The sequence below is a fragment of the Fictibacillus sp. Mic-4 genome (assembly GCF_049843615.1).
Lineage (GTDB): Bacteria > Bacillota > Bacilli > Bacillales > Fictibacillaceae > Fictibacillus_A > Fictibacillus_A gelatini.
The window spans coordinates 1-115,343 of record NZ_JBBHZM010000005.1; the positions used below are offsets into that span (position 1 = coordinate 1).

Sequence of the window (115,343 nt, forward strand, 5' to 3'; positions counted from 1 at the left end):
CCATTAATTTAGAATGTTTGCGAAGAGGGCTTCGCTATGATACATTTCCTTTAAAACGTTCAAACTCGGTCACAACTTAATATTCAAATACAAAGCCGCTAAAACGAGCGGCTTTGTAAATTTCTACCCGACAGAATAAAAACAAGGTAAAAGGAGAGGGTATAAGGAGGATAATTATTTAATTGGAGGACGTATTAAAAATGTCTCAAAAACAAGGAATCTCGGCAATGATTGCCATTAGCTTGATCCCATTAGTAATGGTTTTGGGAAATTCTATGTTAGTACCTGTTCTTCCCACAATGAAAGCGAAATTGCACTTAAGTCAATTTCAAGTAAGCCTGATCATAACTATGTTCTCACTCGCTGCAGGCATTATTATTCCTGTTGTTGGCTACTTATCTGATCGATTTGGCCGAAAGCTCGTTATTGTTCCTTCTTTAATCGTTTACGGCATTGGCGGAATTATTTCAGGTTTAGCCGCATGGTTAATGGACAATTCTTATTCCGTCATTCTTCTTGGCAGAATAATTCAAGGATTAGGAGCGGCAGGCACGTCACCAATTGCAATGGCTCTCATCGGTGATCTATATTCCGGGGCACAGGAAAGCAAGGCGCTTGGCATTAACGAGTCATCAAACGGCTTTGGGAAAATTTTATCGCCAATCATCGGTTCTTCGATTGCCCTTATCACATGGTTTGCGGTATTTTTTACGTTTCCCGTATTATGCTTTCTGTTGGCCCTTTTTGTTTGGTTTGGTGTTAAAGAAAAGAAAAAAGCACAGGGAAAACCGCTGCCAGAATATTTAACCGCCTTGAAAAAAATTTTTAAACAAAAAGGGAAATGGCTTATTCCAGCCTTTTTTGTTGGTTCAACCGGTTTATTTATTTTATTTGGCATTCTATTTTATTTGTCGGATGTTCTTGAAGCAATCTTTAAAGTAGATGGCATTCTTAAGGGCAGCATTTTAGCTATTCCACTTATGGGCATGGTCGTTACATCGTACATTACTGGCGCAAAAATTAAACAAAACAAACCCCTTATTCGAAAAGTTATGATTTCTGGCCTTGTCCTTTTAACAGCTTCTATGTTCGCCGTTGCCTTTTTTAAACAAATTCACCTTATGATCGGCTTGATCACGATTGGAAGCATCGGTACGGGACTTCTGCTCCCCTGTTTAAATACACTAATTACAGGTGCTGTAGAAAAAGCGGAACGCGGGATGATTACTTCTTTATATGGAAGCGTTCGTTTTCTTGGCGTTGCTTTTGGTCCTCCTCTTTTTAGCTGGTTGATGAAAATTTCCCATAAGACCGTTTTTTTCAGTATGGCAGGCTTATGCATCTTGACGTTGATCCTTGCGTTTTTTATGATCAAGCCGGGAAAAACAAAAAAAGGAGCAGCCGGAGAGAAAGAGCGTTTAACTACTCTCTTTAAAAAAAGGGTGCCAACAAATTAATTAAAAAGTTTTGTTATAAGGTAGATCAATTTCATTAATAACGCAGTAATAGCCGCTGCCATAAGAGGGCCGACGGGAATTCCTCGTAAAAAAACAATGCCAATAATCGATCCCACGACAAGACCAACAATTAATTGAGGTTCAACCCTGAGCATTTCGAGCCCTTTTCCATTCATATATGTCGCAAGTGCCCCGCCAGCCAGTGCTACTACTCCTGAAAGTGTCGTAACAAGCGCAATAACATCCTTGCCACTAATTTTCTCGCTGGCGAAAGGCACTAAAACAGAAATTGTTAAAAATAGAAGACCGAGTTCCATTCCGCGCCGTTCAACTGCCGGAAAAAAACGCTCTAATGAAGTAAGTTTCAATACTAATAATAAACTTGCCGCGGTCGCAATAATCGGAGACCTGCCAATTAAACCTATAATGATTAAAAGAACGAGCGCAAATTCTCCTGACAATATATGCATTGATCACAACCCCTGTCCATATCCTCTCTTCACATTTATGAAGATACAGAAGGAAGTATTCTATTTTCTTTGACAAAGGGGACAATATTTAATCGATTTAATCTTCCTGCGAATTGGATATCGTCTATATAATTTTTTGAAACTAATCGTCTTCCGGTTGTTGTTGTTAATAAACGTTCAGGCAGCTGATTGGCTAACTGAAGATAAGAGGCTTCCAGCATTTCGGAAAAATCGCAAACGTGAACGGGATCCGTCCTTTTCTTTAGCAAGTGAATCATGTATCCCGCGGCAAGGCCATCTTCTAAAGCAAATTCACCTCGTGTCCCCGCACAGCAAATCGTAATATCACATGAAAAAGCAAGCGCTTTTTTAGCGCAACTGGATGCATTAAGAAAGGATCCGATCAACACATGATCAGCCAATTCAGCTTTTTTTATCGTTTTTGTTCCATTCGTCGTCATAAGAATTAAACTTTCTCCGTCATGCCTCTTTTTACATATCTCTGTAGGCGAATTGTTGTAATCAAAGCCTTTTCTTTTTTCACAATGCCTCTCTCCGGCTAAAATGGTATTTTCACTTTTTAACGATAAGGCCTCTTGCTCAGTTTCAACCGTGATAACAGTAGAAAAACCAGCATCGAACGCAGCAGCAATTGTCGTTGACGCTCTGAGTACATCAATGACAATGACCGTTTGACCGGCTAGCCGTCCGGACTCTATATCTTCGTGCGTTGGGATGGTCCGAATGATCAAATATCCCACTCCTTTGCTCAATTTAGTCTGTTATTATGTATACCGTTTCAACTGAAAAAAATGGCTTTCCTCTAATGTAAAAAAGAAAATCTTTAGCAAGTGTGCTCCGTTTTTGATAAACTGGGAAAGAAAGGGGAATGAACGTGTATCCAAAAGCACTCATTGATTACCTTACCTATTTTCATGGGAACAGAGACTATTTTGAATGCCATGAAGTACTTGAAGAACATTGGAAAAACGAAGGTGCACAAAATAGCGTTTGGGTCGGCCTTATTCAAATTGCGGTCTCTCTTTATCATCAGCGCCGCGGAAACAAAACCGGTGCTCTTCGCATGATAAAGAGCGCTATTCGTATTCTTTCCAATCAAAAGGAAGAGCTCTCCCGTTATGGCTTACATTACGAGGCCTTAATGGAATTGCTAACGAAAAGGGACATCGAAATTGAAAACGACGAGGTATATTCCGACATGAATTTACCCCTTTTAGATCTTGGTTTACGAAAAGAATGTGAAAGAATACTTCAACAAACCGGACTTCGATGGGGCTCTGAAAGTGATTTCAATAATAAATACATTATCCATAAACATAAGCTAAGAGACCGTACAGATGTGATTGAAGAAAGGCTAAAGCAGAAAAAACAAAAAGCAGACAGGAGAATACCCTAAAAAAGAGGATATCCTGATTTCAGGGTATCCTCTTCTCACTTTTACTCATCAAATACGACGACTTTCTCCATTGTATCGCCGTTTCTCATGTTTAGCACCGTGTCCATTCCTGAAGTCACCTGGCCAAAAACGGTATGAACGCCGTTTAAATGAGGTTGAGCTTCATGAACGATGAAAAATTGGCTTCCCCCGGTATCTTTTCCTGCATGAGCCATAGAAAGAGCGCCTGGAACATGTTTGTGCGGATTTCCTTCTGTTTCGCATTTAATTGTATAACCCGGTCCGCCAGTTCCTGTTCCGTGAGGGCAACCACCTTGACTTACAAAGCCCGGAATCACGCGGTGGAAAGTAAGACCATTGTAGAATCCTTCATTTGCTAATTTCTCAAAATTGGCGACCGTCCCCGGTGCTTCGTTAGGAAATAATTCGAATTCGATTTTATCTCCATCAAGCATTAGTATGTATCCTTTTTTAGCCATAATTACATCTCTCCTTTGTAATAGATCTTCTCTATCATACCATAAAATAGCCAAAGGCAAAAAAGAGACAACATCTATTGTCTCTTTTTTAACTTTAAACAAGCGCACCTTTTCTTAAAGGAACATCTTGCTGGATAATGTTTTCATATGTTTCTCGTTTGACGACGATCTGTTCTTCTCCGTTTTCTACAAAAACAACAGCCGGTCTTGGCAGTCGATTGTAATTGTTGGCCATCGAATAACCGTATGCGCCCGTGCAAAAAACAGCTAAAATATCATTTGCTTCCACTTCAGGCAATTTCAAATCCCAAATGAGCATATCACCTGATTCACAGCACTTTCCAGCGATTGAGACGGTCTTCGTGTATGGGGCAAACGCTTTATTTGCAACCATAGCTTCATAACGAGCCTGATATAACGCCGGACGAATATTGTCGCTCATTCCTCCATCGACTGAGACGTAATGGCGGACTTCCGGAATGTCCTTTTGCGAACCGATGGAATAAATTGTCGTTCCGGCGTCCCCGACAAGCGATCTTCCTGGTTCGATCCATATTTCCGGACATTCTGCCCCTAATTTTTTTGTATGCTTTTTCACTTCTTGAACCATCGCATCGATATACACACGCGGCTCAAGCGGTTGGTCTTCAGACGTATATCGTATGCCGAATCCGCCACCTAAATTAAGCACTTCCGGAAAGTAAGAGTGCTGACTATGCCAGCGGGCCAAATAGTCAAATAATTTTTCAATCGCTAAAACAAATCCTGTCGTTTCAAAGATTTGCGAGCCAATATGGCAATGAATTCCTGCCAGATGAAGGCGTTTTGAGTGTTTTAGAGCATATAGCATCGCTTCTTCTGCCTGTCCATTTTGCAAATCAAAGCCAAATTTCGAATCTTCCTGTCCAGTTAAAATATATTCATGGGTATGTGCTTCAATGCCCGGGGTCACTCTGAGCAAAATTTGCGTCTTCTTATCATATCTTTCACAAAGCTCATGGAGCATCGATAGTTCGTGAAAATTATCGACAACAAAACAGCCGATATTCTCTTTTAACGCAAACTCCAATTCTGCATAACTTTTATTGTTGCCATGAAAATGGATTTTTTCCGTCGGGAATCCCGCATGGATCGCTGTATAAAGTTCTCCACCGGATACAACGTCAAGGCTAAGCCCTTCTTCTTCCATTAGTTGAACCATCGCAATGCAAGAAAACGCTTTGCTTGCATACGCCACTTGCGCTGTAACGCCATGAACCTGGAAAGCTTCTTTAAACGCTCTTGCCCTCTGTCTTATTAGCGCAACATCATATATATATAAAGGCGTACCGTATTTTTTTGCCAATTCAATTGTATCTACTGACCCAATCGTTAAATGCCCTTTTTCATTAATCAAACTTGTTCCATGTAAAAACATTGACCAATCTCCTCTCCGAAAATATAGAGATTCAATCCGACGAAAAATGAAAAGACAGCTAATGCCAAAAAAGGTACATTAACTGTCTTGAACCCGTACCCTCATTGTCGGAATAGCTCTCCACTACGTAATTTGTAGTGACAGTCCGTTGCCTATTTGACAACGACCCAGCATAAAATGGCATGGACCCATTTTACACTTCGGCAAATTGACCTTTCCGATTACTTCATCGTGTCCATTCACTTCATAATCGTACTCATTCGCTTTGCGCCTCTACCCCATTGCGAAGAATGAGGCATATTTAATTATTATGAAAAACTTTAACATACATTCCCCTAATTGTGCAAGGCTTAATTTGATGTTCTTTTCGGATTTTGCGGATGTAAAATACTTGGCCTCATTTTTGTCATCGGTACGGCCACCCGCATAATAATTGTAAGCAGCGCCTTCGCGTTAAATGGCATAAACGGCCATAAATACGGTGTATTTAAATTTTTCATATTCGCAATAAAAATAATAAACAGCGTCAAGCCAATAACATAGCCCGGAACGTGGAAAATCGCGACAAGTAAAAGCAGCAATATCCGAAAAAGATCATTCGCCAATCCTAATTCCACACTTGGAGTGACAAACGTTCCGATGGCTGAAACAGAACTGTATAAAATGACTTCAGGAACGAAAACTCCGACACTGATGGCGATTTGTCCAATGAGCACTGCCGCAACTAATCCCATGGAAGTAGCAAGGGCATTTGGAGTATGGATGGCCGCAAGCCGCAATAAATGAATTCCGACTTCAGCTAATAATAACTGAAGAAAGATCGGCAAATGGCCGTGTTTGTTTGGACCGATAAATTCCAGGCCTTTTGGAAGCAAATGCGGATCCTGCACATATAAATACCAGAGTGGAACAAGCATGATGGCAGCAAGGATGCCGATAAAACGAAACCATCTTTCAAATGCCCCGGTCAGCGGAGTTTGACGGAACTCCTCCGCGTGCTGAACATGGTGAAAATAAGTCGTCGGGGTGATTAAAACGCTTGGGGACGTATCAACCATCACAAGCACGTGCCCTTCTAAAAGGTGCTGAACGGCAACGTCGGGACGTTCAGTATAACGGGCCATTGGAAATGGATTGAATCCTTGCTTGACAAGATATTCTTCAATCGTCTTGTCCGCCATTGGAATACCGTCGATGCTAATTGTGCTTATTTCTTTTTTAATCAATTTTATTAATCCGGGATCTGCAACATCTTTTAAATAGGAAATACAAATATCCGTTTTTGACCGTTCCCCAACCTGTACAATTTCATTTCGAAGCCTTTCATCTCTTAGCCTTCTTCTCGTTAATGCTGTATTGATGATAATATTTTCGGTGTACCCGTCCCTTGACCCCCTGACAACTTTTTCTGTATCCGGTTCTTCCGGATTCCTACCAGGGTAACTACGGACATCAACAATAAATACTTCATCCTCGCCATCTACAAAAATAAGGATTAATCCGGAGAGCAATCGATCAACCGCTTCATCCATATTATCCGTCAGTTCTACTTGTTCATGAGTAATATGATTATGTATGACCTCTTTTACACTATGGGGACTTTTATGCTGGTTGTTCATTAGCATAAATTCCCTCATAATTTGAATGATATAAGTCGTATCGCAAAGCCCGTTGCAATAATAGAGCTGCACTTTTGTTTTCAGCAAAAGCAATTTGCGAACGCCGACATCAAAGGTTTCCCCTATTCCGAGCCGTTTTTTCAACAGTTCTTCATTTTCTTCAATTTTCTTGCTGATTGGTATTTTTGCTTTCTTTTGTGCCACTTACGCCACTCCTTTCTAATATCATTTGGATTGCCTGGGTCGTGATCGGTGCTCCTTTTTCTACTGAATCATACCCGGCCATTTTACCTATATCGCCAACACCGATGACAATAGGCAAATCTAATTCATCGAGAATATATACGGTGTCTCCGTTAATTCTTCCCATTTCTAAATCGGGCAAACCGCTTTTATCAATTCCGTATTCGGTTAAATTACCATAACGATCGATACTGAAATCTACCTTTGTCCATTCGGCATAATGGGTTTTCGAAGCCACGGCGACCGCACCGAGAACTTCTATTTGTGGGTGGCGGCAAATGTCACGCATCGCTCGCTCGCCTGGCCCCTCCCCTTTTTGTCCACAATCATCAAATAAGACAAGCACAGGGTCATACGGAGTCTCTTGAATAAAACGGATCAATTCTCCCCCCGTAATTCTGGTCGGATTGCCCATTGATGCTGATATGCATCGTCCTCCTATCTTCTTTGCAACGAGTTCCGCGGCCTTTAACGCATAAAGATCGCCATCGGTTATGAAAATAACGCGCTTCTTCTTCATGGTGCCTCCCTATTTAATGGTTTACATAATAGACCCAATGAAAAAGTGATCCAAATACTTTTCCGAATACGATGGCCATTAAAATAATAATCAGTTTCTCTTCAAATCCAATCCTTTTAGCCAAAATAGGCAAAACATTGAGCACTTCCGTCAAAGCAGCGGCCAGCATTCCAATAAAAACGCCAAAAAACAAGCCGATTGGAATAAGCAAGAGCGGGGACATGGAAAACGTCAAATGACGCAAATTCATCCAGCCGCCAATAATAGCGCCTAACGTAACACTCGCTTCATAACTGCGAATACGTGAATACGTTTTACTCAATTGCATAAGCCGGGGGACAATTCCTAGAACAGTTAAAAAGGCGACAAATCCCGATCCCACCGCAATCCCTCCGGCAAAGCCGATAAATATGGTAATAAGGATATTAAGTATCATGCAATTTCTTTTCCGTCTCCTTGTTTTCATGTACGATGACATATTGATCCAAATCTTGTTGATAATTAAACATTTCTACTTCGAGCGGGCTTGGTTCTTCATTAAATCGTTTTTTAAATAAATGGTTGAAAAAGAGAATCATCCCAATGCCAAGTCCAAACGAATAAGGGATTTGCAATAAAAGGGGGCGGTTATTTTGTTCCCCTGTTATCATGTAATAAATTTTTTTATGGACAATCCCCATACTGACATCTTCATGAAAATTCATAATTGCAAGTGATGAACCGAAAAACAGAAGCAGCCAGACAAGAAGGAAATAGACGGGGGCAAGCTTCTTTTTTTCATATTGGATTTCTAATATCGTTTGCGCCGGTCCAACCGTTTGCACATCGATCGACTCATAGACATTATGAATATGTTGAATTACTTTGATGACATCGATGACAATGAGATGCTTGTCTTCCGGTTTTACGTGGTGAATGATTAACGCCTTTACTTTTTTATGTATTTCGCCGGGAGCGACAATTTGAGCGATTTCGCTAAGTGTGACCTTCTGGTTTGGAACAACCTGGACGCGCTGTCTCATTCGGATATAAACCGTTAAATTTTCCATATCTATACTACCTACTTTCGCCCTCAAGCTATATGTTTAGTATGCTTTTCTCGATTTGAATTATTCAGCTTACGTTTGATTGAATATAGAAAAACCAGATGGAAACTATGTTTCCATCTGGTTTTTCATATAGAGCAATATCTTTTTTTCAAGACGCGACACTTGAACTTGTGATATGCCAAGCCGCTGTGCCACCTCTGATTGTGTTTGATCTTTATAATAGCGCAAATAAACAATGAGCTTTTCCCGCTCATCCAGCGCTTCAATCGCTTCCTGTAGCGCAATTTTATCAAACCATTTATTTTCCGAATGGTCCGCAATTTGATCAAGCAATGTAATCGGGTCGCCATCGTTTTCATAGACGGTTTCATGAATGGAGGTTGGGGCTCTAACCGCCTCCTGCGCCAGAACAACATCTTCTGCCGTAATTTCTAATTTTTCCGCAATCTCGTTAACAGTCGGGGTGCGTCCAAGCGTCTTTGAAAGTTCGTCCTTCACTTTACGTACTTTATTCCCCATCTCTTTAAGGGATCTTGACACTTTCACCGTTCCATCATCCCGGATAAATCGTTGAATTTCTCCAATGATCATCGGTACCGCATAAGTCGAGAAGCGAACATCATACGATAAATCAAATTTATCGACCGATTTTAACAATCCGATGCTGCCAATTTGGAATAGGTCATCCGGTTCATAGCCACGATTTAAAAAACGTTGAACGACAGACCATACGAGTCGCATGTTTTTTTCGACAATCATTTCTCTTGCCGATTGGTCGCCTTCCTGGCTTTTCTTTATAAGCTGTTTAATTTCTTCGTCTTTTAAATAAGGTTCGTTTTTGTTGCCTTTAACCTCAACATCCATAAGGCATACCCCTTAATTGCATAACGCTTTATTTTTTGCAAGGTATTTGGTTAAGTGAATCGTGGTGCCAAACGACGGTTCTGAAATAACTTCGACCTCGTCCATAAAGTTTTCCATTATGGTAAAGCCCATGCCTGACCGTTCTAATTCCGGCTTGGACGTGTATAAAGGCTGTCTTGCTTCATCCAGATTTTTGATTCCGACGCCTTCATCACGAATCGTTAACTTGACACGGTCTTCATCAAGTTCGACTGTAATGTACACTACGCCATTTGGGTTATTTTCGTATCCGTGAATTATGGCGTTAGTTACTGCCTCCGATACCACAGTTTTAATTTCAGTGAGTTCATCAACAGTTGGATCTAATTGGGCGATAAATGCTGCCACTGTCACGCGTGCAAACGATTCATTCTGGCTTAAACTTGAAAATTCGAGTTTCATTTCGTTTTTCATATTAAGCCACCCCCAATGTTTCGAGGGCATATTTTTCATTTTCTTCAAGCCGGACAATTTTAAAGAGACCCGACATTTCGAAAAGCCGCTTGACCGAAGGAGATATTGCACAAACGACCATTTCGCCATTTTGGCTTTTAATCTGTTTGTATCGGCCGAGGATGACACCAAGCCCTGAACTATCCATAAAATCCAATCCTTCTAAGTTGAGGACAATATGCCTGATGGCGCTTTCTTCTAATGTTTCATTGACCTTGTTTCGAAGTAAATCGGCTGTATGATGGTCCAGTTCACCTTCAAGCCGGATACATAATACGTTATCTTTAATTTCCATGTCGATGTGAAGACTCACATTCCTCTCCTCCTTATGCTTGGATATGTGAATCTTCTATAATGAGCCTCCAAATTCCTTCACAGTGACAAAACTAGTGTGAATTCGCTTCTTTCTGTCAAGTACCGTCACCTTTTACTTTGACAAAATCACCTAATGTACGTTTAAACAGTTTCCACCAGGAAGCGCTTTGAATATTATCCGAGGCCAGAAGGGGGCTTTTCGTCACTATTTTGCCGTTTTTATAGATTTTAAGCGTCCCGACTTCATCCCCTTTTTTAATTGGCAATGACAAGTTTTTATCCGTTTTTATTTCTTTTCTCACTTTGCTCGTCTCTTCACCTTTTTTCAATAGTAAAGAGATAGTTTCAGACGTCACTACAGGAAGTTTATGTTTATTTCCTTTTGAAATTTTAATTTCTTTCACAATTTGATGGCGGTCAAATAGTTTTTTTGTTGCATAATGACCGAATGCGTAATCAAACATTTCGGTAATCTCTTTATTTCTTTCTTTCGGAGTCGGCGCCCCCATCACGACGGCAATCACTCGCATTCCATTTTTCTTTGCGGTCGCTGTTAAACAATATTTTGCTTCATTTGTAAAGCCCGTTTTTAAGCCGTCAACCCCAGGGTAAAATTTCACGAGACGGTTCGTGTTGACAAGCCAGAACTTTTTATCACTGTTCTCACGCAAATAATCCTCATATTGGCTAGTAAATTGCGTAATTTCCTCATGTTTCAAAAGCTCTTTGCCCATAAGCGCCATATCATAAGCACTCGAATAATGGCCTGCTGCCGGTAAGCCGGTTGGATTTTTAAAGAACGTTTCTTTTAAACCAAGTTCTTTTGCTTTCCGGTTCATCATATCGACAAAGGCGGATTCCGATCCTGCAATATGCTCGGCCATGGCGACAGATGCATCGTTCGCGCTGCCGATCGCGATCCCTTTCAATAAATCTCTCACCGTCATTTTTTCACCGGGTTCAAGAAAGATTTGTGAGCCCCCCATTGAGGCGGCATGCTCACTTACCGCAACTTTGTCGTCCCACTTGATTTTTCCTTGATCAAGCGCCTCCATGATTAGCGTCATTGTCATGATTTTCGTCATGCTTGCAGGCGGCAGCTTTTTATGATCATTTTTTTCAAAAAGCACCTGTCCGGTATCCCTTTCGATGAGGACCGCGGAAATGGAGCTTTTTGCAAATCTCGTATCATCTTTTTTCTCAGCTGCATCCGTTTTTATTGAAAATAGCGAAAAGCATAAAACAGAAACTAGCATGCCTGATATGTACCGTTTCATAACCTCATTCCCTCCGTGATAATAATCTTGTAAACCTGCCTCCACTTGCTTTTTGCACATGTATAACATATTTTTTCCAAAAATAATTTATTTATACAAATAAAAAGACAAACACCAGGGTGAATTCACCCTGGTGTTTGTCTTTATTCTTTTATTTCTTTGTAAATCAAAGGCGGAGCTTCTACAGGTTGAGATGAGATTGAATACGCTTCGTAAAGTTTACCAACTACTTCTTGAACATCTTCTTTATTGCTGTAAATCGTAACGAGTGACTCTCCCTGTTGTACTTTATCGCCGACTTTCTTTCGAAGCACCAGGCCGACAGCTAAGTCTATTTCGGATTCTTTCGTCGCCCGTCCAGCGCCAAGCAACATCGCCGCTGTACCGATTTCGTTGGCAATAATACCAGAGACATAACCGCTTTCTTTTGCTTCAAGTTCAAACTTGAAACGAGCCTGCGGAAGTTTAGAAGGATCATCGACAACCGATGCATCCCCTCCCTGAGCCTTTAAAAATAGTTTTAATGTTTCAAGTGCCTTGCCATTTTCAATTGCTTCTTTTAGCTGTTTTCTCGCTTCTTCATGCGTCGGCGCTTTTTTAGCAAGGTAAACCATATGGCTGCCGAGTGCCAGGCATAACTCTTCCAAATCTTTCGGTCCATTTCCTTTTAACGTATCGATTGCTTCTTTTACTTCTAAGGCATTGCCGACCGCATATCCGAGCGGCTGGCTCATATCCGAAATGACAGCCATTGTTTGCCGACCTACTTGATTTCCGATTTCGACCATTGCCTTTGCCAGTTCTTCGGCTTCTTCCACCGTTTTCATAAAGGCGCCGGCGCCTGTTTTCACATCAAGAACGATCGCATCAGCACCTGCTGCAATCTTCTTACTCATGATCGAACTTGCTATTAAAGGGATTGAATCAACAGTAGCGGTAACATCACGAAGGCCATACAATTTTTTATCCGCAGGTGTTAAATTTCCGCTCTGGCCAATGACCGCCACTTTATTGGCATTGACTAAACGAATGAATTCCTCGTTATCAATCTCGACATGAAATCCCGGAACGGATTCCAGCTTATCGATCGTTCCTCCCGTGTGCCCCAATCCACGCCCGGACATTTTAGCTACCGGCACACCAACGGCGGCAACAAGTGGCGCGAGAACGAGTGTTGTCGTATCGCCGACGCCACCTGTTGAATGTTTATCAACCTTTATTCCGTCAATCGCAGAAAGATCGATTTGGTCGCCCGATTCGACCATCGCCATCGTTAAATGCGCGCGTTCGTTCGTTGTCATGTCCTGAAAATAAACGGCCATGGCAAAGGCAGACATTTGATAGTCTGGGATCACTCCGTTCGTATACTTTTCGATCATAAATTTAATTTCGTCTTTTGACAGCTCCCTGCCATTGCGCTTTTTTTCAATCAAATCAACCATTCTCATCTGAAAAGCACCCCTTTGTCGTTATCACATGCTTTTTACAATCTGTTTAACAAGCGATAAAAAGTTCGATTTTACTTTTTCTGTTGTTTCCATTACTTCATCATGGGTCAGTGGCTGATCCAAAATGCCTGCTGCCATGTTGGAAATGCAGGAGATGCCGAGTACTTTCATTCCTGCATGGCGGGCGACGATTACTTCGGGAACTGTTGACATCCCTACGCTATCCGCCCCGAGCGCCCTTAACATACGAATTTCTGCAGGTGTCTCATAACATGGTCCTGTGTTCGCTACATAGACTCCTTCTTTTAATGAAATGGATAACTCCTTTGCAGCCCGCCTCGCAATTTCACGCAATTCTTTCGAGTAGGCTTCAGACATATCCGGGAAACGAACACCAAGTCGATTGTCGTTCGGTCCAATAAGCGGATTTGTGCCAAGATTGTTAATATGATCAGTGATCAACATTAAATCTCCCGGTTCGAACGAAGTATTAACACCACCTGCAGCATTTGTAACAATAATGCTTGACACTCCGATTTCTTTCATTACACGTACAGGAAAGGTTACTTTTTCCATGGAGTATCCTTCATAATAGTGAAAGCGTCCTTGCATGGCAATTACTTGCTTGCCTTCAAGTTTTCCAATGACGAGTTGGCCGGCATGACCTTCAACAGTTGATACCGGAAATTCCGGAATTTCTCGGTAAGGAATTTTGATGGGATCTTTGATTTCATCTGCTAAAATGCCTAACCCGGAACCGAGTATTAATCCGATAGAAGGTTTTTCCTTTAATTTCTCTTCAATAAAACGAGCCGATTTTTCTATTTTTTCAAGTTGTGACATAATCGTTTACCCCCTAGTTTAATTGATTTAAAAAACTTACTCCGTTATCTGGCATTTTAATCCCGAAGTTATCAGCGATTGTTGCGCCGATATCGGCATAAGTCGAGCTTACTTGCAGTTTTTTTCCTTCATTTATCTCTTTGTAATAGACGATAAGCGGCACGTACTCTCTCGTATGGTCTGTTCCATGATGAACCGGGTCGTTACCGTGATCGGCGGTAATAATTAAAAGATCATCCTCATGAAGTTTATTAAGGACTTCCGGTAGACGGCTGTCAAACTCTTCTAGCGCCTTGCCATACCCTAGAGGATCGCGGCGATGACCGTAGACGGCATCAAAATCGACAAGGTTTAAAAAATTCAAGCCTGTAAACGCTTTATCCATTGACTTGACGAGTTGGTCCATTCCATCCATATTCGACTTTGTCCGAATGGTTTCAGTTACCCCTTCGCCATCGAATATATCGGAAATTTTCCCAAGTGCAATTGAATCATATCCACTGTCCTTTAATTCGTTCATAACCGTCCGCCCAAACGGTTTAAGCGCATAATCGTGGCGATTCGCCGTCCGCTCAAATTGTCCCGGCTTGCCGACAAATGGGCGTGCGATAATTCGTCCTACCATATATTTCTCATTTTTTGTCATTTCTCTTGCGATTTCACAAATATTATAAAGCTCATCAAGCGGCACAATTTCTTCGTGAGCAGCAATTTGCAAAACAGAGTCTGCTGATGTATAGACGATTAAAGCACCGGTTTTCATATGTTCTTCGCCCAGTTCCTTAATAATTTCCGTTCCGGAAGCGGGTTTATTGCCAATTACTTTTCTGCCTGTTTTTTCTTCTAATTCTTTAATCAGCTCTTCAGGGAACCCTTCAGGGAATGTTTGGAAAGGTGTATCAATTCGAAGACCCATAATCTCCCAATGCCCTGTCATTGTATCTTTCCCGTTCGAAGCTTCTTGTAACTTAGCATAGTGCGCGAGGGGATGTTTTACTTTTTCTATTCCTTTTATTGGTTCAATACAGCCCAAACCGAGCTTCTCCATATTTGGCATATGTAAACCATTCATTTTTTCTGCGATATGTCCAAGTGTATTTGCACCCAAATCATTAAATTTTGCCGCATCAGGCGCTTCCCCTATGCCGACTGAATCCATGACAATAACGAAAACTCGTTTAAACCGTTTATAACCCATACATTTTCCTCCTACGATAAAAATCACAATATAAACTACTATCTCCTAATGTCCAACAAAGAAAACTATTTACATATGAGGTCAGAAGTCAGACATCTTATAGGTGAACAACAGCTTTTGCAATTGCAAAAGCATGACTGATTCATTAAAGTTATACCTCTTTTATTTTCTCATATTTCAAAAAAGAGTACAAATAAAATTTGATGTTTATGCCCGTGGATGAAACGATGCGTATATTTCCCTTAAACGCGTTTTTGAAACATGTGTATATATTTGAGTCGTTGAAATATCCGCATGACCTAACATTTCTTGTACAGCCCGTAAATCAGCGCCATTTTCCAGCAGATGAGTAGCGAATGAATGCCGTAACGTATGGGGGGTTAGCTCTTTATTAATGTTCGCTTTTTGCGCAAGCTGCTTTAAAATTTTCCAAAAACCTTGTCTTGATAGACGATTGCCATGATGGTTCAGAAAGAGCGCTTCCGGTTGTTTCCCTCTCGCCAATACGGGGCGCCCTTTATTCAAATACAATTCGACTGCTTCATTGGCCATGCGACCGAGCGGAATAATCCGTTCTTTATTTCCTTTTCCAAGACAGCGAACAAAGCCCATCGATAAATGAACATCGGTTAAGTTAAGATTGACTAGCTCTGATACACGTATGCCTGTAGCATATAAAAGCTCCAGCATTGCTTTGTCCCGAATCCCGAATGCATCATTTCGTTCCGGTGTATCAAGCAAAGCCTCTACTTCTTTGGTGGAGAGTACTTTCGGCAGCCTCCGTTCGGTTTTCGGCGTTTCAATATGTACGGACGGGTCGGATTCCGCCGCTTTTTCCCTTAATAAAAATTGATGAAAGGCCCGAATAGAAGCAATATGTCTGGCAATCGTCGCGGAAGCCTTTCCATTATCTTTCAAATGAATTAAAAAACCCATTATGTTCCCTCTTTGTACATCATTGATTCTAGAGATTTGATCTACTTTTTGCAGGAACTCAATATAGTGGGTTAAGTCTCGCTTATAAGATTCAACTGTGTTTGTTGAAAGGCCGCGTTCCACTATTAAATAGTGTATAAAATCAGAGACATGATCCCGCATTTGTTTTCGCTCCTTATTCACCCGACTTGTAAAAATAGAGCAATCGCTCCATTCTATTTCCGCCTTCTTCAGAGAGATTAAGTTGAAAAACTTTAACCGCTTTTCCTTCTGGCTCGTCGTATCTATGATAGTCCTCATATTCTTGATTAAGCCATCTGAGTCCATAATAGAACATCGCTGTACAAATTGAAAACGCAATGAAAACCTTTACCGTGTTCCAGCATAGCTTTAACCATGATTTCATGCCTGGCTTCCTCCCGTACTTTTCGCTTAGACACCTAAACTTATTTATTAGTACAGGTTATGCCAATAAAAAGTATCATTATACTAAAATTTTTCCACTCTCTTTAACGTTAACGGATTCTTCCGGTTTTGTAAAACAAAAAGAAACCTTCATCACTAAAGGTTTCAGCTTTAAGATTCCGCCTTTTCGTGACAACGATGACATATTCCGTGAAACGTAAGACGGTGATCTTTTATTTTAAAGTTCCAACGTTCTTCCACAATTTTCTCTACATCGCCAAGTAAATCTTCTTGAATTTCATCTACTGCTCCACATTCTAAACAAACGAGGTGATGATGAAAATGTTCCGCACCTTCCGTACGCAAATCATAACGGGACACACCATCCCCGAAATTAATTTTATCTACTACCTTTAACTCAGTCAACAGTTCCAATGTTCGATAAACGGTAGCCAAACCAATTTCCGGTGACTTTTCTTTTACGAGAAGATAAACATCTTCAGCACTTAAATGATCTTCCTCATGCTCAAGGAGGACTCGGACCGTCGCCTCTCGTTGTGGAGTCAATTTATAACTTTGGGAATGCAACTGCTTTTTAATCCGGTCTAGTCTGCTTTCCATACCTTTATCCTCCCTTAATATAAACCACTTTCATTATAAGGGATGGAAAGAAAAACTGTCAATTTAAAGTAATTTTAAATTACATGTAGTATCCATTCTTTTTTAATAATAATTATTATCTGGTTAGACTAATGACACTTTTCATTAACCCCGGTGAAACGTACGCCTCAAATGCCGACACAATGATTAGAAAGATCCCCATTCCGATAATTAAACAAGAATACTTAAGGAAGGATGGGAAAAAAGGTTCGTTCGTTCGTTTCATAAACTGTTTTCTAATCATTTTAATAGAAAACGAAATGGAAGCGGCTGTTACAATAATAAAGCAAGGAACGAGAACTAAATTTTGCGGAAGAACAGAGACAAACGATAATAAAAATCCGTGCCAGCCCATTTGATTGACAAGAAAGCCAACCGTAAATCCTACGACGATCCCTTTCACAAATAGAAGAATTAAAATGATGGGCAGTCCGATAACAGAAAGACCAAGAAGCCACATAATGGCAACATATTTTAAGTAATAGCTATAGCTCTGATGGAACATATCTGCTGCCCGCGCAAAATTTCCGTCCGATACCTGGCCAAAAAAACGGGATACATACGTAAATAAATCATGCCGCTGCGCGTCGGTTAAACTATTGACAATTACGGCTCCGAAAATAATGCCCATTAAAAAAAGAACCGTCACAAACGCGTACAATGAATAATTTTCTTGAACGTGCAGTCGAATCGATCTTTTTATTTTATTGACATGCATTCTGATAGCCTCCCTTTTTCTCTTAATTCATTCTATGAGAAAAGCCGGGAGATATGATAGGTTTTAAAAGGAAGCAGAAGAATCCGCTTCCTTAAGAATTTTTTATTTTGCCATAAACTCCACCGCCTCCAGTTTGAATGAGGAGTTTACCGGCTCTAGCATTTAAAATCATTGTAGCTAGTTCTGGCTTTACGACTTGTTTCAACTGTGTCTCTGAAACTTCATGAAGAATCGCCATATCCGTTCCAAAATGGTCGCGAAGTTTTTCAAGCGTCTTCTTACCAAGTGAGGGGAGAAATTCAAGCGGCACCTGATGTACATATGGCGGGCGGGCGCGCCGCTTTTGCTTTCCACTTTCGCTAAGCTCGAACAACCTGTCGCGCACCCCTTTGACAAATCGCCTGCTTCCGCAAAAGGGACATTCAAGCGTGGAAATATCGTTAAACCCAGCCCCGCATTTTTCACAGGTCGTTTGATAATACTTGCCTAATTTAGGATTTAATCCAAAGTTTGCGATCACTTTACGGCCGTCTTTTTCTAAAAGCGCAAGTTCAAGTTCTTTGAATGTCGGTTTTGCCATCTGGACGATTTGATATTCTCTACCGATTTTTTCTAGAGAATGCGCATCTGAATTTGATAGAAACGTATACTTTTCTAATTCTTGAATCGTCTCGGCCATGTGGGTGTCGGAACTTAATCCAAGCTCAATTCCATCAATAAGGAAGGGATCGAGCACTTCAGTGAGGGTTGAACAGACTCCTTTGCCATACAAGCTTTTATGAGGCGTAAAGACATGAGCCGGAATAAATAATCCGCCCAGCTCTTTTACTTTCCGCTGCAGATTTTTCCCTGTTTCATAGATTCGCTGCGAGCTTAATGTAATATTTTTCATTCGTTCCGCTAAATAGTGGCTAAATTGTTTCATTTTCTCGAGTTTAGGCATAAAAGCAAGGACATGAATAGGCCCGCGGCAACTTTCGTCATATACTTCAATTTCTGATCCTAAAATTAAACAAATATGTTTAAACCAGACCCCGCCTTCTTCATGTTCAAAGACTTCACCTTCAGCGATCAGCCGTTCAAGTTCTGCAATTATTTCTGGAACATGACAATCGATGACTCCGATCATGTTCATTCCTTTAACATTTGCGGCCGTTTCTAAAATATTTTTTAACGTTAATGACCGTGCCCCTGTTATTTTAACCGGTTTCCCCGAATCCGTGCGGCCAATATGAATGTGAAGATCTGCATAATAGCGATTAAGCATTTTTTCTCATCTCTTTTTTGAGTTGTAAATATTGAACGGCAAATACTGTTTTTGCGTCACAAATTTGTCCATCCGCAACATACTTTAACGCTTTATCAAGCGAAACTTCGATTACTTCCACAAATTCATCATCATCCGTTTGTTGCTCAACGGCTTCCTTCAACGTGTCTGTATAGTAAATATGAATCAATTCATCCGAAAATCCGGGAGCTGTATAAAAGGAAGTAACGTGGGCAAGCGTCTGGCACTCATATCCAGTCTCCTCCAGCAACTCGCGCTTTGCGGATTCTTCTGGGTCTTCCCCTTTTTCAAGCTTCCCTGCTGGAATTTCAATGATCGTTTTTTCAAGCGGTTTTCGGAATTGGCGCACAAGCAACAATTTATCATGAGGAGTTAACGCAATGACTGCTACCGCTCCCGGGTGTTTAACAATTTCGCGCTTACCTTTCTTTCCATCCGGAAGCAGCACTTCATCTACCTGGACATCAATGATTCTACCTTTAAAGATTTCTTCTGTAGATAATGTTTTTTCTGTTAAATGGTCCATCTATATTCACTCCAGTTCTATTCTACTCATCCTGTACATAAAGTCTACCATAGAACAAATACTATTCCTAATCAACATCGAAAAGGAGCCGGGAGATGAAAATCTATCTTCAACCAAATGGTGTAACGATGGTCGGTAAAGCGTGGCAAATTAAATGGATGTTAAAACAATATATGAAACAATATCAGACTGTCCAGGAATGGATAACATCTGGTAAATAAAAGCCTTCCGAGCGGGAAGGTTTTTATTTTTCCTTAAAATCTGGTACCTTTTCTTATAAGAGGTGATCGAGATGAGAAAAAATCGACTGGGCCATTCCGACCTCGTCGTTAGTGAAATTGGATTTGGCTGTATGTCTCTCGTAAAAGGAAAAGAATCATTCAATCAAGAGATGATCCAAAAGGCGTATGAGGCCGGCGTCAATTTTTTTGATACAGCGGACCTCTATCAGTTTGGCTGGAATGAAGAGATGGTAGGGTCGGCTGTAAAAGACTTTCGCAAGTATATCATCTTAGCGACAAAAGTAGGCAACCGCTGGACAGAGGGAAAAGAGGGATGGGATTGGGATCCTTCGAAAACGCATATTAAACAGGCGGTGAAAGACAGCCTTCACCGCCTTCAAACCGACTACATTGACTTGTATCAGCTCCATGGGGGAACGATTGAAGATCGGATGGACGAGACGATAGCTGCTTTCGATGAACTGATGGATGAGGGAGTGATTCGCTATTATGGCATTTCTTCGATTCGCCCAAATGTCATCCGTTATTATGCCGAACATTCCAGAATCGTAAGCGTCATGATGCAATACAGTATTCTCGACAGGCGTCCGGAAGAAGAAATGCTTGATTATTTGCATGATAAAAACATAAGCGTCATCGCCCGTGGCCCTGTCGCAAAAGGATGGCTTTCTGAACGGGCGTTAACAAGGGACGATGAAGATTCTTATTTAAATTATTCCGGCAAGGAAATTAAAGACATCGTCAAACAATTGCAGGAACGTTTTAATAGTATTCCAGTTAACCAAATTGCTCTCAAGTATGCCCTTGCTCATCCTGCGGTCGCGGCCGTCATTCCCGGTGCAAGCTCGATTCGGCAATTAACGGCCAATATCGACGCTTCACACGTTTCTCCATTGACAAAAGAAGACGTTTTATGGATTCAAGAACGAACGAAAGCTGATGTGTATAACGCGCATCGAAGTTAATACGCTGAAAACCCGAAGTGAACGTTTCGCTTCGGGTTTTCCATTAGTCTCCCACGTTTTCAATTATCATTGCGATCCCCTGGCCGCCTCCGATACAAAGGCTTGCCAATCCGTATCGCGCTCCTTTATGGCGCAATTCGTACGCAAGGGAAAGGAGGATTCGCGCGCCGCTTGCTCCAACCGGGTGTCCGAGGCTAATCGCCCCGCCGTTTACATTCGTTTTTTCACGATTGAGCTTTAATTCTTTTTCAACGGCCAAATACTGTGAGGCAAAAGCTTCGTTCACCTCCACGTAATCAATATCGTTTATCGAAAGCCCTGCTTTTTCAAGTGCCCGCGTAGCAGCCGGTACAGGCCCGATCCCCATAATCGAAGGTTCGACTCCGCTTACCGCCCATGAAACGATTTTGGCAAGAGGCTTCATCTTTTTTTCTTTCATTTTTCTTTCCTCTGCGAGAATGATCGATACCGCGCCATCATTAATGCCGCTTGAGTTTCCGGCTGTTACCGTTCCGCCCTTTTCAAACGATGGTTTTAACGCGGCCAATTTTTCTAATGTCGTATCTTCTTTCACAAGTTCATCCCGGCTAAATTCCTGCCCTTCTTTCCCGATGACAACTGGAATGATTTCTTCACTTAACCTTCCGCTTTTGATGGCAGCTGCCGCCCGTTTGTGGCTTAATAAGGCGTATTCATCTTGTTCTTCTCTCGTAATTTCATATTTTCTTGCCAGGTTCTCCGCCGTAATTCCCATTCCGGATCCAAGGTATTCGTCCGTAAGCGTATTTAACAACATGTCTTCAAGTTGAAGACTTCCAAACTTTTGCGTATGAAAACGACTGTTAAACGTAACATGTGGACTCATCGACATATTTTCCACCCCGCCGCAAAGGGCAACCTGTGCATCTTCATGCTGCAGCGTGATCGCAGCAGATATAACCGCTTGAAGTCCCGAGCCACACAGCCGGTTCACGAGAAGTGCAGGGGTTTGGATCGGAACGCCGGATTTGAGTGCAATATGCCTGGCTACATAAGGGGCGTTTCGACTTGAATGAATCACATTTCCGTAGACGACCTCACCGATTTCTTGAGGATCCACTCCTGAACGTTTCATCGCTTCCTTTGCCGTTATTACCCCGAGTTCAGCAGTGGCTACATCTTTTAACGACTTTCCGAAACTGCCGAAAGCCGTCCGTGCCCCGTCAATCATATAAACTGCGCTCACCGTTCTTTCCTCCTTCCTTTTGCTCTGAAAAGTTAATAAGCATCCAGTTTCACACCTTCACCGACGAGCAATTTTGGCTCGGTACATCTTTGAATGTCTTCCACCGTATATCCGCAAGCGACTTCTACAAGTTTTAGCCCGGCGTCTGTTACATCCATGACCGCACGATCGGTAATGATCCGGTCAACAACCCCTTTGCCCGTTAATGGAAGCTTGCAAGAATGGAGGATTTTACTCTCGCCTTTTTTATTCACATGTTCCATGATGACGATAATTTTTTTGGCACCATGCACTAAATCCATAGCCCCCCCCATCCCCTTAATCATTTTTCCAGGGATCATCCAGTTGGCCAGGTCACCTGTTTCTGAGACTTCCATCCCTCCTAATATCGCCACATCAATATGCCCGCCACGGATCATTGCAAACGACTCAGAACTGTCAAAGTACGAAGCCCCTTTGATCGCCGTTACCGTTTCTTTGCCGGCATTAATCAAATCCGGATCTACTTCATCCTCCTTCGGGTAAGGTCCAATGCCAAGAAGCCCGTTTTCGGATTGAAGAACAACAGCCTTATCATCACTAATATAATTCGCCACTAGCGTAGGCATTCCGATTCCAAGATTCACGTAATTTCCGTTTTTGATTTCTTTTTCAGCTCTTCTTGCGATTTTTTCACGATTGTTCATCGGATTGTTCCCCTCTCTTTCTATCGGTCTATTGTTGAACGGTTAATCGTTCAATTCGTTTTTCCTGTCGGCCTATGATCAGTTTTTGCACATAGATCCCTGGCGTATGAATATGATCAGGGTTTAGCTCGCCAATCTCAACGAGTTCCTCCACTTCCGCAATGGTCACTTTTCCGGCGGCAGCAATCATCGGGTTAAAATTGCGGGCCGTTTTGTTATAAATCAAGTTTCCAGCCTTATCCCCTTTCAGAGCCCTAACGAGGCTGAAATCGGCGATGAGCGCCTCCTCCAGCAAATATTCTTTCCCGTTAAACGAACGGACTTCTTTCCCTTCAGCAATCGGCGTGCCAACGCCTGCCGGAGTGTAAAATGCGGGAATGCCCGCACCTCCTGCCCGAATTCGTTCAGCAAGCGTTCCTTGAGGATTGAGTTCAACCTCAAGTTCACCGGAAAGCACCTGTCTTTCAAATTCTTTGTTTTCACCGACATACGAACCGACCATTTTTTTGATTTGTTTATTTTTGAGGAGCAAACCAAGACCCCAATTATCAACTCCACAATTGTTAGAAATGACGGTTAAGTCTTTTACTCCGGTTTCAACAAGCGCTACTATTAAATTTTCAGGGATGCCGACCAGACCGAATCCTCCGACCATTAACGTTGAACCGTCTTTTATGTCCTTCACTGCTTCAATTGCGCTCGATAATATTTGTTTCATGAATATCCCCCTATTCGTTCACTTTTTCAACAATTGTCGCAACACCTTGCCCGCCGCCAATGCATAACGTAGCAAGCCCAAAGCGGACGTCCCTTCGCCTCATTTCATAAAGAAGCGTCACTAAAATTCGCGCACCGCTCGCGCCGATCGGGTGGCCTAGCGCGATCGCGCCGCCATTAACATTGACAATCTCCTTATTAAATTGAAGTTCTTTTGCAACAGCCAGGGATTGAGCGGCAAACGCTTCATTTGCTTCGATCAAGCCAATGTCTTCGAGGGAAAGCCCCGCTTTTTCAAGCACCTTTTTGGTTGCCTGGACCGGGCCAATGCCCATGATACTCGGGTCGACTCCCGCGGCTGCATTCGCTTTGACAACCGCCAAAGCTTTTAGCCCAAGCTCTTTTGCCTTCTCTTTCTCCATTACAACTAATGCCGCTGCACCGTCGTTTATTCCAGAAGCATTACCCGCTGTTACCATTCCATCCTTCTTAAACGCGGCTTTCAGCTTGTTTAATTTTTCAATCGATGTTCCGGCTTTCGGATATTCATCTTCTAAAAAAAGAACCGGGTCGCCCTTTCTTTGCGGGATCGGAACAGGAACAATTTCGTCTTTAAATTTCCCTTCTCTTATTGCTTGCCCGCATTTTTGCTGACTGAGAGCAGCAAATTCATCGAGCTCCTGACGGTTCAATCCGTATGTTTCACAAAGGTTTTCCGCGGTAATTCCCATATGATAATCGTTAAATGCACACCAGAGGCCATCATGAACCATTGAATCGACGATTTTTTGATCGCCCATACGAAGTCCTTCCCGTGCATGTTGCAGAAGGAAAGGCGCCTGGCTCATGTTCTCCATTCCTCCACAAACAACGACACTGCTATCGCCGGTAAAAATCGACTGGCAGGCAAGGTGCAACGCTTTTAAACCAGAACCGCATACTTTGTTGATCGTCATGCTTGGGACCTCAATTGGGAGGCCGGCATTGATACTGGCTTGCCTTGCCGGATTTTGCCCTAATCCTGCTTGTAGGACGTTGCCCATAATAACTTCATCAACTTCCTCTGGTTTAATTCCTGCCCTTTCTACTGCTTCTTTTATGACGATCGCGCCTAACTCAGGAGCTGACACATTTTTTAAACTTCCAAGAAAACTACCAATCGGCGTTCTGACAGCGCTTACAATGACAGCTTCTTTCATTTGTTTCTCCTCCTTGTGCGACTATGTATATATTTCGAATATTCATTTTTATCATATCATACTCTATACAGAAATTTGCATTAGATGGCCCGTTAATTGTAAAATATTTTTAAATAATTCTTTCATTTAATGCTGGCAATAAATCTCTTAAGAGGGGTGTCAAAATGGAATTGCCGAACAGAGTCACCATTATTGAAGTCGGCCCTCGTGATGGACTTCAAAATGAAAGGCTGCTGGTTGAAACGAGTAATAAAATTCAATTTATTCAAAAGTTAAAAGCAGCGGGAATCCAGGAAATGGAGCTTACCTCCTTTGTTTCGCCAAAATGGGTGCCGCAAATGAGCGATGCAAAAGAAGTCATTTCCCATTGTCTTGACGAAAGGAGAAATTTTGTCCTTACTCCCAATAGAAAGGGCGTTGAGCGGCTTTATGAATCCGCTTGCAAAAATGCTGCTGTCTTTGTTGCAGTAAGCGATTCTTTTAACAAAAAAAACATTAATAAAACAACCTCGGAAAGTTTATCGGAACTAGAACCGTTAATTGCTGATTTAAAGCGGAAAGGATATTTTGTCAGAGCTTGCATTTCTACCGCGTTTTATTGCCCATATGAAGGCAAAATGGATGAAAACAAGGTTCTGTCGCTATGCCGGACATTTGAAGATTTTGGCGTCGATGAACTAAGCGTTGCCGATACGATTGGAATGGCGAACCCGCATGAGGCATATGAATTATTTTCTTTATTAAAACATCATTTACGTTCAACAACTCTTCTCGCAGCACATTTTCATGATACGCGGGGAATGGCACTTGCAAATGTTTTTGCATGCCTTGAGGCGGGTGTTGACCGCTTTGACTCATCGGCGGGCGGACTCGGCGGTTGCCCGTTTGCCCCTGGAGCAACAGGCAATGTCGCTACTGAGGATGTTGTTTATATGCTACACCAAATGGGCATTCAAACTGGCATTCAGCTTGATCAATTGATCGAAGCGGTTGATGTGATTGCCCCGCACGTTTCAAGACCGATTGAAAGCAAGCAGTATCGACTGGCTAAAAAAACACAGACGCTAAACTCATAGCGTCCGTGTTTTTTATTGATATAGACGAATGTGTCTTCACGAAAAAATTCCGAAATATATCAGCCACTTTTTATCGAATAACGGCCACTTTTAATTACTTATCAGCTACTTTCCATAATTTATCAACCCATCCACTAAAAAATGGCATCACACGTATAAAAAGAAGAGCATTTTCTTTTGTATTCCTTATATATCAAGCTCCTTTAGCTGCGACTGCAATATTTTCACCTTTGCCTCAAGTGGGTTGAGCACACTTTCGATCATATTTTTGTACAGTGCAAGAACGAGCTGTCCGTAATGTTCTCCGGGTATTGCCCACTTCCCATTTAGATCAATCCATGTCGGTGCTTCTCCGCGTTTCACATATTGGAATCGGGGATCTATTAATGGATGGCTTTTTGGAAGTTCTCTCGTTGAGGCATAGGCATATAAATGCTGGATATGAGCCAGAACCCCATCCCGGGGATTTTTAAAGCTTGCGGCGCGGTTTTTGCCGGTTGCTCCTAAACCGGCAAAATTGTTTTGTTCCGGTTTAATAGCTCCTGTAAAACGGAAATAGTTTGTCTCGTGGATCGCCTGAGCGAAGGCTACGTCTCCTCTAACTCCATAGTCTTTTCCGAAGTTAATATAATCACCCGCTATAGACGGTGCTTCCGGATTGATTTTCTTTATAAAACGATCCATTTCTGCTGCAGTTAATACTGAATCACCTAATATTGTAAATTTTTTTGACGGATGATCTTTCGGTTTACGCGGAAGATCCATAGCGTCCGCAATACCATCTGCAATAGCAGCGGAAACCTCGTTTAGAAAGGTTGGATTCTTTAGAAGCTTTACATCTTTTTCACTATCAATAAATAAAACTTCAAGTAATACTGCCGGCATTTCCGTCTCTCTTAGGACATGAAAATTAGCCCGTTTTTTTCCGCGATTCATTACTCCATATTTGTCCATTACTTTTTTAATCGATGCATGAAGGACATCCCTCATTTTTACCGTTTGGCTGGATACGTTTCCATCAAAAATGTAGCTTTCAAAACCTTCTCCACCGCCTGCATTTTGATGGATGGAACAATAATAATCCGCCTTTATTTTGTTGGCCATATTTGTTCGTTCATCTAATGAAACCGTTTTTTCATCTTTTCTTGTCATATAAATTTCAACATTATAATTTGTTTCTAGCTCTTTTTTTACTTTTAGGCTAATAGCGAGGTTAATATCTTGTTCCTGTACTTCCTTATAACCGGAGCCCGGGTCCTTTCCTCCATGTCCAGGATCAATTACAAGTTTCTTCATTTTCAGATACCATCTCCCTTTCTTTTATTAAAAAATAGATCAAAAGAAAGAAAAAGAGGCATGCGACCATTTTCAAAAAAATGGACGCAAAAAAAGTAAACAAAAGAGGCACGCTCTTTTTGTTTACTTTAAATCATCAAGTATTTCTTTTGTCGTCCGGTTTCGTCCGATCCGCGAAAAAATATATTGGATCGAATGGTTGTGTTCCTCTTCGCTAAAAGCAGTCATTGCGTCAGCCGCAAATACTTGCTGGTAGCCGTACTGAAATGCTTCCCTTGCCGTTGTTTCCACACCGATATTCGTTGCAATCCCGCAAAGAACAATTGTATCTATTCCCCTTCTTCTCAGCTGCAGGTCAAGCTCCGTTCCAAAGAAAGCTCCCCATTGCCTTTTCGTAATGATAAGGTCACCGGGTTGAACGTCGAGTTCCGGTACAAGCTCCGCCCAATCTTTTGGGCGGTTCGCCTGTGCCATGTTTTGATCTGTAAGCGGCTTTAACGCATCCTTACTGTCAATGAAATCAACCCGGACATAGACAATTAACGCCCCTTTTTTTCGAAATCCTTCAATCAATTTTGTTGATTGCAGGATGACGGAATTGCCTGTGTACGGTCTTCCTTTTAAGTTGACGATTCCTTTTTGAAGATCAATCGCGATAACTGCTGTTGTTTCTGGATTAAAATGAATTGGATTCATCAAATTCTCTCCCGCCTTATTTCATTATGCTGCTTTTTTCGTCATATGATGGTGCCGTTGATAGTAGACCCAGCATGCGTTTAATAGGATCAGTATACTTGTCGTTAAAAACACATATGGAATTCCTTTAACGGCGGCAATTTGACCGCCAAGAACCGGACCGGCTAAATTCCCGAAGTATTGCGCGGATTGGTTATAGCCAAAAATTCTTCCTGCTAAATGATCCGGTATCATTTTTTTCAAATATGAATTAATCGATGGAAGAAGGCCAGCCATTGCAAACCCGAGTAAAAACCGGAGCACAAACAGTTGCCATGTCCGTGTAACGAACGCCTGCAAAATAAATAAGATCGCAGCAACAATTAAGCAGACTTGCAACACATTTTGCGGACCCACTTTATCGCTTATTTTTCCTAGTCTTGAAGCAGTTAAAACATTGGATATTCCGGTAGCTGCAACAACAAATCCCGAAACGAGCGCGATATGTTCCGAATGATTCGAAAGTTGTTTGACATATACGGTAACGACTGGTTGAATCGACATAACGGCCAGCTGCAAAATAAACGTAGTAAAAAAGACGGCAATAACGGAACGCGGGTTTTCAATGGATTTCCAATCGACTTTCTTCGTTTCATTCTTTTTCGCTTTAAATCGCTGTTTATCTTCTTTTATAAAATTGGCGCTAAGGAAAGAAATAAACATAAATGCGCCTGTGACGAAAAACACATGACGCAGCCCTATTATATCCGCCAGATACCCGCCTAAAAGCGGCCCTAACAATGTGCCTCCAACGGTTCCTGTCGATAGGATTCCAAGTGCCCTGCCGCTAAATTCTTTCGGTGTTTGCGTCGCTACTAATGTAATCGCGGCAGCTATAAATCCGGAAACAGCTCCCATAATAAAGCGAAGCCCGGCCAACTCGTAAACATTTTGAACAAATCCCATTAACGTCATAACGATAGCCATTCCAAGACTTGCACGAAGAAGCATCGGCTTTCGCCCATATTTATCAGCGAGTTTCCCCCATATCGGCGAAACGATCGCTGCCATTAAAAAGGTTGCCCCGAAAGCAATCCCCGCCCAGCGCTCGATGGTCGCCTCATTGTGAACACCAAGCTTTTCAATATATAACGGCAAAAAAGGAATGACAAGACTCATCCCGGCCGTTGTACAAAAAGCGCCGAACCAACATATATACAAATTTCGTTTCCATAGTTCCATAGCAACACCTTCATATATCATTTTAGACATATCGCTTTTTCGCATTATAAGTTATAACACAAATAATTCACTTTGTTAACTATTTTGCTTACATAAAAAAAGACGCTTTTGGCGCCTTCTTAAGAATTTGATTTTAATAACCGTAATCCATTCAAAATAACTAGAATCGTACTGCCTTCATGTCCGATAACGCCTAGCGGAAGCGTTAAAAATTCAGCAAAATTGGAAGCAATGAGCAAAATGATGACAGATAGGGAAAACACGATATTTTGTTTAATGATCCGGGCTGCCTTATGACCAAGTCGAATGGCCGAAGGGATTTTTTCAAGATCATCGTTCATTAAAACGAGATCAGCCGTTTCTAATGCTACATCGCTTCCAGCCGTTCCCATCGCAATTCCGACAGCAGCTGTTGCGAGTGCAGGGGCATCATTGACGCCATCACCAATCATGGCAACATTCCCATAAATTGTTCGCAGCTTTTTCACACATTCCACTTTCTCTTCTGGAAGCAGCTCAGCATAAACTTCATCAACTCCCGCTTGTGCTGCTATAGCCTCTGCGGTTGTCTTTTTATCTCCTGTTAACATCACAATTGTAATTCCAAGTTTCTTTAATCGCTTGATCGTTTTTTGAACTTCCGGCCGTAATGTATCTTGAACAGCGAGAAGACCTGCTACTCCTTCATTATTTTCGATAAAGATAATTGTTTTTCCTTCACTTTCTAATCGGGTAACAATCGCCCCGATCTCTTGATCATCATAAGCTGAATCAAGAAATGCTTCCTTTCCGATTTTCCATGTTTCACCTTCAAATTGAGCGACTACCCCAAAACCTGTTACCGCTTGAAGCTGATCCGGCCTTGATAAATAACAGTTCATTTGTTTCGCTTTTTCGACAACCGCTTTTGCAATTGGATGCTCGGATAAGCTTTCTATTGAGCCGGCAATTCGAAGCATTTCTTCTTCGGTATGCGATTGTAGTGGAACAATATCTGTTACTTGAGGATGCCCTTTTGTCAATGTCCCTGTTTTATCAAAAGCAATGGCTTTCACGTTTGCCAGATTCTCGAGATGGGCACCGCCTTTAAATAGCACTCCTTTTCTTGCACTGTTAGAAATCGCTGACAGCATCGCCGGCATGATGGATGCAACGAGCGCACATGGAGAAGCGACAACTAAAAACACCATCGCACGATAAAGCGTTTCTGACCAGCCCCATCCGAAAGTATAGTGGGGCACGATCATTAACAAGAGCGTTATTCCGACAACTAGCTTTGCGTACGTTCCTTCAAACCGTTCAATAAATTGTTGAGAAGGAGGCATTTCACTTTGAGCCTCTTGTACAAGACGGATAATTTTTGAAAACATGCTCGACTCACTTTCACTCTTTACCTCGATCAAAAGTGAACCCTGGCCATTCAGCGTTCCTGCAAATACCGTGTCCCCGATACTCTTTTCTTCAGGAATCGATTCACCGGTAATTGCTGCTTCATTAATGGCAGAAAGTCCTTCGCGGATGAGACCATCAGCGGGAATTCGCTCACCCGGCTTAACGATGACGAAATCATTTACCTTTAATTCTTCAATCGGTACTTCTGTTTCAATTCCGCTCTTATAAAGCCTCGCTGTTTCCGGCTTTAAATCCATTAATGATTCGATATCTTTATAACTTCGGGCCATTGTATAGCTTTCCAATGCCCCGCTTAAGGCAAAAATAAAAATTAAAACGGCGCCTTCAAACCAGTATCCAATGCTTCCTGCCCCTATTGCCGCTAAAAACATTAATAAATTGACATCTAGCTCATGTTCTTTGATTAACGTAATCAATCCTTCTTTTGTTTTAACAAATCCCCCGATGATATACGCCAAAATATAAAGAAAGATAGACCATGTTCCGTAATGATGATTTAATATCCACGCTGTAAATGTCAACACGCCACAGAAAATAGCGGCCATTCCTTCACCATGGCGCTTTAATAGCTCTGTCCATTGTAACGGTTGTGTTTCTCTTTTTGTAGTTATCACTGGTGCACATGTACTTCTCTCACTATTCATTGTCTTCACCTCTCAATATGTTTATTATTTTTTTGATGATAATCACTTTCAATTGCGCTATAGATAGCAAGATGGCTGCTATCACGAATGATAGCAGCACACCTCACCATAATTAAGAATGATTATCATTTTTTGTATAGATCTTATTTTTTTGCTTAAACGCAAATACTTTATAATTATTATAATCTAATACTTGTTATTTGGGAAGTAGTAAAATAAAAAAAGGGCTTATTTTTATTGACGTTATTCGTTACAATATTTATAATTGATTATAATAATTATTCTCAATTAGAAGGATGTGTTCCTAAATGGACATACATAGTGTTGAAGTGATTTTGTTTATCGTATTGCTTCTGTCCTCACCATTATTGCTTTTTTCTTTCAACGAAACTATATCGGGTCAGAATAAATAATGAAGCTCCTGTGAAATTGGAGCTTCTTTTTCTATTTAGTGTCTATTCTTTATTTTTAAGTTTTTTTATTTTAATCTCATTGACATCGCGCCAACTGTTTTATATAGTGTGAATAGTTGAATATATCTTCTGTTAGGTGAGGCTCCTGTATAGAGATACGCTGCTGCCCAAAAATGTCGAGAGACGCCAATGGGTCAACAGGAAAAATCGGAATAAGGTTTTTCTTAACGCAGCTGGTGTAAACCTATGCTGTACAGTGCTAAAGCTCGGGCGAGGGGAGATCGAGACGAAATAAACCTGATTATAGGTTTTATTTTGATGTGTATGTTAGTGCCCTTCTTTTTTACAAAAAAGAGGGGTTTTTTCGTTGGAGGTGAGGAAATGGACGCTGATGGGCCCAATCGGATAAGGAATCGTTTTCTGTTAAATACTAAAGAGGCAACGGGTGTCTTTTTCTCTCCCTTAAGTAGGTGTGACATCTAAGCCTCGAAAACAGCGAGGTGAATGGATTGATCAAAACATATCTTTACAACCATAATGACAAGAGCATGCAAAGTAATATTGACCTTTCACAAGTTTATGCGTACTTAGCTAATCCAGAAAATTTGTTGTGGATTGACTTATATGATGTGAAAAGCAACGAATTGTATAAAATCGCTGATATATTTGGCTTTCACCCATTGGCCATTGAAGATTGCCTTCATGACAGCCCGCGGGCGAAAATGGACGATTACGAAGACTACAAGTTTTTCGTTCTCCATGCCCTCAGGTACAATGAAGAAAGCGACAATGAAATTACGACATTGGAATTAAATGTGTTTGTTGGCCCGAATTATGTTGTTACTCTTCACAAACATAAATTAAAATGGCTTGGCCAAATGGATGCGATCTGTCATAAGCATACGAAATATATGGATAAAGGCGCTGATTTCCTTTTATATACATTAATCGACGGAATTACAGACGAATACTTTCCGATTCTCGACCGGATCAGCGCCCGTATTGATGAATTAGAAGATGAAATGTATGACGAAGAAGTAAAAGAAGTGACGGAAGAATTTCTTGCGTTAAAACGGACAATTATTTTAATTCGCCGCGTCATTATTCCACAGCGGAGAGTATTTTTAACGATCAACGGAAGATGGAAATTTAATATTCGTGAAGAGAACGTCCCCTTTTACACCGATTTGATTGACCATTTGGAACGGATCGCTGATGCTACAGAAACATACAGGGACCTTGTCAACAGTGCGCTCGATACGTATTATTCCATCATTAGCGCGAAATCATCTGAAAAGTTGAATGTTTTGACGATCATTTCGACGATTATGCTGCCGTTAACCTTTATAACCGGCTTTTTCGGAATGAATGTTCCTTTGCCTTTCCAAAGTTCCCATTATTCAACGATCTTCATTTTGGCATTAATGGTCGTATTAGTCTGGATGATGTGGAAATACTTTAAGAAAAATAAGCTGTTATAAAAAACGAAGCGGGCAATCCGCTTCGTTTTTCTTTGTATCATTTTTGCTGAGTCAATACATCTCTTTTTATCAAGTAGGCGCTTCTCTCAATCCTCTTACTTAGAAGAATAGCCTTTCCATGATCCATAGTGCAATAAGCATCCATAAGATGATAATCAGCCCTCCGGTAATCCAGTTCCTCGGTTTCGCTTGATTCATCAGGCGTTCCGCTTCTTTTCTGCATTCTTTCACTACATCACCTGGCATCATCTTAAAGGCAAAATAAATCCCCAACGGTACGAGAATTAAATCATCGAGGTAGCCTAAAATAGGTATGAAATCGGGTACGAGATCGACCGGACTGAAGGCATACGCAACGACGCATATCGAAAAAATTTTCGTATACCAGGGTACTTTCGGATGTTTATTGGCTAAATATAGCGTATATAGTTCGCTTTTTAGCTTTTTTGCATATACCTTCCACTTTCTTAAATTTATATTGCCCACTTTTCCTCACCTTTGTAATATAATGTTTACCGTATGCTGCACAACATGCTCTACCATTAATTTTTTCCATCGTTCAATGTAATCATAACCTTGTTGTTTTCTCATTTCTATTCCTCTCTTCATTTAAAGATAGATTTTTCAATATAAAAAGCTCTGACCAAAAAAGTTGTCAGAGCTTCTTCACTTAATTCGAAGTATTCATTTCTACGTTTTGTCTTTTAGATCGAACACTTACAAAAATGAAAGTAGCAACTAAGAAGATAAATAGAATGACTCCGACGATTTCGAAATCGAGTTCAGCCCATGGGTTAAAGTAGGTAAATGCCAGATAGAAGGAAACCCCGTATGCGAGGATGACAATTACCCAGCCCATTAGTCTTGATGCAGATTTTCCAAGTTGGCTTGACTGATTGATCATTTTATAAACGATAAGCGAATCAATGGTATCGGTAATCATCATGCCAAACATAAAAACGATCCCTAGCATTAAAGGGGTATATTCTCCCCTGTTGCCCGCCGCCAAAGACCAGACAGCCGTTTGACTCACGGTTTCAGCCGCTAAAGCAAATAACGCCCCGACTAAAACAATAAGAAGGGGGTTCGTAGTTCCCCGCGCGACTTTTGGAATAAATTTTCCCTTTAATCCACTTAGATGAAATTCTTCGTTACTCTTTCGGGTTCGCAATAGATTATACGTATTTAGCGTACCAATGAGAAATAAAGAAATAATCGATACCCACGATGCAAAATGATCAAAATACGACGGGAACGAAAAGTTCTTCATCACAATTCCTAAAATGCCGGCTGTAACAGCTACCATCCCCCCATGTCCGAGCGAAAATAATGTTCCGACCCAGCGCGCAAATGGGCTGCCCATTCGCCAATTGTATCGGGTTTGTCCATCAATAAACGCAAGATGATCCGCATCTAATCCATGCCTGAGACCTAACGTAAAAACTAGCAAAAAAAGTGATAGCGTTTCCATTAAAAATCCCTCCTCTTATAAAAACGTAAAAATCCTCAACCTGAGACAGATTGAGGATGAGTACTTAAGTTAAAACGACAAAAGGGCAGAATATGATTGTCGCTTACATCGAGTACACCTCTCCTTTCCGCGAAGGCCGTATTGGTGCTACAACACAGGTAGGTCTCCTGGCTTTTGAATCATGGCACTCTACCGTCTTCCCTAACGTTGAAGTTAAGTGACATGAATGATAGAGCACTCCTCAATTACAGTGGCGGGACCGCTCGGGATTTCCACCCGATTCCCTGTTACCCCTTGTCTTACAAGGGCACCTGGTTGTCTTATATAATTTTCTATTTTTATAGTACCAAAAATTCTTCAATAACCCAATTCTTTTTTCTATCACAAGTTTATAATTCCACTGTTACACTTACCTTTTGCCCTCTCATCGTAAGAGAGTCATGCATATATGTAGTAACAAAAGATAAAATCTATCTTTTTAAAATAAAGTTGTAAGGAGGGCTTTTTATGAATTGGGAAAGTCGTAAAAGCCTTTGCCAGGAATTTGCTAGAATTCTAGGTGGAATGGGCAGTTTAGATGAAAATGGAGTATGCCTTGTACAAAAATTCCGCACGTTAAATTTCACCATTCTTGGACGCCGTGCTAAATCTCCGTTAGTGATTCCTCAATTTTTTTCTTTCGAAGACGTTGACCGAAATGGCAGAGCGTTAAATTTAGGGGAAACTGTGCTTTTGCAAGCGGAAGCAAATCCATTAATGACCGAACTTCGCAAACGAAATATTATTGTTACTGCATTGCATAACCACTGGTTATTTGAAGAACCTCGGGCGATGTACATGCATTTCGAATCGGTTGAACCGCCATTAGAATTTGCTAGAAAAGTCAGGGACGCATTTAGAGTCTTAAGAGGCTAAATTTATATCAATTGAAAAGAAGCGTGCAAAAAAATTTTTAATAAAATAAGCTCACCAAAGCAGGGTGAGCTTTTTAAATTCGTTTTCGTTTTGCCAATAATGTATGCCATTAAGATTAACGTGACTCAACCAATTTCTCATCCGCTTCATTTATAGGTTCGGAATCTAAATAAATATGCTCTGGGTGCGGATGCGTAAGAAAATCATGATGCGAAATCGACCAGCCGTATGCTCCCGCGTAGCTGAATAAAAGAATATCTCCAACGTGCAATCGTGAAATGGGGACATTTCTTGCCAGTACATCATTCGGTGTACACAGTTCCCCCGCAACCGTAATCGTTGATTCATTTACTTCAGGACGCTTAAAAGGGTATGGCCACTCCTCTATCGGTACGATCGTAAACGGATGACTCTGTTTCCAGGCAGCTGGAAGTCTAAGATGATGGCTCCCTCCGCGGATGATACAAAAATAGCGACCATGATTTTGTTTAATATCCAATACTTCTGCTGCATAGTAACCGCACGAAGACGCAATATAGCGGCCACATTCAAAAATCGTTTGCCAGTTGGCATCGCTATGCTTCTCCAGTATTTTTTCCAGCCGCAGAATAAAATTATCCCAATTAAATTGCTCTTCTACCATTTGATAGTTGATTCCGATTCCTCCGCCTACATTGATATAAGAAAGGTCTAAATCCCATTCTTTTCCCCATATTTTTGCCTTTTCAAAACAATGATCGATGAAGTGCACGTGGGCGGCTGGATCCAGGTTATTTGACATTGCGTGAAAATGAAAGCCGAAAAGCCTGACATTCGGCAAGCAGCGCACTAAGTCGATTGCTCCAGACACTTCTTCTTCATCCACTCCAAATTGGCTCGGAACTCCTGACATTTTTAACTGAGCGTTTGGAACGGAGTTGCGCAGGTTGACCCGCAGTAAAATGGATATGGATGTCCTTTTTTGAGCTGCTATATAGTTAACCAACTGTAATTCGTGCAGGCTCTCGACATGAAGGAAAGTGACCCCGTGATCAATTGCTCCTTCAATCTCTTCTTTCGTTTTTCCTGGTCCTCCAAACAAAATCGGAATGCTCTCATCGACGGCCCGCACTTTCTCGATCTCCCCTAGCGATGCTACTTCAAACCCGTGAACAATTGGTGCCAGCGCTTTTAATAGAGTCTCATCTGAGTTGGCTTTTATTGCATAAAATAATCGGCATGCTGAGGGGAGGCTTTCAATTAACTTGTTCACATGCCGACGCAATTTTGGCATGTCATAGATATAGGCGCAAAAAGGCTGCTCCCGCTCTTGCTTCAAAGATTTCACTATATTTTCTATCATTTTATTACCTCTTTCCTCTATTACATTTTCCAAATTTGCCGTCTGCTTACTGCAATCATGAAAGTTGTTACAATACATCCTAATCCCATTACGATACCCGCCAGCAACGCTCCGGCCTGTGCAGCAATAGCGCCTATCATGATCGCTCCTAACGGAATAAACCCTCTATCCATTAAGGCGATGCTCAATATTCGTCCCCTCATCCCGTCCGGAACTTGTAACTGCAACGTAATCCGGCTCATCGTCCGATAAATTTGGCTTGATAATCCAACAAAGAACATCGCTACTCCCGCGATTGGAACATTTTGAATCCCTATAAACAAAAGTAAAGAAAGCCCAAAGGCCATTATGGAACCAATCAGCCACTTTCCCGGCCGTTTCACTTCTTTCCCAAAAGAAAGCCAGGTCGTTCCAACTATTGCCCCAATGGATGAAATCGTTAAAAGCATTCCAAATCCCTCTGGCCCTAGCTGTAAAAGATCCCTTGAAAATAACGGCATCAACGTAGTGTAAGGAAATCCGAATACCATTGGTACAATCGCCAATAAAAGCAAAGATTGGACCACCGGGTGGGATTTGATAAAGCCTGCAGCTTCCCGGAGCGTCGCTTTCTCTCCTTTCTTTTGATTCCGATTCGGGATTGGAGAATAACGTATGGCACATAAAGAAAACAGTACGCCAAAAGTGGCGACCGCATTCATATAAAATAAATGGGCAATGCCGATAACCGGAAGCAAGGCTCCGGCAATCGCCGGTCCAATCATGCGGGAAAGATTAATGACCGAAGTATTAATCGCGATTGCACTCGCTATCGAGCGCTCCGAGACAAGACTCGGCAAGAGTGCATTTCGGATCGGCGTGTCCATTGCCGCCAGACTGGATCTTACTGCTACAACCATGGCAAAAAGCCAAAAAGGCGGCTTTGCCCCGGCAAGATAACCAAGGCAAAACGTCAATAGTATTGTCCCTATTTGAATCGATATTAATAGTTTTCTTCTATCATATCGATCTGCCAATATGCCTGCCGGGACACTAAAGAAAAAAGTAGGGGCTAATCGGCATGCGTTCATCAGCCCTAAATGGAGCGGCGAATTCGTAAATTGCAATACTGCCCAATTTAACACAACTAAATCCAGCCAATCTCCTATCCGTGTAACGAAACTTCCGGCCATAAAAATGGTGAACGACTTTGAGTGAAGCGCAAGTCGTGATGATTTATGCTGAACTTCGATCCGTTCCATTGGCCTCATTTTTCCGTTTTCCAGAATTCGTGAAGCGGATTCGGAACAGTGGCGTAAGAATAATCTTTTCCAGCGGGGGCTAATCTCATTTTTACCAATGCTTTATGATCGACTTCCGGCCGGTACAATGCTTTTCTGTCAACACGGACGTTTTCTTTATATTCTGGCAAGGACTCTAAATCAGCAAACACGCGCTCGCAAATTCGATAAATCTCTTGCCATAAATCTCTTTCTGATAGCCCAAAATATTTGCAAGCCTGCATGACCAGTTCGCCGAAATGATTTTGAAACACCGTATAAAACACTTTATTGTGCATTTCGTTTAGAATGTTTGTCACCGTTACGGAACCGGGATAAAATTCCTTTTTAACATTAGCAACTGGGAGTCTGTCTGCAAAAATTCTTGCCCCTCCCCAATCACGGAAAAGCATCCGAACGGGGCGGCTGTCTTTAAATATGATGATACTATTTTGCAAATGTCCTTCTAAACCGATTCCATACTTGACCATAAGGGTGAGAAAGCCCGGCAACGCGATCGAAACATATTCACTGATGAACCGAAAAGCAGCCCTACGCAAGGAGGTTTCGTCTATTACTTTCGCATACGTTTCAATGAGTTCTGCGAAAATGATTTTTTCCGTAATCGGCGATTCAGAAAAAAGCGAGCTACCGACGATGGCCACCTCGTCCTTAGCCGTAAATGATTCTACATTTTCACGCAATAACGCTGACAGATTTCTACTTTTCAGATGATTCATATCTGTTTCTTTTAGCTTGAAATTGAAGCCCGCACATTCACAAATTGGCACAAACTTCTCGGCCAACTCCGATTCTTGCTGCATAATGGAACGAATGATTCGGGTAAAGACAGGCCCGTTATTTGTCGTATTGGCAGATATGGAACGAACTGTAGACGTCATCTGGCTATTGACCGCCACTTTTATGGCGTGTTTAGGTACACCGCCATTTTTAAAAGGGACGACCGTTCGAAATGATGAGGTTGCACCGCCCGGAACTTGAAATCCGCCTATTGGAACGACAATCTCCTCTTCTATTTCTTGTTTGTAAATAACCGGGATCGCGTTTTTCAACTGCCACGGATGCACGGGAACGAATATAAAATCGTTCACACGAAGCCCTCGAGCTGTAAATTCTTGCTCTACCGCCTTTCGTAACGTCGGATACTCGGTAAATAGAAATTCATTTACATCCTTTGTATTTTCCTCAATAAAAGCGAACTCTGCATAATCTTTTCGAATACCTGCAAACTGAATTGCAGCTTCTCCATTAAATTCCGGTGCATAGCGTAACACATCTTTCGGTTCCATGCCGAGTTTCGTTTTTGCACCTGGATGAAGATTATGTCCCTCAACCGATAATTGCTCAAAAAACAGGCTCGCATCAAAATCAGGATCTAGTTTCTTTTGCAGCAATACCCAATCAAAAGTCGTTGCGATGTCTTGTTTTCTGGCGATTTCTCGTAGCTTTTTCTTCTTTTCTAACCAAAACGCATATGCTAATGCAAGATTGGCGCTTCCGTTCATCAATTCGAGCGCTAGCCGCGTCCAATCATATCCATTTCCCCCATTCGTATTTTCTTTGGACCTTATTAATTGTAAAAACTCAACGGCATGTTCCAATCTCCGGGCTCCCTTTTCTGAAACATGCAATATCTTCCCTGCCACTTCTAAACGGTTAAACGCATATGTTCGGCTTACCGGGATCACAATGCACGAACTTTCAGATAGAGAATATATTTTGTAACTTCTGCCGCTGTCTAAGCCATATGTATGGAGTGTCTGAATGATCTTCTGCCAGTGTTCATCAATGGATGGAACATTTAATGTATGAATGGTGCCAATGACGTAGAGATCATACGAATATGAAACAAGTCCCATAATATCCTCACGCAACATCGCACTTACAAGCCGATTCAAAATTCCCCTGCGGCCTCTTGCAAGCGATAATTGATAAGCCGGAACCATAGTTGGCTCATTTTCTTTTAAAAAAGTAAGAACGTTCAATTCATCCTCCATCATCTTTCCTTCCTTACTATCTCTGGCTGCTTTATCTAGTGAATCCATCTGTAAAAGTTGGTTCGGACTTACACCCATCACATCGTCTCTCCTTCCCGGTTGATCATTGGATTTGGAACTTTCATGTACGAGTACGCTGTCACATCCCCACAGAGGCGCATCGTCGCCAGTGCTTTTAAGTCAATCATTGGTTCAAAAAGAGCTTGCTCATCCGCTGCAGCCTGTTCTTTAATTTCGGGATCTTTTTTCAACGTTTCAAAAACGTCTTTACACACACTAACAATGGGCCGCCATAGCTTCTCTTCATTTACATCTAAAGCGCGGACAAGACAGGTGATCAATTCAGCGAAATGGTTTTGCATAACAGAATACGTGATAATCTTTCTCAGCTCATCTACGTTATGCGTAACCGTTGATGAACCGGGATGAAACTCTGCTTGAAATCCATTTTTTTTCAATCTTTCCGGTAAAATTCGCACACCGCCAAAGTCTCTTATAAGAATACGTACGGGCTCTCCATTACGAAAGACAGATACGCTATTTTGCATATGTGCTTCTAAACTAATTCCATACCGTACCATCAGTATGATTAAGCCTGGCAGCGAGATGTTAGCATACCTTTCGATAAAGAAGACCGCCGCATCTTCTACGTCAACCAATTGATAATGGTCGGCCAGTTTATCGATTAATTCAACCGCAATTGGTTTACCGCTAATCGGTGATTCTGCAAGAAGGGCCGCTGCCGGCATTGGAATCTCATCTTCGTTTTTCACATAATTCTCCGGGTTCTCTCTTAAAATGGATGCCAAATTGGCTTGTAATATCCAGCGGTTCTCTTCAGACAGTTCCAGATTTGCGGGTTGAAAATAAATGCCTGCTCGCTCTTGAAGTACAACAAGGGTTCCCGAAAATTGATTCTCCCTTTCTTGAATGCTGGCCAGGATTTTCGAAATAATCGGCCCGTTTTCTACCGATTGAGGCGAAACCGTACGCACCGCACTCGTTGTTTGCACATTGACCGCTGTTTTAATATGATGCTTCTTCTCCCCGCGATCTTGGAGGGGAGCTAATGAGCGGAAAGAGACGAGTGCTTGTGCCGGAATCCGAAAATCCGGTATGGGAACGATTTGCTTCTTTTCAATTTCTTCTTTATAAAAATTGAATAACGTATGGTCAAATTGCCATGGATGAACTGGGACCAATTCAAATTGAGCATCATCCAGCCCTTGTGCCCGCAATGTTTTTTCAACAACGGGTTGCAAGCCTTCATACTCTTCATATAAACGGGTAGTCACATTCTGTTCATCGATAGATGTTGTCTGGCAGAAGCCTTTAGCAACTGCTATTAAAGCGACCTCAGGCAGAGCTCCCCATTCCGGTGAATAGCGGATGACGTCTGCAGGGTCAAGACCGAATTTTGTCTTCGCCCCGGGATGAAGGGGATGCCCTTCAACGACCCACTGTTCATAAAATGCGAGCGGGCTAAAGTCTTTTTTAGTCTTGGCTTGTTGGAATACCCAGTCTAAGGACGTATGTATCTGTTTGTACTCCGCTAATGCGGCTAACTCCCGTTTTCTATGAGAAGCCCCTGCCAGTGCAAGCGTTAAATTCGCCACTCCGTTTTGAATTTCCAACTTAAACCGTTGGTATTGTTTTTCCATTACCCCTTCTAACAACCCTTCTTGTCTAAACAATTCCAGAAGCTGGGCGGGATGTGCCAGTAGGATTGGAGACTCATACCCATAAACGATGGCATCGCCTGTGATATCAAACCTGCCGAGTGAATGAAGGCGCTTCACAGATATCTCCAATGTTTTTCGACCGGACAGCTGGATAGAGATTTTTCCTTTTTGCCAAATAACCCTTTCGTCTTCGATTACTCTTTCCCGTATCATTGCCTGAAACAGACGTTGAAGGATGCCCTGTCTCCCTTTATGGATATTCATTATGTACTCTTGTTCCAATTCAGGCTTGTGGTTCCGAATGTATTCGAGAGTTTTCCATTCTTCTTCATATAAATCCTCTTCTCGTACCGGGCTTATATTGTTTTCGGTATAGATCACGCTTATTTTCTCCCCTTTCTCCTTGCATGTTATGAGAATGATAACCATTCTCATAACAAGATTCGAATACTATGATAAATGATAATGATTCTCATCGTCAATTAAAAATAATATTACAAAAATATTTCAATTGTTATAAAATAATCTCATCATGTAAAAAAGGCGATTGCCGAAACGGTAATCGCCTTTTTTCAATAATTGCGGTTTTTATAGTCTTTGAATGGAATTACTTGTCCAATTTCCTTTTTTTCAATCTGCAATGATCCTTAGATATACATCCGGAAAAGCAACTCATCTTTTCAAAAAATACAAAACATGAACTATTTTCCAGTACTAAACAAACATATTTTCGTATATACTATAAGCGAAAATATGTTCGTTTTTTTAAAAGTTGTCAATCAATGAATAAATGAAGGTGAGGATTTAATGACACCGAACAAACTAACCCCAGGATATAATTTAATGTGGGAATCGAGCCGAATGATGCTGCCTGAACATCGGGAGCAGTTATTAGAAGAGCGGCGAAGGCAAAAGGAATTCCGCTCTCCTTTGCTCGATGAGGATCAACTTCTAGAGATCAACCGGGTCATTGCAGAATCTATTGAACAAGAACGGGCGGTTACCGTCACGTATGCCGAAAAGTATGGACCCGTCCAGTTTTGGGGCTGGGTGAAACATGTGAAACCGCACGAAAAATGGCTTAAGCTCATCAATGATGAAGATACGCTAACCATCTCCTTTGACCGAATCCTCGATGTTGAAATGAGTTAGGGGCAAAAATGTGCATAATCCAGAAATTATGCACGTTTTTGTATTAAAGAGACACAGAATTGATTGTATTAGAAACAGCATGGCCAATCCTTTATTCGAATCGTATATTGTACTTACTTAGTAAATCGCTTAAAGCAGGCCTTTCATTTCCATCGCGTCCAACGACATGAGTGGCTGTTACCAATGAATTTAATACGGCTTCCTCGGTCGCCTCACCAACCGCCCTGAAGGCGATGTCGATCTCTTCTTCATGAATCATAGGAATGGAAAGTAAATGGGAAGGATTCTCATGAGGTATTTTTGTAGCTGTCGAAAAGCCAATGGCCACCTCGCCGCTCCCGGTTGTAATAATAGAACCTGTACGCGCTAACCCTGTAACCGCCCGTTTTATGATCCGGTTGAGCTGTCTTGTTGAAACAGGAAGATCCGTTCCTACGATGATGATGACCGACCCTTTATCTTTTTCCTCATAAGATCCTCGAATGACTTCTTTTAATTCTTTGCCAACAGCCTTCCCGTTTATCTTTAGGTCATCTAAACTACCAAAGTTGGTCAGTACTAAAACACCCATTGTATACGAGCCATGCTCTAGCTTCATCAGCCTGGAGGAAGTGCCGATGCCGCCTTTTAATGAGTAACAAAGCATCCCGCATCCCGCACCGGCTGTCCCCTCTTTAAATTCGCTTGACGCATTCTTTATCGCCTGGAAAACATGTTCTTTCGTAATACATCTGGCGCGAATGTCATTAAGAAACATGTCGTTACATTCAGCGATGACCGGATTTACGGTACCTGTCGTCCGCCCGATCTCGGGGTTAGTTTCTAACATATATTCGATCAATGCATCTGCAGCAGTTCCGACGCTTAACGTATTGGTCAAAATGATTGGGGTTTCCAATGTTCCTAATTCATTGATTTGAATCGTGCCTATCGTTTTTCCGAAGCCATTAATGACATGGCTTGCGGCTATCAGTTTTTCTTTAAAAAGATTCCCCTGATGAGGGATAATGGCCGTAACACCTGTTTGCCTGTTTTGGCCGCTAAGTGTTACATGGCCGACAGTCACTCCTTTTATATCAGTAATAGAATTGTAGTGCCCTGTCTCTAAATTCCCAATTTCAACTCCGAAATCTCTTATTCTTTTTTGACCTAGCATAGTAGCCCCTTCCTTAAAATAAAAATTAGTTATCATAAAGCTTAAAATCCGTGCCTATTGTTTAAGTGTCCTACTTTGACTATAAAGTTTAGCATCGTTAGCATACTTCCTCAGATAAAAAGATTCTATTAATACCGAAAATATCCTTTGGGCATAATTTTTAAATCCTTTATTTAAAGATTGACACAAATTAGTACCTGGTACTAATATTAGACTATAAATGCAGGTGTTAAATTTGTAAAGGGGATGAAGAAATGCAGTCAAAAGCAAGAATTACAGCGATCGGGACCTATGTACCGGAGAAGAAGCTTACCAATAGCGATTTAGAAAAAATAGTGGATACAAATGATGCATGGATCGTGCAAAGAACGGGCATGAAAGAAAGAAGAATTGCCGGGGACAGCGAATATGCCTCTACGATGGCTTTTAAAGCCATTGAAAACTTAACGGAACAATATGACAAGGAACTTGATGATGTCGATTGTATCCTTGTGTCAACGACGACGCCCGACTATGCATTTCCAAGTGTCGCCTGCCAGATACAGGAGCACTTTAACATTCCGCAAACCAGCGCACTGGATTTCAATGCAACTTGTGCCGGCTTTACTTATGGCCTGCACATGGCAAACGGTTTTATAACATCCGGACTCCATCGGAAAATATTAGTTATAGCAACAGAAACATTATCAAAGGTAACGGATTATACGGATCGAACAACTTGCATTTTATTTGGCGATGGGGCAGCTACGGTTTTAGTAGAAAAAGATGAAGAAAACCCAAGCTTTATTGCTACACATACAGGAACAAACGGCGAAGGGGGCATGCATGTCTATCGTACAAATTTAGCTGGTGAGATGTTTGGGGAACCTTTAAAGGAGCATGGAAAGATCGTCCAAAACGGAAGAGAGGTTTATAAGTGGGCGGCCCGTACGCTTCCAGCAGGCATGGAAGAGCTTTTACGAAAGGCTCGTTTGCAAATGGATGAAATAGACTGGTTTGTTCCACATAGCGCAAATCTGCGCATGATAGAGTCCATCTGTGAAAGATCAGGCTTCCCGATGGATAAAACGCTGACCAGTGCAGAATTCATGGGTAATACCTCTTCAGTTTCGATTCCTTTAGCCTTGCAGCTCGGCATAAACGAAGGAAAGTTAACAAACGGGGACACCCTCATCCTCTACGGGTTTGGCGGTGGCCTCACACATGCGGGACATGTCGTTAAGTGGGACTTAGGAAAGGATTAAGAGATACACTAAGTAATGAATGAGAGTGTTGGGAACTCATCCCAACACTCCGCTATCCTTTTTTAAAAAATCATCTTAGCCATTTGAATATTCGTAGCCTCAAACCCGCATTTTTCGTACAATTTAATGGCCGTTTGATTGTGGCCAAAGACATGCAGCCTAATTGTTTTAATCCCCCGGTCCTTTGCTACTTCTTCCAGAGCTGCCAAGGCCTGTTTGGCGTATCCCCTCCCGCGGTGTTTTTCATAGATTAAAAAGTCGTAAATAAACGCTGTTTTCTGGTCCTCTCCTCTTTCATGAAACCAGAGATAGCCGACCTTTTCATTACTAGTTTCGTCCACAATTTGATAAAGAAAATGATTTTTCGTATGTAATCCATCCGGCAAAAGCTGATCAAATTCCTGCTGGGCCAATTCGAGCGCCTTCTCTTTTGGCCAATTTCCCGCCTTTGCTTTTTCTTCCCCATAATTCTTAACCGAGTAGGATAAATAAACCGAAAACTCTTCATCATTCATTTTCCGAAGTACAACCATAAAAACCCTCCTTAACCAATCAGTTAACCATAATATTTTTATAGAAACTAAAAACAAAAAAACATTGACGCCCCTTATCGTGATCCACTACAGTCAAAGTAGAAAGGATGTGCCCGATGGACGATAAACTATTGGAAAAAATGATCAAAAAATCGTTACTTCAATATTTCGGCGAATTTGAGGAAATTCCTTTAAGCGACAAAGATTATCGCAATCTTGTGGAGAAAATTCAGGATGAATTACCGAGAAAAGAGGAAGAAATTCATATGATCATAGAAGACATCGTCTATGAATTTTTGACAAACTAGCCCCATATTAACATAGCTCTTCTATGTATCTAATAATATTAAAAGCAATTTTTTAAATGGTCCGGAAGAAAAGTCCGGGCCATTTTGGCGAATCTTCTTTTTTAAAATAATGATTAAAATCGGCAGAATAGTTAAAGTTGAGCGATAAATGCTATAATTGAAAAAGGATTTCTATTTACTAGTAAATCACTACAGCAATCATACGAATAGTACTAATTAGAGGAGGAAATGATAATGAGCCAATCTACAGATCGGAAAGCATCACGGCGCATTACGGCGAATATTTTCAAGGGTTCGGTCGGAAATCTCATCGAATGGTACGACTGGTACGTTTATTCCGCTTTTGCCATCTATTTTTCGGCAGAGTTCTTCCCGGCAGGAAATCAGACCCTTCAGCTCCTTAATACCGCGGGAGTCTTTGCCATCGGCTTTCTCATGCGCCCGATCGGAAGCCTATTAATGGGCCGCTACGCCGACCGGTTTGGCCGCAGGGCCGCCTTGACGCTTTCGGTAACGATTATGGCCATCGGTTCGCTCGTCATTGCCTGCACACCAGGTTATGGAACAATTGGCGTGTTGTCACCGATCATTCTCGTCATCGCACGTCTATTCCAGGGGTTGTCGCTCGGCGGAGAATATGGAACGTCTGCTACATACTTGTCAGAGATGGCATCAAGCGGCCGGCGCGGATTCTACTCAAGTTTTCAGTACGTTACACTAGTTGCCGGACAGCTGGTCGCATTAGGCGTTCAAATTATCCTTCAGCAAATTCTTGACGAATCCGCTATGGTATCATGGGGCTGGCGCATTCCTTTTGTGATCGGGGCCATCGGGGCGTTAATCGTCCTGTGGATGCGCCGGACGATGGACGAGTCAGAACAGTTTGAGAAAATGGGCGAAAAGAAAAGAGAAGAAGCCGGAACTCTTCGAACGCTAATGAAGTACCCGAAAGCTGTATTGACCGTTATGGGGCTTTCCCTCGGTGGAAATGTCGCTTTCTATACGTATACGACGTATTTGCAAAAGTACATGGTTAATTCAGTGGGACTTAATAAGGAAATCGTGAGCATGATCAATTTTATTGCTTTATTGATCTTCATCGTGCTTCAGCCGCTTGCCGGAGCGTTATCCGATAAAATTGGAAGGCGTCCGCTATTGATGAGCTTCGGTATTTTCGGAACGTTACTGACCGTACCGATATTTTTATTTATGCGGCACGCGACAAGTCCAGTTATTGCCTTCTTGCTTATGATGGTTGCCCTCGTCATCATTACCGGTTACACGTCAATTAATGCCATCGTAAAAGCCGAGCTTTTCCCGACAGAAATCCGTGCCCTCGGTGTTGGATTTCCTTATTCCCTTACCGTCGCCATCTTCGGGGGAACGGCGGAATTTATCGCATTAGGGTTAAAAAACATCGGCTATGAATCGCTTTTCTACTATTATGTCGCTCTTTGTATTGCTATAAGCTTATTCACATACTGGCGTATGCCGGAGCCTTCTAAAGACTCACAAATAGAAGCCGAAGCTCGAAAAAAATAAGCATTTGATTTGAATCGGCGATTGTCAATTCCGGTAAATCGAAAACAGCCTGATCATCAACCTTATATGGTTGAGATGATCAGGCTTCTTTTTGAGTGTAGAAAATCGGCGTATACGTTTTTTCGTACGTCGTTTTTTTCTTCCATTTTTCTTTCACTTCAATATTTGGCGGCAATGCGTAAGTTGAAGAACCTTTATCATCGCCAAACATCTTTTTATAATAATACTCGCACATTTTCGCATGATACATATAGTTTTGATAGTAATAGTCGAGCGAAGTTTCCATCGTATGCGAATTTTGATGGTAGTGGTTATAGTTCCCCATAGGATACATTCAAGTCACCTCAAAGATTTGGTTGTCTATCCAGTATATGTTCTTCACTCTATTTTTGCACACGGTAAATCCCTAATTTCTCATGGTTAGCCAAAAATATAAACGGATGCAAATGGAAAGCCAAAGACAGGAAATCATTAAACCTCCAATCACATCGGTGGGGTAATGTGCACCTAGATACACCATGCTAAACCCGATAGCCAGGATTAAAAAGGTAACGAAAATGATTAAAGATTTATAAGAAAACCATTGATGGCGCAAGATTGTCCAAAGCAGAAAGCAGAAAAAGCCATACAGCGCCACCGAGACCATACAATGACGGCTCGGAAAACTAAATCCATCTTTCACAATGATATGCCAGCTCGGACGAGGACGATGAAAAAAGTGTTTCAGGAGAAAATTTAATACGAAAGCTCCCCCAACCGAAAAAACTAAAAACGAATATTCGACCGCCCTTTTCAACGGAATGAGAAAAACACCAATAACAGCAAGCATCGCAACAATATAGTCTTTATTGCCTAAATGCTCTAAAAACAGCATGATTTTCGTTACCTTTTCATGTTGAAAAGAAGATACGAAATGAAAGAGGCGATCATCGATAACATTATGCGGATTATTAATTGTATAAAATCCAAGTGCAAAAAATAAGACGAAAAGCAAAATTTCAATGTGAAATACGCGAACCATATGCCCTCTAAAGCGAAACAAAAACAAATACCTCCCTCCCGTTTTAAAAAATGAAACTTTCTATTTCAGCCTTTAGATAATTCTTTTGCCAGCTCAATGGTCGCTGGTAACGTGACCGGATGAAATTGCTTTAAAAACATATCTTTCGGCTGATCATGAATAATGATTCCGAGCAATTTAAAGTACGTTTCTTCAGGCTCCATCTCATACGACTTATCGAAATGACGATGCATCCAGCTATAGAGTCTCCGCGGAAAGGCTAAATATGAAAAGAAACATCTCCATTCATCAAGTGATAACGGTCTTGTAAGATTTTGTTGATACCCTCTAATAAAACGGTAAATAAATAGAGGATTCCACCCCTTATATGGGGCGAAATAATGGATGAAAGAAGCAAGGTCATATACACGCTCCGCGTAAGATAAAGATTCAATATCTATAAAATAAATATTGCGCTTTCCGTCGATTAAAATATTTCGTTGGTGCAGGCTCCCATGGCATAACACCGCACAGTCCGGGTTATCCTCCCATAATGTTGAGTACGATACATTTTCAATATATTGATAAGCAAGAGAGCAAAGCGCTTCCAGAAAATCGAGAATATTTCGCTCATACAAAAACTCCGGAAGATCATAATGATTCTTTTTCCAGTCTTGAATTTTTTTATAAACTTTTCGCAGCTTCTTTCTTCGATTCCCCCATTCAAAACGAAAACTTTTTTTATCAGGGACAAGCCCTTTGGCGGCCGCGTGAAAGCGGGCAATCGCAGCCCCTATTTCCTCTCCTAAATAATCATCGGCAAAAAGAACATCTTCTGCATCCATCCACTCCTCTAAATAATAGATTTCATCTTCAAAGGAAAGAAGTACATCACCAGATAAAAGTGGAACAATACCCGGTATATACGGATAATGATTTTTTATTTGCTTGATCGAATGATGGATAAACGAAAGATCGGGCAGCTCTACTGCATTTTTAAAGCCAAACGTCCCCCTATCCGTTACGACTTTGGGAATATCAAGCACTCGATGGATTGAATGAACCGTTAAACCGTAATGATGGGCGAGCAGGCGTCGAATGACATGATCGGATAAGGAAACTTTTTGTCCTCTCTTCATCACTTTGCTTCCTTTCCTAAAGGATTGGCACAGTCTCTTTAGTTCATTGTATGGGCATGTTTAAAATTCATTCAAAAAGATTTAGAAACCGGAGCGAAAGAATTTCACTCCGGTTTCTACTCATTTGTTAACATAATCATATTATTGTTACTTTTTATTAAAAGCACTAGCCGCGACTTTTTCAATAAATCCTGGCATCATCTGGTAAATTTTACTGCCAATATTCATTAAAAAAGGTAAGTTGATTTCACGGACGGGTTTATCAATCGAAGTGATCACCTTTTTCGAAACGAGCTCCGGGGAAAGGAGCCACCGTTTCACACTTTCTACATAATTGCCCGATTTATCCGCGATAGAAAAGAAATTTGTTTCAATTGGGCCGGGATTTACAGTTGTCACATGAATATTCGTTTTGGAAAGCTCCATCCTGAGGCTGTTTGAAAATCCAAGAACCGCATGCTTTGTTGCTGTGTAACCGCTTGATTTAGGCGTAGCAATCTTCCCGGCCTGGGAGGCGATGTTGATGATATGCCCTTTATCCCGGATCATCATATGCGGCAAGACCGCTTTTGTACAGGCCATTAAGCCGATGACATTCGTTTGAAACATAGTTACAATATCGTTTATATCAGCTTGAATAAACTCTTCAAAAATACCAAATCCCGCATTGTTAATCAGGACATCGACATGGGAAACCTGTGTGAAAAGCTGCTCGAAAACGTTCTTTACTTGAACGAGATTTCCGACATCAAGTGAATAGATCCACGCATCAATCTGAAATTTGTTTTTAATTTCAGATTGAATGTTTTCAAGTTGATCCATCCGACGGGCCATTAAAACCGGTGTAGCCCCGCGTTCAGCTGCGTCAAGCGCGATCCTCGCCCCGAGTCCACCTGACGCGCCTGTAATGACAATCACTTTTCCTTGCCAGTTGTTCATGTATTCACCCCATGTTTGGTTCTCGTATAGTGAGTAATCCCGTTTTTGTCTTTTTTCGCAATTGCTCCCCATTCTTCTAATAAATCGAGATGGCCGATCGTCTCTGACATGGTTAAATCCAATTCCCATAAGTAAATGTGTGAAAAAAGCTTCTGACATAGTTCAAATGCCGTATGCTCGCCAACTATTAATTCATACAACCGATTCGCCCGCTCATCTTGCGCTTCCAGCCGTTCCTCGATGAGTTGCCCGACCGCAGTAATTTCCTTCCCGTGACCGGAATAAACGATCGAGACGCCAAGCTCTGCCACTTTTTTAAACGAAGTACGGTATTCAAGTAGCGGTTTAGGACGCGGAAGATTTGCCTGTAATGGCGGCTCAATTAAAGCATTGGAAGAAATATGGGCAATTAAAAAATCCCCGCCGACCATCACGCCGCTCTCTTTATGAAAAAGGGAAATATGGTCAGGAGAATGCCCGGGCGTTTCAATCACTGTCCACCCGGAAAGACCCGGGACTTCATCTCCGTCTTTTAAAACAATGTCCGGTTTAATTTTCGCCGAGTACGATAAATATTCATTTGTTTTTTCCAGTTCAGCCGGAATAAGATGTGGTGAAACTCCCATTTTTTTATAAATGGACTCATAAAACATTTTTCGTTCACTATAAAATTCCTCGTTTTGTTCAAGGTAAGGAATACTTTTTTCTGAGGAGATGACTTGTAGAGAAGCAATATCAAAATAGCCAAGACCGCCAACATGATCAGGATGATAATGGGTTAAAACAATCTGCTCAATATCATGTATGGATATACCATGGGCGTGCAGGTGATCAACAAGCACGCGGTGGGCCTCTTCCGTTTTCGGTCCACAATCAATCAACGTCAGCTTTTCCCCTTTTACTATGTACGCATTTACCTTTCCTACTTTAAACGGTGTCGGCAATTCAATTTTTGTAATTTTATCGGATAATGTGTTCATTTTCTTCTCCTTCACCTGATCTTTCTTTCTGTTTTCAGTATAGCAAGGAAAGGATGCCAATCAAATGAAAATGCATTTTTCTCTTGACATTTCCCCTCATTACCGTGCATAATATTTTTTAAAAAATCAAACTTTAACATATGAATGGTGTTGAAAGGGACTAGTAAATCAACCTTCGATCGAAAGAGAGTGGAATTCACCGGCTGAAAGATTCCATCGATACGAAATGATTGAACCTGCCCTGGAGCTATCGGGGATAGAACCCGATCGTCGACCTACGTTACAGGCAATAAAGCGGGCATTATTTAATGCCAATGAAGGTGGTACCGCGGATCAGTCTCCCTCCGTCCTTTTTATAGGATAAGGGAGACTTTTTGTTTTAAGTTTATGTGTTTTTATTCAGGAGGTAATGACATGATGCAGAAGCAAAAAGTTGCTTTTATAGGTGCAGGCTCAATGGCCGAAGCGATGATCAGCGGTTTACTCAAGCGGAACATGTATCATCCAGATGAAATCTTCATTACAAATCGTAACAATATAGAAAGGCTTACTGAATTAAAAAATAAGTACCGCGTAACCACTTCCACCAATAAAGAAGAGGTCGTAAAGGAAGCGGACATTGTTGTCCTTGCGATGAAACCGAAAGATGTAGTAGACGGCATTCAGGCCATAAAGCCTTACATTCATGAAAATCAATTGTTTATTTCTGTGCTTGCCGGTATTTCGACTGAAAGAATAACAAATTTGCTTGATGCCCATGTTCCTGTCGTCCGGGCAATGCCTAATACTTCTGCTGCCATCGGGTTTTCGGCAACCGGGATTGCCGCAGGAAAATACGCAACGGAAAAACATATTGACATCGTCACTTCCATCTTCGACTGTATCGGAATTACAACGGTTACAGAGGAAGAAGAGTTGCATGCAGTTACCGGTCTTTCCGGGAGCGGTCCTGCGTATATTTATTACATTGTCGAAGCAATGGAAGACGCCGCAAAGGATTTAAATATGAATGAAGCGGCCGCAAAAGATTTAATCGCCCAAACATTGCTTGGTGCAGCACATATGCTGAGAATGAGTAAAGACAACTGTCAAACGCTTCGCCGTAAAGTAACGAGTCCCGGCGGCACGACAGAAGCGGGGATCCAAACCCTTGACGCCTTTAACGTCCGTGAAGCCTTTCAGGCATGTATTAAACGGGCAGCGGAACGGTCAATGGAATTAGGCAAATTAAATGCGGAATAGTCATCGTTATCTTTCGGTTTTTTGAAACGAAATCGAACGCATTTGGTCCGTTCTTTCGTCAACAATGATTCGGACGATGACGCCCATTTCCCGGTTTCCTTTTTTCAGCCATAATTTAAATGTTTCCTGAAACGTTCCGTGTCCTTTCTTTTCTTTGCCCATATATAAATAATCCACTACGTCAAAATCGGAGTAACGTTTTTTTGTTTCTAAGACGGCTGTTCTTCCCCATTTACTATAAGAAACTTCTGCCCGCTCCAGGACAGGGATGGAAAAAGCATGAACCGGGGATAAACTCACTAATGAAAAAAGGAAAATAATGATGATTTTTTTCATATCTTTTGTATCCTTTCATTTAAAATCGATTATTTGTAGTGTATGGAAATGTATTTGACAATAAACGATGAATTCTATAAATAAAAGACAAAAGAAGAAATTGACAATCATTCCATCCCGTCCTATAGTTAAAATAAAAATACGTCTTTCGGGAGGAATCTTATGCGCACACAAGAAGAATCCAGACGTTATAATGAATTGTTTAAGGAATTTGAGCAGTTTACGAACCGACAGTTGACAAAAAAAGAAAAAGAATTTCTTAAATGGATTGTAAAGAACGATTTGAGCGTAGAGCAAAAAACTTTCATTCCCGAAGCATGATTAAAAAGAAGCTGAATTGTTTCAGCTTCTTTTTATTTATTTTTAAGGCAAAAGGGAAATGAAGAGCTAACGATTTGCCGCTAGATATCATAAGGTGGAAATAGAGAATAGAAAGGGGTGCTTCATATGACAAAAATTTTCGGACACCGGGGAGCCAGTAAAGAATGCCCGGAAAACACAATGATATCGTTCCAAAGAGCTTATGAAATTGGTGTTCATGGGATTGAAACCGATGTCCAATTATCAAAAGATGGCATCCCTGTCATCATTCATGATGAAAGTGTTAATCGTACGACGAACGGAAAAGGCTATATAAAAAATTTAACAATCAATGAAATTAAGGCGCTGGATGCCGGGAGCTGGTTTTCAAATGTCTTTCGAAATGAGACGATACCAACCCTTGAAGAGCTCCTGCATTGGATTTACACGAAACCTTTACTTTTAAATATTGAATTAAAAAATAACCGATTCGCTTATGAAGGGTTAGAGAAAAAAGTATATGATCTTGTTTGCGCTTATGGGATGAAGGAGCGAACAATCATCTCTTCGTTTAACCATTATAGTCTGGTAAGAATGAGGGAAATTGATGACATGATTGACATCGCACCGCTTTACTCTTCCGGAATTTACGAACCGTGGCATTATGCGAAAAGTCTTGGGGCAAGAAGCGTCCACCCAAAATTCAGAAGTTTGCCTCCTTATATTCTTGAAGGCTTTCATTTTAACCAGATCAATGTACGCCCCTATACCGTCAACAACAAAAAATGGCTCATGTATTTTCTCGACTGGAAGGTAGATGCCATTATTACCGATAAACCTGATTTAGCCCTTTCATTATTAAACGGATTCATCCCTCCGCCTAAAAGCTTCTTGCATATGGTCTACAATAAATTAACCGGAAAATGAGCGATTCAAAACGGATCGCTCATTTTCTTTGAGCATATGAAAACAAAATCCAAGCAAACTATGTTATAAAAGATGTAATCCGTACATAAAAGGAGTGATTCATCATGTCGAGTAAACTATTTAGCCCACTAACGATAAAAGACGTCACACTTAAAAATAGGATTGTTATGTCCCCAATGTGCATGTATTCATGTGAAAAAGAAGACGGAATGGTAAACAATTGGCATCTGACTCATTATACGTCAAGAGCGGTCGGGCAAGTCGGGCTGATTATTGTAGAAGCAACAGCCGTTACCCCACAGGGAAGAATATCTCCCCGGGATCTTGGCATCTGGAGCGATGAACATAGAAGCGGTCTTCAACAGCTTGTTGAGATGGTTCACGAGCAGGGGGCGAAAATCGGGATTCAACTTGCCCACGCCGGAAGAAAGGCTGAGCTAGACGGGCCGATTATTGCACCTTCAGCGATCAGTTTCAGCGAAAATATGAAACGACCTGAAGAAATGACGATTAAGCAAATTCAAGATACGGTCCAGGCCTTTAAAGAAGGCGCAAGGCGGGCAAAAGAAGCCGGTTTTGACATTATCGAACTGCATGGCGCCCACGGTTATTTAATCAATGAATTCCTTTCACCGCTTTCGAACCACCGAAAGGATGAATATGGTGGAAGTATGGAAAAACGCTACAGGTTTTTAAAGGAAATCATTGAAGCGGTGAAAGAAGTCTGGAGCGGTCCGTTGTTTGTCCGCATTTCGGCAAATGATTATCATGAAGAAGGATATGGACCTGCAGATTATGCCATAATGGCTTCATGGATGAAAGAGCAAGGAGTAGACCTGGTGGACTGCAGCTCCGGGGCGGTCGTACGTGCGAAAATTGACGTATATCCCGGCTATCAAGTCCCCTATGCGGAACTTATAAGAAAAGAAGCGAATGTGCTAACAGGAGCAGTTGGTCTGATCACTAGCGGGATTCAGGCTGAAGAAATATTAAAAAATGAACGGGCGGACCTTATCTTTCTTGCCCGGGAATTGCTCAGGGATCCGTATTGGCCAAGAACGGCGGCAAAAGAACTCGGCGTGAACTTAACGCCTCCGAAACAATATGAACGGGGATGGTAAGAAAAAAGGAAGAACGATCACATGGTCGTCCTTCCTTTTTTAAGATATCTAGAAACTTTTTGCATGCTTTTCCACTATGCCGTTCAATGCTTCTTCATATTCTTCCTTTAACTTGCGAACAATTTCAGCAATCGGAGCGATCTTTTTAATGGTGCTGACCCCCTGCCCCGCCGACCAGATGTCTTTCCATGCTTTTGCATCTGACATTTTCGAAAAATCAACGGCCGCCTTTTTCTGAAGTTGATCCAGGGATACTCCCGCTCTTTTAATGCTTGGGATAAGGTAATTTGCGTTCACTCCACTGAACGCATTCGTATAAATTAAATCTTCTAACGTGGAGCCAATGATCATATCACGATAATCGCTACTCGCAAAACTTTCAGTTGAAGCGATAAAGCGTGTACCCATATAAGCGAAATCTGCACCGAGCGTCCGGGCCGCAAGAATATCCCGGCCGCTTGAAATACACCCGGCAAGAATCGTCATTCCATTCCAAAATTCCTTTACTGCTCCTAAGAAGGCAAACGGATTAATCATCCCTGCATGCCCCCCGGCCCCGTTACAAACGAGGATCAATCCATCAACACCGGTATTCGCCGCTTTTCGTGCATGGACAAGGTTGCTCACGTCTGAAAAAACGAGCCCGCCATATTGATGGACGATATCAACAACTGCCTTTGGGTCACCAAGAGATGTAATAACGATTGGAGGTTCATACTTCTCGATCAGCTCCAGGTCTTCCTCAAATCGTTTATTCGTCCGGTGTACAATAAAATTGACAGCCCACGGTGCAATCCGCCTCTTAGGATTTTCGAATCGCGCTTGATTTAATTCCTCTGTAATTTGCTTCATCCAATCTTCTAAAATCGCAGATGTCCGTGCGTTTAATAGCGGAAACGAACCAATGATTCCAGACTTGCATCCTTCAATTACCATTTCCGGACTGGATACGAGAAACATCGGGGCAGCGATAACGGGCAAAACGAGTTCTTCAGCCAGTTGAGAGAATGTTTTCATCTGTTCCATCCCTTTCCCTATGTATAAAATAAGCATAACTTATGGATTTTTCCTGGAATCACTATATCACTACTTATCAAAATTTTCAATTAATTTCTCTTGTGTTTGAAAACCATTAAGAAATTTTAAAGCCAGTGTCTTATCTATAAAACGCGAAAAAAACACCCTCTTAACTAGAGAGTGTTTTTCTTTTTTAGCGCATAAACGCTAAAATCTTCTGCTATCGTTGTGTTTTCAAAAATGGTTTTCGCTTCCTCTAGCAGACGGTCTATTTCTTCTTTTTGATATCTTGAACTAATATGAGTCAATATTAATTGTTTTGCGCCTGCCCTTACAGCGATTTCAGCTGCCTGCTTTGTCGTTGCATGTCCGAACAATTGCGCATGCTCGCTGAGGTCGGCTGAAAATGTCGCTTCATGAACGAGAACATCCGCATTTTTAGCAAGGGCAATCGCATTTTCACAATAACGGGTATCTCCTAAAATGGCCACAACCCTTCCGGGAAGCGGAGGCGTAAGGAACTCGCGGCTGTAAAGGACCAAACCGTCTTGCAACTTGATGTCTTCCCCGTCTTTTAATTTCTTATAAATCGGCCCCGGAGGAATCCCTTTTGCTTTTAATAAGCCGGCCTTCAGCTTACCCGGGCGCTCTTTTTCCTCAATTCGATAGCCGAAACTATCGATGACGTGATCCAGCTTTTTACTGAATACCCTGTACTCGCTGTCTTCAAAAATGAGGCCCTCCTCTATTTCTACCACTTCAAACGGATATGTGAGGTGTGTCTCGCTCACTTTCAGGCTCGTTTCAACAAACTGCCGTATTCCTTCAGGTCCGTAAATGACGAGCGGGCTGTCTCCGCTCTGAAATGAACGGCTTCCAACCAAGCCGGGCAATCCGAATATATGGTCTCCATGCATATGGGTAATAAAAATTTTTTCTATTTTCCTCGGTCTAATCGATGTATGTAAAATCTGGTGCTGCGTCGCCTCGCCACAGTCAAACAGCCAGACGTTCGCACTCTGTAAAAATGTCAACGCAACGGCCGTTACATTTCGCTGTTTTGAAGGCATTCCAGCTCCAGTTCCTAAAAATTGTATTTCCATTTGTCTCCACCTTAAAGAAGTACTTTTATTCGTTTTTTGGCAAAAAAGTCGTATATACCGATACAAGCTAAAAGCCAGATTCCTCCAACGGCAAATCCCGCCAATATGTCACTTGGATAATGCACTCCTAAATAAATCCTGCTAATGCCGACAAGCAAAATAAATAAAGCAGTAACTATGGCAATCCACCGTTTAACGATCACTCGTTCCTTTATAACCGAAATAATCAAATATGCCGCCATGCCAAAAAAAGCGATCGAAATCATCGCGTGGCCGCTTGGAAAGCTGTACCCTCCCGCCTCAATTAATGGATGAGAAGCAGGCCGCTCGCGGCCGAACCAATCTTTTAACAAATGATTTCCGTATCTGACGCCAATCAACGTGACAGCGAGCATAACCGGTTCCAGCATTCTTCGTAAAAACAGGAGAAAAATGACGGCAAACAGGGCTAAAAATAAATATTCATAGTATTTTGTGGCGATCGTTGTAAGAACAATAAAAAAAGAAGTCACGTTCTTCGTCTCAAAACCGGTAATAAAATGGATAACGGTTCGGTCAAACGATCGCACCAACTGTTTGTTGTATTGGAACGCTAAAAACAGAAACAACAATAAGAAAATAACGATAAGCGCCGATTTAAAATAGCGGGCGAATCGATTCAATTCAAATCACCAACCTATCAATTGCTTTAGGATGATTGTATGAAAAGGTGACGGGCCTTATTCCTTACACTCTTTATTGTTTCCTTTTTGAATCGCTTTATCTCCATACTTTTTTCGGATCGCATCCAATGCTTTCGTTAGATCTTCTCTTCTTTTTTCCTCATGGTAATGGAAAAGATCAAGCTGGATATAAGCCGAGTCTCGTTCCACTAAATCAAGGGCTGTTACGCCGAGCAATCGAATGGGTTCACCGTTCCAATGTTTCTTAAAAAGCTGCCACGCGTTTTCATAGATTTTTTCTTTTTCTTGAATGGGGTTTTCTAGTTTTTTACTGCGAGTGATTGTATGACGATTCGCGTAACGAATGACAATTTGAATGGCAGAAGACACCACCTGTTTTTGCCTTAATCTCCTCTCAACCGACTCCGCCAATCTTGAAAATACAGCGCTTAGCATCGTCTGGCTCACCGTATCTTCTTTTAACGTCGTGGAATGGCCGATCGATTGATAATCATTAGCACTGTCAGGATCCACCTTTCTTTCATCGATCCCGTTCGCTCTCTCCCACATTTTGACACCATTGACGCCAAACCGCTGCTTCATCGCATAAGAATCTTCTTTCGCAAGGTCGCCTATCGTAAAAATGTCGTATTCGTTTAGTTTATGTTCCGTCTTTTTTCCAATCCCATGCATTTCCCCGACTTCTAACGGCCAGAGAATTTTTGGGATATCCCTCTTTCTGAGAATGGTAATGCCCATCGGCTTTTTCATATCGGATGCCATTTTCGCAAGAAACTTATTCGGAGCAACCCCGATGCTTGAAGGAAGGCCAAGTTCATCTTTCAATCGCCTTTGAATATCATAGGCAATGAAAAGCGGATCAGCTTTTACATAGGTTAATTCCATATAGCCTTCGTCGATTGAGACTGGTTCTACGAGATCGGTATATTCTCTCAGCAATTGAAACATTCGTGCAGACATCGCTTTATACTTTTGGAAATCTGGTTTTTTCACAAGCAGATGCCGGCATAATCGTTTCGCTTCCCAGAGCGGCATGGGCGGTTTGATCCCAAACTCGCGCGCTTCATAGCTGCAAGTGACGACAATGCCCCGCCGGTCTTCCACATCACCGGCAATTGCGAGCGGCTTTCCTTGAAGAGACGGATCGAATGCGCATTCAACAGAAGCATAGAAACAATTCATATCTACGTGCAATATGATTCTTCTTTTTTGATTTTGCTCGCCCATCTCTTCACCACCTTTTAGTCTCTGCAATGATTGATAACGCACGCAAACGAACATACATTCTTTTTCATTATTAGAATATCAGCCATCCGTTTAGTAGTCAATTAGTTACTTTTCTACATTCCCAATAAAAAGGGAGCAAGGGCAATAGCCGCCGCTCCCTATTACTAATAAATAAAAAAGGAATGGACAAAATGAACTTTTTCGCATCTCATCCACCCCTATCGGGCCACTAGTTATGTATGTATGCTTCTTATTCCGCTATGTTTTTCGTTGTGCTTTCTATCCACTTTACATATTCCCGGCCGTGAAAATGCTGGTTAATTTCTCTATGCAGCTCAATTAATTCAGCGATGAATTCTTTCTTCGTCTCATCTTCGAGCCATTTTTTGAAAAAACGATAAATTTTCAAATCGAGCTGTTCGGATTCTTTTCGCTTTTTCTTTCCTTCTTCCGTTAACATTACATAAGAAATCCGGCGATCATCGCTTTTTTTCACGACTTGAACGAGCTGTTTATCTTTTAATCGCTTAATAACTTGCATGACAGTGGATACATCCCAGAGACCAATTTTAGCGATTCTTGAAATGGTCACATCTTTCTCGAAAGAAACGATCCATAATATGTGTTGTTCCGCCTGCGTCAGGCCAAGAGCCTTTGCCGCTGTTTGCAATTCTTCTTCTAAAACCTTATACGTTCCCCTCATATAATTCAGCATCATATGCATGTTCGCTAGTTCGTTCATTGACATTCCCCTAACCCTCCTGATTCTCATCTCTCTACTCTTTATCATAATCTTCCAAACAGTTCTATTATAAAAATATTCTATAGACTATGTAAACAATTGTCAAATTCCTAATTAAAAATGGGCCTTCCGTACCAGAAAGGCCCATTTGTATTATTCACCTGCTGTTTCTTGTATGACTGCTACAACCATCTCCGCTGTTTTTACCAATTCCTCGATTGGCATCTTTTCATTTGTCGTATGAATTTCCTCATACCCGACAGCGAGATTGACTGTTGGAATATTAAATCCGGCGATCACATTGGCATCGCTTCCTCCACCACTGTGCAGTAGACGGTGAGGTCTTCCAATTCTTGCAGCCGCTTTTTTCGCAACTTCAACGACATGATCCCCATCGCCAAATTTAAATCCCGGATACATAATTTCGACTTCAACTTCGGCTCTTCCGCCCATTTCTTTCGCTACCGTTTCAAACGCCTCTTTCATTTTTGCAACCTGCGCTTCCATTTTTTCCGGAATAAGCGAGCGGGCTTCGGCGAGAATAAACACATGGTCACATACGATATTTGTTTGTGTTCCGCCTTCAAAACGGCCGATATTTGCCGTCGTTTCTTCATCTATTCGGCCGAGCGGCATTTTAGCAATTGCTTTTGCAGCAAGTGTAATCGCTGAAATGCCTTTTTCAGGTGCGACTCCGGCATGAGCCGTTTTCCCATAAATGTTCACTTTTAATTTTGCCTGAGTTGGAGCAGCGACGATAATATCTCCAACTTTTCCGTCACTGTCAAGGGCAAAACCGTATTTAGCCGTAATTCGCGTCGAATCTAGTACTTTCGCCCCGACTAAACCGGATTCTTCCCCAACCGTAATTATAAATTGAATGTCGCCGTGTTTTATGTTTTGTTCTTTTAATTGTTTTATCGCTTCGAAAATAGCAGCAAGCCCTGCTTTATCATCCGCTCCAAGAATCGTCGTTCCATCTGTCACGATCACTCCATCTTTAATGGATGGCTTTACGCCTTTGCCGGGTACGACCGTGTCCATATGGGAAGTAAAATAAATCGGATCAACCCCTTCTTTATTGCCTTTTAATGTACAAATAAGGTTGCCGGCGCCGTGTTCCGTTTTCGATTCCGCATCATCTTCGTACACTTCGACGCCAAGCTCAGTAAATTTTTGAATCAATACTTTAGAAATTTCCTTTTCATTTCTCGTTTCTGAATCAATTTGAACGAGTTCAAGAAACTCATCCACTAAACGTTTTTCGTTGATCATGCTGCCAGTCCTCCTATTGTTTTAAAGATGGTCAGGCTATTTTACAGCGGAATGTTCCCGTGTTTTTTCCACGGCCTGTCCTCCTGTTTTGTCTTAAGCATTTCAAGAGCCTGTATTAATTTGATTCTCGTTTCCCTCGGATCGATCACGTCATCGACCATGCCCATTGAAGCGGCCACATATGGATTGGCAAATTTTGTTCGGTATTCTTCAATTTTTGCCGCACGTGTTTCCTCTGGATTGCCGCTCTGCTCGATTTCCTTCGCGAAAATAATATTGGCGGCACCCTGCGGCCCCATTACTGCGATTTCTGCATTCGGCCATGCATAAACAAGATCGGCTCCAATTGATTTACTATTTAGCGCAACATACGCCCCGCCAAACGCTTTTCTTAAAATTACTGTAATTTTCGGAACGGTCGCCTCCGAATAGGAGTATAGAATTTTGGCGCCGTGCCTGATAATGCCGCCATGCTCTTGCTTGATTCCCGGGAAAAAGCCGGTTACATCTTCAAACGTAATGAGCGGGATATTAAACGAATCACAAAAACGAATAAAACGAGAGGCCTTATCCGAAGAATCGATATCCAGGCCGCCTGCCATCACTTTTGGTTGGTTACATACTAATCCTACCACTTCACCTTTTATTCTTGCAAAGCCGACGACGATATTTCTCGCAAATTGAGCGTGAACTTCCATAAACGAATGAGGATCCACCACTTGTTCTACAACGTTTCGCACATCGTACGGCTTCGTTGAATCAAACGGCACGCTATCTGCAAGATCCGGACAATAGTCATTTTCCCTACCGCAAGCTTTGCTTACGGGCTTTTCCTTATTGTTTTGCGGTAAATAAGAAAGGAGACGGCGTACTTCTTCCAATACTTCTTCTTCATTGTCCGCCATAAAATGAGCATTTCCGCTTTTCGTGCTATGTACTTTAGCACCGCCTAAATCTTCGGAAGTAATTTTTTCACCTGTTACCGTTTCAATGACTTTCGGTCCGGTAATGAACATTTGGCTCGTCTCCTTCACCATGAAAACAAAATCGGTGATAGCTGGCGAATAGACAGCTCCTCCGGCGCACGGCCCCATAATGACGGATATTTGCGGAATAACTCCGGAGTAGATCGAATTTCTGTAAAAAATATGGCCATATCCGTCAAGGGAAACGACACCTTCCTGAATTCGCGCGCCACCCGAGTCATTCAGTCCAATAAACGGCGTTCCGTTTTTCGCCGCCAGATCCATCACATTGGCGATTTTTTGTGCATGCATTTCACCGAGGGCGCCACCGAACACGGTAAAATCCTGGGCAAATAAATAAACAGGACGCCCGTGAATTTTTCCATATCCTGTGACAACCCCTTCTCCAGGGGCCTTCATATCTTTCAACCCAAAATCCGTGCATCGGTGTTCAATAAACGGATTTAATTCGACAAAAGTCCCTTCATCAAGCAATAAATCGATGCGCTCACGGGCAGTCAGCTTTCCTCGTTCATGCTGCTTATCGATTCGCGCATCTCCGCCTCCAAGCTCTATTTCTCTTTTTTTATCATAAAGTTCGCTAATTTTATTATAAATATCCATTACTTCTCGTCTCCTTTTGGCTTCTCACAAAGTTCAAACAATACTTTATGTGTGGAAGCTGGATGAAGGAATGCTACATTTGCTCCTCCCGCTCCTTTAACAGGCGATTCATTAATGAGTTGAACGCCATGTTCTATTAATTCTTCGATCCTTTTTTCGATTTCCTTCACCCCGAGGGCAACATGATGCACCCCCTGGCCGCGCTTTGCTATAAATTTAGCGACGGCGCTTTCCCCATCCATCGGCTCAAGGAGCTCGAGACGTGTTTGCCCGATGTTTAAAAAGGCAACCTTTACTTTCTGTGATGAAACTTCTTCAATGCCTTCAAGCTTTAATCCAAGCGTGTTCACATAAAATGGCAGAACTTCTTCAAGCGAGGAAACCGCAATGCCGATATGATCGATTTTTTCAGCTGGTTCCATTCCGTGAGAGCCAGCGATCCCATCTCTTTCATAAACCGCTTTTTCGATAAACTTCGCGGTTTCAATGGTTGGCGTACCCGGGGTAAATATTTTTCTAATCCCTTTTGACTCAAGAAACGGAATATCTTCCCAAGGAATCACCCCGCCACCGATCACGATAATGTCATCTGCACCCCTTGCCTTCAACAAATCAATAATTTCTGGAAACAATTCATTATGGGCTCCTGAAAGGCAGGAGAGCCCGATTGCATCAACATCTTCCTGAATCGCCGATGCGACGATCTGTTCCGGAGTTTGCCGAAGGCCTGTATAAATGACTTCCATCCCGTAATCTCGTAACGCCTGTGAAATAACGAGAGCACCGCGGTCATGTCCGTCAAGGCCCGGTTTTGCGATGAGCACACGTATTTTCTTTTTCATCTTTCCCCACTCCTGTCTTTTCATCTCGTTATACTAAACAGTGGCTAAATACCTGTGAATTCGCCAAATTCTTCTCTCAAAACGCCGCAAATTTCGCCAATCGTGCAATAATCTCGGACACAATCGATAATGAGTGGCATTAAATTATCCGTTCCTTGTGCTCCTTTTCGCAATGCTTCCAAGCGAGCGCTCGCTCGGTTTGAATTGCGTCTCAATCGAAGTTCGGCTAATCTCGCTTTTTGTTTTTCGCCAAGTGATGGGTCCACTCTTAACAGCTCCGGCTGCTTTTCGTTATTAATCGTAAACGAATTCATCCCGACTATAATTTCTTCCCCTTTTTCAATCGCCTTTTGCGTTTCGTAAGCGGTATGATGGATTTCGCGCTGCATGTACCCTTGTTCAACAGCTGATACCGCGCCGCCTAATTCATCAATTTTAGCCATGTAGCGGAGGACTTCTTTTTCCATTTCATTGGTTAAATGTTCAACATAGTAGGAGCCTCCGAGTGGATCCACTGTATCGGCCACACCGCTTTCATGGGCAATGATTTGTTGTGTACGGAGGGCAATTCTTGCCGATTCCTCCGTCGGCAATGCGAGCGCTTCATCTCTTGAGTTCGTATGCAAGCTTTGCGTGCCGCCAAGAACTGCAGCAAGCGCCTGAATCGTCACACGAACGATGTTATTATCCGGCTGTTGGGCCGTTAAGGTAGATCCGCCCGTCTGCGTATGAAAACGCAGTTGCCAGCTTTTAGGATTTTTGGCACCATACGTTTCTTTCATCAATTTTGCCCATATTCTCCTTGCTGCCCTGAACTTTGCCACTTCTTCAAAAAATTGATTGTGGGCGTTAAAGAAGAAGGCGAGCCTTGGCGCAAAATCATCGATATCAAGACCGGCACCTATAGCAGCATCCACATACGCTTTCCCGTTTGCGATCGTAAACGCCAATTCTTGCACTGCATTAGCACCTGCCTCGCGAATGTGATAGCCTGAAATGCTGATCGTGTTCCACTTTGGCACATGGTCTTTACAATATGCAAAAATATCGGTAATGAGGCGCATGGACGGTTTGGGCGGAAAAATATACGTCCCCCTCGCAATATATTCTTTTAAAATATCATTTTGAATCGTTCCTGCTAACTTCTCTGGAGGGACTCCCTGCTTTTCCGCGACGACAATATACATTGCCAGCAAAACGGATGCCGGAGCGTTAATCGTCATCGATGTGCTGACTTTATCAAGCGGGATATCCCGTAAAAGCGCTTCCATATCTTCCAATGAATCAATCGCTACACCGACTTTCCCGACCTCTCCCTTTGCCATTGCATGATCAGAGTCATAGCCAATTTGAGTTGGTAAATCAAATGCAACAGATAAGCCTGTTTGTCCTTGTTCTAGTAAATACAAAAACCGTTTGTTCGTTTCTTCCGCTGAACCAAAACCCGCATACTGGCGCATCGTCCAATATCTTGCACGGTACATGGTCGGCTGAATCCCTCTCGTAAAGGGGTACTCACCTGGAAAACCTAATTCATCTACATCATATTCATGAATATCCGGTAAATAGAGACGGTCAACCGGTATATTCGAGCTTGTATAAAACTCTTTTTTTCGTTCGGGAAACCGTTCAATCGTTTTCTCCGTTTTTGTTTTCCACTGATTCAAACGTTCTTGCTGTTCACTCATGCAGGCAGCCCCCCAAAATCGAAATTTCGACAAATCGTATCATTACTACTTTCGTTCTTGAAAGCGTTTTTTCCTGCCTGTTTTTTTAAATTTATCGGCCGTTATGCTACTATAGACACATAGAAAATTGCTGGAGGTTATGTATGTCACGCAAATTAATGAAGACGGTAGTATATATTATGATTGGTTCCCTTGTCTTTACGACATTGTTAACAGGAGCAGCTTATTTCTTTAGTGCAAAATAAAAATAAGCCGATTGGTTTCATCGGCTTATTTTAATTGTTCCCGGGCTTAAACTCCCGCTTGATGATCAAATAGCGTTCGATTTCATTGAGCAAATAAAATAATTTTGCCCTTGTTTCAAATTCCTCTCTTTCCACAGGCAATGGCATTTGACGAAAGTCGCTTCTCATTTCATTCAATTCTTCAAGAAATAAAACAGCTGTATTTCCCGGATGGACGGCTTCACCTAAATTACCGAAAAAATCTCCAAGTTTTTTTCCTTGAACATAGCTTTTATCTATGGATGAAACAATCGGTAGCATCCGCTCAATAATTTCGAATTGCTTTTCCCGCATCTTAAAATAATGATAATAGACGTTTTCATCACGCAAGAAATGATTTTCAATGTCCCGAAAAGCAAGGTTTTTCCCTTCTTCGATGAGCCGGTCTGCAATCAGTATCTCTTTCCCATCCCACGTCGATTGGCCATTATGTAAGTAATTTTTAAATTCCATAAAAATGATTTTAAATTGGTCTTCTAGTTCACGCTGGCATCGCTTCAAGTCTTTTTCCATATTTGGCATGTATACATTCACGATGAGGGCGATTCCAATCCCGATCACAATCAGGGCAAGTTCATTTAAAAAAATGGTCCATGATAGCTTCTCAAGTGTATATAAATGCAAGATGATAACCGAACTTGTAACAAATCCTTCTTTCACTTTTAGGAAGACAACGGTTGGAATAAAGAGAAGGATAAGTAAACTAATGCTGAAGGGGTTATAGCCGAGTAATGAGAAAAAGACGAAAGCAAAAACCATGCCGATCATACAGGCGGCAAACCGTTCCCATGCGTTGATTAATGACCGTTTTTTCGTCACTTTTATGCAAAGGATAGCCAATATCCCCGCAGAACTATAAAAATTCAAGCCCCAATATTGGGCAATAGCTATGGCCGCCCCCGCTCCGATCGCGGTTTTAATCGTTCTGTAACCGATTTTGAATTTAGGCATTGTTGAACTCCTTCTATCGATGATGTCCCTTACATTCTATCCTTTCAACCATAAAATAAAAAGACCCGAATAGGGTCTTTTTATAATACTTTTTCAAGAAATGATTTCGCACGTTCTGTTTTCGGGCTTGCAAAAAATTCTGCCGGTGGCGCATCTTCAACCAGTTTTCCTCCATCCAGGAATAAGACGCGATCCGCCACTTCTCTGGCAAATCCCATTTCGTGTGTCACAATCGCCATTGTCATGCCGCTTTTCGCAAGTGACTTAATAACTTCCAACACTTCCTTGACCATTTCCGGGTCAAGTGCTGAAGTCGGTTCATCAAACAACATAATGTCAGGGTTCATTGCCAGTGCACGGGCGATGGCGACACGTTGTTTCTGGCCGCCGGATAGCCGGCTCGGATATTCATTTTCTTTTTCCGCAAGGCCTACTTTTTGCAGCAGATCACGGGCGATTTTTACCGCTTCTTCTTTTGACAGCTGGTTTACTTTCATCGGTGCATAAGTCAAATTCTCAAGCACTGTCATATGTGGAAACAAATGAAAGTGCTGAAACACCATGCCGATTTTTTTCCGCACTAGAGCAACATTTGTTTTCGGATTAGTAATTTCTTTGTCGTTTACCCACACCTGGCCGCTTGTTGGAGTTTCAAGCAAATTTATGCAGCGGAGAAACGTTGATTTTCCCGAACCGGACGGACCGATGATAGCCACAACTTCCCCTTGTTTAATTTCTGTGTCGATCCCTTTCAATACTTCATTGTTCCCGAATGTTTTATGAAGATCTTTAATCTTAATCACCGCGTCTCATTCTCCTTTCAAGCATGCGTCCTAAAACGGTTAAGATCATTACCATAGCGTAATAAATGATGGCTGCAATGATCAACGGTTCAAAATAGCGGTACGTATTCGAACTAACAATTTGAGCTCGGCGCATAATATCCATCGTACCGATGACGGAAATAATGGCAGATTCCTTCGTTAACGTAATGAATTCGTTCATTAACGCCGGCAAAATATTTTTCAACGCCTGCGGCAAAATGATTTGCCGCATCATTAATTTATAAGGAACGCCCAGTGCAACCGCGGCTTCGCTTTGCCCTTTATCCACCGCCTGGATGCCGGCACGGATGATTTCTGATACATATGCCGCGGAGTTAAGCCCGAACGTCAGAACTCCCGCTACAAATGGAGTGATTTTGTAATCCGTTAATTGCGGTGTGGCAAAATAAATAAGCACAAGTTGCAGAATAAGCGGGGTTCCCCGGAAAACCGACGTATACGCATCCGCAAACCATTTTAGTATACGAATTTTACTAATCTTAAATAGTGAAAGGATTGTTCCTAATATAAATCCGAGAACGATCGAAACGACGACAAATTTTAAAGTCGTTATAATTCCAGTGAATATAAACCCGATAGAAAGTTTAATCGCTCCGAAGTTAATAATGCCTTCATGTGATTTTTTCGCTTTTTTTCTTGGCTCAAACCATTTTTTTCGAAGTTTTTCGATTTCGCCGTTTGCCTTCATTTCTTTTAATTCATTATTAAATGCTTCAACAAGCGGACTGCCTTTAGGAAAAGCAATCGCCGAGCCTTCCGCTTTTACGCCGGGAATCGGAAATCCATTTAATTGACTGTACTTGTTTAAAAACTCGATCGCCGGGCCGTCTTCAATGACTGCCGCATCAAATCGGCCAGAAAACATTTCTTGCACGAGGTCAGGTATTTTGTTTCTCTTTTCAATCTTTTTAATTTTCACTTTTTTCGAGAGATCCTTTGCGATCCCTTCCTGAATGGATCCCAATTGAACACCGACCGTTCTTCCTTTAAGGTCATCAATCGTTTTGATTTTAGGGTTGTTTGTCACTATTAGTTGCTTTGCCGCATAATACGTATCGGAAAAATCAACCACTTTTTTCCTTTCTTCGTTTGCGGTCATGCCTGCCATGACGAAATCAGCCCGTCCCGCATTCAATGCAGGGATTAAGCCGTTGAAATCCATATCTTTGACGACTAATTTATATCCTAATTTATCGGTAATCTTTCTTGCGATATCGATGTCAAAACCAGTGATTTCTTTATTCCCCTTAGCAGTATCGATAAACTCATAAGGCGGATAGTCCGCTGATGTAGCCATAACAAGCGTTTTTTTGTTTCCTTCGGCATGGGCAACTGAACCGTTTTTTGAATGGAGAAAACCGAAGCTTCCCATGGCCGAAAGGAGAAATGAAAAAATAAGTGCAAAAATGATCTGCTTCTTTTTGAACATGTGTCATCCCCCTATTTTTGTCGAACAATTACTAATATTATGAATTAGGATTTGTATTCTGGCAAGATAAATATTCATAAATATTTATTCATTATACTGTATTTTAACACAAGAATACTGACATTCCCGTTTTTATATAATTCTGAATGTATGTTTATACAATTTCGCGAATAAAAAACAGGATGTCGAAAAATGACACCCTGTACTATTCAAGGGAAACACATAATTTGTCATTTAAATTTTGCCTCCCTCCAATCTTTCTAAATATTCCTTTAAAACGACCGCCTGGTTATGCGTCTTATCTTTGGCAGCATAAAGAAGGGTAAGCGTCCCTTCCATTGCCCATTTTTTTAATTTCTGTACATCTTCCTTCTTTTCTTGAAGTTCTTTTTCATACTTCTTTTTAAAAACGGCAAATTTTTCGGGGTCGTGACCGAACCATGTTCTTAATTCCGTACTCGGTGCAACTGTCTTTATCCATTCGTCGAGACGGGCATTCTCTTTAGATACTCCTCTTGGCCAAATACGGTCAACAAGCACTCTTTTTCCGTCTTTATCGCTGAACTCTTCATAGATTCGCTTTGTTTGAATCATGACCCGTCACTCCTTTTTGCACAGAAAGAAGAGGGATTCCCCTCTTCTTTCTACTTGCAATATTGGTCAAAAGCAGCACGCAATTTATTTACGACTTCCATAGGATCATGTCCTTCAATTTCGTGCCGCTCAACCATCGTTTGAATTTCGCCGTCTTTTAATAAAGCAAATGAAGGTGAGGAAGGCGGATAACCGGTAAAATAGGAACGCGCCTTTTCTGTCGCCTCTTTATCCTGTCCGGCAAAAACGGTTACGAGGTAATCGGGCCTTACATCCTGTTTAACGGAAAATGCCGCAGCCGGCCGCGCGATCCCACCTGCACAGCCACAGACTGAGTTAACCATGACAAGTGTCGTTCCTTTTTTACTTAATGCCTCTTCAACGGCTTCCGGCGTTTTTAGTTCTTCATACCCCGCTTCAATCATTTCTTTTCGTGCGGTTTCAACGACATCATTCATAAAAAGGTTAAAGTTGAAATCCATACTTCCACTCCTTTGAAAACATTCTGCTTTTATTTTATCCCTTTCTCTCCATAAAGAAAAGACGCCTGCTCGGCGTCTTTTAATAGATGGACGTATTTTCTGCTGTCATATTTTCGAGACGTTCTTTTACCCTTGCCAGGAAACGTCCGCAAACTAATCCGTCGAGGACGCGGTGATCCAGGGAAAGACAAAGATTGACCATATCCCTTACCGCGATCATTCCATTGTTCATGACAACAGGACGTTTAACAATCGATTCAACGGAAAGAATAGCTGCTTGCGGGTAATTGATAATCGGTGTAGACATGACTGAGCCGAATGAACCTGTATTATTTACAGTAAATGTTCCGCCTTTCATATCATCCGCTAATAAGCGGTTTGATCTCACCTTATCCGCAAGTTCTTTAACTTCACGGGCAATTCCTTTTATGCTTTTCTCATCAGCATGTTTAATAACAGGCACGTAAAGAGCATCGTCTGTCGCAACTGCAATAGAAATATTGATGTCTTTTTTCTGAATGATTTTATCTCCTGCCCACATGGAATTAAGCTGTGGAAATTCCTTTAATGATTCGACAACCGCTTTAATAAAGAATGGCAAGAACGTTAAATTGTAGCCTTCTTTTGCTTTGAAATCATTTTTCACACTGTTTCGGTAGTTCACCAAGTTCGTTACATCGACTTCAACCATCGTCCATGCATGTGGAGCTTCATGCTTGCTTTTAACCATATTGGCAGCAATTGCTTTTCTTACCCCGGAAACCGGAATTTCGATATCTCCAGGCATGCTGGATATAGAAGGTGCTGGCGTTTCACTTGTTATTTTTGTTTTTTCCGTTTCTTGTTTTTCGGTTGCACCTGCATTTGGAACTTGTTCTTGCACAACCGGCGCACTACCTGACTCTATTAGCTTCTGAATGTCTTTTCGGGTAATTCGGCCATTTAAGCCCGTACCGCTTACTTGAGACAGATCAATGTTATGCTCATTCGCCAATCGTAAAACGGCCGGTGAGTATCGGCTCTTTGCGGATTGATCCCCTTTAGGCGCAGAAACAGCAGTTTGAGTTTTTTCTTCGTTAAGGGCCTCTTCTTTTTTGGCTGTTTCTTGTTTTTCTTTTCCGGATTCTTCCGTCTCAATGTAACAAATTAATTCACCAACGCCGTACGTTTCTCCTTCGTTTCCAACAAGCTCTTTAATGGTTCCGCTAAAAGATGAAGGAACTTCCGCATTCACTTTGTCCGTCATTACTTCTGCGATCGGATCGTATTTTTTAACCGTGTCTCCAACATTAACAAGCCATTTACTGATCGTACCTTCTGTTACACTTTCCCCAAGCTGGGGCATTAAAATTTTTTCGGTAGCCATGTTTTATTCCTCCTGCCTGTCTTTCCATTAAAATTCAGCAAGTTCTCTCATTGCTTTTTCAATTTTTTCCGGATTGATCATGAAGTATTTTTCCATTGTCGGAGCATATGGCATCGCCGGTACGTCAGGTCCCGCCAGACGTTTTACTGGTGCGTCAAGATCGAACAGGCAGTTTTCCGCAATAATGGCCGCCACTTCGCTCATCACGCTTCCTTCTTTGTTATCTTCCGTAACGAGCAGCACTTTCCCAGTCTTTGAAGCCGCTTCAATAATCGCTTCTTTATCTAAAGGATAAACGGTTCTTAAATCAAGAACGTGCGCGGAAATGCCGTCTTTTTCAAGTTTTTCTGCCGCTTGAAGGGCAAAATGAACGCATAATCCGTACGTAATAACCGTAATATCTTCCCCTTCACGTTTTACATCCGCTTTTCCGATCGGAAGTGTATATTCTTCTTCCGGCACCTCACCTTTAATTAAACGGTAGGCCCGTTTATGTTCAAAGAAAAGAACAGGATCTTCGTCACGAATGGCAGATTTTAAAAGTCCTTTTACGTCATAAGGCGTTGAAGGCATAACGATTTTCAATCCCGGAACATTGGCGAATATCGCTTCTACCGATTGAGAATGATAGAGGGCGCCGTGGACACCTCCGCCATAAGGGGCACGTATCGTGATCGGACAATTCCAGTCATTATTGGAACGGTAACGGATTTTTGCCGCTTCGGAAATGATCTGGTTAACCGCGGGCATAATAAAATCGGCAAATTGCATTTCGGCAATCGGCCTCATTCCGTACATTGCTGCTCCAATTCCAACACCAGCAATCGCGGATTCGGTCAGCGGGGAATCAATCACGCGGTCCTCGCCGAACTCTTCAATTAATCCTGCCGTTGCACGGAATACTCCGCCCCGTACGCCAACGTCTTCTCCGACAACAAACACTTTTTTGTCTCGTTTCATTTCTTCTCTAATCGCTTGAGTTACCGCATCAATATATGAGATAACAGGCATTAACTATTCCCCCTTTACTCCGCATATACATGCCGCAGCGCTTCTTCAGGGTCAGCATATGGCGCATTTTCGGCATAATCTGTCGCTTCGTCGATAATGTTTGCAATTTCTTCGTGCAATTTTTTTTCCGAATCGTCTGTTAAAACGCCTACCTCTTTTAAATATTGAGCAAACGTATAAATGGAATCTTTCTGTTTCGCTTCCTCAACTTCTTCCCGGGTCCGATACGCACGATCATCATCATCGCTTGAATGCGGGGTTAACCGATAAGATACCGTTTCAACGAGGGTCGGGCCTTCTCCCCGGCGTCCCCGGTCTGCCGCTTCCTTCACCGCTTCATATACGGCAAGCGGATCGTTTCCATCAACGGTTACCCCTTTTATTCCGTAACCGATCGCGCGGTCCGAAACATTTTCACAAGCCAATTGCTTAGAAATTGGAACAGAAATCGCATATTTATTATTTTCGCACATAAAAATAACGGGCAATTTATGTACACTCGCAAAGTTCACGCCTTCATGGAAATCCCCCTGGTTTGACGAACCTTCGCCAAATGTTGTAAAGGTAACGAGATCCTTTCCGTCAAGTTTTCCGGCGAGGGCGATCCCAACTGCGTGAGGAACCTGTGTCGTTACCGGTGATGAACCTGTTACGATGCGCAGTTTTTTAGAACCAAAGTGCCCTGGCATTTGTCTCCCGCCGCTATTAGGATCTTCCGCTTTCGCAAAGCCGGATAACATTAAGTCCTTTGCCGTCATTCCAAACCATAAGACAACACCCATATCACGGTAGTACGGAAGAACGTAGTCTTTTTCACGGTCAAGTGCCATAGCAGCCCCTACTTGAGCCGCCTCCTGCCCCTGACATGAAATGACAAACGGAATTTTACCCGCACGGTTTAATAGCCACATGCGCTCATCAATTTTGCGCGCAAGAAGCATTGTTTTATACATTTCAAGAACGTCTTTATCCGTTAAACCAAGTCGTTCATGACGATTTTCCGCCATAAATGTAGCCCTCCTTTTTTCAAAACCAAGTTCCTTTTTAAAAATGAATCGCTTTTCCATCAACACTAAGAGCGGCCTCTGCCATTGCTTCAGAAAGCGTAGGATGAGGATGAATCGTATGGGCAATTTCCCACGGAGTCGCATCAAGCACCCGGGCAAGACCCGCTTCAGAAATCATATCCGTCACATGCGGCCCGATCATATGGCACCCCAGCAAATCATTTGTTGATTCGTCGACAACAAGTTTAATAAACCCGTCCGATTCCCCATAAACGAGCGCTTTACCGATTGCTTTAAATGGAAACTTTCCGATTTTTACGGTAAAGCCTTTTTCTTTTGCTTCTTTTTCCGTTAAGCCGACACTTGCCATTTCCGGATTGGAGTAAATGCATTTTGACACAAACGAAGGATCAATTGGATGAGTGTCGACCCCTGCTAAATGCTCAACAGCAACAATTCCTTCGTGTGAAGCAACATGCGCAAGCTGAAGGCCACCAATAACATCCCCTATTGCGTACATATGGCTCTCAGCTGTTTGATAATATTCATTCGTTTTGATAAAGCCATTCTCGACTTTAATCGCTGTGTTTTCAAGGCCAATTCCTTCAACATTCGCCTGCCGTCCGACGGAAACAAGAATTTTGTCTGCCGTAAATGATTTTTGTTCGCCTTTATGCTCGGCCGAAATTTGAACGTTATTCTCTTTTTGCAACGTTTCCGGAAGCACTTTGGCGCCTGTTACAAGCTTAATCCCTTTTTTCTTTAAAATTCGGGCCGCTTCTTTCGAAATGTCTTCGTCTTCTGTCGGGAGAATTCGATCGGCATACTCAATGACCGTCACATCCACACCAAAGTCATTTAACATGGATGCCCATTCAATCCCGATCACTCCTCCGCCGACGATAATGATAGAACCAGGGAGTTCCGTCAATTCAAGCGCTTCATCAGAAGTTATGACCTTCTCGCCGTCGATGTCAAGTCCCGGGAGGGTTCTTGGTCTTGAACCTGTAGCGATAATGACATTTTGTGGAACGAGAATTTCGTTTTCACGTCCATCATTAAACTCAACGGAAATCGATCCAGGCATTGGTGAAAAGATTGATGGCCCTAATATTCGGCCAATGCCTTCATACACCTCGATTTTCCCTTTTTTCATTAAATGTTTGATTCCATTGTGCAATTGATCGACAATCGCTTGTTTTCTCGCTTGCACTTTTTCAAAATTTAATGTGACGTCATGCACGCTTACTCCATATTCATCGGCTTTTTTTGAAGTGGCATATACTTCCGCGCTCCGAAGCAAAGCCTTACTCGGAATGCATCCTTTATGCAGGCATGTCCCACCAAGTTTTCCTTTTTCAACAATTGCTACCTTTTTCCCGAGCTGAGCGGCGCGGATGGCTGCTACATAGCCACCCGTGCCGCCGCCGAGAACGACAAGATCAAAATCTGTTGCCATTTATTCGGTCCTCTCCTTTAATCGGATCTCTTCCCTTAACGTAGTTGGGTATTCCTTCGCATGTTCCTCGCCTTTTAAAACCCGTAAAGCACCTTCAGCAAGGGCTTGAAGTTCATTTTCTCCCGGCTGGATAATAACGTCGCATATCCATTCGACACGTTCTGTAATTTTTTTGACAAACTCTTTTCCATATGCTAGTCCGCCCGTCAAAATAATGTAGTCAACTTGCCCTGATAACACCGTACTTGCCGCACCGATTTCTTTTGCAATTTGATAGGCCATTGCGTCATAGATAAGTTCGGCTTTCTTGTTGCCTCCGGCGATCATCTTTTCGACTTTCACAGCATCGTTCGTTCCGAGGTAACCAACAAGTCCGCCCTGTCCGACCAATTTTTTCATGATTTCATCGATATAATATTCTCCTGAAAAACAGAGGTCAACAAGATCACCAATCGGCACTGTACCTGCCCGTTCCGGAGAAAAAGGACCTTCCCCGTGCAGGCCGTTATTCACATCAACAACTCTTCCATATTTATGAACTCCTACGGTAATGCCGCCACCCATATGAGTGACGATCAACCGAAGATCATTATAGGGCTTCCCAACCATTTTTGCTACCCGGCGGGCAACCGCTTTTTGGTTGAGCGCATGAAAGATGCTTTTTCGTTCTATTTCGGGAATGCCGGAAATCCGTGCTATAGGCTCCATTTCATCGACGACAACAGGATCTACGATGAACGCAGAAATATTGAGGAGCGTGGCAATCTCATAAGCAAGAATGCCGCCAAGATTGGAAGCGTGTTCCCCGGCATAGCCTTTTCTTAAATCTTTCAACATCTCATTGTTTACTCTATATGTTCCGCCTTCAATGGGACGCAAAAGGCCTCCCCTTCCTACTACGGCACTGAGTTTGGAGATGTTGATTCCTTCATGGTCAAGCGCCTCCAGGATCGTTTTTTTTCGAAAATCATATTGATCAATAATCGAATGGTACGTATTGATCACATCGATGTCATGTCGTATTGTCTTTTCAAAAATGCAATGTTCATCATCAAAAACGCCGATTTTGGTAGATGTTGATCCTGGATTAATTGTTAAAATGCGGAATTCTTTATGGTGAACCATTTAACCCTCCGTATTTTCCGTTTATCGCACACGATTGGAAAGAGCATGACGTTCATTTAATAAAAATTGGCTTCTTGAATTGCGCATTTTTTCAATACGTTCTTCTGCTAAACGATCAGCTGCAACATAAGTTGGGATTTGATCACGCTTAGAAATTTCTATGATTTTTTCAATTGTATCGTAAATCGTTTCTACTTTCTTCAAAGCACGTTCGCTATTGTAACCATTTAATTCATCGGCTACGTTGATAACGCCGCCTGCATTAATGACGTAATCCGGTGCATAAACAATTCCCATTTCTTGAATTGCGTCACCATGTCTTGTTTCTTTTAACTGATTGTTTGCCGACCCGGCGATTACTTTTGCTTTTAATTGCGGAATCGTATCATCATTAATAATCGCTCCGAGAGCACATGGTGCAAAAATGTCACATTCAACTCCGTAAATGTCTGCCGGATCGACCGCATCTGCTCCAAATTCTTCTACGACCCGGTCTACGGCTTCTTTATTAATGTCGGTTACAATTAATTTTGCTCCTTCTTCATGTAAATGTTTGCAAAGCGAATAAGCAACATGGCCGACACCTTGAACGGCGATTACTTTTCCTTCGAGTGAATCCGTTCCAAATGCTTCTTTGGCAGCTGCTTTCATTCCGCGGTAAACTCCATAGGCCGTTACAGGAGATGGGTTTCCAGATGATCCAAATGCCGGTGAAATTCCCGTTACAAATGGCGTTTCCTGATAAATTAAATCCATATCTTCAACCGTAGTTCCTACATCTTCAGCAGTAATATAGCGGCCGTTTAAACCGTGAATAAAGCGGCCAAACGCCCTGAACATTTCTTCATTTTTATCTTTTTTCGGGTCGCCAATGATAACTGTTTTACCCCCGCCAAGATTGAGTCCGGCTGCGGCATTTTTGTAGGTCATTCCGCGCGCCAGACGAAGCGCGTCCTCAAGTGCCGCCTCTTCGGAATCATATGTCCACATTCTCGTGCCGCCAAGCGCCGGGCCTAACGTCGTATCGTGAATGGCAATAATCGCCTTTAATCCTGACTGTTTATCCTGGCAAAATACGACTTGTTCATAATCATACATCTCCATATATTTAAAAAGTTCCATTTTAATTTCCTCCTTGTGATTTCGCATGTTTTAACTTATAGATCGAACGGCAAGCGCAATCGAAAATAACTTACTTTCTGCCGAATCGGCTCTTGATGTTAAGACGATCGGCGCACGCGCTCCAGTGATGACTGCTCCAACTTTTGCCTTTGCAAAATAAATGAGAGATTTGTATAAGGCATTTCCTGTTTCGATTTGAGGAACAACCAGGATGTCGGCAACTCCAGCTACATCACCGCTAATTCCTTTATGCTCTGCCGCTTCTATCGATATTGCATTGTCTAATGCAAGCGGTCCTTCAACAAGACAATTTTTGATTTGTCCCCGTTTGTTCATTGCCATAAGGCAAGCCGCATCAAGTGTCGCCTGCATCGATGGATTCACCACTTCTACCGCTGATAAGACAGCCACTTTCGGGGTATCTACTCCAAGGCCGATGGCAAATTGTGCAGCATTCTCAATGATCTGCGCCTTTTGTTCTAGATCAGGCGCAATGTTCATCGCGGCATCGGTGATAAAGATAAGCCGATCATATCCAGGTATCTCAAACGCCGCAACATGAGAGAGAACTCTGCCTGTTCTCAGTCCGTGCTCTTTATGAAGCACTGCTTTTAATAAAGATGCGGTCGTTACCATTCCTTTCATGACGATATGCGCCTCGCCGCTGCTGACAGCTTTCACAGCCTCCAGTGCCGCACTATCTGCTGATGTATGGATAATTTTTAATTCATCGTTTTCTTCTAATTCAAATTGTTCTAAATGAAATCGAATTTTTTTGCTGTCACCGTACAGCAAAAATGATGCTAACCCTGATTGATAGGCTTCTTTTACTGAAGCGATCACATCTTCATCCTCTGCTCTAGCAACTGATACAATTTTTTTTGACGGAGAATGGGTGTTAAGATACGTTCCTAGTTTCAATAGCTCTACCCTCCTTTAAAACACAATAAATGATATTGCAAAAAGTATGCCAAATTGAAAAAGAGGGTTTTGAAAGCGTTTACGTCCTTGAACCATGCAATTCATTTCACAACATGAAAAATAATGCATGCACAGTTTTTCAATCCGAATCGACCAATCCATACTTCTCAAGCTTATAATATAAATTCCGAAGTGAAATTCCTAATGATTTGGCGGTCTTTGTTTTATTACCATTAAACTTCTCTAAAGTTGCCTGAACAATTCTTTTTTCATAACGTTCCATTTGCACTGTTAATGGTTCGATAGACAATTCATGATTATTTTGTTCATTTCCCTTTACTAATTCCGGCTTGTCTTTTTCAATAAAGTTCATATGAGAAATATTAATATATTGTTCGTTATTATTCATATAAATGATGGCCCGTCCTAAAACGTTTTCTAGTTCACGCACATTTCCCGGCCAGTCATATTGATTGAGAAAATCGGCCGCCTCTTCAGTCACTCCCTCGATATTTCTTCCGTAATCTTGATTTAACTTATGAATAAGGTGCTCGGTTAATAGAGGGATATCTTGCTTTCGCGAACGTAATGGCGGGATGTAGATCGGCATGCGATTTAAACGATAGTATAAATCTTCCCTGAACGAACCTTCCGCAATTTTCCGTTCGAGATTAACGTTTGTCGCCGCAATGACCCTAACATTGATCGGAATCGCTTTTGTTCCGCCCACTCTGCGAATTTCATTTTCTTGTAGTACCCTTAATAGTTTAGCTTGTGTATTGGGAGCTAATTCGCCGATCTCATCTAAAAAAATACTTCCTCCATTCGCTTCTTCAAATAATCCTCGTTTCCCCCCTCTAAGCGCCCCTGAAAAAGCGCCTTCAACGTAACCGAACAACTCGCTCTCCAACAAAGATTCTGCAATTGCGGCACAGTTTACCCTGATAAATTTGTTAAACTTCCGGCCGCTTGCATTATGAATCGCATGGGCAAAAAGTTCTTTACCTGTTCCCGATTCTCCTCGTAATAGTACGGTTGCAGGAGTTGAAGCGGCGAGTTTTGCCTGTTCAATGGCAAACATTATTTCTTCTGACTTTCCAATAATGTCTTCAAACGAATACTTCGCTTCTAATGTTCGTATAATTTGTCTTGCTCTTTGCAATTCTTCAGTCAGTTCTTTTATCTCAGACACATCTCGGATCACTCCAACACTGCCTTTTAAAATTCCATCTACAATTACCGGAGCAACATTGACAATCACTTCACGTTTATTTGGCCCAACTTTTAACCTTGCTCCGCGGACGGGTTTTCTCGTCTGCAATACTTGCATATGTATACTTTCGCCCTCTGATATATCGATGGCGGCTGGCTTTCCAATGATCTGCTCTTTTGTTAAACCAGTCAACCTTGTATACGCAGGGTTGATCATAATTCCTTTTCCTTTTTCATCGACGACAGATATCGCTTCTTCGGATGATTGGATGATCGCGTGGAGCATTGATTGTATGCTTTTTAAATTGGTTACTTCTTCAGCTAGATTAACGATTTCTGTAATGTCTTTGAATACTGCAAAAGCCCCTATTTTATTTCCACTTTCATCAATGATCGGGATCCTCGTCGTAATAATTTTCGTTCCATTGTCCAACATTTGTTCTCGATTGATTTCCGCTTCTCCATTTGCCAGGACGCGTGGCAGCTTGCTTGTCGGCAATACATCAAGAATAAATTTGCCAATGGCCTCTTCTTTCCGAATCCCTGTCATCCGTTCGGCACTTTTATTAAACAGGGTTACATTACGATCTTTGTCGATCGCAATCATCCCATCATGAGTAGCTTCTAAAATACTCCGCAATGTATTTTGCATACAAAACCCTCTTATAATTGCAATTTATTTCACATTCTTACTATACTTTTTTATGAAAAGTTTTGCAAGAATGAGTCATTCGACATTCTGTTAATGATTTTGTAAAATGGAGACAACACAGGGTGCTTTATTCTGCACTTCAAAGGAGAATTATGATGCAACGATTTATCGCCCTTATTATTATGGTCATTCCAGGCATCATCGCAGTCATAGGAATTAAATTGATGAGAGATGTCTTTTTTGGCGTTTTGCATTCGCCATTTATCAAACTCTGGCTACAATTTTTAGCCGGCGCCATTTTTTTTGCTGTTGGTTTTGCATTTGTTGGAGGATTTATTTTTTATCGGGACCGCAAAAGAAACAAAGTGCAACCTAGATTTTCAAAAAAGAGACCCTTGTGAGGGGTCTCTTTACTTCATTTGTATTTAGGCAAAAAACACCTTTAAAACATTTGATCAAATGTTTTAAAGGTGTTTTTTTATAAGGCCACTCTAATCCTTTCAAACGACGGACTTATGCTCGATTCTGAGTTTATCGGCAACCATCGCGATGAATTCCGAATTGGTCGGTTTTGCTTTTGACATGGAAACCGTATAGCCGAACAAAGAAGAAATGCTTTCAATATTTCCGCGGCTCCATGCTACTTCGATTGCATGCCGTATGGCGCGCTCAACCCGACTGCTTGTTGTGTTAAATTTCTTCGCAATATCAGGGTATAGAACTTTTGTAATTGAGCCAAGAAGTTCAATGTCGTTATAAACCATTGAAATGGCTTCGCGTAAATACATGTATCCTTTGATGTGTGCAGGAACTCCAATTTCATGAATAATGCTAGTAATGCTTGCATCCAAGTTTCGGGGCTGTTTAACTGATTTGATGGCATTTGTTCGTGATGTTGATGCAGATCGTTGGACGGTCGACTTCTCACTTCCACAAATTTGGCGAATTTGGTTCGCAAGATTTTCCATATCAAACGGTTTCAAAATAAAATACGACGCGCCTAAATCAACCGCTTTTTTTGTTACATCTTCCTGTCCAAATGCGGTTAACATAATGACATTTAATTGTGCGAAATTTTCATTTGAACGAATTTTTTCAAGTACGGCAAGCCCATCCAAATGCGGCATAATAATATCCAACACGAGTACATCCGGATCTTTCGTTTCAAGTAATGATAAGCATTCCTGACCGTTATAAGCAACACCGATTACTTCCATATCTTCCTGATTGGAAAGATATTCTTCCAACAAATTTATAAGCTCACGATTGTCATCCGCCAAACAAACTTTTATTTTTTGCACCATTATTCCTCCCCATACTTCTTGTTCATACGTTATAAATTCAACAATAAAACGCAAATTCCTTTATTTCAACCCCCTTTTTAGATAATTTTTTTTATTTTTCTAAAATGGCTTTGATTTTCTTGAATTTACTCTTGTTTTCGACATTTTTCCTATTCATTCATATTTACCTGTGTCGAATTTTCTTTATTCAATTTATATTCTACAAGGAACTTTTAACCATGTCCATACGATAAAAGAACTATCCATTAAAATATTCAAAATTTTTATGTAAAAAAAACGAAAGACAAGCATTAGCTTGCCTTTCGTTTTTGGCCACTATATATGTCTATTCCAGCTTCTTTCAGCATCCATTCAATATGAACCCCGTAGCCCGAAGTTGGATCATTGACAAAAACGTGCGTAACTGCACCGATTAATTTCCCATTTTGAATAATTGGACTTCCGCTCATTCCTTGAACGATTCCTCCGGTCAACCGCAATAATTTAGGATCCGTTATTTTTATAACCATTCCTTTCGTTGCCGGGAATTTCTGTGGAATCGAGCTTACAACTTCTACATTAAAAGCCTGTACTTTAGAACCGTCCACGACGGTTAAAATTTTTGCAGGTCCCTCTTTTACTTCTTCTGAAAACGCGATTGGCAATGGCTCATCCCATTTGCCATTTGATATTTTTGATTGTAAATTCCCAAAAATCCCAAACTGACTATTTCTAAAAATCGTTCCTAATGTTCGATCATCATTTGAAAACCGTGCTAATTTTTCTCCTGGATGACCGTTGCTTCCTTTTTCAATTGACGTTACAGTTGACTTTACAATTTGGCCATTATTGACAACAATAGGGCGTTTTGTATCCATATCTGAAATAACATGCCCTAATGCACCGTATTTATGCGAAACGGGATCATAAAAAGTCAGAGTGCCAATGCCCTGTGCCGAATCCCGAATATAAAGACCAATTCGATAAGAGTGATCATTTTTATCTTTTAACGGCATCAAATGTTTATGAAAGGTTTTTTTATTGCGGATAATAGTTACATCAAGTGAGTGTCCGGCTTCTCCAGCTTTTTTTACAAATGGAGCAACATCGCTCATTTTCTCTATTGCTTCGCCATTGATTTTTGTAATAATATCCCCAACTTGTATATCTGCGAGTTCCCCAGGGGATTTATGTCCATTAACGGTTTGAACGAGATGGTGCCCGACAACAAGAACACCTAATGTGTTTAATTTCACTCCAATTGACTGCCCGCCCGGTATTACTTTAAATTCGGGCAATACGTTAACCCCCACTTTTTTTATAGGAAAGCCTGCTACATTTAAAGTGACCATTGAATCACCTTTTTCTTTCGCATCAATGGAAAAGGAATTCTTCTTCCCTTTTTCTGCTTTTCCTATCGAATAAACAGCGTTTTGTTTGAATTGGTTTTCCGCTTTTATTCCTGTAGGAAGGTGGGAAATAATTTTGCTTTGCCCTTGAAAAACATGAATAGAAGAAGGAAGGTTTACATAGTCCCTGATAGGCTCTAAAAAACCAACTCCTACTAAACATCCAAGGAGAATTACACCTACAATCCGTCTTATATAATCATTTTTCATTTTTCACTCTCCTCGTTGACTCACCCACACCTCCACCATGGCTGTAACTATAATTTTGCCTCAGACCCTTTAGTTTATAACTGTTTCAAAAGAAAAAAGCTATCCTATTTTGGATAGCTTTTCAACTGCTTCTTAAGATGATTTTTTTATTTCTTCGGCGAGTTCAATCAGTTCTTTTGCATGTTTAATCGTTAAATCCGTTATTTCTACTCCTGAAATCATACGGCCGATTTCTTTTACTTTTTCTGAAGTTTCCAAAAGGGAAACATTTGTCACTGTACGATCATTTAAAACATTTTTCGAAATGTGTAAATGTTGATCTGCCATTGCAGCGACTTGAGGTAGATGTGTAATACATAATACTTGTGAACCGACAGAAACTTTATATATTTTTTCTGCGATGGCCTGTGCTACTCTTCCGCTTACTCCTGTGTCTACTTCGTCAAAAATAATTGATGCAACATCTTGATGTTGTGAAAAAATGGATTTCAACGCTAAAATTACTCTTGAAAGTTCCCCTCCGGACGCTACTTTTGCCAGAGGCTTAAGCGGTTCACCTGGATTGGTTGAAATGTAAAATTCAACTTCATCAATCCCTGTTTTACCGAACCGGTCTATTAAAGGGGTTTTATAAGAAGCCGTCTCATTTTTAAATTGAATATCAAAAACCGTTTTTTCCATGTATAACTCTTTTAATTCACGGTGAATCGCTTCTTTTAGCTTGTTCGCTAATTCCTTGCGTTCATTGCTAAGTTCAAGCGCTGCTGTTTGCAACTCCACCATGATTTTCTCTAAATTGGCCTTTAACTTATCGATTCGTCCATCTTTATTTTTCAACAGCTCAAGCTCTTCCTTAATCTTCTTTCCATAATCAATGATTTCATTTACAGTATTTCCATATTTCCTTTTCAGGTTACTAATTTCATTTAACCTGCTTTCAATTAAGTTTAACCGTTTTGGATCAAACTCAAGCGTTTCAAAATAGGATCGTATGGCATACGAAACTTCTTCTAACGCATAAAAATGATTGGCCATATTTTCATGCATTTTTGATAATGATTCATCTAAATTAGAGACCGTTTGAAGATGCTCTAATGCGACGGACACATATTCAAGGCCTTTTTGGTCACCGTAAAGGTTAAAATACGCATCTTGAAGATTGTTATAGAGCTTTTCAAAATTTCCGAGCTTAATTCGCTCTTCCAAAAGTTCTTGATCTTCATTTGGTTTTAATTTCGCATTTTCAATTTCTTCAAGCTGGTATTGAAGAAGGTCGAGCCTTTGATTCATTTGCTGTTCATTTTTTGTTAACGTATTCAATTGCTTGGTAATTTCTTTATATTGTTCATAAATCTGTTTATATTGTAACAGCGCTTTGCTGATGATATCTTTACCAAAACTGTCAAGGAGATGGAGATGTTTTTCCGGCTGAAGCAAAAATTGGGTTTCATGTTGTCCATGAATATCAACTAATAGTTGTCCCACTTCTTTCAGAACGGAAAGTGTAACAAGCTTACCGTTTATTCGGCATACACTTTTTCCCGAGTCTGTAATATCACGTTTTAAAATAACCATTTCATCCGTAATATCAATGCCAAGTTCCATCACTTTCTCATGAATTGGATGACTTTGAGTGATATGAAAAAGTCCTTCAATCTCTGCTTTATTTTTGCCAAATCGTACAAATTCGCTAGAGCCGCGCCCTCCAATGAGCAAACCAATCGCATCAATGATAATTGATTTTCCTGCACCAGTTTCACCTGTTAAAACAGTTAAGCCTTTTTGAAAAGAAATCGTTAAGGAATCAATTATAGCAAAATTACGTATGGTTAATTCTGCTAACACTTCTATCACACCTTATCAAAAAATTACAACATATCTAGAAAACGTTGGGAAATTTCGGGGCTATATTCCCTCGAGCGGCAAATAATTAAAATGGTGTCATCACCGCAAATTGTTCCCATAATTTCTTCCCAATCTAAATTATCGATTAAAGCACCGATCGCATGTGCATTTCCCGGCAACGTTTTCATCACAATCAGGTGATCGGCGTGATCGATACTTACGAAACTGTCGACCAGGATTCTTCTTAATTTATGCAACGGATTAAACCGTTGATCTGCCGGCAAGCTATATTTATATCTGCCGTCACTCATCGGCACTTTCACAAGATGTAACTCTTTTATATCCCGGGAGACAGTCGCCTGTGTAACGTTAAAATTAGCCTGCCTTAGCCGATCAACAAGTTCGTCCTGTGTTTCAATGTCGTTATTTGCAATAAGTTCTCGAATTTTAATGTGGCGTTGGCCTTTGTTCACGTCTGTTCCACCTCATTTAATTTCTATTCGACACTATTCTTTATTCCTTTATCTTATAATATTGCATAAAACTTGTCACTTTCTTTTCGAAATCGATAACTTTCGTTTTTTAAAAAAGAACGGGAAGATTTTTTCCCGTTCTTTAGTCCCGTTCTTTTTTGAAAGCGTGATGTGCATCTTCTACAACCTCATCAATTATACTTGCATTAAAAGACCGTTCTTCTTCCGGTGCTAAAGAAAGATGTAGTAAAAATTCGATATTCCCATCGCCGCCTGTGATGGGCGAATAGGATAAATGCAAGACGTGATACCCTTCACTCATCGAAAAATCAACCATTTCTCGAATGACCCGGCGATGAGTTGCCGGATCACGGACAATTCCTTTTTTCCCGACTTCCTCTCTTCCCGCTTCAAATTGTGGTTTGATCAGTGCAATAACGTCGCCATTTTGTTTTAAAATCGACTTTAATACTGGCAGTATAAGCTTTAATGAAATAAATGAAACATCGATCGTTGCAATATCGGGCAGGCCAAATTTTAAATGGTCACGTTCAACATAGCGAAAATTGGTGCGTTCCATAACTTCGACACGCTTGTCCTGTCTTAATTTCCAGGCTAATTGATTGTAGCCCACATCAAGAGCATAGACAAATTTTGCCCCATTTTGCAGCGAACAATCCGTAAACCCACCGGTAGAAGCCCCAATGTCGAGGACGACTTTATCGGTAAAATCGATGTTAAATTCTTTTATCGCTTTTTCAAGTTTCAAGCCTCCCCGGCTGACATACGGAAGCACATCTCCTTTAATCGTTAGCGGAGTGTCCCTGTCTATTTTCAATCCAGGTTTATCTATTCGCTCTGTATTGCTATAAACAAGCCCTGCCATGATCGACCGTTTCGCTTTTTCTCTCGTTTCACATAATCCCCGCTCAACGAGCAATACATCAACCCGTTCTTTTTTCATGTGAGTAATCCTTTTTTCGTTTTTCGATTGACCAGCCGTTTTACTCTTTCGACTGCAGCCTCGGTTGTTAAATCAATTTCATTAAGCAATTTATCGACACTGCCATGTTCAATAAAGCAATCCGGAATTCCCATACGGTCAACAAGTATATGGTCAAAGCCGCCATCATGGATATATTCCAGGACGGCACTGCCAAACCCGCCTTGCAGAACCGCTTCTTCAATTGTCAAAATCGGAAGTCCTTCATTTAGAAGGCTTAGCATAAGCTCCTCATCAAATGGCTTAATAAACCGGGCATTGATTACTTTAACGGAAATCCCCTGTTTCGCGAGAATTTCCCATGCTTTTAGCGCCAGCGGTATGGTTGTGCCGAACGTTAAGATGGCCGCTTCATTTCCTTCTTTCAACACTTCCCATGAGCCGATTGGAATGGTTTCAAATTCCTCATCCATTGGAACACCGGAGCCATTTCCGCGCGGAAGGCGAACGGCAATGGGACCGTTATTATATTGAATCGCGGTATACACCATATGTTGCAACTCATTTTCATCTTTCCCCATCATAATGACCATATTTGGAAGATTGCGCATAAATGCAATGTCAAATACGCCTTGATGGGTTTCGCCATCCGCCCCGACAAGGCCAGCCCTGTCAACGGCAAACACGACGTTCAAATTTTGCCGTGCTACGTCATGAACTAACTGATCATATCCACGCTGCAAGAATGTAGAATAAATCGACAAAACCGGCTTCATATTTTGTGTAGCTAGACCTGCAGCAAGTGTTGTTGCATGTTGTTCTGCAATTCCCACATCAATTAGGCGGTCAGGAAATTCCTTTCCGTAATCCACTAATTTTGAACCGACCGTCATTGCCGGAGTAATCACTACAATTCGGTCATCATTTCTTGAGATTTTTTGCAACGTGTCGCTCACTACTTTGCTATAGGATGGACCCGTTTGTTTTTCCGGCTTAATGCTTTCACCTGACTCGATTTTATATTGCCCTACACCGTGCCAATTTCCGGTAGCATCCATTTCCGCTGGAGCATATCCCTTCCCTTTTTTTGTGAGAACATGCACAAGTACAGGGCCTTTCGTTTTTTTGGCATATTTTAAATTATCCTCTAACGCTTCGAAATCATGGCCATTTACCGGTCCAAGATAAGTAAATCCTAACTCTTCGAAAAACATTCCAGAAACAAGCAAATATTTCAAGCTGTCTTTCACGCGCTCGGCTGTAGATGCCAGCTTCCCGCCAAAAGCGGGTATTTTACGAACTAGCGACTCCAGTTCTTCTTTTGCTTTATTATATTTTCTAGCCGTGCGCAGACGGCCGAGCACATTATGAAGAGCTCCGACATTTGGCGCGATCGACATTTCGTTGTCATTTAAAACAACAATTAAATCTTTTTGTTCATGTCCAATATGATTCAATGCTTCAAGCGCCATACCACCTGTTAATGCCCCGTCTCCTATAACGGCAATAATTTTATCATCAGTTCCTTTTAAGTCCCGTGCAATTGCCATTCCCATTGCCGCAGATAACGAGGTAGAACTATGCCCGGTCTCCCATACATCATGCTCACTTTCAATTCGCTTCGGAAATCCGCAAAGCCCTTTAAACTGGCGAAGAGTATCGAATTGGTCCGCTCTTCCCGTCAATATTTTATGCACATAGGATTGATGTCCGACGTCCCAGATGATTTTATCTTTCGGGCTGTCAAATTCTTTATGCAAAGCTAATGTCAATTCAACAACACCAAGATTCGGGCCAAGATGTCCGCCTGTCATAGATAATTTTTCGATGAGAAAATCCCGAATCGCCTTTGCAAGCATCGTCAATTGTTCATTGCTATATGTTTTTAAAAATTGAGGGTTTTGAATGTCTTCCAATTTCATGGAAAAATCCTCACTTTCCATATGAATTCCTTCTTTTCCCTTTTTTAGAAGAAGTGTCAAATAGTTTAATCTTTAATTTTTCCTCAAAAAAATAAATTAGTCGAGCGACTTGAAAAATAATCGTTGTCGCATGTTGTATTGCAAATGATTTGCCGAGCGCTTTTCCCCCGACCGTTACCGCCGCCACAACACTCGTGAACACTACAGATACGATATATTCAAAAAGAGAACCGCTCTTATGGCCGAGGTTGACCGTCAATTCAAGTACAACCGCGGCAGAGGCTGTTCCACTAATGATTCCAGATATATCACCAACAACGTCATTACAAAAATTGGCCACCCTGTCGGCATTTCTTGTAATATAAATCGCATGTCTCGCTCCGGCGACCCGTTCAGAGGCCATTGCATGAAAAGGAACTTCCCTCGCCGCTGTTGCGGCTACACCAATAATATCAAAAATAACGCCCGTAAGTATAATAAGGAAAACAATAAGCATTCCAATCGCCCACGTCACCCCGCGGAGCATTGACGTTGATATGACTGAAAAAAGAGCCGCTAACACTAGCGTGATAACGGCTATACCGGTACTCCATTTGATTGATTTATCGAATGAGTGTTTCATGAACAACTCCTTAAAGTCACTTTTTAGCGTTATGTATGGTGGAGTGGTCATTCAATAGGTAAACACTGCGGCTTAGGTCCAGTAGGTTTTCCCAGGCAGAAACGAAAATGTCGCCATCTTCGCGGTTTCCCTTTACTTCCGCCTTAACGCTGTCGCCAAACGTTAGACTAGATTGCCACTTAGTCCGCACTATAATCCCTATTGAATGTCTGAAGCGAACAGTCTAGGAGTTTTCCTCGGACAGCCCTTGCCATTTCCCTAGCCTCTTTTGCAGAGTTGATTTCATATGGGACAGAATAAACACCAGCGGCCAACTACTGTTTATTCCTTATGCCATAATCCCCTCAAACTCCACTCAAGGCAGGCTACGCTGCTTGCCTCAACCTCATACGTATAAAGGTGAAACAAAGACAGGTTTAAACCCCAATTCGCATGCAAGGTATTGCCACACAAGCCGCAAAAATGGGGGCCTCCGCGGAAGCAGGGTCATCGCCCACATGCCATTGTGGATCGCCCTACGACCTTAACTCCCAGCGTTAACCCAAGGCTGGGCGCCTCAAGCCAACACAAGGAACTTCATCGATGTGCCCTTTGACGGATTTTTAGCCCCGCCTTCAGGAATGGAGGACTGACTAGAATACTGCACCACTCCAAATTAACAATTATCATATCATAAAATGGATAGACCAACAATATAACAGTTTTGGAACTGCCGCTACTTTTATTCCATTATTGGTTCCTGTTAACAATGTAATCTGTTATTGCCTCTAATATGACTGTATTAATTCCCGTCTTTATTAATTGTTTTTTTGCTTCAAGCAAATGCCTGTTCAATTCTCTTGACGCGCCTTCGAGCGTTAAAAGTTTTGGATACGTGTTTTTATGATTATGTTCATCACTTCCAACCGGTTTTCCCATTACAGTAGCATCACCGATACAATCGAGAATGTCATCTTGAATTTGGAATGCAATGCCAAGATGAAAAGCAAATTTCCGCAAATGTTCCAATTGCGATAGGGTTGCATTTGCCAGCATTGCACCCGCAAGTATTGATGCCATAAGGAGCTTGCCGGTTTTCCGTTCATGGATAGATTGGAGCTCCTCAAGGGTCAATTCTTCATTTTCCGAATCGATATCAACCGCTTGTCCGCCAACCATTCCTTCAGGGCCTGCCGCTTCGCTAATCAGCTCAATGATTTCAAGTTTCTTCTCGGGGCTTATATTAGGTGCCGAAGCAATCAATTGAAAACTATATGTCAATAACCCGTCTCCGGCTAGAATTGCATTTGCTTCACCAAATACTTTATGATTCGTCAATTTACCCCTTCGATAATCATCATCATCCATAGATGGAAGGTCATCGTGAATTAAGGAATACGTATGAATCATTTCAATCGCACAGGCGATCTTCATCCCTATGGAGCTTTCTTTTTCAAACGCCTCAATGGTTGCCAGCGTTAAAATCGGGCGAATTCGTTTCCCACCAGCCTTTACAGAATAAAGCATCGCATCGATTAAAGGATTAGGGACGTTGATTTCATTTAAAGACAGAAGAAGGTGTCGATCGATCTCTTTTCGTTTCTTCGTCAAAAATTCCTGTAGCTCTTCCACTAATTTTCTTCCTCCTGAATGACAAAAGGCTTTAACTCTCCATCTTCTTGCAAGATTAAATCCATTTTCTTTTCAACGTTTTGCAATTTTGAATGACACAATTTCGAAAGATTCATCCCTTGTTGAAACAATTCAATGCTTTCTTCAAGAGGGACTTCCCCTTCCTCCAACCGCTCAACGATATGCTCTAATTGTTCCATCGCTTCTTCGAACGTCATCTCTTTTTTTTCTTCGGACATTTAGTTCTCCTCCATTCCCCAGACATGACAATCAAGTTTGCCGTCTTTCAACTGAACTTGCACGGTATCTCCCGGCTGAACGTGTTTTATTGATTTAATCAAATTTTTTTCCGGCGTATAGACAAGGCTATAGCCTCTTTCCATAATCGAAAGAGGATTTAATGCGTTTAGGCGGGAAATGATGTGGCTAAAATCAGATTGCTCACTTTTAACGATTTGTTTCATTTGCCGCACGATCGATTTCTTCAGCTTCATCTGCGCTTCTTTCGCTCTTTTCAATTGCAAGGCCGGCGAGAAATAGAGAAGCTGTTTCTGTTTTTGCTCGGTTTGTACGCGCTTTGTTTCGATTGTTCTCGCTGTTTCTTTATGAAGCGACTCGAGAAGCCGATCCAATTCCAGCTCTTTTTGTTTTACTAACTGCGTCGGATACCTGAAAGCGTACGATTTTTGAATCCTTCCTAATTTCTCGCGCAAGGATGCCGTTTGCTCAGAAACTGCCCGTTTTAACCGAAGCTTTCGTTGATTTAATCGGTCTTGTAATTCTAACAAATGAGGCACGGCCAATTCGGCCGCGGCTGTTGGCGTCGGAGCACGCAAGTCTGCGACAAAGTCGGCAATCGTAAAATCGGTTTCATGACCTACAGCGGAAATTATCGGAATGGTTGATTGATGGATAGCCCGGGCGACCATTTCTTCATTAAAGGCCCATAGCTCTTCAATTGAGCCTCCTCCCCTTCCAACGATTAAAACTTGCAAATGACGGGCCTTGTTCGCCGTTTCAATCGCCTTTGCAATCGAAGGTGCCGCACCGCTTCCTTGCACTAGAGCGGGGAATATCGTGACACGCGCGATCGGAAACCGCCTTTTGATCGTAGTCAAAATATCGCGAATGGCCGCTCCAGTTGGGGAAGTAATAACTCCAATTTCCATAGGAAAAAGCGGCACTGCCTTTTTTATTTCTTCTGCAAACAACCCTTCTTGCTCAAGCTTTTTCTTTAATTCTTCGTAAGCTAAAAAGAGGTTCCCAATTCCATCTTTTTTCATTGTTCTCGCATATAGCTGGTATTGTCCCTGCGGCTCATAGACGGAGATTTCACCTTGAATAAGCACCTTCATTCCTTCCTCCGGCCTAAAGGACAAAAAACGATTATTCCCGGCAAACATCACCGCATTGATTCTGCTCTGTTCGTCTTTTAACGTAAAATACAAATGTCCCCTGCTATGCATTTTTACGTTCGAAAGTTCACCGCGTACCCAGACATTTTGCAAATTCCCATCTTCTTCAAACTTTCGTTTAATATATCGGGTTAACGCGCTGATCGTAACATAACGGTCATTTTGCATGTTAAAACTCCCCTAAACTTGAATGGCTCATAGTTGTTTACTTATTTTAACAAGCACGCCATTAACAAACCTTCCTGATTCTTCACTCCCGAATACTTTCGCCAATTCAATAGCTTCGTTCATGGAAACATTAACCGGGATCTCTTCTAATTGTGTCATTTCAAAAGCGGCCATCCGAAGCACAACTCTTTCGACATTTGCCACCCGGTTTAAGCTCCAATTTTCTAGATGTTCAGAAATGATCCGATCAAGTTCATCTTTCTTTTCAATCGTCCCAAAAATAAGTGTATTCATAAATTCATCGTTCTTTTCATTATCATCACATACGTGCTCAATCGCCGCTTTTGGATCGATTTCGCTAACTTCTACCTGAAACAATGCCTGGAAAGCTTTTTCCCTTGCTAGTCTACGTTTCATTCCCATACTCCTTTTCGTTTTCAGCTCCGCCAATACCTATTAAAAAATCAAAGGGGATGATACCCCTTTGATTTTTATCAATATACTTCAGGTGCTTCCTGGAGCTTTTCCTTTGCATCGAATTGAACACCGACAATAAAGATGTTAATCTCATTTGCTTCCAGCGCTGTCATATTCATCAAAGCCTGTCGAATATGATCCTGGATATTTTGAGCAACTTCCGGTATGGAAACACCATAATTGACTACAACATAAACCGAAATGGTGATTCCGTCTTCTGTCAGTTCCACTTTGACGCCTTTCCCGTGCGATTTTCTTCCTAATCGTTCGGCTACGCCTGCGGCAAAGCTTCCTCTCATTGAAGCAACACCTTCTACATCCGATGCAGCAATGCTGGAAATTACTTCAATGACTTCAGGTGAAATTTCAACTCTACCTAGATCCGAGTGATGCTCTTCCATTTCAAATGTCATTTCATTCATGCTTACACCTCCAACTATCGGTTTTAAGCTTTGGCGTATTCGTTCAAAAACTTATGAACAGTTTTTGCGACTCTTCGCTTTACTTTTATATTTTAACCTGAGACAAATCATGAAGTTCAAGAAATTTTGTATTAAAATGACCATTCACAAACGTTTCATGATTTAAAAGACGCAAGTGAAATGGAATCGTTGTATGAACACCTTCGATCACAAATTCGCTTAACGCCCTTTTCATACGGTCGATCGCTTCCTGGCGCGTGCTTCCGTACGTAATGACTTTCGCAATCATCGAATCATAATAAGGCGGGATCACATACCCCGGGTATGCGGCAGAATCGACTCGAACCCCGAGGCCCCCCGGCGGTAAATACATTTCAATTTTCCCCGGTGACGGCATAAAATTCTTATCCGGATTTTCGGCATTGATCCGGCATTCCATCGCCCAGCCGTTAAACACGACATCCTCTTGTTTAATCGAGAGTTTTTCACCGTTTGCGACACGTATTTGTTCTTTAATTAAATCTATGCCGGTTACCATTTCTGTAACAGGATGCTCCACCTGAATGCGCGTATTCATTTCCATAAAATAAAATTCGCCACTATTATGGTCATAGATAAATTCGATCGTTCCGGCACCATAATAATTAACGGCTTTAGCGGCCCGAATCGCAGCCTGTCCCATCTCTTCACGTTTTGCTTCTGTTAATGCCGGCGATGGAGTCTCTTCGAGCAGCTTTTGAAGGCGGCGCTGAATGCTGCAATCACGTTCTCCTAAATGGATAACATTTCCGTGTTTGTCGCCAAGCACCTGGATTTCAACATGTCGGAAATCTTCGATATATTTTTCAATATATACTCCCGGATTTCCGAACGCCGTTGCCGCCTCCTGCTGGGTAATGGAAAGTCCTTTTAAAAGCTCTGACTCGGAACGGGCAATACGGATTCCTTTTCCGCCGCCTCCTGCTGTTGCTTTTATTATAACAGGATAACCGATTTCTTTAGCAAGCTGAATGGCTTCTTCCTTGCTTTCAATAATGCCGTCAGATCCTGGAACAATCGGAACACCAGCTTCTTTCATCGTGGCACGGGCAACATCTTTAATTCCCATCCGATTAATGCTGTCAGGGCTCGGTCCGACAAAAATAATATTGCATTCCCCACAAATCTCGGCAAAATCAGCGTTTTCCGCCAAAAAGCCGTATCCCGGATGAATGGCATCGGTTCCAGTCAACGTTGCAACACTCATAATGTTCGTATAGTTTAAGTAGCTGTCCTTGGAAGACTTTGGCCCTATACAATAAGCTTCATCGGCAAGCCGAACGTGAAGGGCATCTCTGTCAGCCTCCGAATATACTGCAACCGTTTCAATATTTAGCTCCTTGCACGCACGGATAATTCGTACAGCGATTTCTCCGCGATTGGCGACGAGTAATTTTTTTATCATTTATCTTCACCTCTATTCCGCTTTTACTAAAAACAGAGGCTGCCCGTATTCCACCAATTGGCCATTTTCCACCAGGATTTCAACGATTTCACCGTTTACTTCGGCTTCGATTTCATTAAAGAGCTTCATCGCTTCAATAATACAAACAATCGAATCTTTTGAGATTTTATCTCCAACTTTTACATAAGCCGGGCTGTCTGGAGATGGGGATGAGTAAAAAGTTCCAACCATCGGCGATTCAATTTTATGTAAGTTTTCATTTTTGTCTTCTTTCGGTTCACTTTGCTGAACCTCTTTTTCTGCCGGTTGCGGCTGCATTTGGGTTGCTTGAGGAGCCGGCATTTGAGGCGGTTGAACAAAAATCGGCGTTTCCGCATTCGGGATTACTTTCGGTTCAACCGTCGCTTCATTTTTCTTTAAGACAATTTTTGTCCCTTCATTTTCAAACTGAAATTCATCGATGCTAGATTTGTCGATTAGTTTGATCAATTCCCTGATTTCCTGTATTTTCAACATAAAAATCCAACTCCTTCTTTCAACAAAAATCCTATTTAAAAAAGATAACTATAGGACAAACTTTTAAATTGGCACCTTCTATTGTAACCAGGTACTAGCATTAATAAATAATACCACATCCAATTCATATTGGATAGCTACCTACTATCATACTAACCTAAATTCCAAAAAAACTTAAGTGTTGTCTTTTTTTTGTTGACAAAAAAATAAAACCGGGAATTCCCGGTTCATTTTGCAGGCTGGTATTCTACGGCTACTACTCCGGTGCCAAGCTGCGCTTTTGCTTTATTCATTATTTCTACCGCCGCTTTTGCTGATGGCTTTTTATTTGCCTTCACGATAATTCTCACCTGGTTATTGTCCGTATCCGTATTGACAAGCACATCTTTATAGCCCATCGTTTCAATTAATGTTTCAAGCGTCTGTTCTTTCATCGATAATTTTTCTAACTTCTGTATTTCTGCCTGGGCTTGAGCTTGCTTTTCCGCAGATACGTTTGAAGAAGCTGCAATTGTTGTAAGGTGCTCTCTCAATTTGTCACGGTCTTCCTGGCGCTGCAGACGAAGGGCGGTAAATGAATCGCCTGAGTTGGCGAGCTCAACCGTGTTGCTTTTTGCCGCCTTTTCTTTTTGCGAAAGCTTGTCTTTTTCTTTATTAAGATACGCCATATCATCATTGTTCGCCGGAGCTAGAATGTAATAAACGGAAAGAACAATAATTAAACTGAGCATCGTCAACAACCAGACAGTCTGTTTTTTCAAAAGCATGTTATTCCCCCTCACTTTTTTTCGGTTCAACCGAAACACGATTCGATCCAATGTTAAACACTTTCGTTACCGCATCAATAATCATTGCCTTGACTTCAATGTTCTCCGCCCCTTCTGCAACGACTAATACCCCCCGGACGGCCGGTTTTTCAGTAGATGTGATAATCGGCTCCTCGCGGTCACCGTTTTTCACCATGACCACTTCGTCATCATCTTTTACATCTTCAATCGTTCGTTTTCCTCCATTTTTATCTTCTTCGTTGGTCGTTTGGCTCTGGCGATTTTTATTGCGCTCAACTAATTTTTTCTCGGACGTTTCTAGACTGACCATCACTTCAACTTTTCCTACTCCATGTATATGTTCAATCATTTCTTTTAATTGATTTTCATAATCTTTTTCATAATCCTGCATCTTTTTAGAAGAAAGTTTTGTATTGCCGATTGTTTGTTTTGTTTGATCTTCCTTACCTGTTGACATTGTCGTAAGCGCCGACTCTTCGGAAGGAGAAGAAGATGTCCATTTGCTGAGCAGCATAAACCCTAAGCCGGCAATTAATAATAGTAGAATAAATGTATGCGGCTTTCCGGGCTTTTTCTTTCCTACTCCAAACAGGTCCATTAACGATCCAAACTTTCCATTGTTTTTTACTGCGATGATCCTTCTCCTCCTTCCAAGTAAAAATGAATTTTCTCTTTTTCGATTTGCCATTTTTTTGCTAAATCATCCTGTGCCGGCCCCAGGTTTGTAGCCTCTTTTTGTTTTTCGTTCTTTGCCGGCAAAGACGTGTCAATTTGAACATCTTCTACGTTAGATACTGCAATATCTTTTTTAGAATCGCCTTTTGCCACAAATACATTAACTTCTTTCAACTGTTTCGGATCCAATTGATTACCCACGGCGGATCCGTCCTTTGCAATTAATTCAACCTTCTTTACGGCTAATCCATACTTTTTCATCATCTCCCCTGTGATTTGTTTCTTCATTTGCTCTTCTGTTATATTTAATACATATGCACCTTGTGAAGCTTGTATATCTTTTTTCTTCAAATCTATTGAATTTTTCATTTCCTCCTCATTCGCCTCTGAATGGATACCCATTGCTGAAAATACCTGGTTAATATCCGATCCCGCAAACTTTAAAATAGGGTTTAATATCGCAAGGATAAGAAGCAGACCGACGACCATTTTAATATATTTTTGAAAACTCGTATTCGGCAAAAGCAAGTCCAAAATCGTGGCAAATAAAATAATTAAAATGATGTTTGTTACCCATTCCGTAATCATTTTCATCATATCGATTCCTCCCTAATTCTACCGAATCATGAGAGAGAGATTTCCGCTTGCAACAATGACAGTGATCGCTAAAAAAAACATAAGGGAAACGGTTGCAAGAGCCGCAAAGATAAACATCACGCTTTTTCCAATAATTTCGAGACATTTAATAATCGGCCCACCGCCAAGAGGTTGAAGAATGGCTGCTGCCAGTTGATAAATCAAACCAAGAGCGAGCACTTTAATGGCTGGAAACAGTGCGATTAATAGCAAGATCGCAACTCCGACTACGCCAACCGTATTTTTGAGCAAAAGCGAAGCGCTCATTACCGTATCCGCTGCATCCGTAAACATTTTGCCAATGACTGGAATAAAATTACCCGTGACAAACTTTGCCGCTTTGATCGTAATTCCATCTGAAATTGCGGTTGTTGCCCCTTGTACGCTAATGACGCCAAGGAAAACAGTAAAAAAGACCCCGAGCGCACTCATTCCAACCGTCCGTAAAAGTTTAGCCAGTTGTGTCACTTTATAATGTTCAGATAACGTGCTGACTAAACTGAGTATCGCGGACAACAAGAAAAGCGGAAGGACAAAGCTGTTGATTAAAATTCCGCTTGAATTCACGAGAAATACAATAATCGGATGAAAGAATGAAACGGAGGCGACGCTCCCGATCGTTGCCATTAATGCAAGCAATAGCGGCATGAGAGCAATCATAAAATGCATCATGTTGGCGATCGCCTCTTTTACATAGTCAATAGCGACATGAAAGCTGTTTAGGGCAAAGATGATGATCACCATGTAAATGATCGCATAAGCAACTTTGCTGATGTTATGTTGTTCAAATGCGTTTTGAATCGATTGTAGCATCATGCTAAATACGGTGAGGAGAATGAGTGTGCCAAGCAATTTTCCGTGAACGAGCAGTTCATGAAATAGAAATTTCAAAATGCCTATCGCCCACTCTTTAAAGCTAAACGTCTTTTCTCCTTTCACAAAATCCATGAAACTTCCTTTTTGGCTTTCCGGCAAAAAACCGCCATATTCTTCTGCCACTTTTGTCCAATATTCTTTAATTTCATCGATTCCAAGGCTATTTAACTGCTCGTCGATCATTTCATCTTTCATTGATGCCGCCCTGGCGGAGGTCGTGTCCGTAAAGATGATGAAGACTGCGCACAAAAAGATAAAGAGGAACAGTATTTTTCTTTTCTTAATCTGGACCACCTCCCCGGCTCATTTTTCAAGCTTATTTCGGCAATAGTTGAACAACCGTTTCGATGATGACTGTTAAAATTGGCAGGGCCATGACGAGGATTAATATTTTTCCGGCGAGTTCAATCTTTGAAGCAATGGAGCCTTGTCCGGCATCTTTTGCTAATTGGGTACCGAATTCAGCGATGTACGCAATTCCAATGATTTTTAAGATCGTCTCAACGTACACCATGTTCAATTGGGCATTGGACGCAAGCTTCTCAAGCATTCGGAAAATAACGCTAATCTTGTCAATTAAGAAAAGGAAGATTCCAATCCCTACAACAAGTGTTAAAATAAAGGCAAAAGACGCTTTTTGTTCCTTCAGTACGAGAGCGAGAAAAGTAGCGATTAACCCTAGTCCTACAATTTGAATAATTTCAATGTTAATAACCTCCCTCTTTCAAGCGTACTTGCTAAAGTTTATTTAAAAAGAAAAACGCCTTTCACCTTTTGAAATAGATCGTCTAATAGTGAAATAACTAAAAACAATGCAACGACAAAGCCAATAAGTGTCACCCAGTGGGCATAATCTTCTTTACCGATCATTTTTAACACACTATGAAACATCGCTACGATGATCCCTAATCCGGCGATCTGAAAGACGATATTGACGTCAAAGCCCATTTTAAAATCCCCCTATTTTTCAAATGAGTAAAATGATCAGTAATAAACCCGTTAAGAAACCTAAACTTTTGAACATTTTTTCATATTTGACTTGCGCATCTTTCGCTTCACTTAATTCCCTTTCAAGATGAGTTAACGCTAACTTGATTTGTTTTTGTTGATTTTGCCGATCATGCCTGCCCAATGTAGCACCGAATTGTCTCAAAATCTCTAACTCATTATTTTTTAATGCCAATTGATGGCGGTTTTCGTTAATGGCTTCATCCCATGCTTGTTGAACGGTCGTCGATTTTGCAGTGAGCTTCTCGGACACCATTCGGAAAAAGTCCGAGGTCGGCCCATGAAGCTGTTCGCTTAAATGCAAAAACGCCTCATCAAGCGGTATTAAGCCATACATAATCTCAGCTTCTAATGATTGTAGCGCTACTTTGAAATTTCGCAGCTGCTTCGTTCGGTCCGTTACTTTTTTCGCCAATTCAAATCCCATCCAGGTTGATGCTGCAAGAATACAGATTGCACCAAGCCAATTCATCGCCTAAGCCTGCTTTCTGTAATGTTTTCCAACTTTGAATTATAGATCGTTCGAACTGTGCCCGGACCGTTTAACCGAGTTAATTCTACATAGCGGTCAAAAAGTTCCATCTCAATTAGCTTTAATATCGTCGGCCTTTTCATAACGCTTTCCAGCGAAAATCCATGAGCCGTCATCATCATGACAACACCGGCATTCATCGCCTCTAAAATGGCTTCACTATCTTCTTTACGACCGATTTCATCAACAATCAACACTTCAGGGCTCATCGAACGAATTAACATCATCATCCCTTCCGCTTTCGGACAGGCATCAAGAACATCGACCCGTTTCCCTAACGGATGTTGAGGGATTCCTTTCACGCATCCGGCAATTTCAGATCGTTCGTCCACAATTCCCACTTTTTTCGATGGGATTGCTTTCGGCTCGACCCCCATACTAACGATACGTGTCAAATCTCTTAACATCGTAGTTTTCCCTGTTTGTGGAGCACCAATAATTAATGTGTTAAGCCAGCGCCCGCTTGCGAATAAGTAAGGAACCAGTGAGTCAGCGACGCCCGTCTTAGCTCTCGCAATTCGAATATTGTATGAACTAATATCTCGAATGGCTTTCACAGTTCCTTTTTCCGTAATCACTTTTCCTGCCAGTCCAACTCTATGTCCACCGCGAATGGTGATATATCCTTGTTTCAACTCTTCCTCAAGCGCATAAAGAGAAAAGTGACTTAATTGATTGATTAACTGGGCACCGTCTTCACTTGAAACAACATATGGGCGCCCATACATTAACGGATATTCCGGTCTTCCATTCACAATGAATTCAAGAGGCTGGTTTAATCGGATGCGAATTTCCTCAATTTGCGCTTGTTTAGCTTCGGGATAGTCGGCTACGAGACATTTCATAGAATCCGGGAGTACAGCTAGTACATCTTTCAAAGCCACCACTCCATAAAAGAAATTAGTACTATAACCTATGGCTTTTCCAATCGTTTTATGACCTAGAAAAAAGAAAAAAGCCTCATTCCGTATATTGGAATGAAGCTTTCTCTTTTCTTTATGCCCTTGATACGTATTGTCCGGTACGTGTATCGATTACTAGCTTGTCGCCCTGGTTAATAAAGAAAGGAACTTGGACAACTAATCCCGTTTCTAATGTTGCAGGCTTTGAACCACCAGATGCAGTGTCCCCTTTAATTCCAGGTTCAGTTTCAGTTACTTCTAGTTCAACCGTGTTCGGCAGCTCGACCCCGATCGTTTCACCTTGATAAGTCATAATGTGGACAGTCATGTTTTCAAGCAAGAATTTCAATTCATGCTCAATTTGTTTTGCCGGCAATTCAATTTGTTCATATGTTTCGTTATCCATAAACACATAAGAATCACCAGAAGCGTACAAATATTGCATTCTGCGGTTTTCAATATGAGCTTTCGCCACTTTTTCGCCGCCGCGGAACGTTTTTTCTTGAATGGATCCGGACCTTAAATTACGAAGCTTGGAGCGGACAAATGCTGCCCCTTTTCCCGGCTTTACATGCTGAAATTCAAGCACTTGCCAGATGTCCCCATCCACTTCAATCGTTAATCCCGTTTTAAAATCGTTTACTGAAATCATGTCTTTTCCTCCCTGTTTGCTAGCGGGCCAAAGCCGCCTTAAAAAACCTAATCTCCCAGGATAATTAAATCTTTTCGAGAATGCGTAAGTATTTCATTGCCATCTTTCGTAATTAAAATGTCATCTTCAATGCGCACGCCTCCTAAACCAGATATATAAATCCCCGGTTCAACCGTTACAACCATTCCTGGCTTAAGGACCATATCAGATTTAGCGGATAGCGAAGGGCCTTCATGAACTTCGAGCCCAATTCCATGCCCTGTCGAATGGCCAAAATAGTCACCATATCCTTTTTGCGCGATAATGTCTCTCGTTAAAGCATCCGCTTCTCGTCCAGTTATTCCTGGTTTAATCTTTTCCACTCCGTTTAACTGTGCCTCATATACGACATCATATATCGCTTTCAGTTCCTCAGATACTTGACCGACTGCCACTGTTCTTGTTATATCAGAACAATATCCTTTGTAGTATGCCCCAAAATCAAGTGTGACCAATTCTCCTTCTTGGATGATTTTGTCTGAGGCAACACCGTGGGGCAGAGCGGAGCGATATCCTGAAGCGACAATCGTATTAAACGAAGAAGAAGTTGCGCCATTTTTTCTCATGACAAATTCCAATTCATTTCGAACATCAAGTTCACTTATTCCCGGTTTAATGAAATTTGTAATATGTGAAAAAGCGCTGTCTGCAATCTCAGCTGCTTCCTTTAATATCTTAATCTCTTGTGAATCCTTTATCAAGCGCAATTTTTCAACGATGCCTGAAGTAGGCACAAAAGTGGCATTTATCCCGGATAATTCATTTTCATAAGTGCGGTATTCAGAGTACGTAAGATACTCCTGTTCAAATCCAAGCCGCGTAATCCCCAGTTCATGTGCAACTTTCGCCACTTCTATTGGAACCGATGATGTATGTAAAACGATATCAAACTCTTTTGCTTGCTCCTTAGCTTGATCCATATAGCGGAAGTCCGTGATCAATTTTGCCTCTTTTTCAGAGATGACGAGAACACCGGCCGTTCCCGTAAATCCGCTTATGTATTTACGGTTGCTTAAAGACGCGATAAGGATACCATCAATGCCAAACTCTTTAAATTCATATCGAAGTTTCTCTAAACGCTGCATAAGTTTTCCTCCTATTTTTGTGCTAACAATGCATCAATGGCAAGTTCATACCCTTTTAATCCAAAACCTACGATTTGTCCTATTACAACAGGCGCGATGACAGATTCATGCCTGAAAGGTTCTCTTTTATGGACGTTAGAAATATGTACTTCGACAACCGGGGTATTCACACTTGCAATCGCATCACGGATCGCATAACTATAATGTGTGAAGGCTCCGGCATTCAATACAATCCCAATATACTCCCCCATTGATCCGTGAATCCAATCAATGAGGTTTCCTTCATGATTAGACTGTCTGCACTCCACTTCACATTCTTTGCTTTTTCCGTAATCAATTATCCTTTTTTCTAACGTTTCAAGCGTATCGAAACCATATTGGTCAGGTTCCCTCTTTCCGAGCAAATTTAGATTAGGGCCGTTTAACACTAAAATGCGATTCAATTTAAGAGTTCTCCTTTAAATGAAAAATAGAATGTCACATGAACATTCTATCACAGCTCTATTTTTTTGAATAGTTAGCTACTTTTTTGATTATTCGTCCCATATCTTTCCGAGTATTCAAAGGAAATCGTCATTCCAATAAATAAACCATATAAAATAAAAAGACAAAGGGTGGTCACAACGGTATTTTTACCGATTTTATTCATTGGTTCAAGGCCCGGAAAGATTGGATGAAGGACATAAAATACAATAAACCAGAGTACTGTCCCATACAAAATACCGGCCCACATGCTTTTAACTTTTGAGAGAAGAAATCGGTATCCAATAGCTACGAGGATAGAAAGCAGGGCGAGAATAACAACCCCTATTAAATGACCGAGCCACTCGTTTTTCCATTTACCGAGGGCCCACGGCGCAAGAATAAGCGCCGGTCCGACTTTTGTGAAGTTAAGATAATACGCTAAAAATGCGAGTAGGCTCCAAATTAATCCCCCGAAAAATCCAACGCTGATCACTCTGCTCATAAACGAACCATCAGTTTCCATTTGTTGTGATTTTTTGTCTTCCAATTTTTCCGCCTCCTTTTTTTCACATTATGTCCATTTCATTGATTTTTCTTGCATAAAAAACAAATAACCTACTAATAATCGGTGTAAAAATTAAATAAAATGGGAAAAATACAACTAAGAATGATCGTCAGCCTAGAGGATTAAGGTACTTTCCTGTAGAATAAAAGTACCTAAGGAAATTCAATATAGGTTGAGGTGTAAAAATGACAAAAGACAAAACACCGGCATATGGTGGTCAGGCAGTTGTAGAAGGAGTAATGTTTGCCGGTAAACATACGTATGTAACTGCAATTCGAAGAAATGATAATACAATAGAATTCTTTGAAGTGATCAAAAAAGAAAACATCTGGCTTAAACGGTTGAAAAAAGTCCCTATTATCCGGGGCATTGCCGCAATCATCGAAGCCAGTGCAAATGGTACAAAACATTTGAATTTCGCTGCCGAGCGGTTCGGTGTTAATCCTGGCGAAGAAGTCGAAAAACCCCGTGAAACATCAAAAGCTACTTTTTTTCTAAGCTTAGCAGTGATCGGAGTGCTCTCCTTTTTGTTTGGCAAGTTTATCTTTACCCTTGTGCCTGTATTTTTAGCAGCGGCTTTTAAACCAGTCATTTCTGGCCACATCGGTCAAAATTTGCTTGAAGGCCTATTTAAAATATTGTTTTTACTGTCCTATATTTATTTCGTCTCACTTACGCCTACGATTAAACGTGTGTTCCAATACCACGGTGCGGAGCATAAAGTAATTAATACCTTTGAAAACGGGCTTGATTTAACAGTGGCAAATGTTCAGAGTCAATCAAGGCTTCATTATCGTTGCGGGAGTAGTTTCATATTATTTACCGTTGTTGTTGGAGTAATTATTTATTTATTCGTTCCGACAGATCCGCTCTGGTTGCGGGTTTTATATCGGATTTTATTGATTCCGGTCGTTCTTGGTATTTCATTTGAAGTTTTGCAAATCACCAATAAACTACGGGAAATGCCAGTTTTAAAATTTCTTGGTTATCCAGGACTATGGCTCCAATTGTTAACAACGAAAGAACCAATGGACGATCAGGTTGAAGTGGCCATCCTTTCCTTTCAAGAAATGCTTAAGCGAGATGGCGAATATGAACAAACGGTACCGAATCAAAATGAAAAAATTGTTTAATTATTCAAGGAGGTGAACCTTTTGCATCGACAGTTTTTTAATCCGCTCATTTGGGTTATTGTGGCGTTGGCAGTAATTGGGCTTGTTTTTCATTCACCTCAAGGACTATTTACACGTCTGATCATTATTGCTGTAGTTCTTGCAATTGGTTTCTTTCTTTTCCAACGGCTTCGTCCAGGTGAAAAAGGGAAATATGCAAAAGCAGTGAGACAATCGAAGAAAAAATACGGAAATCACCTTTCAATTGCCAAAAAAACTACTTCCTCAAAAGCAAAGACTGCACCATTTAAAAAGCGAAAAAGAGAACATAATTTCACCGTTATTGAAGGGAAAAAAAATAAGAAAAAGAATCGGGCGTCTTTTTAAACCGTCCGATTCTTTTTCTTTTCTATAAACCGCGCTCTGCTTACGATCCAGCGATTTAAAAATTCGTCTGTTCGGTTAAACCCAAAATCGATTAATGATCGTTTCGTTTCTTCAGGCAGTTGAAAATCAATCATTGAAACTTTTTGCGCCGGTATAAAAACGATATCTCTTGCGTCTTGCTTCGAAATATGAAGATTATCATGGGCTTCCCTCATCGTTTCAAAAAGGGCATAAAACATTTCAAAGGCATTTCTAACACGATGCGAAGGAATTTCCTCAAGGTCGGAGCTCAATTGAAAACCTAGAATAGGGCGGATCGACGTTCTATCCTTCCGCTGAAAGAGCCAGATTGGAAAATTGCTCAATACGCCTCCATCGACAATATAACTCTTTTGTCCAAGCCGATTGTATAGCGTAATCGGATAGAAAAAATACGGTATGCTGCAGCTCATCCTGACGGCTCTGGCAATTGAAAAACGTTCCGGTAACAGTCCGTATTCCTCTAAATCGTCAGGTAAAACGACAAGCCTTCCTCTTGAGATGTCGGAAACAACAATTTTAAGCGAACCTTCCGTAATGTCTGCGAACGTTTCAATCCCTCTGGCATTTAAGGCGTCACGAATCCAATTTTCCAGGGCGTCACCTTTAAACAAGCCGAGTTTCCAATACACTTTCAACCAGTTCATAAAAGGAATAGGAATTAATGATTTTTTCTTATCCATAAATTGTTTTAAATCCGTTTGATCAACTAATGTTTCGATGTCCTTTGATTTGTAGCCTGCAGCAACGAGTGCAGCAACGAGTGCGCCGGCGCTCGTTCCGGCAACTCGATTAAACTCAATCCCCCTTCTCTCCACTGCATCTAAAGCGCCGATTAAAGCGATCGCCTTAATCCCGCCGCCAGAAAATACACCGTCAATGATCATCCTTTTCTCCCCCCATATCATCCTAAGCAGGAAGGGACGTACAATATTCTAAAAAAAACAAAAACCGCAAAAGCGTTTTTCATAGAAGGAAGGAGCCAGAATAAATGGACAAGGCGCCACTGAAATAAAAAAACAATCATGACGATTGTCAAGATTGTTCCTGTTCATTTCTTCTTTGCACTTCTTTAAGGTCTTCAACCCGTTTAGGGTCTTCCTCAAAATATTGAAGCAAATCCCCAATCCGGTCGATCGCGTTCCAGCTTAAGTGATGTTCAATCCCTTCAACATCCTGAAAAATATTTTCTTCTTCAACACCGATAACTTTTAAGAAATCTTCCAGCAATTCGTGTCTATATACAAGACGCTTCCCTAATTTTTTCCCGCTTGGGGTTAATACAAATCCACGGTATTTTTCATAAACGAGAAATTTCCCTTTATCAAGTTTTTGAATCATTTTCGTAACCGAGGAGGGATGGACTTCGAGGTTCTCCGCTAGATCTGAAACTCTTGCATATCCTTTTTCTTCAATTAATGAATAAATACGCTCAATATAATCTTCCATACTTGGTGTTGGGGGCATCTAAGTTCCCTCCCATCATTCATTTGTCAGCTTTTACTATTAAAATGATACTATACTCCAATGTGGATGACAAGTAAACATCGCATCTTATCTTTCATATAAAAGAGGCTGAACTAGAACGTTCAACCTCTTTCAACGGGATTACAACCCGCATTTTAATTGGGCATTGCAGTTCGTGCATGTATTGCAGCCGCCGATTTCTTTCACTTTCCCTTTGCGGCAGACCGGACATGTATTACCTACTTCATTGCCGATCGTGACGTCTGTTGCCCGTAAATCCGTGATTGTATCGACGAGGACGACTTTGCTTTTTTCGTCATCCGTACTTAAATTCATTTCCGTTTGTTCAAACGCTTCTTCCGCTTTTAACGTTAGCACCTGGGCGTCGCGGCTTCCGTCGACATAGACCGTACCGCCTTTCGCCCCGCCCCGGTATAGGCGTTCGTATACCTTTTCGACTTGCTCAACGGTATAGCCTTTTGGCGCGTTTACCGTTTTAGAGATGGAGCTGTCCACCCAGCGCTGAATGACGCATTGTGTATCCGCATGCGCTTCCGGCGTTAAATCCATTGCCGCAACAAACCATTCTGGCAAATGATTTTCATCTGCTTCCGGATGTTGATCCAAATATTCCTTCACAATATCCGCTTTGACTTCGATAAACTTCCCTAAGCGGCCGCTACGGAAGTAAGAGAATGAGAAGTAAGGCTCAAGTCCGGTACTCACGCCAACCATGGTTCCAGTGGACCCGGTAGGCGCGACAGTTAATAGATGTGAGTTGCGAATTCCGTGTTTCAGAACTCCCTGGCGAATATCTTCCGGCATCTTCTTCATATAGCCGGTATTGATAAACCGCTCGCGAAGTTCTTTTGTCTCTTCATCCGTTTTGCCAACAAGGAACGGAAAGCTTCCTTTTTCTTTTGCCAATTCGATGGACGTGCGGTAAGCCGTTGTCGCAATCGTTTCAAAAATTTGATCGACGAGCTTGTTTCCTTCTTCCGATCCGTAAACCGTCTCGCAATAAATGAGCAGATCATGCAAGCCCATTACGCCAAGGCCGACACGGCGCTCGCCAAGGGCCTGCTTGCGGTTTGGCTCAAGAAAGTAAGGCGTGGCATCGATGACGTTGTCTTGCATGCGGACACCGACTTCAACCGTTTGTTTCAGCTTTTCAAAGTCGACTTTCTTATTCTTTTTGTCTGCCATATTGCCGAGGTTCACCGCAGCAAGGTTGCAGACAGAGAATGGTGCAAGTGGTTGTTCGCCACATGGGTTTGTCGCAACAACCTTTTGACCGTAAGCTGTTGCATTTGTCATTTCATTGGCATTGTCAATAAAGAAAATGCCAGGTTCAGCTGAATACGTCGCACAAATGTTGATCAAATTCCATAGTTCTTTCGCTTTAATGCGCTTATAGATGCGGATGCCATAGCCCATTTCTTCCCAGACTCTTACATCCCCGATTTCATGCCATTTTTCATTGTAAGCTTTCATTTCTTCAGGCGTGTAATTTTCCACGTCAGGGAAACGGAGCATATACTCTTCGTCTTTTTCAACAGCTTCCATAAATTCTTTCGTAATCGTGACGGAGATGTTCGCTCCAGTTAAAAAGTCTGGATTATGGACGGAATATTTTCCGCCTTCACGAAGCATCATTTCCGCTTCACGGAAGACATCGTCATCAAAGCCGCCTTTGCCAGGAATCTCTTTATAATTTAAGATTCCTTGGTACATCGCACGCTCCGTTCCGGTAAGCGGCGTAAATTTTAACTTATCCTGGGCGACTTGCTTGATCTTCTCATCATTCGTATTCTCAATTAAATAGCGGAGAATCCGCGGGTTTTGCATTTTAGAAATGATGAAATCAATGATATCAGGGTGCCAATCCGCCAGCATGATCATCTGGGCTCCACGCAAATTGTTACTCTCCATTGGAGGGAATGGACATTTCTGCCATTCTCTTGCACTTTCATGCAAGTTCAGACTATATCATCAAAGAAGAAAATTTATTATGAGTTTTTTCTTTAGTTTTTATTTAGTTCTTCTTTGTCTCGCGCCCCATAACCTCGTTGCCGATTGTTATGGTTTACTCGTTCCCTTTCTTTAATTTTAAACACCACCTCTTAAAATGATATCCACATTAAAGCTTTGGGAACTTTCAATAGTCGTTGAACGTTCATCTTCGTTTCCAAAGATGCTTCGCTGCTGATTGCCCATTGTTCCATCTTTAAGATTTTCTGCATTCACGCTCGCTGTTACCAGCCACGTTGTAGCTCCTAAAGCTTTAGGGTGTTCCAGCAATTCGCGAGATTAAGTCGCCATGTTGTTAACGACTGCCGCCCTGCTCAACCAAATGCGTCAGCTTCGCAATGTCATCAAGCCATGATACCGACCCGGATGACTTGCCGTTAACGCCGCGGGCAAGTGCGTTTTTCGGACGGAGCGTCGACCCGTTCGTTCCTACCCCGCCACCTCTCGACATGATTTCCATCACTTGTTTGCGGTGGTCAGAGATGCCTTCACGCGAGTCTTTCACAAACGGCATGACGTAACAGTTAAAGTAAGTGACGTCCGTTTTTGAACCGGCGCCGTAAAGGACACGCCCCGCCGGAATAAAATTCATTTCAGAGAGTTCCTTGTAAAATCGCTCAAATGATTCTTTTCTTTTTTCTTCCGTCGTTTCTACACTGGCAAGGCCGGTTGCGTTGCGTTTCGCTATTTGCTCATAAAAAATCTCAAGCGGTTTGTCCATCACGTCAAGCGGCCGGGTAATAATTCCTGTTTCCGCTTCTTCCGGCTTATCTAAAACACCTTTAAATTCGTCTTCTACACGAACCTGTGCTTTTTTCTCTTCCCAGTTAATGCCGACGATAATTCCAAGCCCTCTTGCTGGAAATTTCGGATCTTCTTTTACCGTCAAAACGACAAAATCGCCGATCTTTAACGTTTTCTTTTCGGTATCTTTGAAACTGTACCGATCAAGCATGACTAATCGGGACACGCCTTTATGCGTAATTTTCATATCGCTAGTAATTGGGTGTACCTGTGGGAATTGTTCGATATCCTTATTTAAGGATTCAATATTAATCCTTGAAGGATCATGTAATGCTACTCCCATCATTCTCCTCCTTTTAGGTTCGCTTTTAACGGCTAGAACTATTATTTCGCTAACCGTCCTCGCTTTCCCTTGTCAATCTTTCAAAAAATTATCAATATGTTGTATGTAAACACACTACCACTATACTATATATAGGTAAACCTATTGTCAAAAGAAAAATTCTGTCAAACGCAGAATTTGGCGAAAAACAGAGATAATAATAGAAATACGGAGAAATTGGGGCTCATTTACTTCCAAATTAAATGAATTCGCAATTGAAAAAGAAGCCCCATTCGAAAACCGTTGATAAAACAGATGTTTCATCTCATCTATAAAAAACCTTCAAAAAATATATTTTTTCGTTTTATCTCCTAAATGTCCAATCTTTATTTCGGTAACGTGATTCAGCTAACTGTTGAACCTCGCTTTCCTGGTCTTCTGTTAACGTGAATGGACATAATTCGATATTTAAGCCTTTTTCAAACCCTTCTTTAAAAGCTTTCTTTGCATCTTCTATTGTCACGGCTTTATCCGTTAATTGGTTAATAGCGACTGCTTTATTTCGAAAAGCCTTTTGCATTCGCTCACGCACCCGTTCGCTCGGGTAGTTAAATAGGTCAAACAGCTTGTCCTCATCTAACTCCAATAAAATTGAACCATGCTGTAAAATGACTCCTTTCTGCCGTGTTTGTGCACTTCCTGCAACTTTTCTGCCTTCGACAACAAGTTCGTACCAGGAAGGAGCGTCAAAACAAACGGCAGATCGGGGATTTTTCAGCCCCTCCCTTTCCTCCTCGGTTCTCGGGACAGCAAAATAGGCATCAAGCCCTAGATTTTTAAAGCCTTCAAGAATACCTTCAGAAATAACACGATAAGCTTCGGTGACCGACTGTGGCATCTGCGGATGTGCTTCGGAGACAATGACGCTGTACGTTAGCTCTTTGTCATGCAATACCCCTCTTCCGCCTGTCGGACGGCGAACAAAGCCGAGCCCATAATTGCGAACAGCTTCCAGGTTGATTTCCTTTTCAACTTTTTGAAAATACCCGATCGATAATGTAGCCGGGTTCCATCCGTAAAAACGGATGACAGGAGCAATCTTCCCTTCGCTATGCCATGTTAATAACATTTCATCCATCGCCATATTATAGGCCGGATCACAATTGCCTGAGTCGATAAATAACCATTGTTCTTTTTTCACTTTATGTCATCCTCTCATTCACGTACTCTAGTGTACCAAATCAAAAAGAAAAACGCTCGCGTTTTTCTTTTGTATTTGTGGAAACAAATGTTTCCTCAAACGCAAAATTTTTTTTGATTCTCATTTAATAGATAGCTATAATTAGTATAGACATTGTAAAGGAGTGCAAAGAAATGGATTGGATCATTCTTCTGGTTTTAGTTGTAGCCTTAATCACATATTTTGTTGGTACAGCCCTTTACCGGAAAACGTATTTACAAACATTAACCGAAGAGGACTTTCGAGCAGGTTACCGTAAAGCCCAGCTAATTGACGTACGGGAGCCTGATGAATTTAAAAACGGCCATATTTTAGGCGCGAGAAATATCCCTCTCACACAAATGAGGCAGCGGCTTGGCGAAATTCGAAACGACCAGCCAATTTACCTTTATTGCGAAAGCGGAATGCGAAGCGCAAGAGCTGCACAATTTCTAAAAAAGAAAAAATACAGCCAGCTTTATCATCTAAAAGGCGGTTTCAAAAAATGGACTGGCAAAGTTAAAAAATCTAAATAAAAATAGCCCGGAAAGAAGCGTTCACTTAGGGATTGAAGAAAAAACTAAAGTGAACAGCTTCAAGCGGGGCAAAAGTAAAAGACCAGCCACAATCAGGCATGAATGCTTGAAGCGGCTGGTCTTTTTGATCGATTATCATTTCTAAATGGATACCTTGAGCAAGGCATCATAGTTATGAATTTTAATAGCATTTTTGTTGTAGTCAAAATTCAGTTTATCAAGTTTATCTGATAAGCATTTTTTAGCATACGAAGGATTGCTATCAGTGTTTTTTGCTTCTAGTAACATAATTTGTTCTGACTTTCTCATTGGATGAATAACCATCCCATCAAATTCACTTAATTTCTTTCCAGGCAAATCTTTTTGATAAATTAATATGCTTGAAGGTATTGTAATACTCGTATCATTAATGTCATCTTGTATTAGACAGTCAAGCATAAATTCCACTTCATGACGTTCATCGGTATTTCCATTCCCTTTTGCTAAAAGGGATTTAATTTCAGCAGTGCGTTGCCTCTTACCTCGTGTGCATAACACACAAATTTCAGGGTCAACTGTTGCTTTAATTACGACTGGATTTTCGCCAAATAAATAATAGAGAAAAAATTTACTGGCGAGTAAATATCGTATGTCTGCATTTGATGGGTGCGCAACTCGGCGCAAATATTTAATTGTAGATTTTAATACTCTAAACGATGTAAGAGCTTTATTCTGGCAATTCTTTTTTATTGAAACAAGTATTGTTCGTTCTCCAGAATTTCGATCGTAGTATCCTACTCTTGAGTTATTTATACGTTCCAATTCCAACAACAATCCTTGTGATAATTTTTTGTCCTCAGCAGTAAATGTTAATTTCAGAATAGCATCTGGTGAATAATCACGTGTTTGGCGATGCTGTTTATTAAAAATGCTTTTTGAACATAACCAAAAATCAGAATAGTATTCTTTATACTTAATACTCTCATCTTTAGATAAAGTATTGACGATTTTTCGTGATATTCTATAGTAGCAAATAGCGTTTGAATTCTCATTATAAACTGTGTCATCAAGCATTTTCCCAATAGAAGTAATTAATCGATTTGCAGGTAATTGATCATTATAAATTGATAATAACTCATGAAATAGGATAAGAACCGCTTCTTTATTGCACAAGTCAATTGTAATGGGCATATTTGCAATTTGTAAGTCATAAGCGATATAGGAAACATTGCGAACAGAGCGAAAAACTTTAAATATAAAATGCAGTTTACTACTATCACTAATTGAGTTTTCATTAAGATATGCATATATAAGTTCCTGTGCCAATATGACAGATTGTTTGCTCTGATCACAACGTTCAAGGACAAGTAATGAATTCAATAAATGTAGCCTATGATAATTTTGCTCACTCAATAAAGACTCTGCAGCTACTCTAAATCGATGGCTATTAGAACTATTCAATAGTTTATTTCTAAAATCCACATTTTCCTCTGCAAGCATTACAACTGCTCGCGAAGCAGTAAAGGTATTATAAAAATGTCCTAGATTATAAGCAATTGTAAGGATTTGCAACATATCCCCCACAGTTGGATTTTCTTTTTCTGATATATATTGCATATTATCCCCAAATTCCTTACCCTTCACAGGGTTATTATATGTTAGCTCGAGCTTGGTCTGTAAATTTTTCTTTATTAGCTGATGAAAATATAATTGTAATACAGTATAGTCAAATCGAGATTTCCTTAGATTTTTGGGAACTCTAATAACACCAAGCTGAGGGGTATCTTTTAGGCGCTGAATAATACCAATTTTTGATAATTCATTATATAGCTCAGTTGCATAATTGTATAAATCAACTTTTACTTTTAAGTTGCTTTTTCTTGGTTTTTGTTTCGGAAGTAAATCATGTTCAATAATCTTTCCCATTCAAAATGCTCCTTTATCATACGGTATAGACTACACCAACCCTAAATACTTCTCAAAGAATAACATTAGTTTTTCGATAATTCCTTGCTTTTTTGCGGCTCTGCCTCCGCCAAAACGAGATACAGGTGGCATGATTTTATCAATGGCTGTACCGGTTGTTTTAAGCATTCCATCTCGGAAAGCATTGTCGATGAAACGGCGGGTTTCTTCAGGCTTTAATCTTTCTTCTTCTATAATTGCTGAAATATCCGCTTCTTTACGCTCGTGGAGGAATTTGCGCCAATCCTCATCCACTTTGGTCGAAACATTGACTTGCTCAATAAAACGCTCGATAAGTTCTTTCTTACTTCGAAGTTCAATACTCGAATTGATAGCCTTATCAATGGTCGTAAGAATGGTTTTATCCTTACAGTTGGATTGTTGATATTTGGCTACAAGCATAAGGATGTAGTCAATATTTACCTCTATCTGCTTGACCAGTTCAATCTCAAAAACTATGTCATCATTGATAGTTTCTTTGTCACCATCAGCTCCTTTTCTGTATTCCTGATACAGGTCAATATAAATGCTCTGATAGTCCTGAAAATCCCTTTCAGATAAAATCTCGTTTCCTTCGAAGTCATCGAAGGAAGTAAGAATATTTCTGAGTCGAAGTATTGCTCCATATAACCGGATAAAGTCTTTTTCTGCTTCTTCTCCGATAATAGGTTGGCCAAGGGGATACTGTGTTGTAAGACTTGCAATCAGTTCAGCATATCCCGGCTTATACTCACCTTTATCATCATAGCCGTTATAGTATTCTTCGTATGTTTTTAACAGTACAATACCGCCTGCATCCTTATTGCCGAATAGTGCAATAGCTTTGTCTGTCTCTTCTTTCAAATCTCGGAAACAAACGATATTACCATATGTCTTAACGCTGTTTAAGATGCGGTTAGTTCTTGAAAAAGCCTGAATCAGTCCATGTTGCCGCAGATTTTTATCTACCCATAGCGTATTTAGGGTTGTTGCATCAAAGCCAGTAAGGAACATATTAACAACAATCAATATATCAATCTCCCGATTCTTTACACGAAGAGAGAGGTCTTTATAATAATTCTGGAACTTGTCCGAGGAAGTATCGTAATTTGTGCTAAATGTGGAATTGTAATCTCGGATAGCCGCATCAAGAAAATCTCTGGAGCTCTGGTCAAGGTTTTCCATATTAAAGTCCTCTTCAGGCAGCAGTCCATCTGGCTCCTCCTCATTTGCACTAAAACTGAAAATAGTTGCTATGGTAAGATTACGGTTCTTTTCCTCTATCTGCTTCTTAAACTCATTATAGTATTTGATTGCCATTGGGATGGATGCAGCAGCAAATATGGAGTTGAAACCGGCAACTCGCCTTGTTTCACGCTTTTCTATCATCTTTTTAGGGTTGTGCTTATCTGCTTCTTCCCATTTCGCAGAGAATGTGTAATAACTATTGCGCTTCGTCTTCTGATCAAAGTGTTCAAGAACGTATGAAACAATTTCACTGATTCGCTGTGGATCTGCTAAGGCTTTTTCCCTATCTATGCTATAGACTTTTTTATCATTAATGTAATCAGGCATCTTGATGGTGTTAATAAAATCTATTCTAAAAGGCAGAACATTCCCATCATTGATGGCATCTACAATGGTATAAGTATGTAGCTTTTCTCCAAAGGCCTGCTCTGTTGTACGAAGCAGTGGGTTACCTCTTGAACTGGCATTGGCAGCAAAAATCGGAGTTCCCGTAAAGCCGAAGATATGATAGTTCTTAAAGCTCTTCGTAATTGCTTGATGCATTTCACCAAATTGGGAACGGTGACACTCATCAAAAATCAATACCACATGTTTCTTATAAATATCATGCTGTTTGTTTTTTCGAATAAATATATCCAGCTTCTGAATAGTGGTTACAATGATTTTGTATTCATGAGGATTTCCTTTTTCATCCCTGTCCTCCAATTGTCTTTGAAGAACTCTTGTGGACGTATTACCGTTAGCTGCCCCCTTTTCAAAACGGTCATATTCCTTCATCGTCTGATAGTCTAGGTCTTTACGGTCAACAACAAACAGTACCTTGTCTATGTAAGGCAAGGCAGAAGCTAATTGGGCTGTCTTAAAACTGGTCAATGTCTTACCAGAGCCTGTTGTATGCCAAATATATCCTCCAGCTGCAGTTGTGCCCATCTTCTTGTAGTTGGTTGATACTACAATACGTGATAATATACGTTCTGCAGCAGCTATTTGATAAGGACGCATTACAAGGAGCAGATCCTCAGATGTGAAAATACAATATTTTGTTAGAATGTTTAAAAGGGTATGCTTGGCAAAAAATGTTTTAGTAAAGTCCACAAGGTCAGGAATAATTTTGTTATTTGCATCTGCCCAAAAGCTGGTAAACTCAAAACTGTTGCTTGTTTTTTTACTTCTTCGACGTTCACT

The 115,343-nt window shown here is 41.3% G+C and carries 115 protein-coding genes, 3 pseudogenes, 3 riboswitches and 1 other annotated feature (1 of these 122 running past the window's edge); of the genes and pseudogenes, 20 read left to right on the plus strand and 98 right to left on the minus strand.

Annotated features, from left to right (window positions below; translation table 11 throughout):
- The first annotated feature begins 200 nt into the window (after nt 1–200).
- On the plus strand, nt 201–1,457 hold the full coding sequence (locus tag WD019_RS05650; RefSeq protein WP_425710893.1) for an MFS transporter: 1,257 nt from the start codon (nt 201–203) through the stop codon (nt 1,455–1,457).
- On the opposite strand, the gene WD019_RS05655 is transcribed toward WD019_RS05650, so the two are convergent.
- Together WD019_RS05655 and WD019_RS05660 are read right to left on the minus strand one after the other, a co-directional pair.
- Complete coding sequence (locus tag WD019_RS05655) at nt 1,454–1,921, minus strand: DUF441 domain-containing protein (RefSeq protein WP_026676903.1); 468 nt, start codon at nt 1,919–1,921, stop codon at nt 1,454–1,456. The genes WD019_RS05650 and WD019_RS05655 overlap by 4 nt on opposite strands.
- 41 nt (nt 1,922–1,962) lie before the next feature.
- On the minus strand, nt 1,963–2,679 hold the full coding sequence (locus WD019_RS05660; RefSeq protein ID WP_425710894.1) for a 2-phosphosulfolactate phosphatase: 717 nt from the start codon (nt 2,677–2,679) through the stop codon (nt 1,963–1,965).
- A 143-nt stretch (nt 2,680–2,822) separates the two neighbouring features.
- On the opposite strand from WD019_RS05660, the gene WD019_RS05665 reads away from it, so the two are divergent.
- Complete coding sequence (locus WD019_RS05665) at nt 2,823–3,344, plus strand: DUF309 domain-containing protein (RefSeq protein WP_026676901.1); 522 nt, start codon at nt 2,823–2,825, stop codon at nt 3,342–3,344.
- Between the two features lie 41 nt (nt 3,345–3,385).
- On the opposite strand, the gene WD019_RS05670 is transcribed toward WD019_RS05665, so the two are convergent.
- The 19 genes from WD019_RS05670 to WD019_RS05760 form a co-directional block, all read right to left on the minus strand.
- Nucleotides 3,386–3,823 (minus strand): peptidylprolyl isomerase, encoded by a 438-nt coding sequence (locus WD019_RS05670; RefSeq protein ID WP_026676900.1) that lies wholly within the window; start codon nt 3,821–3,823, stop codon nt 3,386–3,388.
- A 94-nt stretch (nt 3,824–3,917) separates the two neighbouring features.
- Nucleotides 3,918–5,240 (minus strand): diaminopimelate decarboxylase, encoded by a 1,323-nt coding sequence (gene lysA, locus WD019_RS05675; RefSeq protein ID WP_026676899.1) that lies wholly within the window; start codon nt 5,238–5,240, stop codon nt 3,918–3,920.
- Nucleotides 5,241–5,345: 105 nt separating this feature from the next.
- Nucleotides 5,346–5,524: riboswitch (Lysine riboswitch) on the minus strand.
- A gap of 66 nt (nt 5,525–5,590) precedes the next feature.
- A complete protein-coding gene (locus tag WD019_RS05680) occupies nt 5,591–7,063 on the minus strand; it encodes a spore germination protein (RefSeq protein WP_026676898.1) in 1,473 nt (490 codons plus the stop codon).
- Nucleotides 7,020–7,622, minus strand: coding sequence for a stage V sporulation protein AE (locus tag WD019_RS05685; RefSeq protein WP_035350223.1), 603 nt, complete (start codon nt 7,620–7,622; stop codon nt 7,020–7,022). The genes WD019_RS05680 and WD019_RS05685 overlap by 44 nt, the downstream gene beginning before the upstream one ends.
- Nucleotides 7,623–7,635: 13 nt before the next feature.
- Nucleotides 7,636–8,058, minus strand: a complete 423-nt coding sequence (locus WD019_RS05690; protein ID WP_026676897.1) for a stage V sporulation protein AB — start codon at nt 8,056–8,058, stop codon at nt 7,636–7,638.
- Nucleotides 8,048–8,671, minus strand: a complete 624-nt coding sequence (locus tag WD019_RS05695) for a stage V sporulation protein AA (protein ID WP_026676896.1) — start codon at nt 8,669–8,671, stop codon at nt 8,048–8,050. The genes WD019_RS05690 and WD019_RS05695 overlap by 11 nt, the downstream gene beginning before the upstream one ends.
- 105 nt (nt 8,672–8,776) lie before the next feature.
- Nucleotides 8,777–9,535: an RNA polymerase sporulation sigma factor SigF gene (gene sigF, locus WD019_RS05700; protein ID WP_026676895.1), complete on the minus strand. Its 759-nt coding sequence runs from the start codon at nt 9,533–9,535 to the stop codon at nt 8,777–8,779.
- 12 nt (nt 9,536–9,547) lie between these two features.
- Nucleotides 9,548–9,988 (minus strand): anti-sigma F factor, encoded by a 441-nt coding sequence (spoIIAB, locus tag WD019_RS05705; protein WP_026676894.1) that lies wholly within the window; start codon nt 9,986–9,988, stop codon nt 9,548–9,550.
- 1 nt (nt 9,989) lies between these two features.
- Nucleotides 9,990–10,340 carry an anti-sigma F factor antagonist gene (gene spoIIAA, locus WD019_RS05710; protein WP_026676893.1) on the minus strand — a complete coding sequence of 117 codons (351 nt, stop codon included), beginning with the start codon at nt 10,338–10,340 and terminating at the stop codon, nt 9,990–9,992.
- A gap of 97 nt (nt 10,341–10,437) precedes the next feature.
- Complete coding sequence (locus tag WD019_RS05715; RefSeq protein WP_026676892.1) at nt 10,438–11,619, minus strand: D-alanyl-D-alanine carboxypeptidase family protein; 1,182 nt, start codon at nt 11,617–11,619, stop codon at nt 10,438–10,440.
- A 143-nt stretch (nt 11,620–11,762) separates the two neighbouring features.
- Nucleotides 11,763–13,067, minus strand: coding sequence for a pyrimidine-nucleoside phosphorylase (locus tag WD019_RS05720; protein WP_026676891.1), 1,305 nt, complete (start codon nt 13,065–13,067; stop codon nt 11,763–11,765).
- Nucleotides 13,068–13,091: 24 nt separating this feature from the next.
- A complete protein-coding gene (locus WD019_RS05725; RefSeq protein ID WP_026676890.1) occupies nt 13,092–13,910 on the minus strand; it encodes a purine-nucleoside phosphorylase in 819 nt (272 codons plus the stop codon).
- Nucleotides 13,911–13,923: 13 nt separating this feature from the next.
- The gene (gene deoB, locus WD019_RS05730) at nt 13,924–15,108 is read right to left on the minus strand and encodes a phosphopentomutase (protein ID WP_026676889.1); all 1,185 of its coding nucleotides are present in this window, start codon (nt 15,106–15,108) and stop codon (nt 13,924–13,926) included.
- A gap of 207 nt (nt 15,109–15,315) precedes the next feature.
- Nucleotides 15,316–16,206: a site-specific tyrosine recombinase XerD gene (gene xerD / locus WD019_RS05735; protein WP_425710895.1), complete on the minus strand. Its 891-nt coding sequence runs from the start codon at nt 16,204–16,206 to the stop codon at nt 15,316–15,318.
- A gap of 13 nt (nt 16,207–16,219) precedes the next feature.
- Nucleotides 16,220–16,450, minus strand: a complete 231-nt coding sequence (locus WD019_RS05740; protein WP_026676887.1) for a YqzK family protein — start codon at nt 16,448–16,450, stop codon at nt 16,220–16,222.
- Between the two features lie 170 nt (nt 16,451–16,620).
- Nucleotides 16,621–17,070 (minus strand): Fur family transcriptional regulator, encoded by a 450-nt coding sequence (locus WD019_RS05745; RefSeq protein WP_026676886.1) that lies wholly within the window; start codon nt 17,068–17,070, stop codon nt 16,621–16,623.
- 115 nt (nt 17,071–17,185) lie between these two features.
- A complete protein-coding gene (spoIIM, locus tag WD019_RS05750; protein ID WP_026676885.1) occupies nt 17,186–17,827 on the minus strand; it encodes a stage II sporulation protein M in 642 nt (213 codons plus the stop codon).
- Nucleotides 17,828–17,918: 91 nt separating this feature from the next.
- Nucleotides 17,919–19,094, minus strand: coding sequence for an endonuclease Q family protein (locus WD019_RS05755; protein WP_425710896.1), 1,176 nt, complete (start codon nt 19,092–19,094; stop codon nt 17,919–17,921).
- Nucleotides 19,087–19,641 (minus strand): NUDIX domain-containing protein, encoded by a 555-nt coding sequence (locus WD019_RS05760; RefSeq protein WP_425710897.1) that lies wholly within the window; start codon nt 19,639–19,641, stop codon nt 19,087–19,089. Before WD019_RS05760 ends, WD019_RS05755 begins: the two co-directional genes overlap by 8 nt.
- Nucleotides 19,642–19,736: 95 nt before the next feature.
- Between WD019_RS05760 and mciZ the strand changes: the two genes are divergently transcribed.
- Together mciZ and WD019_RS05770 are read left to right on the plus strand one after the other, a co-directional pair.
- Complete coding sequence (gene mciZ / locus WD019_RS05765) at nt 19,737–19,862, plus strand: Z-ring formation inhibitor MciZ (protein ID WP_425710898.1); 126 nt, start codon at nt 19,737–19,739, stop codon at nt 19,860–19,862.
- Nucleotides 19,863–19,933: 71 nt separating this feature from the next.
- Nucleotides 19,934–20,848 carry an aldo/keto reductase gene (locus WD019_RS05770; protein ID WP_026676881.1) on the plus strand — a complete coding sequence of 305 codons (915 nt, stop codon included), beginning with the start codon at nt 19,934–19,936 and terminating at the stop codon, nt 20,846–20,848.
- A gap of 43 nt (nt 20,849–20,891) precedes the next feature.
- On the opposite strand, the gene WD019_RS05775 is transcribed toward WD019_RS05770, so the two are convergent.
- Genes WD019_RS05775 through WD019_RS05790 form a run of 4 tightly spaced genes read right to left on the minus strand, consistent with a single transcriptional unit; the run spans nt 20,892 to nt 24,675 of the window.
- The gene (locus WD019_RS05775) at nt 20,892–22,073 is read right to left on the minus strand and encodes a thiolase family protein (RefSeq protein WP_425710899.1); all 1,182 of its coding nucleotides are present in this window, start codon (nt 22,071–22,073) and stop codon (nt 20,892–20,894) included.
- Nucleotides 22,074–22,105: 32 nt separating this feature from the next.
- The gene (locus tag WD019_RS05780) at nt 22,106–22,759 is read right to left on the minus strand and encodes a CoA transferase subunit B (RefSeq protein ID WP_035350220.1); all 654 of its coding nucleotides are present in this window, start codon (nt 22,757–22,759) and stop codon (nt 22,106–22,108) included.
- 28 nt (nt 22,760–22,787) lie between these two features.
- Nucleotides 22,788–23,477, minus strand: a complete 690-nt coding sequence (locus WD019_RS05785; RefSeq protein WP_026676878.1) for a CoA transferase subunit A — start codon at nt 23,475–23,477, stop codon at nt 22,788–22,790.
- Between the two features lie 10 nt (nt 23,478–23,487).
- Entirely contained in the window at nt 23,488–24,675 is a 1,188-nt protein-coding gene (locus tag WD019_RS05790; RefSeq protein ID WP_425710900.1) for an acetyl-CoA C-acetyltransferase, read from the minus strand.
- A gap of 164 nt (nt 24,676–24,839) precedes the next feature.
- Between WD019_RS05790 and WD019_RS05795 the strand changes: the two genes are divergently transcribed.
- The gene (locus WD019_RS05795) at nt 24,840–25,751 is read left to right on the plus strand and encodes a hydroxymethylglutaryl-CoA lyase (protein WP_026676876.1); all 912 of its coding nucleotides are present in this window, start codon (nt 24,840–24,842) and stop codon (nt 25,749–25,751) included.
- 186 nt (nt 25,752–25,937) lie between these two features.
- Here the strand turns inward: WD019_RS05795 and WD019_RS05800 are convergent, their stop codons facing one another.
- The 4 genes from WD019_RS05800 to WD019_RS05815 all read right to left on the minus strand — a co-directional run bounded on the left by WD019_RS05800 (nt 25,938) and on the right by WD019_RS05815 (nt 31,021).
- Complete coding sequence (locus tag WD019_RS05800) at nt 25,938–27,047, minus strand: N-acetylmuramoyl-L-alanine amidase (RefSeq protein ID WP_425710901.1); 1,110 nt, start codon at nt 27,045–27,047, stop codon at nt 25,938–25,940.
- Between the two features lie 123 nt (nt 27,048–27,170).
- Complete coding sequence (locus WD019_RS05805) at nt 27,171–27,746, minus strand: hydrolase (RefSeq protein ID WP_425710902.1); 576 nt, start codon at nt 27,744–27,746, stop codon at nt 27,171–27,173.
- A 21-nt stretch (nt 27,747–27,767) separates the two neighbouring features.
- The gene (locus WD019_RS05810) at nt 27,768–28,964 is read right to left on the minus strand and encodes a multidrug efflux MFS transporter (RefSeq protein ID WP_425710903.1); all 1,197 of its coding nucleotides are present in this window, start codon (nt 28,962–28,964) and stop codon (nt 27,768–27,770) included.
- A gap of 119 nt (nt 28,965–29,083) precedes the next feature.
- The gene (locus WD019_RS05815; RefSeq protein WP_425710904.1) at nt 29,084–31,021 is read right to left on the minus strand and encodes a heavy metal translocating P-type ATPase; all 1,938 of its coding nucleotides are present in this window, start codon (nt 31,019–31,021) and stop codon (nt 29,084–29,086) included.
- 534 nt (nt 31,022–31,555) lie between these two features.
- Nucleotides 31,556–31,719: riboswitch (M-box (ykoK) riboswitch) on the plus strand.
- Nucleotides 31,720–31,943: 224 nt separating this feature from the next.
- Between WD019_RS05815 and corA the strand changes: the two genes are divergently transcribed.
- A complete protein-coding gene (gene corA, locus WD019_RS05820) occupies nt 31,944–32,915 on the plus strand; it encodes a magnesium/cobalt transporter CorA (RefSeq protein ID WP_425710905.1) in 972 nt (323 codons plus the stop codon).
- A 99-nt stretch (nt 32,916–33,014) separates the two neighbouring features.
- On the opposite strand, the gene WD019_RS05825 is transcribed toward corA, so the two are convergent.
- Both WD019_RS05825 and WD019_RS05830 read right to left on the minus strand, forming a co-directional pair.
- Entirely contained in the window at nt 33,015–33,401 is a 387-nt protein-coding gene (locus tag WD019_RS05825) for a YkvA family protein (protein ID WP_425710906.1), read from the minus strand.
- 184 nt (nt 33,402–33,585) lie between these two features.
- Nucleotides 33,586–34,386 carry a sodium:proton antiporter gene (locus WD019_RS05830; protein ID WP_425710907.1) on the minus strand — a complete coding sequence of 267 codons (801 nt, stop codon included), beginning with the start codon at nt 34,384–34,386 and terminating at the stop codon, nt 33,586–33,588.
- Between the two features lie 140 nt (nt 34,387–34,526).
- Nucleotides 34,527–34,716, minus strand: a riboswitch (cobalamin riboswitch).
- Between the two features lie 177 nt (nt 34,717–34,893).
- On the opposite strand from WD019_RS05830, the gene WD019_RS05835 reads away from it, so the two are divergent.
- Entirely contained in the window at nt 34,894–35,301 is a 408-nt protein-coding gene (locus tag WD019_RS05835; protein WP_026676868.1) for a DUF1259 domain-containing protein, read from the plus strand.
- A gap of 115 nt (nt 35,302–35,416) precedes the next feature.
- Here the strand turns inward: WD019_RS05835 and WD019_RS05840 are convergent, their stop codons facing one another.
- From WD019_RS05840 to WD019_RS05855, 4 genes are read right to left on the minus strand one after another with little or no spacing between them, the layout of a single operon-like run.
- Nucleotides 35,417–36,643 (minus strand): type III PLP-dependent enzyme, encoded by a 1,227-nt coding sequence (locus tag WD019_RS05840; RefSeq protein ID WP_425710908.1) that lies wholly within the window; start codon nt 36,641–36,643, stop codon nt 35,417–35,419.
- A gap of 20 nt (nt 36,644–36,663) precedes the next feature.
- The gene (locus tag WD019_RS05845; RefSeq protein WP_425710909.1) at nt 36,664–37,884 is read right to left on the minus strand and encodes an MFS transporter; all 1,221 of its coding nucleotides are present in this window, start codon (nt 37,882–37,884) and stop codon (nt 36,664–36,666) included.
- A gap of 5 nt (nt 37,885–37,889) precedes the next feature.
- On the minus strand, nt 37,890–39,998 hold the full coding sequence (locus WD019_RS05850; protein WP_425710910.1) for an IucA/IucC family protein: 2,109 nt from the start codon (nt 39,996–39,998) through the stop codon (nt 37,890–37,892).
- Nucleotides 39,998–41,983 carry an IucA/IucC family protein gene (locus WD019_RS05855; protein WP_425710911.1) on the minus strand — a complete coding sequence of 662 codons (1,986 nt, stop codon included), beginning with the start codon at nt 41,981–41,983 and terminating at the stop codon, nt 39,998–40,000. The genes WD019_RS05850 and WD019_RS05855 overlap by 1 nt, the downstream gene beginning before the upstream one ends.
- 426 nt (nt 41,984–42,409) lie before the next feature.
- Between WD019_RS05855 and WD019_RS05860 the strand changes: the two genes are divergently transcribed.
- A complete protein-coding gene (locus WD019_RS05860; protein ID WP_425710912.1) occupies nt 42,410–42,754 on the plus strand; it encodes a YolD-like family protein in 345 nt (114 codons plus the stop codon).
- 91 nt (nt 42,755–42,845) lie between these two features.
- Here WD019_RS05860 and WD019_RS05865 read toward each other — a convergent pair whose 3' ends face one another.
- A complete protein-coding gene (locus WD019_RS05865; RefSeq protein ID WP_425710913.1) occupies nt 42,846–43,910 on the minus strand; it encodes a P1 family peptidase in 1,065 nt (354 codons plus the stop codon).
- 254 nt (nt 43,911–44,164) lie between these two features.
- On the opposite strand from WD019_RS05865, the gene WD019_RS05870 reads away from it, so the two are divergent.
- Entirely contained in the window at nt 44,165–45,154 is a 990-nt protein-coding gene (locus tag WD019_RS05870) for a ketoacyl-ACP synthase III (RefSeq protein ID WP_425710914.1), read from the plus strand.
- 62 nt (nt 45,155–45,216) lie between these two features.
- Here the strand turns inward: WD019_RS05870 and WD019_RS05875 are convergent, their stop codons facing one another.
- Nucleotides 45,217–45,687 carry a GNAT family N-acetyltransferase gene (locus WD019_RS05875; protein ID WP_425710915.1) on the minus strand — a complete coding sequence of 157 codons (471 nt, stop codon included), beginning with the start codon at nt 45,685–45,687 and terminating at the stop codon, nt 45,217–45,219.
- Nucleotides 45,688–45,803: 116 nt separating this feature from the next.
- Between WD019_RS05875 and WD019_RS05880 the strand changes: the two genes are divergently transcribed.
- Entirely contained in the window at nt 45,804–45,995 is a 192-nt protein-coding gene (locus WD019_RS05880) for a YqzH family protein (protein ID WP_026676860.1), read from the plus strand.
- A 234-nt stretch (nt 45,996–46,229) separates the two neighbouring features.
- Nucleotides 46,230–47,537, plus strand: a complete 1,308-nt coding sequence (locus WD019_RS05885; protein WP_026676859.1) for an MFS transporter — start codon at nt 46,230–46,232, stop codon at nt 47,535–47,537.
- A gap of 79 nt (nt 47,538–47,616) precedes the next feature.
- On the opposite strand, the gene WD019_RS05890 is transcribed toward WD019_RS05885, so the two are convergent.
- From WD019_RS05890 to WD019_RS05910, 5 genes are all read right to left on the minus strand, one after another.
- Nucleotides 47,617–47,871 carry a hypothetical protein gene (locus tag WD019_RS05890; protein WP_026676858.1) on the minus strand — a complete coding sequence of 85 codons (255 nt, stop codon included), beginning with the start codon at nt 47,869–47,871 and terminating at the stop codon, nt 47,617–47,619.
- Between the two features lie 72 nt (nt 47,872–47,943).
- The gene (locus tag WD019_RS05895) at nt 47,944–48,579 is read right to left on the minus strand and encodes a phosphatase PAP2 family protein (RefSeq protein ID WP_154657915.1); all 636 of its coding nucleotides are present in this window, start codon (nt 48,577–48,579) and stop codon (nt 47,944–47,946) included.
- Nucleotides 48,580–48,623: 44 nt separating this feature from the next.
- Entirely contained in the window at nt 48,624–49,676 is a 1,053-nt protein-coding gene (locus WD019_RS05900) for a phosphotransferase (protein ID WP_425710916.1), read from the minus strand.
- A gap of 147 nt (nt 49,677–49,823) precedes the next feature.
- Complete coding sequence (locus WD019_RS05905) at nt 49,824–50,615, minus strand: SDR family NAD(P)-dependent oxidoreductase (protein WP_425710917.1); 792 nt, start codon at nt 50,613–50,615, stop codon at nt 49,824–49,826.
- The gene (locus WD019_RS05910) at nt 50,612–51,595 is read right to left on the minus strand and encodes an MBL fold metallo-hydrolase (RefSeq protein WP_425710918.1); all 984 of its coding nucleotides are present in this window, start codon (nt 51,593–51,595) and stop codon (nt 50,612–50,614) included. Before WD019_RS05910 ends, WD019_RS05905 begins: the two co-directional genes overlap by 4 nt.
- 141 nt (nt 51,596–51,736) lie before the next feature.
- Nucleotides 51,737–51,950, plus strand: a binding site (T-box leader).
- A gap of 59 nt (nt 51,951–52,009) precedes the next feature.
- Here WD019_RS05910 and proC point away from each other — a divergent pair.
- Nucleotides 52,010–52,837, plus strand: coding sequence for a pyrroline-5-carboxylate reductase (proC, locus tag WD019_RS05915; protein ID WP_026676855.1), 828 nt, complete (start codon nt 52,010–52,012; stop codon nt 52,835–52,837).
- A gap of 6 nt (nt 52,838–52,843) precedes the next feature.
- Here proC and WD019_RS05920 read toward each other — a convergent pair whose 3' ends face one another.
- Nucleotides 52,844–53,173 carry a DUF3889 domain-containing protein gene (locus tag WD019_RS05920; protein ID WP_026676854.1) on the minus strand — a complete coding sequence of 110 codons (330 nt, stop codon included), beginning with the start codon at nt 53,171–53,173 and terminating at the stop codon, nt 52,844–52,846.
- A gap of 162 nt (nt 53,174–53,335) precedes the next feature.
- Here WD019_RS05920 and WD019_RS05925 point away from each other — a divergent pair, with 162 nt between their 5' ends.
- The 3 genes from WD019_RS05925 to namA all read left to right on the plus strand — a co-directional run bounded on the left by WD019_RS05925 (nt 53,336) and on the right by namA (nt 55,521).
- Entirely contained in the window at nt 53,336–53,494 is a 159-nt protein-coding gene (locus tag WD019_RS05925) for a hypothetical protein (RefSeq protein WP_425710919.1), read from the plus strand.
- 126 nt (nt 53,495–53,620) lie between these two features.
- Nucleotides 53,621–54,400: a glycerophosphodiester phosphodiesterase gene (locus WD019_RS05930; RefSeq protein ID WP_081412591.1), complete on the plus strand. Its 780-nt coding sequence runs from the start codon at nt 53,621–53,623 to the stop codon at nt 54,398–54,400.
- 104 nt (nt 54,401–54,504) lie between these two features.
- Entirely contained in the window at nt 54,505–55,521 is a 1,017-nt protein-coding gene (gene namA, locus WD019_RS05935; protein WP_425710920.1) for an NADPH dehydrogenase NamA, read from the plus strand.
- 48 nt (nt 55,522–55,569) lie between these two features.
- Here the strand turns inward: namA and WD019_RS05940 are convergent, their stop codons facing one another.
- From WD019_RS05940 to WD019_RS05980, 9 genes are all read right to left on the minus strand, one after another.
- Entirely contained in the window at nt 55,570–56,538 is a 969-nt protein-coding gene (locus tag WD019_RS05940; RefSeq protein ID WP_035350331.1) for an NAD(P)H-dependent flavin oxidoreductase, read from the minus strand.
- A 173-nt stretch (nt 56,539–56,711) separates the two neighbouring features.
- Nucleotides 56,712–57,641 (minus strand): ribonuclease Z, encoded by a 930-nt coding sequence (gene rnz, locus WD019_RS05945; protein WP_425710921.1) that lies wholly within the window; start codon nt 57,639–57,641, stop codon nt 56,712–56,714.
- Between the two features lie 11 nt (nt 57,642–57,652).
- Nucleotides 57,653–58,303, minus strand: a complete 651-nt coding sequence (locus tag WD019_RS05950) for a phosphatase PAP2 family protein (RefSeq protein WP_026676850.1) — start codon at nt 58,301–58,303, stop codon at nt 57,653–57,655.
- Nucleotides 58,304–58,360: 57 nt separating this feature from the next.
- Nucleotides 58,361–59,551, minus strand: coding sequence for a DNA polymerase IV (locus WD019_RS05955; RefSeq protein ID WP_425710922.1), 1,191 nt, complete (start codon nt 59,549–59,551; stop codon nt 58,361–58,363).
- A gap of 250 nt (nt 59,552–59,801) precedes the next feature.
- Complete coding sequence (locus WD019_RS05960) at nt 59,802–60,299, minus strand: MarR family winged helix-turn-helix transcriptional regulator (protein WP_051291334.1); 498 nt, start codon at nt 60,297–60,299, stop codon at nt 59,802–59,804.
- Nucleotides 60,300–60,446: 147 nt separating this feature from the next.
- Nucleotides 60,447–61,568 (minus strand): tripeptidase T, encoded by a 1,122-nt coding sequence (locus WD019_RS05965; protein WP_425710923.1) that lies wholly within the window; start codon nt 61,566–61,568, stop codon nt 60,447–60,449.
- Between the two features lie 41 nt (nt 61,569–61,609).
- Complete coding sequence (locus WD019_RS05970; protein ID WP_425710924.1) at nt 61,610–63,157, minus strand: acyl-CoA carboxylase subunit beta; 1,548 nt, start codon at nt 63,155–63,157, stop codon at nt 61,610–61,612.
- Nucleotides 63,157–63,999: a methylmalonyl-CoA epimerase gene (mce, locus tag WD019_RS05975; protein ID WP_026676847.1), complete on the minus strand. Its 843-nt coding sequence runs from the start codon at nt 63,997–63,999 to the stop codon at nt 63,157–63,159. Before mce ends, WD019_RS05970 begins: the two co-directional genes overlap by 1 nt.
- A gap of 44 nt (nt 64,000–64,043) precedes the next feature.
- Nucleotides 64,044–65,687: an acyl-CoA mutase large subunit family protein gene (locus tag WD019_RS05980; protein ID WP_026676846.1), complete on the minus strand. Its 1,644-nt coding sequence runs from the start codon at nt 65,685–65,687 to the stop codon at nt 64,044–64,046.
- Nucleotides 65,688–65,830: 143 nt separating this feature from the next.
- Here WD019_RS05980 and prli42 point away from each other — a divergent pair, with 143 nt between their 5' ends.
- A complete protein-coding gene (gene prli42 / locus WD019_RS05985) occupies nt 65,831–65,932 on the plus strand; it encodes a stressosome-associated protein Prli42 (RefSeq protein WP_154657913.1) in 102 nt (33 codons plus the stop codon).
- 30 nt (nt 65,933–65,962) lie between these two features.
- On the opposite strand, the gene WD019_RS05990 is transcribed toward prli42, so the two are convergent.
- From WD019_RS05990 to WD019_RS06050, 13 genes and pseudogenes are all read right to left on the minus strand, one after another.
- A complete protein-coding gene (locus WD019_RS05990) occupies nt 65,963–66,922 on the minus strand; it encodes an aromatic acid exporter family protein (RefSeq protein ID WP_026676845.1) in 960 nt (319 codons plus the stop codon).
- 80 nt (nt 66,923–67,002) lie between these two features.
- Complete coding sequence (locus WD019_RS05995; RefSeq protein WP_026676844.1) at nt 67,003–67,725, minus strand: amino acid ABC transporter ATP-binding protein; 723 nt, start codon at nt 67,723–67,725, stop codon at nt 67,003–67,005.
- Nucleotides 67,718–69,196 carry an ABC transporter substrate-binding protein/permease gene (locus WD019_RS06000; protein WP_425710925.1) on the minus strand — a complete coding sequence of 493 codons (1,479 nt, stop codon included), beginning with the start codon at nt 69,194–69,196 and terminating at the stop codon, nt 67,718–67,720. Before WD019_RS06000 ends, WD019_RS05995 begins: the two co-directional genes overlap by 8 nt.
- 234 nt (nt 69,197–69,430) lie before the next feature.
- Nucleotides 69,431–69,790 carry a DUF488 domain-containing protein gene (locus WD019_RS06005; protein ID WP_026676842.1) on the minus strand — a complete coding sequence of 120 codons (360 nt, stop codon included), beginning with the start codon at nt 69,788–69,790 and terminating at the stop codon, nt 69,431–69,433.
- Between the two features lie 50 nt (nt 69,791–69,840).
- Entirely contained in the window at nt 69,841–70,272 is a 432-nt protein-coding gene (locus WD019_RS06010) for a BrxA/BrxB family bacilliredoxin (protein ID WP_026676841.1), read from the minus strand.
- Between the two features lie 79 nt (nt 70,273–70,351).
- A complete protein-coding gene (locus WD019_RS06015) occupies nt 70,352–71,638 on the minus strand; it encodes a dihydrolipoamide acetyltransferase family protein (RefSeq protein ID WP_026676840.1) in 1,287 nt (428 codons plus the stop codon).
- Between the two features lie 27 nt (nt 71,639–71,665).
- A complete protein-coding gene (locus WD019_RS06020; RefSeq protein ID WP_026676839.1) occupies nt 71,666–72,649 on the minus strand; it encodes an alpha-ketoacid dehydrogenase subunit beta in 984 nt (327 codons plus the stop codon).
- 14 nt (nt 72,650–72,663) lie between these two features.
- A complete protein-coding gene (locus WD019_RS06025; protein WP_026676838.1) occupies nt 72,664–73,656 on the minus strand; it encodes a thiamine pyrophosphate-dependent dehydrogenase E1 component subunit alpha in 993 nt (330 codons plus the stop codon).
- 37 nt (nt 73,657–73,693) lie between these two features.
- A complete protein-coding gene (gene lpdA, locus WD019_RS06030) occupies nt 73,694–75,115 on the minus strand; it encodes a dihydrolipoyl dehydrogenase (RefSeq protein WP_026676837.1) in 1,422 nt (473 codons plus the stop codon).
- Entirely contained in the window at nt 75,116–76,240 is a 1,125-nt protein-coding gene (gene buk / locus WD019_RS06035; protein ID WP_026676836.1) for a butyrate kinase, read from the minus strand.
- A gap of 21 nt (nt 76,241–76,261) precedes the next feature.
- Nucleotides 76,262–77,362 (minus strand): branched-chain amino acid dehydrogenase, encoded by a 1,101-nt coding sequence (gene bcd, locus WD019_RS06040; RefSeq protein ID WP_425710926.1) that lies wholly within the window; start codon nt 77,360–77,362, stop codon nt 76,262–76,264.
- 30 nt (nt 77,363–77,392) lie between these two features.
- Entirely contained in the window at nt 77,393–78,283 is an 891-nt protein-coding gene (gene yqiS, locus WD019_RS06045) for a phosphate butyryltransferase (RefSeq protein ID WP_425710927.1), read from the minus strand.
- Between the two features lie 139 nt (nt 78,284–78,422).
- Nucleotides 78,423–80,126: pseudogene (locus tag WD019_RS06050) on the minus strand (sigma 54-interacting transcriptional regulator); the annotation flags it as partial.
- Nucleotides 80,127–80,302: 176 nt separating this feature from the next.
- Between WD019_RS06050 and WD019_RS06055 the strand changes: the two are divergent.
- Nucleotides 80,303–80,548 carry a DUF2627 domain-containing protein gene (locus WD019_RS06055; RefSeq protein WP_425710946.1) on the plus strand — a complete coding sequence of 82 codons (246 nt, stop codon included), beginning with the start codon at nt 80,303–80,305 and terminating at the stop codon, nt 80,546–80,548.
- Between the two features lie 99 nt (nt 80,549–80,647).
- Here WD019_RS06055 and spo0A read toward each other — a convergent pair whose 3' ends face one another.
- The 26 genes from spo0A to WD019_RS06185 all read right to left on the minus strand — a co-directional run bounded on the left by spo0A (nt 80,648) and on the right by WD019_RS06185 (nt 103,112).
- The gene (gene spo0A / locus WD019_RS06060; RefSeq protein WP_035350325.1) at nt 80,648–81,448 is read right to left on the minus strand and encodes a sporulation transcription factor Spo0A; all 801 of its coding nucleotides are present in this window, start codon (nt 81,446–81,448) and stop codon (nt 80,648–80,650) included.
- A gap of 293 nt (nt 81,449–81,741) precedes the next feature.
- The gene (gene spoIVB / locus WD019_RS06065; RefSeq protein ID WP_026676831.1) at nt 81,742–83,049 is read right to left on the minus strand and encodes a SpoIVB peptidase; all 1,308 of its coding nucleotides are present in this window, start codon (nt 83,047–83,049) and stop codon (nt 81,742–81,744) included.
- A gap of 132 nt (nt 83,050–83,181) precedes the next feature.
- The gene (gene recN / locus WD019_RS06070) at nt 83,182–84,894 is read right to left on the minus strand and encodes a DNA repair protein RecN (protein WP_425710928.1); all 1,713 of its coding nucleotides are present in this window, start codon (nt 84,892–84,894) and stop codon (nt 83,182–83,184) included.
- Nucleotides 84,895–84,917: 23 nt separating this feature from the next.
- A complete protein-coding gene (gene ahrC / locus WD019_RS06075; protein WP_026676829.1) occupies nt 84,918–85,367 on the minus strand; it encodes a transcriptional regulator AhrC/ArgR in 450 nt (149 codons plus the stop codon).
- A gap of 142 nt (nt 85,368–85,509) precedes the next feature.
- Nucleotides 85,510–86,331 carry a TlyA family RNA methyltransferase gene (locus tag WD019_RS06080; protein WP_425710929.1) on the minus strand — a complete coding sequence of 274 codons (822 nt, stop codon included), beginning with the start codon at nt 86,329–86,331 and terminating at the stop codon, nt 85,510–85,512.
- A complete protein-coding gene (gene dxs, locus WD019_RS06085) occupies nt 86,328–88,232 on the minus strand; it encodes a 1-deoxy-D-xylulose-5-phosphate synthase (protein ID WP_425710947.1) in 1,905 nt (634 codons plus the stop codon). The genes WD019_RS06080 and dxs overlap by 4 nt, the downstream gene beginning before the upstream one ends.
- 10 nt (nt 88,233–88,242) lie before the next feature.
- Nucleotides 88,243–88,854, minus strand: a complete 612-nt coding sequence (locus tag WD019_RS06090) for a hypothetical protein (RefSeq protein WP_026676826.1) — start codon at nt 88,852–88,854, stop codon at nt 88,243–88,245.
- Between the two features lie 729 nt (nt 88,855–89,583).
- Entirely contained in the window at nt 89,584–90,465 is an 882-nt protein-coding gene (locus WD019_RS06095; protein WP_035350208.1) for a polyprenyl synthetase family protein, read from the minus strand.
- Nucleotides 90,465–90,704, minus strand: coding sequence for an exodeoxyribonuclease VII small subunit (locus WD019_RS06100; RefSeq protein WP_026676824.1), 240 nt, complete (start codon nt 90,702–90,704; stop codon nt 90,465–90,467). The genes WD019_RS06095 and WD019_RS06100 overlap by 1 nt, the downstream gene beginning before the upstream one ends.
- On the minus strand, nt 90,705–92,048 hold the full coding sequence (xseA, locus tag WD019_RS06105) for an exodeoxyribonuclease VII large subunit (RefSeq protein ID WP_026676823.1): 1,344 nt from the start codon (nt 92,046–92,048) through the stop codon (nt 90,705–90,707).
- Between the two features lie 27 nt (nt 92,049–92,075).
- Nucleotides 92,076–92,465: a transcription antitermination factor NusB gene (nusB, locus tag WD019_RS06110; protein ID WP_026676822.1), complete on the minus strand. Its 390-nt coding sequence runs from the start codon at nt 92,463–92,465 to the stop codon at nt 92,076–92,078.
- 77 nt (nt 92,466–92,542) lie between these two features.
- Nucleotides 92,543–92,947: an Asp23/Gls24 family envelope stress response protein gene (locus WD019_RS06115; protein WP_026676821.1), complete on the minus strand. Its 405-nt coding sequence runs from the start codon at nt 92,945–92,947 to the stop codon at nt 92,543–92,545.
- Between the two features lie 85 nt (nt 92,948–93,032).
- Nucleotides 93,033–94,391, minus strand: a complete 1,359-nt coding sequence (gene accC / locus WD019_RS06120; RefSeq protein WP_026676820.1) for an acetyl-CoA carboxylase biotin carboxylase subunit — start codon at nt 94,389–94,391, stop codon at nt 93,033–93,035.
- A gap of 12 nt (nt 94,392–94,403) precedes the next feature.
- Complete coding sequence (gene accB, locus WD019_RS06125) at nt 94,404–94,907, minus strand: acetyl-CoA carboxylase biotin carboxyl carrier protein (RefSeq protein ID WP_026676819.1); 504 nt, start codon at nt 94,905–94,907, stop codon at nt 94,404–94,406.
- A gap of 227 nt (nt 94,908–95,134) precedes the next feature.
- Complete coding sequence (locus WD019_RS06130) at nt 95,135–95,674, minus strand: SpoIIIAH-like family protein (protein WP_026676818.1); 540 nt, start codon at nt 95,672–95,674, stop codon at nt 95,135–95,137.
- A 1-nt stretch (nt 95,675) separates the two neighbouring features.
- A complete protein-coding gene (spoIIIAG, locus tag WD019_RS06135; protein ID WP_051291332.1) occupies nt 95,676–96,383 on the minus strand; it encodes a stage III sporulation protein AG in 708 nt (235 codons plus the stop codon).
- A complete protein-coding gene (spoIIIAF, locus tag WD019_RS06140) occupies nt 96,320–96,967 on the minus strand; it encodes a stage III sporulation protein AF (protein ID WP_051291330.1) in 648 nt (215 codons plus the stop codon). Before spoIIIAF ends, spoIIIAG begins: the two co-directional genes overlap by 64 nt.
- A gap of 18 nt (nt 96,968–96,985) precedes the next feature.
- Complete coding sequence (gene spoIIIAE / locus WD019_RS06145) at nt 96,986–98,167, minus strand: stage III sporulation protein AE (RefSeq protein ID WP_035350319.1); 1,182 nt, start codon at nt 98,165–98,167, stop codon at nt 96,986–96,988.
- Between the two features lie 31 nt (nt 98,168–98,198).
- Nucleotides 98,199–98,594 (minus strand): stage III sporulation protein AD, encoded by a 396-nt coding sequence (gene spoIIIAD, locus WD019_RS06150; protein WP_026676814.1) that lies wholly within the window; start codon nt 98,592–98,594, stop codon nt 98,199–98,201.
- Nucleotides 98,595–98,626: 32 nt separating this feature from the next.
- Entirely contained in the window at nt 98,627–98,830 is a 204-nt protein-coding gene (spoIIIAC, locus tag WD019_RS06155; RefSeq protein ID WP_026676813.1) for a stage III sporulation protein AC, read from the minus strand.
- A 19-nt stretch (nt 98,831–98,849) separates the two neighbouring features.
- Nucleotides 98,850–99,362, minus strand: a complete 513-nt coding sequence (gene spoIIIAB, locus WD019_RS06160; protein WP_425710930.1) for a stage III sporulation protein SpoIIIAB — start codon at nt 99,360–99,362, stop codon at nt 98,850–98,852.
- Nucleotides 99,359–100,300 carry a stage III sporulation protein AA gene (spoIIIAA, locus tag WD019_RS06165; protein WP_026676811.1) on the minus strand — a complete coding sequence of 314 codons (942 nt, stop codon included), beginning with the start codon at nt 100,298–100,300 and terminating at the stop codon, nt 99,359–99,361. The genes spoIIIAB and spoIIIAA overlap by 4 nt, the downstream gene beginning before the upstream one ends.
- Before the next feature lie 118 nt (nt 100,301–100,418).
- A complete protein-coding gene (gene efp / locus WD019_RS06170; protein ID WP_026676810.1) occupies nt 100,419–100,976 on the minus strand; it encodes an elongation factor P in 558 nt (185 codons plus the stop codon).
- A 47-nt stretch (nt 100,977–101,023) separates the two neighbouring features.
- Nucleotides 101,024–102,100 carry a M24 family metallopeptidase gene (locus WD019_RS06175; RefSeq protein WP_026676809.1) on the minus strand — a complete coding sequence of 359 codons (1,077 nt, stop codon included), beginning with the start codon at nt 102,098–102,100 and terminating at the stop codon, nt 101,024–101,026.
- Between the two features lie 11 nt (nt 102,101–102,111).
- Complete coding sequence (aroQ, locus tag WD019_RS06180; RefSeq protein WP_026676808.1) at nt 102,112–102,543, minus strand: type II 3-dehydroquinate dehydratase; 432 nt, start codon at nt 102,541–102,543, stop codon at nt 102,112–102,114.
- A 74-nt stretch (nt 102,544–102,617) separates the two neighbouring features.
- A complete protein-coding gene (locus WD019_RS06185; RefSeq protein WP_425710931.1) occupies nt 102,618–103,112 on the minus strand; it encodes a YqhR family membrane protein in 495 nt (164 codons plus the stop codon).
- A 203-nt stretch (nt 103,113–103,315) separates the two neighbouring features.
- On the opposite strand from WD019_RS06185, the gene WD019_RS06190 reads away from it, so the two are divergent.
- Both WD019_RS06190 and WD019_RS06195 read left to right on the plus strand, forming a co-directional pair.
- Nucleotides 103,316–104,263, plus strand: coding sequence for a DUF1385 domain-containing protein (locus WD019_RS06190; protein WP_026676806.1), 948 nt, complete (start codon nt 103,316–103,318; stop codon nt 104,261–104,263).
- A gap of 21 nt (nt 104,264–104,284) precedes the next feature.
- Nucleotides 104,285–104,629, plus strand: coding sequence for an SA1362 family protein (locus WD019_RS06195; RefSeq protein ID WP_026676805.1), 345 nt, complete (start codon nt 104,285–104,287; stop codon nt 104,627–104,629).
- On the opposite strand, the gene WD019_RS06200 is transcribed toward WD019_RS06195, so the two are convergent.
- The 5 genes and pseudogenes from WD019_RS06200 to WD019_RS06220 form a co-directional block, all read right to left on the minus strand.
- Entirely contained in the window at nt 104,626–105,555 is a 930-nt protein-coding gene (locus WD019_RS06200) for a patatin-like phospholipase family protein (protein WP_051291328.1), read from the minus strand. The genes WD019_RS06195 and WD019_RS06200 overlap by 4 nt on opposite strands.
- 148 nt (nt 105,556–105,703) lie before the next feature.
- Nucleotides 105,704–106,135, minus strand: coding sequence for a transcriptional regulator MntR (mntR, locus tag WD019_RS06205; RefSeq protein WP_026676804.1), 432 nt, complete (start codon nt 106,133–106,135; stop codon nt 105,704–105,706).
- A gap of 141 nt (nt 106,136–106,276) precedes the next feature.
- Nucleotides 106,277–108,049, minus strand: a pseudogene (locus tag WD019_RS06210) (vitamin B12-dependent ribonucleotide reductase); the annotation flags it as partial.
- A 415-nt stretch (nt 108,050–108,464) separates the two neighbouring features.
- A pseudogene (locus tag WD019_RS06215) lies at nt 108,465–109,253 on the minus strand (ribonucleotide reductase N-terminal alpha domain-containing protein); the annotation flags it as partial.
- 343 nt (nt 109,254–109,596) lie between these two features.
- Nucleotides 109,597–110,433, minus strand: a complete 837-nt coding sequence (locus tag WD019_RS06220; RefSeq protein ID WP_026676803.1) for a lipoate--protein ligase family protein — start codon at nt 110,431–110,433, stop codon at nt 109,597–109,599.
- Nucleotides 110,434–110,606: 173 nt separating this feature from the next.
- On the opposite strand from WD019_RS06220, the gene WD019_RS06225 reads away from it, so the two are divergent.
- Nucleotides 110,607–110,987 carry a rhodanese-like domain-containing protein gene (locus WD019_RS06225; RefSeq protein ID WP_425710932.1) on the plus strand — a complete coding sequence of 127 codons (381 nt, stop codon included), beginning with the start codon at nt 110,607–110,609 and terminating at the stop codon, nt 110,985–110,987.
- A 141-nt stretch (nt 110,988–111,128) separates the two neighbouring features.
- Here WD019_RS06225 and WD019_RS06230 read toward each other — a convergent pair whose 3' ends face one another.
- Together WD019_RS06230 and WD019_RS06235 are read right to left on the minus strand one after the other, a co-directional pair.
- Nucleotides 111,129–112,892, minus strand: coding sequence for a hypothetical protein (locus WD019_RS06230; protein WP_119414451.1), 1,764 nt, complete (start codon nt 112,890–112,892; stop codon nt 111,129–111,131).
- Between the two features lie 30 nt (nt 112,893–112,922).
- Nucleotides 112,923–115,343 carry the 3' portion of a type I restriction endonuclease subunit R gene (locus WD019_RS06235; protein ID WP_425710933.1) on the minus strand. 681 nt of this gene lie beyond the right edge of the window, so only the last 2,421 of its 3,102 coding nucleotides appear in the window; its start codon lies off the right edge, out of view — the gene reads right to left on this strand; the stop codon is at nt 112,923–112,925.

Excerpts from the sequence above, each read along its gene's own strand:
- WD019_RS05650 (WP_425710893.1), top strand. The coding sequence starts at position 201 with ATGTCTCAAAAACAAGGAATCTCGGCAATGATTGCCATTAGCTTGATC.
- WD019_RS05670 (WP_026676900.1), bottom strand. The coding sequence starts at position 3,823 with ATGGCTAAAAAAGGATACATACTAATGCTTGATGGAGATAAAATCGAA.
- lysA (WP_026676899.1), bottom strand. The coding sequence starts at position 5,240 with ATGTTTTTACATGGAACAAGTTTGATTAATGAAAAAGGGCATTTAACG.
- WD019_RS05685 (WP_035350223.1), bottom strand. The coding sequence starts at position 7,622 with ATGAAGAAGAAGCGCGTTATTTTCATAACCGATGGCGATCTTTATGCG.
- WD019_RS05690 (WP_026676897.1), bottom strand. The coding sequence starts at position 8,058 with ATGATACTTAATATCCTTATTACCATATTTATCGGCTTTGCCGGAGGG.
- WD019_RS05695 (WP_026676896.1), bottom strand. The coding sequence starts at position 8,671 with ATGGAAAATTTAACGGTTTATATCCGAATGAGACAGCGCGTCCAGGTT.
- sigF (WP_026676895.1), bottom strand. The coding sequence starts at position 9,535 with ATGGATGTTGAGGTTAAAGGCAACAAAAACGAACCTTATTTAAAAGAC.
- spoIIAB (WP_026676894.1), bottom strand. The coding sequence starts at position 9,988 with ATGAAAAACGAAATGAAACTCGAATTTTCAAGTTTAAGCCAGAATGAA.
- WD019_RS05715 (WP_026676892.1), bottom strand. The coding sequence starts at position 11,619 with ATGAAACGGTACATATCAGGCATGCTAGTTTCTGTTTTATGCTTTTCG.
- WD019_RS05720 (WP_026676891.1), bottom strand. The coding sequence starts at position 13,067 with ATGAGAATGGTTGATTTGATTGAAAAAAAGCGCAATGGCAGGGAGCTG.
- WD019_RS05725 (WP_026676890.1), bottom strand. The coding sequence starts at position 13,910 with ATGTCACAACTTGAAAAAATAGAAAAATCGGCTCGTTTTATTGAAGAG.
- deoB (WP_026676889.1), bottom strand. The coding sequence starts at position 15,108 with ATGGGTTATAAACGGTTTAAACGAGTTTTCGTTATTGTCATGGATTCA.
- xerD (WP_425710895.1), bottom strand. The coding sequence starts at position 16,206 with ATGCGGGATCATGTCTCTGATTTTATACACTATTTAATAGTGGAACGC.
- WD019_RS05740 (WP_026676887.1), bottom strand. The coding sequence starts at position 16,450 with ATGAAATCATGGTTAAAGCTATGCTGGAACACGGTAAAGGTTTTCATT.
- WD019_RS05745 (WP_026676886.1), bottom strand. The coding sequence starts at position 17,070 with ATGGAAAGCAGACTAGACCGGATTAAAAAGCAGTTGCATTCCCAAAGT.
- spoIIM (WP_026676885.1), bottom strand. The coding sequence starts at position 17,827 with ATGCATGTCAATAAAATAAAAAGATCGATTCGACTGCACGTTCAAGAA.
- WD019_RS05755 (WP_425710896.1), bottom strand. The coding sequence starts at position 19,094 with ATGCTTAATCGCTATTATGCAGATCTTCACATTCATATTGGCCGCACG.
- WD019_RS05760 (WP_425710897.1), bottom strand. The coding sequence starts at position 19,641 with ATGGACCATTTAACAGAAAAAACATTATCTACAGAAGAAATCTTTAAA.
- mciZ (WP_425710898.1), top strand. The coding sequence starts at position 19,737 with ATGAAAATCTATCTTCAACCAAATGGTGTAACGATGGTCGGTAAAGCG.
- WD019_RS05770 (WP_026676881.1), top strand. The coding sequence starts at position 19,934 with ATGAGAAAAAATCGACTGGGCCATTCCGACCTCGTCGTTAGTGAAATT.
- WD019_RS05780 (WP_035350220.1), bottom strand. The coding sequence starts at position 22,759 with ATGAACAATCGTGAAAAAATCGCAAGAAGAGCTGAAAAAGAAATCAAA.
- WD019_RS05785 (WP_026676878.1), bottom strand. The coding sequence starts at position 23,477 with ATGAAACAAATATTATCGAGCGCAATTGAAGCAGTGAAGGACATAAAA.
- WD019_RS05790 (WP_425710900.1), bottom strand. The coding sequence starts at position 24,675 with ATGAAAGAAGCTGTCATTGTAAGCGCTGTCAGAACGCCGATTGGTAGT.
- WD019_RS05795 (WP_026676876.1), top strand. The coding sequence starts at position 24,840 with ATGGAATTGCCGAACAGAGTCACCATTATTGAAGTCGGCCCTCGTGAT.
- WD019_RS05800 (WP_425710901.1), bottom strand. The coding sequence starts at position 27,047 with ATGAAGAAACTTGTAATTGATCCTGGACATGGAGGAAAGGACCCGGGC.
- WD019_RS05810 (WP_425710903.1), bottom strand. The coding sequence starts at position 28,964 with ATGGAACTATGGAAACGAAATTTGTATATATGTTGGTTCGGCGCTTTT.
- WD019_RS05815 (WP_425710904.1), bottom strand. The coding sequence starts at position 31,021 with ATGAATAGTGAGAGAAGTACATGTGCACCAGTGATAACTACAAAAAGA.
- WD019_RS05830 (WP_425710907.1), bottom strand. The coding sequence starts at position 34,386 with ATGGAAACGCTATCACTTTTTTTGCTAGTTTTTACGTTAGGTCTCAGG.
- WD019_RS05835 (WP_026676868.1), top strand. The coding sequence starts at position 34,894 with ATGAATTGGGAAAGTCGTAAAAGCCTTTGCCAGGAATTTGCTAGAATT.
- WD019_RS05840 (WP_425710908.1), bottom strand. The coding sequence starts at position 36,643 with ATGATAGAAAATATAGTGAAATCTTTGAAGCAAGAGCGGGAGCAGCCT.
- WD019_RS05845 (WP_425710909.1), bottom strand. The coding sequence starts at position 37,884 with ATGGAACGGATCGAAGTTCAGCATAAATCATCACGACTTGCGCTTCAC.
- WD019_RS05850 (WP_425710910.1), bottom strand. The coding sequence starts at position 39,998 with ATGGGTGTAAGTCCGAACCAACTTTTACAGATGGATTCACTAGATAAA.
- WD019_RS05860 (WP_425710912.1), top strand. The coding sequence starts at position 42,410 with ATGACACCGAACAAACTAACCCCAGGATATAATTTAATGTGGGAATCG.
- WD019_RS05865 (WP_425710913.1), bottom strand. The coding sequence starts at position 43,910 with ATGCTAGGTCAAAAAAGAATAAGAGATTTCGGAGTTGAAATTGGGAAT.
- WD019_RS05870 (WP_425710914.1), top strand. The coding sequence starts at position 44,165 with ATGCAGTCAAAAGCAAGAATTACAGCGATCGGGACCTATGTACCGGAG.
- WD019_RS05875 (WP_425710915.1), bottom strand. The coding sequence starts at position 45,687 with ATGGTTGTACTTCGGAAAATGAATGATGAAGAGTTTTCGGTTTATTTA.
- WD019_RS05880 (WP_026676860.1), top strand. The coding sequence starts at position 45,804 with ATGGACGATAAACTATTGGAAAAAATGATCAAAAAATCGTTACTTCAA.
- WD019_RS05885 (WP_026676859.1), top strand. The coding sequence starts at position 46,230 with ATGAGCCAATCTACAGATCGGAAAGCATCACGGCGCATTACGGCGAAT.
- WD019_RS05890 (WP_026676858.1), bottom strand. The coding sequence starts at position 47,871 with ATGTATCCTATGGGGAACTATAACCACTACCATCAAAATTCGCATACG.
- WD019_RS05900 (WP_425710916.1), bottom strand. The coding sequence starts at position 49,676 with ATGAAGAGAGGACAAAAAGTTTCCTTATCCGATCATGTCATTCGACGC.
- WD019_RS05905 (WP_425710917.1), bottom strand. The coding sequence starts at position 50,615 with ATGAACAACTGGCAAGGAAAAGTGATTGTCATTACAGGCGCGTCAGGT.
- WD019_RS05910 (WP_425710918.1), bottom strand. The coding sequence starts at position 51,595 with ATGAACACATTATCCGATAAAATTACAAAAATTGAATTGCCGACACCG.
- proC (WP_026676855.1), top strand. The coding sequence starts at position 52,010 with ATGATGCAGAAGCAAAAAGTTGCTTTTATAGGTGCAGGCTCAATGGCC.
- WD019_RS05920 (WP_026676854.1), bottom strand. The coding sequence starts at position 53,173 with ATGAAAAAAATCATCATTATTTTCCTTTTTTCATTAGTGAGTTTATCC.
- WD019_RS05925 (WP_425710919.1), top strand. The coding sequence starts at position 53,336 with ATGCGCACACAAGAAGAATCCAGACGTTATAATGAATTGTTTAAGGAA.
- WD019_RS05930 (WP_081412591.1), top strand. The coding sequence starts at position 53,621 with ATGACAAAAATTTTCGGACACCGGGGAGCCAGTAAAGAATGCCCGGAA.
- namA (WP_425710920.1), top strand. The coding sequence starts at position 54,505 with ATGTCGAGTAAACTATTTAGCCCACTAACGATAAAAGACGTCACACTT.
- WD019_RS05940 (WP_035350331.1), bottom strand. The coding sequence starts at position 56,538 with ATGAAAACATTCTCTCAACTGGCTGAAGAACTCGTTTTGCCCGTTATC.
- rnz (WP_425710921.1), bottom strand. The coding sequence starts at position 57,641 with ATGGAAATACAATTTTTAGGAACTGGAGCTGGAATGCCTTCAAAACAG.
- WD019_RS05955 (WP_425710922.1), bottom strand. The coding sequence starts at position 59,551 with ATGGGCGAGCAAAATCAAAAAAGAAGAATCATATTGCACGTAGATATG.
- WD019_RS05960 (WP_051291334.1), bottom strand. The coding sequence starts at position 60,299 with ATGTCAATGAACGAACTAGCGAACATGCATATGATGCTGAATTATATG.
- WD019_RS05965 (WP_425710923.1), bottom strand. The coding sequence starts at position 61,568 with ATGATCAACGAAAAACGTTTAGTGGATGAGTTTCTTGAACTCGTTCAA.
- WD019_RS05970 (WP_425710924.1), bottom strand. The coding sequence starts at position 63,157 with ATGGATATTTATAATAAAATTAGCGAACTTTATGATAAAAAAAGAGAA.
- mce (WP_026676847.1), bottom strand. The coding sequence starts at position 63,999 with ATGAAAAAGAAAATACGTGTGCTCATCGCAAAACCGGGCCTTGACGGA.
- WD019_RS05980 (WP_026676846.1), bottom strand. The coding sequence starts at position 65,687 with ATGAGTGAACAGCAAGAACGTTTGAATCAGTGGAAAACAAAAACGGAG.
- prli42 (WP_154657913.1), top strand. The coding sequence starts at position 65,831 with ATGTCACGCAAATTAATGAAGACGGTAGTATATATTATGATTGGTTCC.
- WD019_RS05990 (WP_026676845.1), bottom strand. The coding sequence starts at position 66,922 with ATGCCTAAATTCAAAATCGGTTACAGAACGATTAAAACCGCGATCGGA.
- WD019_RS06000 (WP_425710925.1), bottom strand. The coding sequence starts at position 69,196 with ATGTTCAAAAAGAAGCAGATCATTTTTGCACTTATTTTTTCATTTCTC.
- WD019_RS06005 (WP_026676842.1), bottom strand. The coding sequence starts at position 69,790 with ATGATTCAAACAAAGCGAATCTATGAAGAGTTCAGCGATAAAGACGGA.
- WD019_RS06010 (WP_026676841.1), bottom strand. The coding sequence starts at position 70,272 with ATGGATTTCAACTTTAACCTTTTTATGAATGATGTCGTTGAAACCGCA.
- WD019_RS06015 (WP_026676840.1), bottom strand. The coding sequence starts at position 71,638 with ATGGCTACCGAAAAAATTTTAATGCCCCAGCTTGGGGAAAGTGTAACA.
- WD019_RS06020 (WP_026676839.1), bottom strand. The coding sequence starts at position 72,649 with ATGCCTGTTATCTCATATATTGATGCGGTAACTCAAGCGATTAGAGAA.
- WD019_RS06025 (WP_026676838.1), bottom strand. The coding sequence starts at position 73,656 with ATGGCGGAAAATCGTCATGAACGACTTGGTTTAACGGATAAAGACGTT.
- lpdA (WP_026676837.1), bottom strand. The coding sequence starts at position 75,115 with ATGGCAACAGATTTTGATCTTGTCGTTCTCGGCGGCGGCACGGGTGGC.
- buk (WP_026676836.1), bottom strand. The coding sequence starts at position 76,240 with ATGGTTCACCATAAAGAATTCCGCATTTTAACAATTAATCCAGGATCA.
- bcd (WP_425710926.1), bottom strand. The coding sequence starts at position 77,362 with ATGGAACTTTTTAAATATATGGAGATGTATGATTATGAACAAGTCGTA.
- WD019_RS06055 (WP_425710946.1), top strand. The coding sequence starts at position 80,303 with ATGCAACGATTTATCGCCCTTATTATTATGGTCATTCCAGGCATCATC.
- spoIVB (WP_026676831.1), bottom strand. The coding sequence starts at position 83,049 with ATGAAAAATGATTATATAAGACGGATTGTAGGTGTAATTCTCCTTGGA.
- WD019_RS06080 (WP_425710929.1), bottom strand. The coding sequence starts at position 86,331 with ATGAAAAAAGAACGGGTTGATGTATTGCTCGTTGAGCGGGGATTATGT.
- dxs (WP_425710947.1), bottom strand. The coding sequence starts at position 88,232 with ATGAAATTGGAAGACATTCAAAACCCTCAATTTTTAAAAACATATAGC.
- WD019_RS06090 (WP_026676826.1), bottom strand. The coding sequence starts at position 88,854 with ATGAAACACTCATTCGATAAATCAATCAAATGGAGTACCGGTATAGCC.
- WD019_RS06100 (WP_026676824.1), bottom strand. The coding sequence starts at position 90,704 with ATGTCCGAAGAAAAAAAAGAGATGACGTTCGAAGAAGCGATGGAACAA.
- xseA (WP_026676823.1), bottom strand. The coding sequence starts at position 92,048 with ATGCAAAATGACCGTTATGTTACGATCAGCGCGTTAACCCGATATATT.
- nusB (WP_026676822.1), bottom strand. The coding sequence starts at position 92,465 with ATGAAACGTAGACTAGCAAGGGAAAAAGCTTTCCAGGCATTGTTTCAG.
- WD019_RS06115 (WP_026676821.1), bottom strand. The coding sequence starts at position 92,947 with ATGAATGAAATGACATTTGAAATGGAAGAGCATCACTCGGATCTAGGT.
- accC (WP_026676820.1), bottom strand. The coding sequence starts at position 94,391 with ATGATAAAAAAATTACTCGTCGCCAATCGCGGAGAAATCGCTGTACGA.
- accB (WP_026676819.1), bottom strand. The coding sequence starts at position 94,907 with ATGTTGAAAATACAGGAAATCAGGGAATTGATCAAACTAATCGACAAA.
- WD019_RS06130 (WP_026676818.1), bottom strand. The coding sequence starts at position 95,674 with ATGCTTTTGAAAAAACAGACTGTCTGGTTGTTGACGATGCTCAGTTTA.
- spoIIIAG (WP_051291332.1), bottom strand. The coding sequence starts at position 96,383 with ATGGCAAATCGAAAAAGAGAAAATTCATTTTTACTTGGAAGGAGGAGA.
- spoIIIAF (WP_051291330.1), bottom strand. The coding sequence starts at position 96,967 with ATGATGAAAATGATTACGGAATGGGTAACAAACATCATTTTAATTATT.
- spoIIIAC (WP_026676813.1), bottom strand. The coding sequence starts at position 98,830 with ATGGGCTTTGACGTCAATATCGTCTTTCAGATCGCCGGATTAGGGATC.
- spoIIIAB (WP_425710930.1), bottom strand. The coding sequence starts at position 99,362 with ATGAATTGGCTTGGTGCAATCTGTATTCTTGCAGCATCAACCTGGATG.
- efp (WP_026676810.1), bottom strand. The coding sequence starts at position 100,976 with ATGATTTCAGTAAACGATTTTAAAACGGGATTAACGATTGAAGTGGAT.
- WD019_RS06175 (WP_026676809.1), bottom strand. The coding sequence starts at position 102,100 with ATGCAGCGTTTAGAGAAACTTCGATATGAATTTAAAGAGTTTGGCATT.
- WD019_RS06190 (WP_026676806.1), top strand. The coding sequence starts at position 103,316 with ATGACAAAAGACAAAACACCGGCATATGGTGGTCAGGCAGTTGTAGAA.
- WD019_RS06200 (WP_051291328.1), bottom strand. The coding sequence starts at position 105,555 with ATGATCATTGACGGTGTATTTTCTGGCGGCGGGATTAAGGCGATCGCT.
- mntR (WP_026676804.1), bottom strand. The coding sequence starts at position 106,135 with ATGCCCCCAACACCAAGTATGGAAGATTATATTGAGCGTATTTATTCA.
- WD019_RS06225 (WP_425710932.1), top strand. The coding sequence starts at position 110,607 with ATGGATTGGATCATTCTTCTGGTTTTAGTTGTAGCCTTAATCACATAT.
- WD019_RS06230 (WP_119414451.1), bottom strand. The coding sequence starts at position 112,892 with ATGGGAAAGATTATTGAACATGATTTACTTCCGAAACAAAAACCAAGA.